General features: G+C 37.0%; 100 protein-coding genes and 1 riboswitch (1 of these 101 only partly in view). Of the genes, 71 read left to right on the forward strand and 29 right to left on the reverse strand.

The annotated features are described in order from the left end of the window. Positions 1 to 7: 7 nt before the first annotated feature. The 14 genes from J5J03_RS18905 to J5J03_RS18970 all read left to right on the forward strand — a co-directional run bounded on the left by J5J03_RS18905 (position 8) and on the right by J5J03_RS18970 (position 20,264). Complete coding sequence (locus J5J03_RS18905; RefSeq protein ID WP_208591935.1) at positions 8 to 1,339, forward strand: glycoside hydrolase family 125 protein; 1,332 nt, start codon at positions 8 to 10, stop codon at positions 1,337 to 1,339. Beyond that, a complete protein-coding gene (locus J5J03_RS18910) occupies positions 1,332 to 2,699 on the forward strand; it encodes an alpha-L-fucosidase (protein ID WP_331460526.1) in 1,368 nt (455 codons plus the stop codon). The genes J5J03_RS18905 and J5J03_RS18910 overlap by 8 nt, the downstream gene beginning before the upstream one ends. 62 nt (positions 2,700 to 2,761) lie before the next feature. Continuing rightward, a complete protein-coding gene (locus J5J03_RS18915; protein ID WP_208592231.1) occupies positions 2,762 to 4,981 on the forward strand; it encodes a glycoside hydrolase family 3 N-terminal domain-containing protein in 2,220 nt (739 codons plus the stop codon). Between the two features lie 13 nt (positions 4,982 to 4,994). Continuing rightward, on the forward strand, positions 4,995 to 8,132 hold the full coding sequence (locus J5J03_RS18920) for an alpha-mannosidase (RefSeq protein WP_208591936.1): 3,138 nt from the start codon (positions 4,995 to 4,997) through the stop codon (positions 8,130 to 8,132). Next, positions 8,132 to 8,998: a hypothetical protein gene (locus J5J03_RS18925; RefSeq protein ID WP_208591937.1), complete on the forward strand. Its 867-nt coding sequence runs from the start codon at positions 8,132 to 8,134 to the stop codon at positions 8,996 to 8,998. The genes J5J03_RS18920 and J5J03_RS18925 overlap by 1 nt, the downstream gene beginning before the upstream one ends. Next, positions 8,998 to 9,972: a Gfo/Idh/MocA family protein gene (locus tag J5J03_RS18930; protein ID WP_208591938.1), complete on the forward strand. Its 975-nt coding sequence runs from the start codon at positions 8,998 to 9,000 to the stop codon at positions 9,970 to 9,972. Before J5J03_RS18925 ends, J5J03_RS18930 begins: the two co-directional genes overlap by 1 nt. 21 nt (positions 9,973 to 9,993) lie before the next feature. Further along, a complete protein-coding gene (locus J5J03_RS18935) occupies positions 9,994 to 10,860 on the forward strand; it encodes a sugar phosphate isomerase/epimerase family protein (RefSeq protein ID WP_208591939.1) in 867 nt (288 codons plus the stop codon). Positions 10,861 to 10,871: 11 nt separating this feature from the next. Beyond that, complete coding sequence (locus J5J03_RS18940; RefSeq protein WP_208591940.1) at positions 10,872 to 11,936, forward strand: Gfo/Idh/MocA family protein; 1,065 nt, start codon at positions 10,872 to 10,874, stop codon at positions 11,934 to 11,936. A 20-nt stretch (positions 11,937 to 11,956) separates the two neighbouring features. Further along, on the forward strand, positions 11,957 to 14,491 hold the full coding sequence (locus J5J03_RS18945; protein ID WP_208591941.1) for a beta-mannosidase: 2,535 nt from the start codon (positions 11,957 to 11,959) through the stop codon (positions 14,489 to 14,491). A gap of 116 nt (positions 14,492 to 14,607) precedes the next feature. Then, positions 14,608 to 15,600, forward strand: a complete 993-nt coding sequence (locus J5J03_RS18950; protein WP_208591942.1) for an asparaginase — start codon at positions 14,608 to 14,610, stop codon at positions 15,598 to 15,600. 143 nt (positions 15,601 to 15,743) lie between these two features. Next, the gene (locus J5J03_RS18955; protein WP_208591943.1) at positions 15,744 to 17,105 is read left to right on the forward strand and encodes a M17 family metallopeptidase; all 1,362 of its coding nucleotides are present in this window, start codon (positions 15,744 to 15,746) and stop codon (positions 17,103 to 17,105) included. A gap of 3 nt (positions 17,106 to 17,108) precedes the next feature. Next, positions 17,109 to 17,807 carry a copper homeostasis protein CutC gene (locus J5J03_RS18960; RefSeq protein WP_208591944.1) on the forward strand — a complete coding sequence of 233 codons (699 nt, stop codon included), beginning with the start codon at positions 17,109 to 17,111 and terminating at the stop codon, positions 17,805 to 17,807. Positions 17,808 to 18,146: 339 nt separating this feature from the next. Next, positions 18,147 to 18,965, forward strand: coding sequence for a MerR family transcriptional regulator (locus tag J5J03_RS18965; protein ID WP_208591945.1), 819 nt, complete (start codon positions 18,147 to 18,149; stop codon positions 18,963 to 18,965). Positions 18,966 to 19,064: 99 nt separating this feature from the next. Continuing rightward, positions 19,065 to 20,264, forward strand: a complete 1,200-nt coding sequence (locus J5J03_RS18970; protein WP_208591946.1) for an MFS transporter — start codon at positions 19,065 to 19,067, stop codon at positions 20,262 to 20,264. Positions 20,265 to 20,517: 253 nt separating this feature from the next. Here J5J03_RS18970 and J5J03_RS18975 read toward each other — a convergent pair whose 3' ends face one another. Together J5J03_RS18975 and J5J03_RS18980 are read right to left on the reverse strand one after the other, a co-directional pair. Then, positions 20,518 to 21,831 carry a TolB family protein gene (locus J5J03_RS18975; protein ID WP_208591947.1) on the reverse strand — a complete coding sequence of 438 codons (1,314 nt, stop codon included), beginning with the start codon at positions 21,829 to 21,831 and terminating at the stop codon, positions 20,518 to 20,520. Between the two features lie 92 nt (positions 21,832 to 21,923). Further along, positions 21,924 to 22,553: a lysozyme inhibitor LprI family protein gene (locus tag J5J03_RS18980; RefSeq protein ID WP_208591948.1), complete on the reverse strand. Its 630-nt coding sequence runs from the start codon at positions 22,551 to 22,553 to the stop codon at positions 21,924 to 21,926. Positions 22,554 to 22,763: 210 nt separating this feature from the next. Here J5J03_RS18980 and J5J03_RS18985 point away from each other — a divergent pair, with 210 nt between their 5' ends. The 7 genes from J5J03_RS18985 to pckA (J5J03_RS19015) all read left to right on the forward strand — a co-directional run bounded on the left by J5J03_RS18985 (position 22,764) and on the right by pckA (J5J03_RS19015) (position 30,374). Then, on the forward strand, positions 22,764 to 24,362 hold the full coding sequence (locus tag J5J03_RS18985; RefSeq protein WP_208591949.1) for an ATP-binding protein: 1,599 nt from the start codon (positions 22,764 to 22,766) through the stop codon (positions 24,360 to 24,362). Next, a complete protein-coding gene (locus tag J5J03_RS18990) occupies positions 24,362 to 25,036 on the forward strand; it encodes a response regulator (protein ID WP_208591950.1) in 675 nt (224 codons plus the stop codon). The genes J5J03_RS18985 and J5J03_RS18990 overlap by 1 nt, the downstream gene beginning before the upstream one ends. 369 nt (positions 25,037 to 25,405) lie before the next feature. Further along, positions 25,406 to 26,452: a tripartite tricarboxylate transporter substrate-binding protein gene (locus J5J03_RS18995; RefSeq protein WP_208591951.1), complete on the forward strand. Its 1,047-nt coding sequence runs from the start codon at positions 25,406 to 25,408 to the stop codon at positions 26,450 to 26,452. Between the two features lie 107 nt (positions 26,453 to 26,559). After that, the gene (locus J5J03_RS19000; RefSeq protein ID WP_208591952.1) at positions 26,560 to 27,018 is read left to right on the forward strand and encodes a tripartite tricarboxylate transporter TctB family protein; all 459 of its coding nucleotides are present in this window, start codon (positions 26,560 to 26,562) and stop codon (positions 27,016 to 27,018) included. Between the two features lie 15 nt (positions 27,019 to 27,033). After that, the gene (locus J5J03_RS19005; RefSeq protein WP_208591953.1) at positions 27,034 to 28,527 is read left to right on the forward strand and encodes a tripartite tricarboxylate transporter permease; all 1,494 of its coding nucleotides are present in this window, start codon (positions 27,034 to 27,036) and stop codon (positions 28,525 to 28,527) included. 157 nt (positions 28,528 to 28,684) lie between these two features. Next, positions 28,685 to 28,825 carry a GapA-binding peptide SR1P gene (locus tag J5J03_RS19010; protein WP_208591954.1) on the forward strand — a complete coding sequence of 47 codons (141 nt, stop codon included), beginning with the start codon at positions 28,685 to 28,687 and terminating at the stop codon, positions 28,823 to 28,825. Beyond that, on the forward strand, positions 28,803 to 30,374 hold the full coding sequence (pckA, locus tag J5J03_RS19015) for a phosphoenolpyruvate carboxykinase (ATP) (RefSeq protein ID WP_208591955.1): 1,572 nt from the start codon (positions 28,803 to 28,805) through the stop codon (positions 30,372 to 30,374). The genes J5J03_RS19010 and pckA (J5J03_RS19015) overlap by 23 nt, the downstream gene beginning before the upstream one ends. Before the next feature lie 311 nt (positions 30,375 to 30,685). Here the strand turns inward: pckA (J5J03_RS19015) and J5J03_RS22075 are convergent, their stop codons facing one another. Beyond that, entirely contained in the window at positions 30,686 to 30,898 is a 213-nt protein-coding gene (locus tag J5J03_RS22075) for a hypothetical protein (protein ID WP_231710835.1), read from the reverse strand. A 605-nt stretch (positions 30,899 to 31,503) separates the two neighbouring features. Here J5J03_RS22075 and adh point away from each other — a divergent pair. The 4 genes from adh to J5J03_RS19040 all read left to right on the forward strand — a co-directional run bounded on the left by adh (position 31,504) and on the right by J5J03_RS19040 (position 35,528). Then, the gene (gene adh / locus J5J03_RS19025; protein WP_208591956.1) at positions 31,504 to 33,024 is read left to right on the forward strand and encodes an aldehyde dehydrogenase; all 1,521 of its coding nucleotides are present in this window, start codon (positions 31,504 to 31,506) and stop codon (positions 33,022 to 33,024) included. A gap of 23 nt (positions 33,025 to 33,047) precedes the next feature. Beyond that, positions 33,048 to 33,386, forward strand: coding sequence for a DUF779 domain-containing protein (locus J5J03_RS19030; protein ID WP_208591957.1), 339 nt, complete (start codon positions 33,048 to 33,050; stop codon positions 33,384 to 33,386). A gap of 433 nt (positions 33,387 to 33,819) precedes the next feature. Beyond that, positions 33,820 to 34,614 carry a MerR family transcriptional regulator gene (locus J5J03_RS19035; RefSeq protein ID WP_208591958.1) on the forward strand — a complete coding sequence of 265 codons (795 nt, stop codon included), beginning with the start codon at positions 33,820 to 33,822 and terminating at the stop codon, positions 34,612 to 34,614. Positions 34,615 to 34,721: 107 nt separating this feature from the next. Next, positions 34,722 to 35,528, forward strand: coding sequence for a CPBP family intramembrane glutamic endopeptidase (locus J5J03_RS19040; protein ID WP_208591959.1), 807 nt, complete (start codon positions 34,722 to 34,724; stop codon positions 35,526 to 35,528). Here J5J03_RS19040 and J5J03_RS19045 read toward each other — a convergent pair. After that, complete coding sequence (locus J5J03_RS19045; protein WP_208591960.1) at positions 35,505 to 35,672, reverse strand: hypothetical protein; 168 nt, start codon at positions 35,670 to 35,672, stop codon at positions 35,505 to 35,507. The two genes, J5J03_RS19040 and J5J03_RS19045, sit on opposite strands and share 24 nt — an antisense overlap. Positions 35,673 to 35,826: 154 nt before the next feature. Here J5J03_RS19045 and J5J03_RS19050 point away from each other — a divergent pair, with 154 nt between their 5' ends. The 6 genes from J5J03_RS19050 to J5J03_RS19075 all read left to right on the forward strand — a co-directional run bounded on the left by J5J03_RS19050 (position 35,827) and on the right by J5J03_RS19075 (position 44,214). Further along, positions 35,827 to 36,939, forward strand: coding sequence for a plasmid pRiA4b ORF-3 family protein (locus tag J5J03_RS19050; protein WP_208591961.1), 1,113 nt, complete (start codon positions 35,827 to 35,829; stop codon positions 36,937 to 36,939). Positions 36,940 to 37,029: 90 nt separating this feature from the next. Beyond that, on the forward strand, positions 37,030 to 37,527 hold the full coding sequence (locus J5J03_RS19055; RefSeq protein WP_208591962.1) for a DUF7878 domain-containing protein: 498 nt from the start codon (positions 37,030 to 37,032) through the stop codon (positions 37,525 to 37,527). Positions 37,528 to 38,250: 723 nt separating this feature from the next. Further along, positions 38,251 to 39,102 carry a BglG family transcription antiterminator LicT gene (licT, locus tag J5J03_RS19060; protein ID WP_208591963.1) on the forward strand — a complete coding sequence of 284 codons (852 nt, stop codon included), beginning with the start codon at positions 38,251 to 38,253 and terminating at the stop codon, positions 39,100 to 39,102. A gap of 251 nt (positions 39,103 to 39,353) precedes the next feature. After that, positions 39,354 to 41,270, forward strand: a complete 1,917-nt coding sequence (locus J5J03_RS19065; RefSeq protein WP_208591964.1) for a beta-glucoside-specific PTS transporter subunit IIABC — start codon at positions 39,354 to 39,356, stop codon at positions 41,268 to 41,270. A gap of 55 nt (positions 41,271 to 41,325) precedes the next feature. Then, on the forward strand, positions 41,326 to 42,759 hold the full coding sequence (locus J5J03_RS19070; RefSeq protein WP_208591965.1) for a 6-phospho-beta-glucosidase: 1,434 nt from the start codon (positions 41,326 to 41,328) through the stop codon (positions 42,757 to 42,759). A gap of 12 nt (positions 42,760 to 42,771) precedes the next feature. Further along, the gene (locus J5J03_RS19075) at positions 42,772 to 44,214 is read left to right on the forward strand and encodes a glycoside hydrolase family 1 protein (RefSeq protein WP_208591966.1); all 1,443 of its coding nucleotides are present in this window, start codon (positions 42,772 to 42,774) and stop codon (positions 44,212 to 44,214) included. A gap of 675 nt (positions 44,215 to 44,889) precedes the next feature. On the opposite strand, the gene J5J03_RS19080 is transcribed toward J5J03_RS19075, so the two are convergent. Next, positions 44,890 to 45,351: a flavodoxin gene (locus J5J03_RS19080; RefSeq protein WP_208591967.1), complete on the reverse strand. Its 462-nt coding sequence runs from the start codon at positions 45,349 to 45,351 to the stop codon at positions 44,890 to 44,892. A gap of 493 nt (positions 45,352 to 45,844) precedes the next feature. On the opposite strand from J5J03_RS19080, the gene J5J03_RS19085 reads away from it, so the two are divergent. Further along, positions 45,845 to 46,255: an IDEAL domain-containing protein gene (locus J5J03_RS19085; protein ID WP_208591968.1), complete on the forward strand. Its 411-nt coding sequence runs from the start codon at positions 45,845 to 45,847 to the stop codon at positions 46,253 to 46,255. Between the two features lie 39 nt (positions 46,256 to 46,294). On the opposite strand, the gene J5J03_RS22080 is transcribed toward J5J03_RS19085, so the two are convergent. Continuing rightward, positions 46,295 to 47,239 (reverse strand): YecA family protein, encoded by a 945-nt coding sequence (locus J5J03_RS22080; protein WP_231710836.1) that lies wholly within the window; start codon positions 47,237 to 47,239, stop codon positions 46,295 to 46,297. A 585-nt stretch (positions 47,240 to 47,824) separates the two neighbouring features. On the opposite strand from J5J03_RS22080, the gene J5J03_RS19095 reads away from it, so the two are divergent. The 3 genes from J5J03_RS19095 to J5J03_RS22290 all read left to right on the forward strand — a co-directional run bounded on the left by J5J03_RS19095 (position 47,825) and on the right by J5J03_RS22290 (position 51,930). Next, on the forward strand, positions 47,825 to 51,214 hold the full coding sequence (locus tag J5J03_RS19095) for a LamG-like jellyroll fold domain-containing protein (protein ID WP_208591969.1): 3,390 nt from the start codon (positions 47,825 to 47,827) through the stop codon (positions 51,212 to 51,214). Between the two features lie 137 nt (positions 51,215 to 51,351). Continuing rightward, entirely contained in the window at positions 51,352 to 51,618 is a 267-nt protein-coding gene (locus tag J5J03_RS22285) for a Uma2 family endonuclease (RefSeq protein ID WP_331460527.1), read from the forward strand. Positions 51,619 to 51,630: 12 nt separating this feature from the next. Further along, positions 51,631 to 51,930 (forward strand): Uma2 family endonuclease, encoded by a 300-nt coding sequence (locus J5J03_RS22290; protein WP_331460537.1) that lies wholly within the window; start codon positions 51,631 to 51,633, stop codon positions 51,928 to 51,930. Positions 51,931 to 52,157: 227 nt separating this feature from the next. Here the strand turns inward: J5J03_RS22290 and blaI are convergent, their stop codons facing one another. From blaI to J5J03_RS19140, 8 genes are all read right to left on the reverse strand, one after another. Continuing rightward, positions 52,158 to 52,541, reverse strand: a complete 384-nt coding sequence (blaI, locus tag J5J03_RS19105; RefSeq protein ID WP_208591970.1) for a penicillinase repressor BlaI — start codon at positions 52,539 to 52,541, stop codon at positions 52,158 to 52,160. A 22-nt stretch (positions 52,542 to 52,563) separates the two neighbouring features. Next, positions 52,564 to 54,336: a BlaR1 family beta-lactam sensor/signal transducer gene (locus J5J03_RS19110; protein WP_208591971.1), complete on the reverse strand. Its 1,773-nt coding sequence runs from the start codon at positions 54,334 to 54,336 to the stop codon at positions 52,564 to 52,566. Between the two features lie 246 nt (positions 54,337 to 54,582). Continuing rightward, entirely contained in the window at positions 54,583 to 55,506 is a 924-nt protein-coding gene (bla, locus tag J5J03_RS19115; protein WP_208591972.1) for a class A beta-lactamase, read from the reverse strand. A 216-nt stretch (positions 55,507 to 55,722) separates the two neighbouring features. After that, a complete protein-coding gene (locus J5J03_RS19120) occupies positions 55,723 to 56,139 on the reverse strand; it encodes a dihydrofolate reductase family protein (protein WP_231710837.1) in 417 nt (138 codons plus the stop codon). Between the two features lie 357 nt (positions 56,140 to 56,496). Further along, a complete protein-coding gene (locus J5J03_RS19125) occupies positions 56,497 to 57,291 on the reverse strand; it encodes an SDR family NAD(P)-dependent oxidoreductase (protein ID WP_208591973.1) in 795 nt (264 codons plus the stop codon). Positions 57,292 to 57,329: 38 nt separating this feature from the next. Continuing rightward, the gene (locus tag J5J03_RS19130) at positions 57,330 to 58,343 is read right to left on the reverse strand and encodes an AraC family transcriptional regulator (protein WP_208591974.1); all 1,014 of its coding nucleotides are present in this window, start codon (positions 58,341 to 58,343) and stop codon (positions 57,330 to 57,332) included. A 618-nt stretch (positions 58,344 to 58,961) separates the two neighbouring features. Then, positions 58,962 to 60,134: a pyridoxal phosphate-dependent aminotransferase gene (locus tag J5J03_RS19135; RefSeq protein ID WP_231710838.1), complete on the reverse strand. Its 1,173-nt coding sequence runs from the start codon at positions 60,132 to 60,134 to the stop codon at positions 58,962 to 58,964. A 4-nt stretch (positions 60,135 to 60,138) separates the two neighbouring features. Beyond that, complete coding sequence (locus J5J03_RS19140; protein WP_208591975.1) at positions 60,139 to 61,239, reverse strand: iron-containing alcohol dehydrogenase family protein; 1,101 nt, start codon at positions 61,237 to 61,239, stop codon at positions 60,139 to 60,141. 138 nt (positions 61,240 to 61,377) lie between these two features. Further along, positions 61,378 to 61,488: riboswitch (SAM riboswitch) on the forward strand. Positions 61,489 to 61,568: 80 nt separating this feature from the next. Here J5J03_RS19140 and J5J03_RS19145 point away from each other — a divergent pair. From J5J03_RS19145 to J5J03_RS19200, 12 genes are all read left to right on the forward strand, one after another. Further along, complete coding sequence (locus J5J03_RS19145; protein ID WP_208591976.1) at positions 61,569 to 62,366, forward strand: MetQ/NlpA family ABC transporter substrate-binding protein; 798 nt, start codon at positions 61,569 to 61,571, stop codon at positions 62,364 to 62,366. Between the two features lie 18 nt (positions 62,367 to 62,384). After that, positions 62,385 to 63,419 carry a methionine ABC transporter ATP-binding protein gene (locus J5J03_RS19150; protein ID WP_208591977.1) on the forward strand — a complete coding sequence of 345 codons (1,035 nt, stop codon included), beginning with the start codon at positions 62,385 to 62,387 and terminating at the stop codon, positions 63,417 to 63,419. Further along, the gene (locus J5J03_RS19155; RefSeq protein WP_208591978.1) at positions 63,409 to 64,083 is read left to right on the forward strand and encodes a methionine ABC transporter permease; all 675 of its coding nucleotides are present in this window, start codon (positions 63,409 to 63,411) and stop codon (positions 64,081 to 64,083) included. The genes J5J03_RS19150 and J5J03_RS19155 overlap by 11 nt, the downstream gene beginning before the upstream one ends. Positions 64,084 to 64,093: 10 nt before the next feature. Beyond that, entirely contained in the window at positions 64,094 to 65,227 is a 1,134-nt protein-coding gene (locus J5J03_RS19160) for an alpha-hydroxy acid oxidase (protein ID WP_208591979.1), read from the forward strand. A gap of 148 nt (positions 65,228 to 65,375) precedes the next feature. Then, positions 65,376 to 66,164: a MerR family transcriptional regulator gene (locus tag J5J03_RS19165; protein WP_208591980.1), complete on the forward strand. Its 789-nt coding sequence runs from the start codon at positions 65,376 to 65,378 to the stop codon at positions 66,162 to 66,164. Between the two features lie 167 nt (positions 66,165 to 66,331). Beyond that, positions 66,332 to 66,943: a hypothetical protein gene (locus J5J03_RS19170; protein WP_208591981.1), complete on the forward strand. Its 612-nt coding sequence runs from the start codon at positions 66,332 to 66,334 to the stop codon at positions 66,941 to 66,943. Positions 66,944 to 67,269: 326 nt separating this feature from the next. Further along, on the forward strand, positions 67,270 to 68,091 hold the full coding sequence (locus J5J03_RS19175) for a PHP domain-containing protein (RefSeq protein WP_231710839.1): 822 nt from the start codon (positions 67,270 to 67,272) through the stop codon (positions 68,089 to 68,091). Then, on the forward strand, positions 68,091 to 68,897 hold the full coding sequence (locus J5J03_RS19180; RefSeq protein ID WP_208591982.1) for a sugar phosphate isomerase/epimerase family protein: 807 nt from the start codon (positions 68,091 to 68,093) through the stop codon (positions 68,895 to 68,897). The genes J5J03_RS19175 and J5J03_RS19180 overlap by 1 nt, the downstream gene beginning before the upstream one ends. Next, positions 68,875 to 69,675 carry a 5'/3'-nucleotidase SurE gene (gene surE, locus J5J03_RS19185; RefSeq protein ID WP_208591983.1) on the forward strand — a complete coding sequence of 267 codons (801 nt, stop codon included), beginning with the start codon at positions 68,875 to 68,877 and terminating at the stop codon, positions 69,673 to 69,675. The genes J5J03_RS19180 and surE overlap by 23 nt, the downstream gene beginning before the upstream one ends. Next, entirely contained in the window at positions 69,668 to 70,669 is a 1,002-nt protein-coding gene (locus J5J03_RS19190; protein WP_208591984.1) for an ABC transporter substrate-binding protein, read from the forward strand. The genes surE and J5J03_RS19190 overlap by 8 nt, the downstream gene beginning before the upstream one ends. 10 nt (positions 70,670 to 70,679) lie before the next feature. After that, a complete protein-coding gene (locus J5J03_RS19195; protein WP_208591985.1) occupies positions 70,680 to 72,410 on the forward strand; it encodes an ABC transporter permease in 1,731 nt (576 codons plus the stop codon). Next, complete coding sequence (locus tag J5J03_RS19200) at positions 72,407 to 73,477, forward strand: ABC transporter ATP-binding protein (RefSeq protein ID WP_208591986.1); 1,071 nt, start codon at positions 72,407 to 72,409, stop codon at positions 73,475 to 73,477. The genes J5J03_RS19195 and J5J03_RS19200 overlap by 4 nt, the downstream gene beginning before the upstream one ends. A 297-nt stretch (positions 73,478 to 73,774) precedes the next feature. Here the strand turns inward: J5J03_RS19200 and J5J03_RS19205 are convergent, their stop codons facing one another. After that, a complete protein-coding gene (locus J5J03_RS19205; RefSeq protein WP_208591987.1) occupies positions 73,775 to 74,167 on the reverse strand; it encodes a hypothetical protein in 393 nt (130 codons plus the stop codon). Positions 74,168 to 74,722: 555 nt separating this feature from the next. Between J5J03_RS19205 and isdC the strand changes: the two genes are divergently transcribed. The 6 genes from isdC to srtB all read left to right on the forward strand — a co-directional run bounded on the left by isdC (position 74,723) and on the right by srtB (position 82,051). After that, positions 74,723 to 75,379, forward strand: coding sequence for a heme uptake protein IsdC (isdC, locus tag J5J03_RS19210; protein ID WP_208591988.1), 657 nt, complete (start codon positions 74,723 to 74,725; stop codon positions 75,377 to 75,379). Between the two features lie 23 nt (positions 75,380 to 75,402). Then, positions 75,403 to 78,480: an NEAT domain-containing protein gene (locus J5J03_RS19215; protein ID WP_208591989.1), complete on the forward strand. Its 3,078-nt coding sequence runs from the start codon at positions 75,403 to 75,405 to the stop codon at positions 78,478 to 78,480. 85 nt (positions 78,481 to 78,565) lie between these two features. Continuing rightward, on the forward strand, positions 78,566 to 79,492 hold the full coding sequence (gene isdE, locus J5J03_RS19220) for a heme ABC transporter substrate-binding protein IsdE (RefSeq protein WP_407927860.1): 927 nt from the start codon (positions 78,566 to 78,568) through the stop codon (positions 79,490 to 79,492). A 21-nt stretch (positions 79,493 to 79,513) separates the two neighbouring features. Then, positions 79,514 to 80,497, forward strand: coding sequence for a FecCD family ABC transporter permease (locus tag J5J03_RS19225; protein WP_208591990.1), 984 nt, complete (start codon positions 79,514 to 79,516; stop codon positions 80,495 to 80,497). After that, positions 80,487 to 81,269 (forward strand): ABC transporter ATP-binding protein, encoded by a 783-nt coding sequence (locus J5J03_RS19230; RefSeq protein WP_208591991.1) that lies wholly within the window; start codon positions 80,487 to 80,489, stop codon positions 81,267 to 81,269. The genes J5J03_RS19225 and J5J03_RS19230 overlap by 11 nt, the downstream gene beginning before the upstream one ends. Then, positions 81,269 to 82,051, forward strand: a complete 783-nt coding sequence (gene srtB / locus J5J03_RS19235) for a class B sortase (protein ID WP_407927856.1) — start codon at positions 81,269 to 81,271, stop codon at positions 82,049 to 82,051. Before J5J03_RS19230 ends, srtB begins: the two co-directional genes overlap by 1 nt. Positions 82,052 to 82,743: 692 nt before the next feature. Here the strand turns inward: srtB and isdG are convergent. The 5 genes from isdG to J5J03_RS19255 all read right to left on the reverse strand — a co-directional run bounded on the left by isdG (position 82,744) and on the right by J5J03_RS19255 (position 86,665). After that, positions 82,744 to 83,085: a heme oxygenase gene (gene isdG / locus J5J03_RS22085; protein WP_231710840.1), complete on the reverse strand. Its 342-nt coding sequence runs from the start codon at positions 83,083 to 83,085 to the stop codon at positions 82,744 to 82,746. Positions 83,086 to 83,106: 21 nt separating this feature from the next. Next, entirely contained in the window at positions 83,107 to 83,895 is a 789-nt protein-coding gene (locus J5J03_RS19240) for an ABC transporter ATP-binding protein (RefSeq protein WP_231710841.1), read from the reverse strand. A gap of 1 nt (position 83,896) precedes the next feature. Then, positions 83,897 to 84,892: a FecCD family ABC transporter permease gene (locus J5J03_RS19245; protein WP_208591992.1), complete on the reverse strand. Its 996-nt coding sequence runs from the start codon at positions 84,890 to 84,892 to the stop codon at positions 83,897 to 83,899. After that, positions 84,889 to 85,845 (reverse strand): ABC transporter substrate-binding protein, encoded by a 957-nt coding sequence (locus J5J03_RS19250; RefSeq protein ID WP_208591993.1) that lies wholly within the window; start codon positions 85,843 to 85,845, stop codon positions 84,889 to 84,891. Before J5J03_RS19250 ends, J5J03_RS19245 begins: the two co-directional genes overlap by 4 nt. Positions 85,846 to 86,212: 367 nt before the next feature. Further along, complete coding sequence (locus J5J03_RS19255; protein WP_208591994.1) at positions 86,213 to 86,665, reverse strand: hypothetical protein; 453 nt, start codon at positions 86,663 to 86,665, stop codon at positions 86,213 to 86,215. Positions 86,666 to 86,954: 289 nt separating this feature from the next. Here J5J03_RS19255 and J5J03_RS19260 point away from each other — a divergent pair, with 289 nt between their 5' ends. Beyond that, the gene (locus J5J03_RS19260) at positions 86,955 to 87,548 is read left to right on the forward strand and encodes a tetratricopeptide repeat protein (protein WP_208591995.1); all 594 of its coding nucleotides are present in this window, start codon (positions 86,955 to 86,957) and stop codon (positions 87,546 to 87,548) included. 446 nt (positions 87,549 to 87,994) lie between these two features. Here J5J03_RS19260 and J5J03_RS19265 read toward each other — a convergent pair whose 3' ends face one another. The 4 genes from J5J03_RS19265 to J5J03_RS19280 form a co-directional block, all read right to left on the reverse strand. Continuing rightward, positions 87,995 to 88,243: a hypothetical protein gene (locus tag J5J03_RS19265; RefSeq protein ID WP_208591996.1), complete on the reverse strand. Its 249-nt coding sequence runs from the start codon at positions 88,241 to 88,243 to the stop codon at positions 87,995 to 87,997. A gap of 90 nt (positions 88,244 to 88,333) precedes the next feature. Next, positions 88,334 to 89,014 (reverse strand): hypothetical protein, encoded by a 681-nt coding sequence (locus tag J5J03_RS19270; protein ID WP_231710842.1) that lies wholly within the window; start codon positions 89,012 to 89,014, stop codon positions 88,334 to 88,336. A 46-nt stretch (positions 89,015 to 89,060) separates the two neighbouring features. Further along, the gene (locus J5J03_RS19275) at positions 89,061 to 89,567 is read right to left on the reverse strand and encodes a hypothetical protein (protein WP_231710843.1); all 507 of its coding nucleotides are present in this window, start codon (positions 89,565 to 89,567) and stop codon (positions 89,061 to 89,063) included. Next, entirely contained in the window at positions 89,567 to 90,484 is a 918-nt protein-coding gene (locus J5J03_RS19280) for a DUF4915 domain-containing protein (protein ID WP_208591997.1), read from the reverse strand. The genes J5J03_RS19275 and J5J03_RS19280 overlap by 1 nt, the downstream gene beginning before the upstream one ends. 338 nt (positions 90,485 to 90,822) lie before the next feature. Between J5J03_RS19280 and J5J03_RS19285 the strand changes: the two genes are divergently transcribed. From J5J03_RS19285 to J5J03_RS19300, 4 genes are read left to right on the forward strand one after another with little or no spacing between them, the layout of a single operon-like run. Continuing rightward, the gene (locus J5J03_RS19285) at positions 90,823 to 92,172 is read left to right on the forward strand and encodes a phenylacetate--CoA ligase family protein (protein WP_208591998.1); all 1,350 of its coding nucleotides are present in this window, start codon (positions 90,823 to 90,825) and stop codon (positions 92,170 to 92,172) included. Positions 92,173 to 92,202: 30 nt separating this feature from the next. Then, on the forward strand, positions 92,203 to 93,429 hold the full coding sequence (locus J5J03_RS19290; RefSeq protein ID WP_208591999.1) for a phenylacetate--CoA ligase family protein: 1,227 nt from the start codon (positions 92,203 to 92,205) through the stop codon (positions 93,427 to 93,429). A gap of 46 nt (positions 93,430 to 93,475) precedes the next feature. Then, complete coding sequence (locus J5J03_RS19295) at positions 93,476 to 94,321, forward strand: bifunctional 3-deoxy-7-phosphoheptulonate synthase/chorismate mutase (RefSeq protein ID WP_231710854.1); 846 nt, start codon at positions 93,476 to 93,478, stop codon at positions 94,319 to 94,321. A gap of 55 nt (positions 94,322 to 94,376) precedes the next feature. Continuing rightward, on the forward strand, positions 94,377 to 94,964 hold the full coding sequence (locus J5J03_RS19300; protein WP_208592000.1) for a 4-hydroxybenzoate synthetase: 588 nt from the start codon (positions 94,377 to 94,379) through the stop codon (positions 94,962 to 94,964). A gap of 76 nt (positions 94,965 to 95,040) precedes the next feature. On the opposite strand, the gene J5J03_RS19305 is transcribed toward J5J03_RS19300, so the two are convergent. Next, complete coding sequence (locus J5J03_RS19305) at positions 95,041 to 95,316, reverse strand: hypothetical protein (protein ID WP_208592001.1); 276 nt, start codon at positions 95,314 to 95,316, stop codon at positions 95,041 to 95,043. Between the two features lie 49 nt (positions 95,317 to 95,365). Then, complete coding sequence (locus J5J03_RS19310; protein WP_208592002.1) at positions 95,366 to 95,563, reverse strand: hypothetical protein; 198 nt, start codon at positions 95,561 to 95,563, stop codon at positions 95,366 to 95,368. 180 nt (positions 95,564 to 95,743) lie between these two features. Between J5J03_RS19310 and J5J03_RS19315 the strand changes: the two genes are divergently transcribed. Together J5J03_RS19315 and J5J03_RS19320 are read left to right on the forward strand one after the other, a co-directional pair. Then, a complete protein-coding gene (locus J5J03_RS19315) occupies positions 95,744 to 96,184 on the forward strand; it encodes a hypothetical protein (protein ID WP_208592003.1) in 441 nt (146 codons plus the stop codon). Positions 96,185 to 96,211: 27 nt separating this feature from the next. Next, the gene (locus tag J5J03_RS19320; RefSeq protein WP_208592004.1) at positions 96,212 to 97,015 is read left to right on the forward strand and encodes a CPBP family intramembrane glutamic endopeptidase; all 804 of its coding nucleotides are present in this window, start codon (positions 96,212 to 96,214) and stop codon (positions 97,013 to 97,015) included. A gap of 802 nt (positions 97,016 to 97,817) precedes the next feature. On the opposite strand, the gene J5J03_RS19325 is transcribed toward J5J03_RS19320, so the two are convergent. After that, on the reverse strand, positions 97,818 to 98,018 hold the full coding sequence (locus J5J03_RS19325) for a hypothetical protein (RefSeq protein ID WP_208592005.1): 201 nt from the start codon (positions 98,016 to 98,018) through the stop codon (positions 97,818 to 97,820). Between the two features lie 349 nt (positions 98,019 to 98,367). Between J5J03_RS19325 and J5J03_RS19330 the strand changes: the two genes are divergently transcribed. Continuing rightward, complete coding sequence (locus J5J03_RS19330) at positions 98,368 to 100,431, forward strand: choice-of-anchor J domain-containing protein (protein WP_208592006.1); 2,064 nt, start codon at positions 98,368 to 98,370, stop codon at positions 100,429 to 100,431. Positions 100,432 to 100,504: 73 nt separating this feature from the next. On the opposite strand, the gene J5J03_RS19335 is transcribed toward J5J03_RS19330, so the two are convergent. Beyond that, the gene (locus J5J03_RS19335; RefSeq protein ID WP_208592007.1) at positions 100,505 to 101,671 is read right to left on the reverse strand and encodes an MFS transporter; all 1,167 of its coding nucleotides are present in this window, start codon (positions 101,669 to 101,671) and stop codon (positions 100,505 to 100,507) included. A gap of 82 nt (positions 101,672 to 101,753) precedes the next feature. Between J5J03_RS19335 and yeiL the strand changes: the two genes are divergently transcribed. The 6 genes from yeiL (at position 101,754) to pckA (J5J03_RS19365) (ending at position 109,912) form a co-directional block, all read left to right on the forward strand. Then, the gene (gene yeiL / locus J5J03_RS19340) at positions 101,754 to 102,422 is read left to right on the forward strand and encodes a transcriptional regulator YeiL (RefSeq protein ID WP_208592008.1); all 669 of its coding nucleotides are present in this window, start codon (positions 101,754 to 101,756) and stop codon (positions 102,420 to 102,422) included. 277 nt (positions 102,423 to 102,699) lie between these two features. Further along, positions 102,700 to 103,893, forward strand: coding sequence for an NAD(P)-dependent malic enzyme (locus J5J03_RS19345; RefSeq protein ID WP_208592009.1), 1,194 nt, complete (start codon positions 102,700 to 102,702; stop codon positions 103,891 to 103,893). Positions 103,894 to 104,375: 482 nt separating this feature from the next. Further along, positions 104,376 to 105,983, forward strand: a complete 1,608-nt coding sequence (dcuS, locus tag J5J03_RS19350) for a DcuS/MalK family sensor histidine kinase (RefSeq protein ID WP_331460529.1) — start codon at positions 104,376 to 104,378, stop codon at positions 105,981 to 105,983. After that, positions 105,973 to 106,686: a response regulator gene (locus J5J03_RS19355; RefSeq protein ID WP_208592011.1), complete on the forward strand. Its 714-nt coding sequence runs from the start codon at positions 105,973 to 105,975 to the stop codon at positions 106,684 to 106,686. Before dcuS ends, J5J03_RS19355 begins: the two co-directional genes overlap by 11 nt. A gap of 278 nt (positions 106,687 to 106,964) precedes the next feature. Next, the gene (locus J5J03_RS19360) at positions 106,965 to 108,296 is read left to right on the forward strand and encodes a 2-hydroxycarboxylate transporter family protein (protein WP_208592012.1); all 1,332 of its coding nucleotides are present in this window, start codon (positions 106,965 to 106,967) and stop codon (positions 108,294 to 108,296) included. A gap of 35 nt (positions 108,297 to 108,331) precedes the next feature. Continuing rightward, entirely contained in the window at positions 108,332 to 109,912 is a 1,581-nt protein-coding gene (gene pckA / locus J5J03_RS19365) for a phosphoenolpyruvate carboxykinase (ATP) (RefSeq protein WP_208592013.1), read from the forward strand. A 66-nt stretch (positions 109,913 to 109,978) separates the two neighbouring features. On the opposite strand, the gene J5J03_RS19370 is transcribed toward pckA (J5J03_RS19365), so the two are convergent. Next, positions 109,979 to 111,775 carry a M3 family oligoendopeptidase gene (locus J5J03_RS19370; protein WP_208592014.1) on the reverse strand — a complete coding sequence of 599 codons (1,797 nt, stop codon included), beginning with the start codon at positions 111,773 to 111,775 and terminating at the stop codon, positions 109,979 to 109,981. A gap of 407 nt (positions 111,776 to 112,182) precedes the next feature. Here J5J03_RS19370 and J5J03_RS19375 point away from each other — a divergent pair, with 407 nt between their 5' ends. From J5J03_RS19375 to J5J03_RS19390, 4 genes are all read left to right on the forward strand, one after another. Then, on the forward strand, positions 112,183 to 112,986 hold the full coding sequence (locus J5J03_RS19375; RefSeq protein ID WP_231710855.1) for a transporter substrate-binding domain-containing protein: 804 nt from the start codon (positions 112,183 to 112,185) through the stop codon (positions 112,984 to 112,986). A 50-nt stretch (positions 112,987 to 113,036) separates the two neighbouring features. Then, the gene (locus J5J03_RS19380; protein ID WP_208592016.1) at positions 113,037 to 113,690 is read left to right on the forward strand and encodes an amino acid ABC transporter permease; all 654 of its coding nucleotides are present in this window, start codon (positions 113,037 to 113,039) and stop codon (positions 113,688 to 113,690) included. 2 nt (positions 113,691 to 113,692) lie between these two features. Then, the gene (locus J5J03_RS19385) at positions 113,693 to 114,415 is read left to right on the forward strand and encodes an amino acid ABC transporter ATP-binding protein (RefSeq protein ID WP_208592240.1); all 723 of its coding nucleotides are present in this window, start codon (positions 113,693 to 113,695) and stop codon (positions 114,413 to 114,415) included. A 309-nt stretch (positions 114,416 to 114,724) separates the two neighbouring features. Continuing rightward, a protein-coding gene (locus J5J03_RS19390; RefSeq protein WP_208592017.1) for a LacI family DNA-binding transcriptional regulator crosses the window boundary here: on the forward strand, positions 114,725 to 115,343 show its 5' portion. 386 nt of this gene lie beyond the right edge of the window; 619 of the gene's 1,005 nt are visible here — the first part of the coding sequence; the start codon lies at positions 114,725 to 114,727; its stop codon lies off the right edge, out of view.

Genomic DNA, 115,343 nt, shown 5'->3' on the forward strand with positions numbered 1-115,343 from the left:
AACGATAATGGCACAAGAGATTACACCGGCAATAAAGCAATTTATAGAGAAAGTAAAGCAACATTTCCAAGATGACCCAAAGTTAATGGAAATGTTCGAACAGACATTTATCAATACGTATAAAACAACCATTCGTCCCCAAGCTGATGGAACAACATTTGTCATAACGGGAGATATACCAGCAATGTGGTTACGCGATTCTGCAGCACAGGTGCGACCATATTTATTGTTAGCAGAACAAGATCAAAGTATCGCTAAAATGATAAAAGGGGTTATCCAAAAGCAATTTTTTTTCATCAATCATGATCCATATGCAAATGCATTTAACGAAACAGCAAATGGAATGAGATATCATAACGATCAGACCGAAATGACAGATTGGATATGGGAGAGAAAATACGAAATTGATTCATTATGTTATCCAATCCAGTTAGCATATCTTTATTGGAAAGCGACAGGGGACACTACTCATTTTGACGACTCATTTGTAGAAGCAGTATCAAATATTTTACATGTATGGAGAACAGAGCAAAATCATCAGCAGTCTAACTATTATTTTGTTCGTGATAATTGTCCAGAGCAAGATACATTATCAAATGCTGGCTATGGTGCACCTGTTGGTTATACAGGGATGACCTGGAGTGGATTTAGACCTAGTGATGACGCATGTCAATATGGCTATTTAATACCAGCGAATATGTTTGCCGTTGTATCCTTACGACAACTAACAGAAATCGCTAAAAGTATTTTACATGATAGTGTTATTGCTGAAGAGGCTTCACAATTAGCAATGGAAATAGAAAGTGGAATTAAACAATATGGTATTGTCAATCATCCAATCCATGGAGAAATCTATGCATATGAAACAGACGGACTAGGTAACTATGTGATGATGGACGATGCGAATGTACCAAGCTTATTATCCATGCCATATTTAGGTTATTGTTCCTTTGATGATCCCATTTATTTAAACACAAGAAGATTTATTTTAAGTGAAGATAATCCATTTTATTTTGAAGGAAAAGTGGCAAAAGGAATAGGAAGTCCTCACACACCTGATCAATATATATGGCATATTTCTCTAGCGATTCAAGGGCTAACTGCTATTCATGAGGAAGAGAAGCAATACATCACAGAACTGTTTAAGCAAACAGATGCAGGATTGAATTTAATGCATGAAGGCTTTCATGTAGATGATCCAGCACAATTTACTAGACCATGGTTTTCATGGGCGAATTCCATGTTTAGTGAATTTGTACTTAGTAGAATCGGTTTGATTGTTGCAGGCAGCCCTTTACATACATTAGCGGATAACAAAGGGGGAAGGGTTTGTGAGTGAAGAAAAGTTAGTAGAACAAGGTGTGCATCATTATTTGTCTGAAAAAAATTGGGTTGAACCAAAAGAAGAGATATTAAAGCAACGCTTAGAATGGTTTAAAGATCAAAAGCTGGCATTGATGATGCACTGGGGACCGTATTCACAAATAGGGTTAGTTGAATCCTGGGCACTAAGTGATGAGGATGGTGATTGGTCTCGAGATGATGTCGATTGGACAGAAGATATGGAAGATTTCAAAAGAGAGTATTTTGATTTAAACAAGACATTTAATCCCATTCGCTTCCAACCAGAAAAATGGGCAGAACTTGCTCATCATGCAGGGTTTAAATATTTAATTTTCACCACCAAACATCATGATGGTTTTTCCATGTGGGATACCAATGAGACAGAATACAAAATTACTGGTAAAGCCTGTCCGTTTCACTTGCATAAATATGCTGATATCACGAGAAATGTATTTGATGCATTCAGAGATAAAGGAATCGCCATTGCCGCTTATTTCTCCAAAGCGGACTGGCATACCCCTTATTATTGGGCACCTGGTATGGAAAGAGGCAGTAATATGTGGCGTGGCCCATCATACGATCCAGAACAATATCCTTGGATGTGGGACAAATTTATTTCCTTCACACATAATCAAATGATGGAGCTTATGACGAAATATGGAAGAATAGATATCCTTTGGTTAGATGCAGGTTGGGTTGGAAAGCGCAATCAAGATATTCGGTTAGGAGAAGTAGTAGAAAAAGCACGCAAACACCAACCATGGTTATTGACTGCTGATCGAACTGTTGGTGGATTATATGAAAATTATATTACACCAGAACAAACAATACCAGAACACCCCATTCATGTACCATGGGAGAGTTGTATATCGATTGCAACTTCGTTTGCTTTTAAATTTGAGGATGAATACAAATCATTGCGAGAGATCATTCATACATTAGTTGAAATTGTAGCTAAAGGTGGAAATTTAGCACTAAATGTTCCACCACAACCTGATGGAAGACTACCGAGAAAAGCAGTGGAACTTCTACAATCATTAGGTGAATGGATGAAAGTAAATGGTGAAGCAATTTATGGTACTCGGATGATTGCACCATACTTTCAAGATAACTTAGCTTTCACAAAGAAAGACAATGCCATCTATTGTTTTCGTTTATTGGAAGAAGAGGAGATGTCTTATCAAGAAGAATCTATTTTCATTCCGATATCTGAAGAAATTACACATATTGAATGGTTAGGTGTGAATCAGCAATTGCCATTTGAATACAAAGAACAAGGACTGCAAATTCATGTACCACATTTAAATAAAGAGGAAGTTCCAATCGCATATGTATTTAAATTAGTAAAAAGGTAACCGAGCTTATAAAGAGGTGATGAACATTGATAACAGAGCAAGTCGAACAATTATTAAAACAAATGACCTTGAAAGAAAAAGTTGGACAATTAAACCAAAAATTATATGGATGGCAAGTATATAAAAAAAACGGAGATAAATATGAATTAACAGATATTTTCAAAAAACATGTAGAAGAATTTCAAGGGATTGGTGCTCTTTACGGGTTATTTCGCGCAGATCCATGGTCTGGTGTACATTTTGGTAATGGTATTCCATTGGAAGATAGTAAACAAGTGACAAATTTAGTCCAACAATATTTGAAAGCAAACACAAGGTTAGGCATACCTGCTTTGTTTTCGGAAGAATGTCCACATGGTCATCAAGCGTTAGATAGTACGGTTTTTCCAACACATATTGGATCGGGTGCGACATGGAATCCAGCATTACAGCAAAAGGCCTCTCAATATGTTGCAAAAGAATTAAGTGAAAAAGGTGTACATCTTGGCTTAGTTTCCACACTAGATATTGCACGAGATCCTCGATGGGGACGAACAGAAGAATGTTTTAGCGAAGACCCATACTTAGCATCAAAAATGACAGAAGCTGTTGTCAAAGGAATGCAGGGGGGAGAAAGAGATACAACAGAAGTGCTTGCAGTATTAAAACATTTTGCTGCTCAGGGATCAGCAACAGGTGGCCATAATGCAGGACCTGCTTTAATTGGCGAACGAGAATTAAGGGAGATACATATCCCTGCAATGAAAGCGGGTATTCAGTCTGGTGCCTTAGCTTGTATGGCAGCATATAACGAAATCGATGGTATACCATGTCATGCTAATCACTTCTTACTGACGACTATTTTGCGAGAAGAGCTCGGATTTAATGGGTTTGTAATGGCTGATGGTGTTGCATTAGAGCGATTACTTCAATTAACTAATGATAAAGAATTAGCAGCAAAATCTGCACTAGAAGCAGGTGTTGATCTCAGCTTATGGGATGACATTTATACACAAATAGAAACAGCCGTAGTAAACGGAATAATAAGTCAAGAAACACTTGATCAAGCTGTTAAAAGAATACTTTACGCGAAATTTTTATTAGGGTTATTCTCGAACGATTATAAAACAGAAGATACTTCATTTGCAGATCGAGAAGAGGGCAAAGAGCTTAATTTAGCTGTAGCACGAGAATCTATTACACTACTGAAGAACAGGGGAGACCTTTTACCTTTAAACAAAGATAAGAAAGCGATTGCAGTTATTGGACCGAATGCTGATAGTGTTTATAACATGCTTGGGGACTATACACCGCCACAAAGAGAAGGTGCTGTTGTTACGATTAAAGATGGAATTGCTCAGACTGTTGGAAAGGATTGTGATGTCTTCTATGCGAAAGGCTGTGATATTCGTTCTACAGATACATCAGGTTTTGAGTATGCCAAAGAAATTGCCAGAAAATCAGATGTAATTATAGTAGCACTAGGTGGCTCTAGTGCTAGAGAGTTTGGGATGTCATTCCATCATAACGGTGCAGTAATGAATACAGGCAAAGCAGAGATGGATAGTGGTGAAAATATTGACGTGTTAGACCTTGATTTAGGTGGTGTGCAGGAGGAATTAGTAAAAGAAATAGCATGTATAGGTACACCCATTATCGGGGTTTTTATTCAAGGAAGACCTCATAGTATTTCACACATTGAACAGTATTTAGATGCCATTTTAATTGGTTGGTATCCAGGACAACAAGGAGGTAAAGCAATTGCCGAAGTCATCTTTGGAGAAGTGAATCCAAGTGGTAGATTACCTATTTCCATCCCTTTTCATTCAGGGCAATTACCTGTTTATTACAATTATAAAGATAGTGGTGGAAAAAGAGAATACTATGATGGCTTAGGAGAAGCGATGTATTCTTTCGGTTACGGGCTCTCTTACTCGACCTTTCATTATCAATTTACTTCAGCTGAACCTGAACGAATAACACAAGAATGTTTAACTCAAGGAAAAGAAGTAAGGGTACCTGTTCAAGTTACAAATGAAGGTCCATATGATGGTAATGTTGTTATTCAATTGTATATGAAAGATCTTCAATCATCTGTGACACAACGTATCAAAGAATTAAAAGACTTTCGGAAAGTCTGGTTACAAGTTGGTGAATCAAAAACTATTACATTAACGTTGCAGGAAGAAGACTTGTCTATATGGAATCTGCACATGAAACAAGAGGTAGAGAAAGGTACGGTTTTACTTATGGTTGGGGATTCTCCAGATCGATTAATAGAAAAAGAATTAATTATTGAATAAATGGGGGATGAAGATGCAAAGAATATTTCGGTTAATTCGACAACTTAGAAACCTACAGTATGGTGATTTAGTTTCAATTAATAAATGGGAAGCAGAAATTTATAAATATGAAGATGCTGATACATATCATTTCTTGCATCATAAGGAATTGAAAGTAGGTGATCACCTGATTGATTCGGGTGAGACAGCCTTCTTAAAAGCAAATGTCTCCTTACCATCAAGAGAGAAAGATGAGTCTATTGGTATTTTATTTAGTGTATCTGGCCCTGGTGGACAGTTTTCACATTATGAAGCTTTATTATCGGTCAATGATCAACCGTTACAAGGATTCGACCGTAACCGTTCCTTTTATAAATTACCTTTATATTTAATAAATGAGACATCCTTACAGATTAATCTTGAATTATTTAATCCTGTTGGAATTCCTGAAGACCATTTACGCGGATTTAACCAAGTGGCAGGCGCAGAGACAAATCCACCACCTATATATCTAATAACCAGCAAAATTGTGAAAGTACGTAAGGAAGTAGAATCGCTCTTATATACACTCCAGACGGCAACCCAAACATTTGACGTAATAAAGAAAGAATCGACAGCCGCACATGCTCTATACGAATCGTTAAATGAAGCTGCTGATGCTTTTCGAATTATAGAAGATATTGACGCAGTTGACGGTTCATTTATTCAACAACAAGAGGAAAAAATTCTTAAGACACTAAAGAAATTGTCAGGATATAGAGAAGGAACAATGAAAGCAATTGGCCAATCCCATATTGATGTTGCATGGTTGTGGCCACTAAAAGAAACCATTAGAAAGGCTTCTCGTACTTTTTCAACAGCAAGTACACTTTTGGAAGAGTATGAAGAGTTTGAATATGCACAAAGCCAGCCACAATTATTTGAATATGTAAAAAAATATTATCCAAAGGTATTTGAAAGAGTGAAAAAGCAAGTTGCAGAAGGACGGATGGAAATCATTGGCGGGATGTGGGTAGAACCAGATTTAAATATTCCGTCCGGAGAATCATTAGTGAGGCAATTACTCTTTGGTAAAACTTATTTCGAAGAGGAATTTGGACAAAAACCAAGAGTAGAATGGTTGCCTGATACGTTCGGCTATTGCGCATCATTACCACAAATATTGAAAAAAGCGGAAATAGATTACTTTATGACAACAAAATTAAATTGGAACGACACCAATCGTTTTCCATATGACTTATTTCATTGGGAAGGAATAGATGGAACAAAGATTTTATCTTATCTGCACACTATTTTAGGACAACAAACTACACCACAAGATATTAAACAAACATGGGATGATTTCAATCAGAAGAAAGAATATGATGAACGGATGCTTGTCTATGGTTATGGCGATGGTGGTGGCGGTGTAACCCGTGAAATGATCGAATCATTGAAACGATCAGAAGCATTGCCAGGATTACCTGATGTGAAGTTCAGTAAGGTGCATGACTTCTTTGATCGTGTCCATCACAATAATCCTCATTTACCAAAATGGTATGGCGATCTATATCTAGAATTGCATCGTGGAACATATACTACACATGCAAGAACTAAAAAATATAATCGAATGGTTGAGCATTTGTTTCGCAACATTGAAATCTGGCATTCTTTCGCACACATGTACTTAAATCAATCCTATCCAAAGGAACAAATAAATGAGTTATGGAAGTTAATTATGTTAAATCAATTCCATGATATCGTACCAGGTACAGCAATTGAACCTGTTTATCAACTATCACAAGAACAATATGAAAAAGTGTTAATAGAGGGTGAGATGATACGTCAAGATGCAATAAATAACATTGTATCTTCTATTAATACGGAAGGACCTGGTGTACCATATGTTTTATTTAATAGTCTAGGATGGAAGCGTGACAGGATTTTCACACTTAGAGGTAATAAAGAGTTGTTAACGAAAGCTGTCGTGGATGAACATGGTACCCCATACAAGATAGACTATATTAAAGTAAATGATATAGATGTGGAGATTCAAGCACTTATACCAGCTATCCCGCAATTTGGTTTTAAAACAATCTGGTTAAAAGATGTGGAAACAAATTCCTTAGTAGAAACAAGTGATTTTATAAGAGAGTGGGAGACCGTAAATTATAACATTACTTTTAATGAAAATGGCTTTATGACTAGATTGTATGACAAAGAAGCAAAAAGAGAGGTGATTGAAGAAGGACAAATCGCAAATGAGTTGCAATTGTTTGAAGATTTACCAACAGATTGGGACGCCTGGGATATTGATCCTCATTTTGCCAATCAGAGAGTAGATGGTATGAAATTAATCGAAGCAAAGGTTAATTATACCGGGACATTGAGTGACCAACTGACTTTCAAGTGGGAGGTCCATAATTCTATTATCCGCCAACGAGTAGTATTCGATCATACATCTAAATTAATTGATTTTCATACCGAGGTAGATTGGAAAGAAAAGCATAAATTATTGAAGGTTGCATTCCCTGTAAATATATTATCATCTTATGCAACATATGAAATTCCTTTTGGAACCATTCAACGCCCGACACACAATAATACGTCTTGGGAACAAGCGCAATTTGAAGTGTGTGGGCAGAAATGGGCAGACTTATCTGAAGGTAACTATGGTGTTAGTCTACTAAATGATAGTAAATACGGCTATGACATTAAAGGGCGAACCATACGTTTATCCCTGTTACGTGCGCCAAAATGGCCTGACGAAACTGCGGATATACAGACACATGAATTTGTTTATTCTTTATATCCGCATACAGGTGATTGGAGAAGGGCAAATACTGTTCGTAAAGGACATGAAAGAAACACGAAGGATCCAATAGTAAAAGCAGAGAATCATCATGGAATACTTGAATCCGTACATTCATTTGTAGAAATAAAGGGTGAGAGTGTTGTATTAGATACGATTAAATTAGCTGAGAACGGTACAGGATTAATTGTAAGGCTATATGAATCAGAAGGAAATGAAACACCAATTGAGTTGAACATAAAAGCTAATGCCATTTATAAGGAAACGAATTTATTAGAGAAATCTATTGGATCAGGTGCTGATGTAGGTGTCGTGAATAAAAAGTTAAAACCTTATGAGCTTATGACGTTTCATGTCACAGAGAGTGGAGGTGAAGTCTAATGAAAGTAGGTTTAATTGGAAGTGAACAGAATGTAGCTATGCATTTAGAATATTGGTCGACAGTGCCGACAATGGATGTGGAACCAGTTGTAATAGAGTCACAAGAAGACATTTCTCTTTTTCATCTAGTAAACGATATTGACTTAGTTGATTTATGTGTATCGGAAGAGCTAATAGAAGGGGTGTTAGAAAGAATTAATTCGCAGGTTGCTATCTTAGTAACAGAAGTGCATAGCAATATTGACAAGTATAAAGATATTGTAGAAGAGAATACCTTATTTCGATTCTCCACTAGTATGATGTGCACTCCTGAATTAACTAGCTTACAAGAACAGATTAAACACAAGCAATTAGGTAGGTTAGGCGTACACTATGTGTCATTAAAGAGTCAGCCATTTCTTCCTGTATACAGATCCTTCTCGCATAAAGAATTCAGCTTGCTGCAGTGGATCGTTGCGACATTTGGAGCATTTAAAACATTATATGCTAAAAATATCAATAACCGATATATTACTACCCAAATTCGGTTGATGGATGATAGCTTTATACAATTAGAATTAGCTAGGGGGTTTGGCAAGGGAGAGCTTACCATTGAATTAACAGGAGTGGCGGGAATGCTTTCTTATAGTGAGGAAGATACAACGCCCATTCAATTAACCATGAATAATGGCGAGGAACAAGCATTTCGTCCGCTAGGAAAACCCATCTTACACAGGCAATTACAGGATGCGTATCATTGTTTTGTGCAAGGAGAACAGGGATTTTCTAATGTCGAAGAAATAAACAAGACCATACAGGTAATCGATGCTATAAATCAATCGATTGAACAAGATGAACCAATGACGAACAATGGAGGATGTCAATGATGAAAATAGGGATAATAAGCTTTGCCCATATGCATGCACTAAGTTATGCGAATGCATTACAAAAGAATAGCCACAGTGAACTTACGTGTATATGGGATAATGATAGGCAACGAGGGCATGAAATGGCCAATAAATATCAAACAACGTATTATGACGATTTAGATCAAATGTTAGAAACAGATATTGATGCAGTCATAATCTGTTCAGAGAATGTTCACCATAAACAGCATGTAATCTTAGCAGCAAATGCGAAGAAACATATCTTATGTGAGAAACCAATTGCCACAGAGGTGGAAGATGCTCAGGAAATGATGGCAGCTTGTAAAAACAATGATGTCATTTTGCAAGTCGCCTTCCCTGTTCGATTTGCACCAACTATCCAAGAAATGAAGCAAATTATTAGAGAAAAGAGAATTGGGGATATATTGGCAATTCGTACAACGAATCATGGACAAATGCCTGGAGGCTGGTTTGTCGATCCTACATTGTCAGGTGGAGGATGTGCAACAGACCATATTGTTCATATTGTCGATGTATTACGGTGGATACTACAAGACGAAGTAAATGATGTATATGCAGTATTTGATACGAAATTTTATGATATTCCTGTAGAGGATTGTGGGCAGGTAATATTAACATTAGAGTCAGGCGTTGTTGTAACAATTGATCCAAGTTGGTCGCGTCCTAAGACATTTCCGACATGGGGTGATGTTACATTAGAATTTTTTGGTGAAAATGGGTCACTAAAAGTCGATGCATTGAAACAGCATGTAACTTACTACAATGATATAAATCAGAGAATTGAAGAAATGGTTTATACAGATGATATGGATGAAGGTTTAATTAATGATTTTATTGATTGTGTACAACAACAAAGAAAACCATTCATAACTGGAGAAGATGGATTAAAAACCTTAGAGGTAGTGAAAGCGTGTTATCGATCCAATCAGTTACAACAAAAAGTTGCATTATAGAGATCATTAGGAGGCGAAGCGATGATAGTGGGTATGAGTTCTTATAGTTTAGCAAATGCCATCCATTCAGGAGAAATGTCGATTTTAGATGTGATGGATTGGACGAAAGCACAAGGTGGAGAACATATCGAAATTGTACCAATTGGATATACATTAACAGACAATAACGATTTAGTTCAAGACATTAGAGAGAAAGCGAGCGGACTTGAATTAGGCCTTTCTAATTATGCAATTGGTGCAGAATTTTTGAGTGGCAATAATAAAGATTTTCAAAGAGAAATAGATCGTGTAAAAAAAGAGGTAGATATTGCAAATACTTTAGGTGTAAAGAGAATGCGCCATGATATATCATTCAAGCCACCAAATGAGGCTAGTATCGAACAGTTTGATAGAGATTTGCCAAAAATCGTTGAAGCATGTCAAGAGATAGCAGATTATGCAAAGCAATATGAAATTGTAACAAGTATTGAAAACCATGGATTTTACCTTCAAGGCAGTGATCGCGTCAACCTGATTATAAAGAAAGTCAATCGGTCTAATTTTGGCCTTACCTTAGATATTGGTAATTTTCTTTGTGTGGATGAGGATCCGTACTGTGCAATTCAAAAATGTTTAGATAATACAACAATGCTGCATGTGAAAGATTTTTATGTGCGGCAAGCTACCACATATTCCCCTGGTGAGGGCTGGTTTACCTCTATGGGAGGTAAATATCTACGAGGAGCGATCACTGGTCATGGTGATATTGATTTGAGAGCAATTTTACAAGTGATAAAGGATAGTGACTATGATAGTTATGTGTCAATAGAATTTGAAGGAATGGAAGAATGCAAGAAAGCAAGTCACATTTCATTACAAAATGTACAAAATATTTTAAACCAATTATAGGAGGAGTTAGGTTGAACAGAATTAAAGTCGGTGTAATAGGGCTAGGCTCTATTTCGGAAATGCATATACAAGGTTATCTAAGTAATCCAGATGCTGAATTAATAGCAGTTACAGATATGAATGAAGAAAGAGCGAGGAAAAAAGCAGAAGAATTGAATATCCCACATTGCTATACAGACTATCATGAAATGCTTCGAAATAAAGAAGTGGATGCGGTAAGTATTTGTACATGGAATAATACCCATGCTGAAATTGCTATAGCAGCTTTAGAAGCAGGTAAAAATGTTTTAATTGAAAAACCACTATGTAAAACAGTGGAAGAAGCGCGATCCATTGAGGCATGCGTCAAGAAATATCCTAACCAATTCCTGCAAATTGGTTATGTGAGAAGGTTTGGTACAAATACACAAGTGTTAAAGCGCTTCATTGATAATGGTGAACTAGGAGATATTTATTATTCGAAAGCATCGTGTCTTCGAGTATTAGGGAACCCTGGTGGATGGTTTGCGGATAAAGAGCGTTCAGGTGGAGGACCTTTAATTGACATTGGTGTTCATGTAATTGACCTTTGTTGGTACTTAATGGGCAAGCCTAAAGTCAAATCTGTTAGTGGGAATACGTATCATAAGTTAGGTAACAGATCCAATGTAGAATTTAAATCATTTTACAAAGCGGCAGATTATGATGCAAAACAAAACACTGTTGAGGATTTAGCTAATGCACTCATTCGCTTTGATAACGGGTCATCATTATTGGTCGATGTTAGTTTTTCTTTGTATGCGAAGAAGGAAGAGGTTCGTGTAAGTCTACATGGGAATAAAGGTGGCGCAGAAATTGAACCAGCACTAGAAATATTTACAGAGAAAAACAACATTATGCTAAATAGCACACCACAAATTGATCATCTCACATTCGATTTTGAGAATGGATTTCAGAACGAAATCAATCATTTTATTGCATGTGCACAAGGAAAAGAACAAAATATCGCACCTGTTGAAGATGGTGTAGAGATCATGAAGATTTTAACAGGAGTCGACGAATCTAGTAAACAACAAACAGAAATACATTTTGATTAATATAGACGGAGGCAGGTAGTATGTCCACTGTAAGAAAAATTTTATTACCTAATTGGCAGTTTAAAGAAGCAAGTGAAAGGACATGGAAAGAGGCAACAGTTCCCGGTTGTGTCCATACAGATTTATTAGCACACAACGTGATTCCAGATCCATTTGTAGGAAAGAATGAATTGGATATTCAATGGGTGGATAAAAAAGATTGGGAATATGTATCATACTTCACATTGACTGAATCAGATATGGCGGAGGAAAGGTTAGAACTTATATTGGAAGGGCTTGATACGTATGCAGATATCTATGTAAATAGCAAACAAGTATTATCAACAGACAACATGTTTCGTATTTGGAAGGTGGATATTAAATCATACGTTCAAGAAGGGGAGAATATGCTACATGTGTACTTTCATTCCCCCATTGCTCATGACTTAAATAAACCTAACGAGTTAGGGTACAATTTACCTGCCGATAATGATCACTCTGAAGATGGAGGAGTTGGTGAGAAGAAGCTAAGTGTCTTTGCTCGTAAAGCTCCTTATCATTATGGTTGGGATTGGGGACCACGATTTGTAACAAGTGGTATTTGGCGAAATGTTTATATTGAGGCGTGGTCTCATGTTTGCATGCAAGATGTGTTTATTGAGCAATCACATGTAACAAAAGAAATAGCTAAATTGAAAGCAAATGTTGAATTAGAAGCATCAGCCCCACTAGCAGTTACTATTTCTATCGCTGATAACAATGGGTTTAGTCATGAAGAGAGGATCCAAGTAAAGAAGGGGAAACAAACTATTGCCATACCATTTTCGATTAGTAAGCCTCAGTTATGGTGGAGTAACGGATTAGGAGAACCGTATTTGTATCACTTCTCTATTGATTTATTTCATAATGAGACATTAAAAAGTAGTAAAAAAGTAAAGACGGGATTGCGTTCTATTCGATTCGTACGTGATCATGATCAAGGTGGCCAAAGTTTTCATTTTGAATTAAATGGAGTACCTGTTTTTATGAAAGGTGCAAATCATATTCCAAATGATAGTTTTTTAACAAGGGTTGAAAAGGAAGACTACGAACATGAAATTGCTTCTGCAAAAGCTTCACATATGAACATGTTACGTGTATGGGGCGGAGGAATATATGAGCCGAATGTTTTTTATGAACTTTGTGATGAATATGGGCTTCTTGTATGGCAAGATTTTATGTTCGCATGTAGTATGTATCCAGGCGATAAGGCTTTTTTAGACAACGTAGAGCAAGAAGCAATTGATAATGTAAAACGATTGCGTAATTATGCATGTGTCGCATTATGGTGTGGAAATAATGAAATGGATTCTGCTTGGGCGGAATATGTCGAGGATGCTGGATGGGGCTGGAAGCAAAGGTATAACTCAGCTCAACGCAAAGCAATTTGGCAAGCATATGATCAACTATTCCATCAACTTTTGCCAGAAGTCATTCGTAAGTATGATACAAATACTGCATATTGGCCAAGTTCTCCGATGCAAGATCTTACTTTTAATCAGGATCAACATGCTACATTCGCTTCGTTGAAGAAAGGGGACATCCATTATTGGGATGTATGGCACGGTCAAAAACCTTTAAAGGCATATAAAGCAAATGTAGGACGATTTATGAGCGAATATGGATTCCAATCTTTCCCGGAAGAAAGAACAGTTCGAAAATATGCAGAAGAAAAAGACTTCGCGCTTGAATCTGATGTTATGTTACATCACCAAAAAAACGGATCGGGAAATCGTCTAATTCAAACATATATGGATATGTATTATAAAGAACCGAAAGATTTCGCTTCCTTTTTACATTTGAGCCAAATCCTTCAAGCAAAAGCCATTCGTTCTGCAGTAGAAGCTCATCGAATACATATGCCTTATTGTATGGGAACGCTTTATTGGCAGATGAATGATTGTTGGCCTGTTGCTTCATGGTCAAGTATGGATTATTACGGTAGATGGAAATCACTGCAATATGAGATGAAGGATCGCTTTAAACCAACAATTCTTATTGTAGACCAACAAGCGGAACAGGTTATGTGTACGGTTGTTTCAGATGTACAACAGGATCAATTAGCAAATCTTACTTTACAAATCGTATCATGTGAAGGACAGATTGTTTTAGAAGAGGCGGTAAGGATTGAAATTCCCAAAAATGCATCAACAAAAATACATTTAGTAGATTTAAAAGATAAAAAAGATTGGATTAATAATAGTGTGTTAGCTGCCAAGTTAGAAATAGATGAGTCGATTGTTGATGAAGTCACCCATTTATTTGTTGAACCGAAACAAATGCAATTACAAGATCCTAACATACATGTGGAGGTGATAGAAGGTGGTATCGAATTATCATGTGATCACTTTGCGATGAATGTTTGGATGGAAACAAAGGAAGAAGGTTATTTCAGTTCTAATAATTTCCATTTAGTTCCTGGTGAAAGAAAGCAAATATACTTTACCGAATCACTTATTCAGGATCAGCGTTTTGAAAATAAGCAAATACCAAGGAATATAAACGTTCAATCCATGTACAACTTTATCACATTCTAATTAATATCGTAATAAAGGGTGCGTACTTCCAGTGCATCCTTTATTTCTCTTATCTCTATAGGTAGGGATGAATGCTAAATATTAGCTTTTAAACGTCCCCGAAAGGAAGTGATGTAATGCCTTCTTCGATTATTGCAAGAGAATTTAGAAATAACACAATAGAGAATATTCATCAAGGTGCAGTTTGTATAATTGATCACAATAAACAAATTATCTATCAAAAAGGTGACATACAAAAACCAACATTCTATCGGTCCGCAATGAAACCGTTTCAATCTATACCGATATTTAAACTTAAATTAGTCGAACAATATCATCTTACTGGAGAAGAGGCAGCCCTCTTTACAGCTTCACAGAGAGGGGAGCTTTATCATGAGAAAGCATTATTAAGCCTAGCTAATAAATTACAAATTGTAGAGAGTGAGCTTATTTGTAATGAGAGCTATCCATTGAATGAAGAGCCGAAAATAGCTTATATAAAATCAAATAAACAAAAACGTGCATTACTGCATAATTGTGCAGGAAAGCATATGGGGTTTTTAGCATATGTAAAAGAACAGCAATTAGGCGAACACTATTATGATTTAAGTCACCCATTACAACAAGAAATATTGTCAACTGTTGCAACACTTTCTGAGACGCCGAAACATGACATAGTGACTGGGATTGATGGATGTGGTGTTCCTGTGTTTGCAGTACCTTTATATAATATGGCCATATCTTATTTAAAATTTGCCTACCCTAGCATGATTAGAGATGAGGAAACAGAAGATGTGGTTAATCAAATTGTTCAAATAATGAATGACTTCCCACACATTATTGCATCACACCAATTTATTTGTACTTCCTTATTAAGGGATAGAAACATTATAGCAAAAGGTGGAGCTCAAGGCGTCTATTGCTTAGCACTTAAGAAAGAGAAGGTTAGTATCGCACTTAAGGTTTATAGTGGTACAGAATTATTATGGCCATTAATTGTCGCGGAATTATTAAAAAAACTCAATTATACTAATACTAAGACTATTGACCGGTTATATGCATTGAGATCCTCTGTAATCTTAAATGATAACGGGAAAGAAGTAGGTCATATTGAATTGGATTTAAACTAGTACGAAATAGACAAGTATAGACGAATTTTGTGATAATCAATCGATCCCTTTTATAATTGCTAGAATTGATGGACATGACATGTATATGATTGAATAGTCACAAACACGAGTAGTATAGATCATTATCACAAGGGGGGAAAGAAATGAATGCTTCTGTTCAATTCATTACTTCCGTGAGACATATAGAGGATATAGCTTTAGAAACATTCAAGAAGAATCCAATTCAATGTGTGTATCGACATGACGAATATTGCCTTTATGTTTATTTATCGTCATCTGTTAAAACAATAGAATCCATTAAATTCATTGCGGGTGAATTGAGGAAACAAGCTGAAATGCATGATGTTAAGGCATTAGACATTGCGTTTCATAGATTCCGTGAATTAAATCATTTCTCATTGCATCAATCGATTGCTGCTTTTTTCGAAGGATGGTATTTAGCAAGTTATCGATTCCAAAAATATAAATCAGCACAAAAGGATGTAACTATTTCACTGCATTATAACAAGGAATATAATGAACTAGCATTACAAGCAAAGCTGGTTGCGGATGCAGTGTGTGTGGCACGGGATTTATGTAATGAACCTGCAAATCAATTAACACCAGCCAGCTATGTGAACGAAATAAGCAACTTATTCAAGAACACAGATGTGAATGTAACTATACTTGATTATGAACAGCTTATAGAGAAAGGATTCAGCGCTACATATGAGGTCGGTAAGGGGAGTCAACAGAAGCCAAAAGTTGTTTTATTAAATTATGAAAATGGAATAAATAAAAAAATGGCACTAATCGGTAAAGGTGTCACCTTTGATTCAGGTGGAATAAATAGTAAGCAAGGACAAGACATTGTTGATATGAAAATGGATATGGGCGGTTCCGCTGCAGTGATTGGTGCAATGAAATTAATTGCTGACCTTAAATTAAAAGTAACGATACAAGCAATTATTCCATTGGTAGAGAATCGGCCTAGTAGTAACGCGTATCTACCTTCTTATGTAATTACTTATGCAAATGGAACTACAGTAGAAATAGGAAATACAGATGCAGAAGGTCGGTTGATTTTAGCAGATGGTATCATATATGCGCAAGAAATGGGGGCAGAATGGATTGCTGATATTGCAACATTAACTGGTTCCATTGGTCATGCATTAGGGTTAAAAAGAGCAGGTATTTATAGTAATCAATTAGCAACTATTGATTATTATAATGAAATAAGCGAGATTACGGGTGATTTTGTTTGGCCAATGCCGATTGTGGAGGAATATCAAAATTTACTAAACAGTGACATAGCAGACATTAAAAATATAGCATCATCGCCATATGGTGGTTCCATTACAGCGGCATTATTTCTTCAATCATTTCTTAAAAAAACAAGTAAATGGTATCACATCGACATGGCAAATGTTGTGAAATCATATAAAGAAGACGGTTATTATGTAAGTGGAGCAAGCGGCTTTGGTGTTCGATTATTAACAGAACTAATCAAAAGAGAAAGGGACTAGTATATGTTAGAAGCGATTGTACAAAATGTAGGTGATGCAATAAAAGCAGAAAAAGCAGGAGTTGATAGGTTAGAGCTTGTGTCGTCAATTGAAAAAGATGGATTGACACCATCAGCCGACATAACAAAACAAATTTTAGAGCACGTAACGATTCCTGTACAGGTGATGATCCGTCCACATGATAAGGGGTTTTGTTATAGTCGCCGAGATATAAAGACTATTTTAGAGTCTATAGAAGAAATGATGTCTGTCGGTGCGAGCCGATTTGTATTAGGTGGATTAAAGCAAGACTTTACAATTGACGAAATATTAATAGAAAAAGTGATTGCAACCTATCCATCGATTAACATTACATTTCACCGTGCAATTGATTATTCATCTGACTTGATGCAATCTTATGAAATACTGTCTATGTATAAAAATCATATTAAGAGAATTTTGACATCAGGTGGAGCGCCTAATTGTGAGGAAGGAATAGATACATTGCGCAAATTAGTACGATTATCAGAAGAAATGAATGGTCCAATTATTATGCCGGGAGCAGGTATTACACCAACTAATTTTGAGCACATTCATAAAAGAGTACATGCAAGTGAGTATCATTTCGGCAAAGGTGTACGATTAAATCAATCATTTACTTGTGGGTTTGATGTGGGTCGCATACGGAAATTAAAAAAAGCACTCAAGAATCAGAAAGTTTAAACTATTGTATTAGGATGTTGTATTATCAATAATGTTTATCTTGTACCGAAGGAAAAATTGGTAGTGCTGATTATGAAATACAAAGAAAACATTACAAGTTAATAAATGCAGAAAGGCCCCAAACAGTTGGTATAGCTGATTAGGGGCTTTGTTTTTTTGTTGTTAGGTATAATGCATTAATAATGGCTCTATTATATGGGTAAGTTTTTTATTGTTTGTATTTCATGACCTCCAAAAGAAAACTCATATAGGATAATGATTTTCTTTCAGCTTTGGCGACTTGAATATTAAAATCGGTTATCATAGTCTTAATAAAGATAATAGAGAAAGGAAATTACGATGAAAAATTTATTTTCAATTGGAGAAATGGCGAAACTTCATAACACCACTATGAAAACGCTAAGGTATTATGACCAGATTGGTTTACTAGAACCTATTCAAATTGATGTGAATAACGGCTATAGATACTATTCAACTGAACAATTTGAGCAATTAAATACTATTCAATATTTAAAGGGATTAGGTTTTTCTTTAAAGGATATAAAAAGCCATTTAGATCATAGAGATATAGATGATTTCGTGAATTTATTAGAAACACAAAAGCGTCTAACAGAGAAAAAAATCAAAGAGTTAGAGCGGGTTAACCGCAAATTTGAGAATCGAATAAAGGATATAAAATTGGCTCAAGGAATAGGGGAGTTGGGAGTCGTACGAATAGTCGAAATGGAAGAGCGGAACGTAATAAGGTTAATTGAAAATATTGGTTCAGAACCAGAGGTGGAACTTTCTTTGAGACAATTAGAGAATCTAGCGAATATGAATTCCTCTATATTTATTGGTGGTGTTGGATTTACGGTTAGGATCAAAAATTTTGAGGACAAAAAATTCGATGAATATAACTCTATTTTCATCATCATCGAAGAAGAAGATATAGATAGCCCTTTAGTTACATCTTTTCCAAAGGGAACATATGCCTCTATTTATTATAAGGGAGATCATACTGGATCTGCTCCATATTATAAGAAATTACTTCATTACATCGAAGAGAACGGTTATCAAATAGTAGGAGATGCTATAGAGAGGACCATCATTGACCACTATATCTCCAAATATAAAGAAGATTACCTTACAGAAATACAAATTCCCATTAACTATTGACCTTCCCCTTACAGGAAGGTTTATTATTTTTGTTGCTAATTGAAAAGAAGACTTCTTTTTTGATTACAACAAAATAATAAAATAGAGGTGTGAGAAAGTATGACTCATGTTAATAATAAGATGTGGTCACTGTCGTTTATTTTTGTAGTAATTTCCAATGCTTTAGTATTTATGATTTTTGAAATGTTATTACCTACGCTTCCTTTATTTGTAACAGCTATAGGAGGAGAAGCAAGCCAAGTTGGTTTAGTAACAGGTGTTTTTATGTTATCTGCTATTTTTATTCGTCCATTTGCTGGGATCCTAGCAACGAAATTTGATAAAAAACTGCTTTTAATTTTAGGTACATTAATCATAGCTCTATCTACAGGAGCCTATTATTTATCTACTAATATCACCATGTTATTACTTGTTCGACTCATTCACGGAGCTGGATTTGGGTTAGCAACTACTTACTTTACTACCGTTGCAGCTGAAATCATTCCTAGTGATCGACGAGGTGAGGGGATTGGTTATTTCGGGGCTGGGGAAACAATAGCCATCTCTGTAGGTCCAATGATTGGAATGATGACATTAGAATTATATGACTTCCAGCGATTATTCCTTGGAGGAATGGCCATTATGTTACTAGCTGTTATCATGGCAGTTTTTATAAAGAGAGGACCTAATAGCAAAGAGTTAGATAAAAGAGAAAATATAAAATTTAAATTATGGGAAAAGCAAGTGCTGTTTCCAGCAATGCTCGTATTTTTAATTGGTATTGCAGCGGGAGGAATTATGTCTTTCTTTTCTTTGTATGCGATAGAGAAAGATTTTAATAAAGTAGGTTTGTTTTTCTTATTAATCGCAGCAGCTAGTCTAGTAATTCGACTAATATCAGGAAGGCTATTTGATATATATGGACCGTCGGTAATTCTTATACCTGGATCTATTCTATCTATTATAGGTTTGATTCTACTTTACGTAGCAGTTAGTGATAGCACCTTCTTCATAGCAGCTATCTTTTATGGGTTTGGATTTGGTTCTATCTTCCCAGCTATTCAAACATGGTGTATGAACTTGGTAGACGAACACGAGCATGAAAGTGCAATGGCTTCCTTCTTTAACTTCTTTGATTTAGGCATCGGGGGAGGTTCCTTTATATTAGGATTAATGGCTACCGTTAGCTCTTATCAAGCAGTATATGGTGTAGCAACCATTGTTTATGGTATATTTCTCCTGATCTATGTTCTTTCTATTGTTATAAAAGGGCAATCAGAGAAAAATAGTGGGGAAAGTGACCAAGTAAGCAGCTTTTAACAGCTGGCTACTAAAAAAGTCCCATCAGTTAAAAAACTAGCTGCTCAAGTAAAGTAAAACTTGTTGGTCACATAACATTTGGTTCATTATGCCCGTTAATAAAATTTTGAAAAAGACGACTTTCATTCGAGAATGAGAGTCGTCTTTTTTCCGTGATCGATCTTGGAGAAGAATGAAACGAAGTTGGAGAAACAAATAAACTCATTTTTTTAATATAACCCAGAAGGTGTTGTTACCAGAAAAAACCATATGTTCACCTTACAAGTCGTTTAAAAATAAACACGAACAAAACAACAACAACAGAACAGCCAAATATTCCTGCGGCTAACATTCCTAACGCGATTCCGTACCATGCATTCATCGTCATAGCCACCAAAATACTACCAACAAATGTTAAGACAGCAATAGAAAAGCTAACGATAGAAGGTAAATAGACTTTTCTAGGATAATAATAGTGGCAAAACACACTTATTAATCCTACTAGTAATATATATAAAATAGCTAATGTGAAGCTATTGACTGATTGATCTATCAGTCGCATTAATGGCTTTTCACTTGTTGACGCAGGTAAGTCTAACTCGATTTTTTTAATGTTGTGAGATGTTAAATCGATCGTCATTAGTTGATAATCAGCAGGGTCTTGTGCCCAGTTGGTATACTCAAAGAATGCGATTTTATCTTTGCTATGGAAAAATACAGGGGATGCGATAGATTTCTCTAAGTTGGTTAGTTTCTCAACATCGTTTGTCACTAAGTCTAATAAGTATAGTTCATATTCAAACAATGAATCACCTTTAGCTTCATTCGCCACATTTGTAAACGCCAAACGTTCTCCATCTGGAGACAGTTGTGGTGAGTGGAATGATTGTTCTTCAACTACTTCTTTAGGAATAATAGGAGCTTGCTTCGTTATACTTTCTTTTTCGAGTGAGTAAGAGTAAATTCGGTCACCTTTGCCGTCGAACTCGCTATAATAAATGGTTTGCCCATCAGGTGAAAGAGACAAATCATCCATCGAAAAATGATCAGCATCTGTTAATTTGTTAACAGTACCCTCATCAATCTGAGTGGAATACAAATCAAATCCTTCTCTAGATTGCTCTCCTTTATTAAATTCTTCCGCCTCGATCCCAACAAAAAAGATTGTTTCTCCATCATTTGAAAAGATCGCGTCTTTCACGTGCATATCATGATCCGTTAATTGCCTTGCATCATTGCCGTCTTGCTTGATAACTCGAAGTGTCTGAATGCCATTGTTATTTTCACTCATAAACACAATTTTAGATCCATCAGGAGAATAGGCGGGATTGCGATCTCTTGTGTTATGGTCGTCAGTTATTTGTCTAACATCGGTACCGTTTGGACTTGCTGTATAAATAGATTCTTCCCCATCCATATAGTAGGAGAGTGCCAGTAGTGAATCATCTGGAGCTATACTAATTGTTGAGCCAAGTCCTGTGAAATATTTATAGTTATCATTATCTCTAAAAATGGTATAAAGTAATGTTAGCGCAAAACAAAGAAACACTAGGCCAATAATAATTAGAAAGAGCTTTTTCCGCTTCAAAAATGTTATGCTCCTTTCCAGTTTATATGTAAAAATCCATGTTCAATGGCTTTTATCACGGTGCTAATGGTATGTAAAACCCGTATTTCAAGCTAGTTCATATATTCTTCCACTAACTCATTACATCTTTCTTTTGTTTCGTTTGCAAGTACAGTTACATACTCTAATTGTTCCATTGTACCACCTTCATATTCTAGTGATGCTTCTTTCGCCGTTTCATCTCTATGTGTGATCCAATCCCGTTGCTCTTCTCTCAATTGGCTCATCTCTTCAGCAGATAATTGCTCTTCTAATACACCATAAATCTCGTTTAATAAATCATCCCACGCCTCATATTGGTTATGTGCGACATCTTTTAAAGCATATGTAGAACTGTCTTCCACCTCCATATTTCCTGTTTTTTCATTTGTGTCGTTTAATTTGTTTAAGTATGTTTCTTTTAGATTGGTAGTTGTATCGTTAGCAGGTGTATCTTCCTGTTCTTTTGATAGTTGATCCGAAGTTTTATTGGTTTCTAGGTTGTTATTATCAATCTCCTCATTCGCCACTGTTTCTGTTGCATCTTCCTTACTAGAGTTATGGATTTCTTCATCTGAATTATGATCGGGTGATTGGTTGTTCACAACGTTATCCGATTTGGTAGATGAATTTTCGCAAGCTACTAACATGACTATCCATACCAAAATACATATAGATATTACCGTTTTGTTATTTTTTTTCATAAGTGATTCCCCCGTTGTATATATTATGACGTATGGTTGGAGTAACAAATTCTATTAATCTAATACTAACATAATTTTCCTTTTGTGTTGAGAATAAGATTACCTGTGCATCATGCTTATCGCATTCCAGAATCCACCTTATCGCTCCTCTACATCATTTCATGTTATTCTGTACATAAGTAATAGATATTTCACGGAGGAAAGGCAAAAATGGCTAAAAAATTTTCATTAAAAACAAAAATTTTAACCTTAATCATCTCGCTTTTACTATTTGTAACTTTTTTGATCACCGGAATTCATGGTTATATAGAATGGAACCAGACGAAAAACACCATGGGAGAGCGAGCTTTAGGTATTGCAACTTCTATCTCGTTAATGCCTGAAATCATTAACGCGTTTGCATTAGATGAGCCATCTGAAGTCATTCAGCCGATAACAGAAAAAATCAGGGCCAAGGTTGGTGCAGAGTTTATCGTTGTTGGTAACAAGAATAGTATTCGTTATTCACATCAGCAAGAGTCTAAAATTGGTCGGAAAATGGTCGGAGGCGATAATGATCAGGCACTTATACATGGTGAGTATTATAAATCTGAAGCCGTAGGGTCGTTAGGTCCATCACTTCGAGGTAAGGCACCTATTTTTAACGATCAAGGTGAGATTATAGGTCTTGTTTCTGTTGGTTTTATGCTGGAAGATATCCGTGGAACGATTTATGATCGGCTGACAGTTTTATGTATAACCGGATTAGGTGTTTTAGGCTTAGGGATTATCGGAGGAGTATTTTTAACCAGAAGTATACGTAATGATATTTTAGGGTTAGAACCTCATGAAATTGTATCTTTATATCGTGAACGTAAAGCCGTATTGCGCTCAGTAAAAGAGGGCATTATTGCAATTGATTCTGAGGGTATTATTACGATTTTAAATTATTCAGCTAGAAAAATGTTAGGTTTGACTGAAGATGTGAAGTTTAAACATATTAATGAAGTTCTACCAAATACCAAAATGTTTACAGTACTTCATGAAGGAAAAGCAGATGTAGATGATGAGATGATACTAAGGGATCGGGTAGTAATCGTTAACCGCACGCCGATTTATGAAAATGGAGAAGCGGTTGGGGTGGTCGCTAGTTTTAGAGATAAAACTGAAATCCAACAAATGTTAAATGCTCTATCTGAAGTGAAAAGTTATTCCGAGGACTTACGTGCTCAAACACATGAATATACAAATAAACTATACGTTATATCTGGGTTATTACAGCTTGGAAATTACCAGGAAGCGATTGATTTAATTCAAGAGGAGTATGAACAACATCAACACCAAACGAAAGCACTATTCAAATATATTGAGGATCAAACGGTCCAAGCTATTCTTTTAGGGAAAATAGGCAAGGCATCAGAGAAAAAAGTAGAACTAGTTATTGATGAGAATAGTTCATTATCTCCGTTACCTAAACACATTAATACATCTAAAATGATTACAATCCTAGGAAACCTACTAGATAATGCCATTGAAGCGGTAAGTGACGGTGGTAATAAGAAGGTTAATTTCTTTGCGACAGATATAGGGAATGATATTATTCTTGAAGTAAGCGATGAAGGTTATGGCATCCCAGCTGATCTACAACGTCTAATTTTTGAAAAAGGTTTTTCAACTAAGGGAGCTGATGACAGAGGTTATGGATTATCTATTGTGGAAGAAGTTGTAGAAGAACTTCGTGGAAATATTGAAGTACAAAGTGAAGAAGGAGAAGGTACGGTTTTCACTGTTTACTTACCAAAGCAAGTGGAAGAAGGTGACGATGCGTAATGTTGAAAGTAGCGATTACGGAAGACGATTATCGTGTGGCGTCTATTCATGAAGGTTTTCTTAAACATATTGAAGACTGTGAAGTGGTCTTTAAATCACTGACAGCTGGCGATACATTGGACAAACTACAGGGTACGGATGTTGATTTGATTTTACTCGACACTTATATGCCTGACCGATTGGGAACTGAAATTATTGAGGAAATTAAAGAAATAAAACCAGACGTCGGGATTATTATGATTAGTGCAGGAACTGATAAAGAAATTGTACGAGAAGCCTTAAAAAAAGGTATATTCGATTATATTATTAAGCCTGTTACTCTGGAACGTTTTGTTGATACGGTTAATAAGTTCAAACAGTTTTATGAAGAGATAGACAAAAAGGACGAGGTTGACCAAAAGTTACTAGATACGTATTTCGGGCGAAGTAGCACAGTCTTAAGTGAACCTGATCAAAATACTCCTAAAGGAATCGACCCCTTAACATTGAAAAAAGTAAAAGAGATTCTAAAGAAAGCTAAAGGTGTTACAGCTGAAGAAATGGGGCGTCAAATGGGAGCATCTCGAACAACAGCTAGAAGGTATCTAGAATATTTAATCTCAGAGGGTGAGTGCCAAGCGGAATTAGAATACGGAATTGTTGGCAGACCCGAACGGAAATATTATCAGAGCTAGGACCATTTATATGGTTCTTTTTTTGAAAAAATTGGCGACCAAACTTACTTACTGTTGACCAGACAGGGTTGGCTGATTTTCTTTGTACCTCACCTTAAGAATCCCCGGTTATTCTGGGCAATGAGTAGACCGTGCCCCCTTATTAGTTGATCATTACATATCCATCTCGTGAACAAAATGAACAAAAAACATTTAAGGTTTTTAATGCGAGTTATTTTGGAAACGGTTACATTCAGAATATTAACAATTATCATAGTAATCAACAATTTGTAACAATCTTTAAATGAGGGGGGATACTCGACTTAGCATTGCTCCTTTTCGTTAAGTCAGGTTTTCCCTATCAAAATTAAAATTATTAGGGGGTTTATCATGAAGAAATTATTAGCATTATTAATATTTGTATTAATGTTAACGTTCTTAGCCGCATGTGGCAGTGAAGACACGTCATCAAATGATGGCAATACAAACGACGAAGATACTAAAGAAAACTCAGGTGAAGACAATGGTGAATGGACACCTTCAGAGTCTATCGAAATTGTTGCTCCAGCAGGTGCTGGTGGCGGTTGGGATACAACTGCTCGCATGTCAGCACAAGTTCTAACTGAAGAAAGTATGATCGATCAAGACATGGGTGTTGTTAACAAAGAAGGTGCCGGAGGTGCTATAGGTTGGGCTTACATGGCTGAACAAGAAGGTAGTAACCACAACTTATTCGTATCATCTTCACCAATTTTATTAGTACCTTTAAATGGCCAGTCTGAATACGGACATGAAGATTTTACTCCAATTGCCAACGTGATTGCTGACTACGGTGCTTTTGCAGTTGCTAAAGATGCGAAATGGGACAATTTAAATGAACTATTTGAGGATATGAAAGAAGATCCGCAAAGTGTAACAATTGTTGGTACATCTGCTCCTGGCAGTATGGACCACATTCAGTTCGTACGCTTTGCTAAAGCAGCAGGTGTAGATATTACAAAAATTAAATATGTTTCTGCTCCAGATGCTGGCGGTGTGACTCAAGTATTAAACGGAAGTGCTGATGTATTTTCAACAGGTGTAGCTGAAGTTGCTGAGCAAGTTCGCGCGGATAAACTTAAAGTTCTTGCCGTAACATCTGAAGAACGTTTAGACGGTGAAGTGCTTTCAACATTTCCAACGGCTAAAGAGCAGGGAATCGATGAAACATTCGTAAACTGGAGAGGCTTCTTTGGTCCAAAAGATATGGACCCGGCAGCTGTTAAATATTATGAAAATAAATATAAAGAGTTAAGTGATTCTGAAGCGTTCGCTGATGTTCGTTCTAATTATGGTTGGAACGAAATGTACATGGGGAGTGAAGAATACAAACAATTCTTAGATGAAGAAAAAGAGAATCTACAAAGTATTCTTGAAGAATTAGGTTTATTAAAATAATGTCTTTAATGGAAGTCAACAGGATGCTTGTTGACTTCTGATACTTTTAGCGAGTTGTTAAATCAAAATAATTCCGAGCGGATTTGACTAGGAAGGAGTAAATTCTAATGGTACAAAGGGTTAATCGTAAAATTGGCTTAATCTTAACTCTATTATCAATAGGTTATTTATATATGAGTTATCAATTGCCAACCTATCTTTATATTCCACTAGATGCTGATGCTGTTCCAAAGACATTGGGATGGGTTTTATTAGTATTATCGATTGCTCTAATTTTTTCTAAAGATAGTGATTCAGAAGAGCAAAAGGCCAAGCGTCAAATTCCTAAAACAGATGTTAAAGCCTTATTGGGGGTAGGTGCATTACTCTTAATCTACATTATATTATTTGAAACACTTGGTTTTATCATTATGACCGTTTTGTTCGTTTATTTTTGTTCATGGTTTTTAGGTTATAAAAACCATAGTGTGAATGCATTTGTATCAATTGTGTTTCCGGTAGCTCTATATAGTATTTTTGTTTTTATGCTTCAAATTAAACTACCACAGGGAATACTACCGTTTTAAGAGAGGAGGGGAAGCATGGGAGCTATTGAAGGAATTTTAACAGGTTTTGAAGTGGCCTTTAGTTGGGAAGGTATTCTATTCGTATTATTAGGTGTGTTTGTAGGTACATTTATCGGAATGCTACCTGGACTTGGTCCTATTAGTGCGATTGCGATAATGATTCCGATTACGTACGGAATGGATCCGACTTTAGCGCTTGTTATGATGGCAGGTGTTTATTATGGTGCGGTATTTGGTGGTTCAACATCCTCTATATTGTTGAATGCGCCAGGTATTTCAGGAACTGTTGCATCATCATTTGATGGATACCCGATGGCGCAGCAGGGTAAAGCAGGGAAAGCACTAGCGATTGCTGCTATCTCCTCATTTGCCGGTGGAACCATTAGTGTTGTATTACTGATGATTTTTGCACCGATGTTGGCGAGTGTGGCGATATCGTTTGGACCACCTGCGTATTTCGCTTTAATGTTACTAGGTCTTACTGCCATTGCTAGTTTATCAGAAGGTTCAACGATTAAAGCACTTATTTCAGCAGTTGTTGGTTTCATGGTTGCAACAATTGGAATTGATCCTCAAACAGGAACAGGTCGATTCACCTTTGGTAGCATGAATTTATTAGATGGTATTGATTTTCTAGTCATTGCTCTTGGGTTATTTGCCATTGCAGAAGTTTGTTATTTAGTTATGAATCGTCATAAATCTTCAGCAGGTTCTGGAAAAGAAATTGGCAGTTTAAAATTATCTAAAGAGGATGCGAAGGAAATGAGTGGTCCGGTGGGCCGTCAATCTTTACTTGGATTTATCTTAGGTATTTTACCAGGTGCCGGTGCAACTATAGCATCGTTTATTAGTTACATTGCTGAGAAGCGAATTGCTAAGAAGCCAGAGGAGTTTGGAAAAGGATCAGTTAAAGGGCTAGCTGCTCCAGAAGCGTCTAACAATGCTGCGACTAGTGGTGCGTTTGTACCGTTATTAAGTCTTGGTATTCCAGGTTCAGGTACGACAGCCGTTATGTTAGGTGCATTCTTAGTATTAGGATTACAACCAGGGCCAATGTTAATGGGAGATCACCCTGAAGTCTTCTGGGGTATTATTGCTAGTATGTATATCGGTAACATTTTTCTATTGGTCTTAAATCTACCGTTAATTCCTTATATCGCTAGAATTTTAACCATTCCTAGGCCATTATTAATTTCGTTAGTCTTAATGTTTAGTTTAATTGGGGTATATGCAATTAGTTTCAGTGTTTTTGACTTGTATTTATTATTAGCATTCGGTGTCATCGGTTTCTTGATGCGAATGTTTGCATTCCCAGCTCCACCTTTTATTTTAGCGTTTATCCTAGGTGGTATGATGGAACAATCGTTGAGACAATCGATGACGATTTCCAATGGAAGTATTTCTATTATGTTTGAAAACAATATTTCACTTGTTTTAATTATTTTATCTGTGCTTTCATTTGCCTTCCCGATTGCCAAAAGTATCTGGTCTAAGAAAAAAGCTAGTTAAAGGTAATGGTATACGAGAAAGTTCATTTTATATAGATGTTTTGGCTTGCAGTGATGGGGAGATTAGATAAAAGTTTTAGCCTAGTATGATAACGAATCGGCTTACTCCTGTCGAGTAGCAGAGCTTTCTGCTTATATGAAGGCGAGGATGATTGAAAATGAGAGTTGTTGTCTGTGTATATTGTGAAAGTGTTGTAGAAATGTTCCCTTCTTCAAAAGTAACCACTCTTTATGCTATGTACAACCCGAATGGCATAGAACAAGAGAACGAAAGGAATGAGAAATATGAAGACGCTTAATGAGATGGATGCGCTTTATTCTAGAAAGGTATACAATAACATATCTGTATCAGAGCTAGTCGAAAAGTCCATTACGCGAAAGGAAGCAATATTAACAGAGAAAGGGGCGCTTCATGCCTATACAGGAGAGTTTACAGGTAGGTCACCAAAGGATAAATATATTGTGGAAGATTCCGTAACAAAAGGACGGGTAAAGTGGGGGAAAATCAACCAACCGATTTCTGAGCAAACATTTGATGCACTCTACAAAAAAGCGTTAGCCTATATGTCTGATCGAGAGCTGTTTATGTTTGAAGGAGCAGCCGGTGCTGACACAAACCACCAGATCTCCATTAGGGTAATCAATGAATTAGCCTGGCATAATCTATTCGTGAAGCAATTATTCATTCAACATGAATCAGGAAAAAAGGAATCTGATTTTACAATAATTTGTCTTCCTGGATTAAAAGCCGATCCAATGAAGGAAGAGCTGCATTCCGAAACATTCATATCTATTTCATTTGAAAGAAGAATCGTGCTCATTGGCGGTACTGCCTACGCAGGTGAAATGAAAAAATCTGTATTCAGTGTGCTTAATTTTTTGTTGCCATTTGAAGGCATATTGCCAATGCATTGTTCTGCTAATATGGGTGACAGTCCTGATGATGTGGCTTTGTTTTTTGGCTTATCAGGAACAGGAAAAACAACACTGTCAGCAGATCCAAATCGTCAGCTTATCGGTGATGATGAGCATGGCTGGTCCGATTCCGGTGTCTTTAATTTTGAAGGGGGCTGTTATGCTAAATGTATTGGTCTGTCTCAGGAACAAGAACCACAAATATGGAGCGCAATTAAATATGGTTCTGTTTTAGAAAACGTAGAGATTGATCCTGAAACTAGATTGTTAGATTTTGATGTTAACACATATACGGAAAACACCCGTGCTGCTTATTCGATTGAAAACATCCCTGGAGCGGTTAGCCCGAGTGTTGCTGGTCATCCGAAAGTGATTATTTTTCTTACAGCGGATGCATTCGGTGTACTTCCGCCGATTTCGAAGTTGAAGAAAGAACAGGCTATGTATCATTTCTTGAGCGGGTATACATCGAAACTTGCTGGTACGGAGAGAGGCATTACGGAACCGGAAGCTACTTTTTCCACCTGTTTTGGTGAACCTTTCCTACCGTTGGACCCTAATGTATATGCTGAGTTACTTGGTAAAAAAATTCATGACCATGATGTACATGTTTATCTTGTAAATACTGGGTGGTCTGGCGGTGCATATGGAGTCGGTGAAAGAATAAAATTAGCATACACTCGTACCATGGTTCGGGCAGCAATTAATGGTGATTTGGAAAAAGTTAATTATAATCAAGATTCTCATTTCGGTTTAATTATTCCAGAAACGGTAGCAGGGGTTCCGACAGAAATATTAAACCCTCGTCATACATGGGAAAACAAAAATGCTTATGATAAAAAAGCACAAGAGTTAGCAAAAAGGTTTATTTCCAATTTCGAACGCTTTTCTAATGTAGTGCCAGAAATAAAACAAGCAGGACCGCAAATTTAAGCAAAAGTGAATGGATTTCATAAGCAAAAAAATGAAAAACTGAAAACGAAATAATGATTTCAAAAAACAGGAGTTCAGAGGTTTGAGCTCCTTTTTGTTTTAGTTGATTCCAGCTTGTCTCTAGAAGAAATATTTAGCAATTAACCTAGTTTCTGCGCGAGGAGTATTATATAACCTGCTCTTAGGCTCATATATTTTTTGAGAAGGCCATAGTCCATGGTGTCCTGAGAATAGATAGCTGACTAAACAAACAACAAAAAAGTACTCTAACCCTTTTCCATCAAACATCTCCATTGCCAGCAGGAAAGCTGCTATAGGGGTGTTAGCCCCTCCACAAAAACAGCAATTAAGCCTAATGCAGCAAGAAATGACATAGGTAGATCAATGAACGTGTCCAGAAAAGCAAATGGTGGGACGTCTTCTGTAAAAGATTGCTCTAACATTTGTAACCCACGGCCATTATAGTCTTGTGAACCAACAATCAATGTTAATGCTACAATGATAATTCCTCTAACAATTCTCATTAATGGATAAAAAACTTATAGACTTAACTCCAGGTGAATTAGTTTCTATGGTGACCTTTGCTAACGCTGTAGCAGCAATGGTCACCACGAAAATGGTGCGATAAGTGCTTTGCCAACGAAGGAAGTGGTAAATCTTGTTTCTGGAAAGTAAGAGATAATAATTCAGATCTTGTTATCATAGGGCCAGGAACTACATTAGACAAATGTCTTTTTGTAGTTTCTGGCTTTTATTGATCTATAAAAGATTACCAGACTAACATAAGAGAATTTTTATCTAAGAATGTTGATTATGAGACATCTATTAACTCTTACCAAGAGATTATTACGATAGACTGGGTACCAGTTGAAATTCGGAAGATCCGACTAGTCTTGTCGTTTCGAAATAAAATAATACTTTTAAATAATGCAGTGAGAAAAGCACATAAACAGCAGTATAATAAAACCTTGAACTATGACTTTTCCTGTTACTGATACGAACCACCTTATCTCACCCATACACGAGACATATTCTTCTCCACTAATCAATATATTTTAAATAGGTGTTATCCAAGTGGATCAAGACCTATTTTGAGCATTGTTAAAAGTAAAAGTGGGGAGGAATATGTATGAAATATGAAGTGCCAAATCAACCAGGTTCCGTGGTAAATTTTAAGGAAAAATACGATAACTATATTGGCGGTGAGTGGACTCCGCCAGTAAAAGGACAATATTTTGAAAACGTGACACCAGTTACAGGTGAAGTTTTTTGTGAAATAGCTCGTTCTACTGCTGAGGATGTTGAACTTGCACTAGATGCTGCCCACAAGGCTGCACCAGCATGGGGGAAAACATCTCCAGCTGAGCGAGCAAATATGTTGAATAAAATAGCTGATCGTATTGAAGCAAACCTAGAAATGTTAGCTGTTGCAGAATCATGGGATAATGGAAAAGCAGTACGAGAAACGTTAGCTGCAGACTTGCCATTGGCTGTTGACCATTTCCGTTATTTCGCAGCAACGATTCGGGCACAAGAAGGCTCGCTTAGTCAACTGGATGATGATACAGTCGCTTATCACTTCCACGAACCACTTGGTGTTGTCGGACAAATCATTCCTTGGAACTTTCCAATATTGATGGCAACATGGAAGCTTGCCCCGGCACTAGCTGCAGGTAATGCGGTTGTCATCAAGCCTGCAGAACAAACGCCAGCATCGATTCATGTCTTACTTGAACTAATAAATGATTTACTGCCACCTGGTGTAGTTAATGTTGTAAATGGATTTGGATTAGAGGCAGGTAAGCCGTTAGCTTCAAGCAGTCGGATTGCCAAAATCGCTTTTACTGGTGAAACAACAACTGGGCGTCTCATTATGCAATATGCCTCTGAAAATATTATTCCAGTCACATTAGAGCTAGGAGGAAAATCCCCAAATATTTTCTTTAAAGACGTCATGGCTGGGGACGATGCCTTTTTAGATAAAGCCATTGAAGGTATGGTGATGTTTGCTTTAAACCAAGGGGAAGTTTGTACCTGTCCGTCACGTGCTTTAATACATGAAGATATTTATGAGGCGTTTATCAAGCGAGCTGTAGAGCGTGTGAAAGCAATCAAAGTTGGTCATCCATTAGACACGGAAACGATGATGGGTGCTCAAGCATCTACAGAACAAATGGAAAAGATTTCGTCTTACTTAGATATCGGTAAGCAAGAGGGAGCAGAGGTGCTAGTTGGTGGTGAACGAAATCAATTAGCAGGAGAGCTTTCCAAAGGCTTCTACGTCAAGCCAACTATTTTCAAAGGTCATAATAAAATGAGAATTTTCCAAGAAGAAATATTTGGTCCGGTACTTGCTGTTACAACCTTTAAAGATGATGAGGAAGTGCTAGATATTGCAAATGACACGTTATATGGATTAGGTGCAGGTGTTTGGACACGAGATTTCCATAAGGCATATCGATTCGGTCGAAGTATTCAAGCGGGGCGCGTATGGACGAATACGTATCATGATTACCCTGCCCACGCTGCTTTTGGTGGTTATAAAAAATCAGGAATTGGAAGAGAAAATCATTTGATGATGTTATCTCATTATCAACAAACGAAGAACTTGCTCGTAAGCTATAGTACCGAGCCAAAAGGATTCTTTTAATCCTTAAGAAAGGAGGCGGGTGCATGGTACAACAAGAAAAGGTCTTGGCAACGGATGAGGCGGTGGCGTTAATGGATCTGCTAAAAGAGAAGCATGGTCCTTTAATGTTCCATCAGTCTGGTGGTTGCTGTGATGGAAGCTCGCCGATGTGCTATCCAAGAGGGGAATTTCGAGTTGGAGACTCCGATATTTTATTAGGTAATGTAAATGATACTCCTTTCTATATGTCGAAAGATCAGTATGAATACTGGAAGCATACCCAACTGATTATTGATGTGGTAGAAGGTCGGGGAGGTATGTTTTCTCTGGAAAACCCAGAAGGGAAGCGTTTTTTGATTCGGTCACGAGTATTTGAGGGTTAGGCTAAATAAAGTATATGATCAAAAAACGGAGCTCAAATCGGGCTTCGTTTTTGATGTTACCAATGATTTATGGGTTGGCTAATCGGAATAGCATTAGTCATTACGTGAATCAATAGTCAAACTATCAACACTCAGCATTTGAATATGCTCTACGACTTCAGTTTCTCCACAATTACCCGTTTCGAGGATACCTACCTACCATTATTATTTGTTCTTCCTTTTAAATAACTATTTGTTTTGATAATAAGAAAGCGTGCTATACAATGAATTATAAGATAACTTTTGAATACGATGTTATCAAATATGTTGTTGATAAAATTGAAATTAGGAGACCTTCAATTAGATCAGCCTTTTAAAACTAAACTAGCAACGAATAGATAATGAAATAAAAACAATATAGTGCGTGTTCTAAAACATGTAAGGGAGAAAAATTATGTATACGATTGGACAAGTGGCAGGTTTTTTAGGAGTTTCTAGAGACACATTAAAGTATTACGAGGAGAAGGGATTGGTCAATCCTAAGCATGATATCGAAAATGGTTATAGAAAATATAATCAGTATGATATTCATGATGTTATAACAACCAATTTTTATCGAGAAATTGATATAGAGATCAAGAAAATTCAAGAAATCAGGCAAAGTAAGAGTAACGTCAATCTAGAATGTATATTAGAGGAGAAGGAAGCGAAAATAGTAGAGGAAATTGAATATAGAGAACACCTTTTAAAGAAAATAAAAGCGGTGAAAGATGACTGGAATAAAATACAAGAACATCTAGGGAGATTCACAGTTAAAGAGATGCAGCCAATAAAAGTAATTGGAGAAATAACTGATTACACTGCATATAACGAATATGAAATTATCAGAAATAATACAGAAAACGTAAAGAAGGCTGTTACATTGACGAGTGCAAGACGTGTTATATATTTTGATGAAGAAGGAATTTTAGAGGATAAATTTATCATCGTAAAGAATGTCGAGGATACTGACGAAAATCATGAAGTAGAAGTCCTCGTTCATCCCAAGTGTATATATACTGTTTTAGAAAATGGTAGAGCGGTAGATAGTGGGAAAAATATCGATTATGAAGTAGGGGAAAAGCTCTTAAAAATAGCAGAAGATCATGGTTATGAATTAGTAGGGTTGACTTACATTAATATATTATTGACAACGTACGTAGATGGTCTTGAGCGTGTTTTTTTAGAAATGTATTCCCCTATAAAGTAATGCTAAAAAGGTATTGAGATGGGGGTAACCCACGGGTTTAAAATGAAGATGTTAGTAAATGAATGTTTCCCATTATTAACACTTTATTTTAAAAAGGTGGTATACTTATGAAAAATAGAAAAGCTTTAAAGAGACCATTGGTAAGCTTTGTTGTGACGAGTTATGCAATATTTTTTATTTTTTTTATTGCTATTGGCATAGGAATAGTGTTAGGTGTACACGAGAGCATAACAAGTATTTTACAAATCATTGCTTCGTGGTCATCAACTTTTGCGTTTTTAATTTTATTTAAAAGAATCTATCCAAGATTAAGTTTAATAGATTTTGTGAAACAGCAATTTACCTCAAAGATCAGGTTTTCTGTTCTATGCACCGTTGTAATAATTCAAGTAATAATTACAACTTTAGCTATCTTTCTGACATCAATTACAAATGAAAATCAAGGTTTAGCATTTTCATTTACGGGTCTCGGACTAATTTTTATTGCATTTTTGGACAACTTGGTAAGAGGACCATTAGGTGAAGAGTTGGGTTGGAGAGGATATGCATTAAATGAGCTTCAAAAGCAGTACTCCCCCTTAGTGTCATCCATAATAGTAGGTGTTTTGTGGGGGCTTTGGCACACTCCTCTATGGTTTGCCTCGGGTTATACTGGTGGAAACCTAATCAAATATATTGTCTTTTTTATGATTGGAATTTTATCTATATCGGTTATAATAACTTTATTCTACAATCTTAATAGGAATCTAGTGATACCGATAGTGATTCACCAATTATTTAACTTTTCCCTAGTGATAAAGGAAGGCGATTTATTAAATATTCTTACCTATGCTACTACTTCTTATTTTGTTGTTGCAATAACATTAATTGTTATTAATCCCAAGGAAATTTTATACCAGAAAACAAGGAAGTAGACCGACAATTTTTGCTGTTATAGGAGTGGGGCTGAGATTTCCCTTGGTATTATTCATACCCATATAACAATAAACGAATGAAAAGGTCTGATCCATTAACTCCACCGCCTCATCCGCTGCCAATACCTTTCCTTGTTGTGTCATCCACCCTCTTCCTTTCTTCATGATTAGAAAAATCTTTTTGTTGCGTATTATAATTTACGAACAAGTCATTTAACTGCTATATTTGCCGTTGCTTGTAAGGAAAATTCACCTCATGATAGCCAGAACAAAATCAATCAGAAGGAGCGTAGGTAACATGTTAATCCAATCCACAAAAGCTTTGCAAAAATACTTAAAAGTAGACCCCGAGCCAAAACAAGAACTTGCTTTTCCATTAACAGGGTGGCATGCACATTTTAAAAAGATCGATCGGAAAAATACAATCATCCTAGTGCATGATATCAGTCTTTATACAGTCGTGTTGTATGGTGTAAAAGCAAAAGACGTCAAAAATTTTGAACAAGTAGTAAAGCAGACGATAAAGGATGCCCTTATAGCAGATGGATTTGACGAACAAGTTGTTCAAACAGAGTTACTGGCGGGAGACTTATCCTATACATCAACGAAAAATCGAAAAACGGTTTCCACTCTAAATCAAATAGTACTAGAGATGGAATTTTTCATGGATGAGGCTGATTCTGAATCACTTCTACAGCCAAGCTTATCTAGAAGAGTGAATAGAGGCTTATACAAATCTATCAGTGGAGAATATGTAAAGCCGATTGAAGAATTACAACATGTCTTGGAGAGGAAAGCAGGTAAAAAAGCATTTCAACAACCAGCCGTCCAATTAAAAGTTACCTTAAAATTAGAGGGGCAACAAGTGTGGCGCAGGTTAGTTATACCGATAAATCGGACATTCGCTGATCTACATGATATTTTACAAATAGCTTTTAATTGGACTAATAGCCATCTGTATGAATTTAATTTTTATCAACAGCAACCATCATATACAGATTATTACTTACCAGATGCAAATTACACACTTGTTTCTCACCCAGAAGCTTTTGCTTATCGAAAAGATGGACAAGAAATGGAATATGCTCATCAAATAGTGTTAAGAGATGTTTTGAATCAATATAAGAGTATTGTGTATATGTATGATTTAGGAGATGATTGGCAGCATTTTATCGAAGTAGAGGAATGGATTGACAATTATGATGCCAGATATCCAGTTTGTCTAAATGGTGAGGGAACAACACCTCCAGAAAATGTCGGTGGGATTCCGGGTTATAGCAATTTTCTTGAGGTTATTCAGTCGAAGGATGATTCTGAAAGAGAATGGATGTTAAATTGGGCAGAATCGATGGGGTATCAACCATTTGACAAGGATTTGATAAATGAACAATTAAGCAAAATATTTAATTGACAAGGCAATCTGTTATCTTTATATAACCTATTCAACAGTTACTCCAAAGCTATATTTTGAATATAATCACTAGAGTATAGAGGGGATCATATGGAAAGCTTATCCAGTCAAATAGAGATTTACTACCAGTTTACGAGTGCTAAAAGCGATATTTCAAATCAACAGAGAAAAGATGTCTCTACTATCTTAAATGTTTCTGCAAGGTTCAAGCTATTTATTAACAGCGAGTGTTATTTTGACCAAGAAGAGTTCCCCATCTTAGAATTTTATAAATATCTTTACAATTGGAAAATAGCAAGCAATAAATACAAAATTATTCAAGAGTTTCATTACTACTCTTTAGAGTTTGATGACTATAATGAAGGGGCAATCTTATCTCTAATTCCGTTTGGCAATAGTGCTCGATTAGAGTCTATATGGGCAGAACGAGAAAGATACTATATTTTTGATCTTACATATTTATCTGATGAATTTATGAAATTAGAAGTGGACTTAAAAGAAAGCATCGAAAGTTATTTTGATATAAATCTAGATAAGTTTATAAAATACATACCATCAATGAACTTCGATTGGCATACCGGTAAGTAATAGACTATTTCTTCGTTCAGGGTAAGTGTCAAATAATTGCAAAGTTGGAGACACTCGCGTCATCTTTCCAGATCGCTTGGTGCCTGGATCAAGGAAATACATTTCGTATTCATCTGGCAGGTATAATTACTTCAGACCTAAGAATAAGTAAAATACGTTTCCGCTATAAAATCGATTGGGTTGTCACTCTAAAACAATTAATAGAGCTTTTTAAAAATACCCAGAAAAAGAGTGATGAAGATGGGATCCAATACCCACTAATTGAAAAGTCCCACTTACCCCCCTTGACATCTGTTCAAATGTAGTTATAATTAATTATATAAACGCTTACAATAATATTATCTATTTTTAGGATTGTTACTGATCAAGCAGGCAAAACCTAAGTTATTGAATAGTACATCGCCCAGTATTAGGCGGGGGTAGTATGTTTTATTCAATAGCTTAGGTTTTTTTGTAAGATAAGAAAGTATAAATTTTGAGCAGATGTCTAGCTCCGAGCGCCCAGAAACTAGGCGACTTCACGAATTGCCCTACGATAAGTCATCATCGGTTCGTGAACTCACCGTGATTCCTTTATCTCAGTTAATTCGTTCCAGTCGCTACGTTTCTAAGCGGGCGCTCTGCGCTTTTCTTAATTACAAATGATTAAAAGCATTTTTCCTTTTGTCATAGTGCGGTAAAATAAGTTTACGTCCAAAAATATCGAATAAAAGGATGACTGATATGAAGATAAATAAAGTGCTGAATAATAATGTTGTCGTCACTACTAACCAACATGGTCAAGAAATGGTTGTGATGGGAAAAGGTTTAGCCTTTCAGAAGAAAGTAGGACAAACAATTGATAAAGAAAAAATTGAAAAGAATTTTGTCCTGCAAGATACCGGTACAAGTGAAAAACTAAATCAGTTATTACAAGATACGTCAGATAAATATTTGGATATTGCTTCCGAAATTTATGAATATGCACGGTCTATTTTACCGTATAAGTTGAATGATTATTTATATATCGCATTAACGGATCATATCAGCTTTGCGATTACTAGAATGAAGGAAGGCATTCAACTAAAAAACACACTGTTATTCGAGATACGCAAATATTATAAAAAAGAATTTGAAATTGGTTTGCATTCATTAGATATTATTGAAGATTATACCGGTATAAGAATGAATGAAGATGAAGCGGCATCTATTGCTCTACACTTAATCAATAGTCAGCTATCCGGAGAAAACATGGAAATGGCCGTCCAGGTAACGGATGTTGTCAACAAGGTTTTAAATATCGTGAAATATCATTATAAAACAGAGTTAGATGAAGACTCGATTAATTATGAACGATTTTTAACGCATTTGCGTTTCTTTACGGTGCGATTTTTACGTGAAGAGCATATGGAAGAAACGATTGATGATTTCTTTTACGAGCAAGTACAAAGTAAATATCGCCATGCATATAAATGCACAGAAAAAATAGCTACTTTTTTAGAAAAGAATTATAATTGGTTCCTAACCAAAGACGAAATGGTATATTTAACCGTTCATATTCATCGCGTTACCTATCGACAAAATAGGACTAACTAAAAAAATAGAAACGCTTTAACTTTTTTATTGACATCTGCATGTGAAGGTGATAAATTAAATGTAACAAAACCTATAGGAAAAGTAAGGAATGTTACCTTTAGTGGGCATAACCTGAATGAATTGGAAACACGTAGCTAACACTATGTGTGTTGCACCCAGTTCATTCAGGTTTTTTATTTGCCTTAAGTAAAACCCTTACATGCAAAAATGAAAGCTTTCATAAAACATCAATTTAGAGAGGTGAAAGAGCTATGAAATATCAACAGTTAGCAAAAGATATTATTCAACATGTTGGTGGGAAAGAAAACGTCAACAGTGTCGTTCATTGTATTACACGACTACGTTTTAAATTAAAAGATGAAAGTAAAGCGAATACAGAAGTATTAAATAAAATGGATGGTGTTGTAACCGTTCGTAAAAGTGGCGGTCAATATCAAGTCGTTATTGGAAATCATGTAGCAGATGTTTATAAAGCGGTTGTTGCTGAGGGGGGCTTTGAAGCAAAAGGTGAAGTGGATGCAGACGAAGAAAAAGGCAATTTGCTGAATCGTTTTATCGATATGATCTCTGGTATTTTCACACCTATACTTGCGGTATTAGTAGCATCTGGTGTGTTAAAAGGTTTTAATGCACTATTTGTAGCACTTGGGTTATTAGATGAACAAGGTGGAACTTATCAAATCTTAAATGCAATTGGCGATGGACTATTCTATTTCCTACCGATAATCTTAGGTTATACTGCAATGAAAAAATTTGGCGGAACCCCGTTCCTAGGTATGGTTATCGCGATGGCATTAGTCTATCCTGATTTGGAAGGGATACCAGAATCAGGTGAGCCTTTGTATACGTTATTTGCAGGAACGATGTTTGAATCACCAATATATATTGAATTTTTAGGTATTCCGGTGATTTTAATGACGTACTCGATGTCGGTCATTCCGATTATTATTGCAACATTCTTTGCAGCTAAATTAGAAACAACTTTTGCTAAAGTAGTTCCAAATGTCTTAAAGATGTTCCTAGTACCGTTGTTAACGATGCTCATTATTATACCATTAACTTTTATTATTATTGGTCCGATCGCGACTTGGGCAAGTCAATTATTAGGGGCAGCAAGTGTTGGTATCTATGAATTAAGCCCAATTATTGCCGGTATATTTATTGGCGGTTTTTGGTTAGTGTTTGTTATGTTTGGCCTACATTGGGGACTTGTACCAATCGCCATTAATAACTTTGCAACAATTGGTCAAGATCCGATTTTAGCATTGATTTTTGCACACTCATTTGCATTAGTAGGTGCCTTAACTGCTGTAATCATTAGATCGAAAAATCAAAAAACAAAAGCATTAACTCCACCAGCGATTGTGTCAGCGATATTTGGTGTAACAGAACCAGGTATGTATGGGGTTGCATTACCACTTAAATGGCCATTTGTTTTTACTGTAGTAGCTTCAGCTGTTGGTGGTGCCATATTAGGTGCGTTTGGAACACTTGGTTACAATATGGCAGGACTAGGTGTCTTCCAAATGCCAAGTTTCATTCATCCTGAAGAAGGATTGAATCTATCCTTTGTAGCTTCCATTATTGCGATGATTGTCGCAGCAATATTGGCTTTCGTTCTAACGTACTTCTTTGGAGGTATCGGAAAACAAGAAACAGAAACTGAAGTAGCAGAAGAACCAACAGATTCTACAGATAACGAAACAGAAGTGAAAAGTGAAGTAATTACCGGTCCCTTAACAGGAGAAATGAGAAAATTAGAAGAAATTGATGATACTGCTTTCGCATCTGGGGCGCTAGGAAAAGGCATTGCAATTGAACCTACAGAAGGTAAATTAGTATCGCCTGTTTCAGGTACGGTTTCTGCTTTATTCCCGACAAAGCATGCGATTGGTATTACCTCTGATAATGGTGCGGAGATTTTAATCCATGTTGGTTTAGATACGGTTCAACTTGAAGGGAAATATTTCGAAACCTCCTTACAGCAAGGAGAACGAGTAGAAAAAGGTCAAGAACTGCTAACTTTTGATATAGAAGCAATTCAAAAGGCTGGTTTTCAGATCACAACACCAGTAGTGATAACAAACCATGACCAATATCAACTGAAAATAATCGAACAATCCAATGTATCTCCAGAAAGTACTATTCTTGAACTAACAGCTAAATAAAGGAAAAGGGGCTGTCGAAGCTCCTTTTCTATATAGTAATAGGGGGGACTTTATTATGACATACAAATTTCCAAAAGATTTTCTTTGGGGTGGAGCTGTTGCGGCTAACCAAGTAGAAGGAGCCTATTTAAAAGGTGGAAAAGGACTAACAACGGTTGATCTTTTACCAACAGGTGAGAATCGTTTTCCGATTATGTTAGGAAAGGTGGAAAACTATACACCAAAAGAAAATGAATTCTATCCATCTCATGAGGCGATTGATTTCTATCATCGGTACAAGGAAGATATTGCTCTTTTTGCGGAAATGGGATTTAAATCATTTCGTCTATCTATTTCATGGGCACGTATTTTTCCAAATGGCGATGACTCAGAACCTAATGAAGCAGGATTACAATTCTATGATGACGTGTTTGATGAACTAAAGAAATATGGAATTGAACCTGTGGTGACATTGGCCCATTTTGATGTACCAGTTCATTTGGTGAAAGAATATGGCAGTTGGAAGAACCGAAAAGTTGTCGGCTTTTTTGAACAGTATGCGAAAACCGTATTTACTCGTTACAAAGATAAAGTGAAGTATTGGTTGACCTTTAATGAGATTAATATGTTGTTACACTTACCTTATGTTGGGGCAGGCCTTATTTTTAAAGAAGATGAAGACAAACAGCAAGTCATGTATCAAGCTGCTCATCATCAATTAATTGCAAGTGCTTTAGCTGTTAAAGCAGGTCATGAGATCATTCCTGATGTACAAATTGGTTGTATGTTGGCAGCAGGTATGACGTATCCGTATTCTTGTAACCCGGATGATATTCAAAAAGCAATGGACCAAGACCGTGAATCGTTCTTCTTCATTGATGTTCAGTCTCGTGGTAAGTATCCAGGTTATGCAAAGCGCTTCTTTGCAGAAAATAATATTGAACTAGAGATGGCAGCAGGTGATGAGGAATTATTAAGCAAGTATACCGTCGATTATATTGGCTTTAGCTATTACAGTTCTCGCGCTACGAGTACAGATCCTGAAGTATTAAAAAATAAAACAGGTGGAAACGTATTTGATTCGATTACCAATCCATACTTAGAAGCTTCTGAATGGGGCTGGACGATTGATCCGAAAGGTTTCCGAATTACAGCTAATCAATTATACGATCGTTATCAAAAACCGTTATTTGTTGTAGAGAATGGTTTAGGTGCGATTGACCAATTGGATGAAAATAGTGAAATAACAGATGATTATCGGATTGCTTATTTACGTGATCATATCAAACAAATGGGGGAAGCACTGAAAGATGGTGTGGATATCATTGGCTATACTAGTTGGGGACCGATCGATATCGTAAGTGCCTCAACAGGTGAAATGAAAAAGCGTTATGGTTATATTTATGTAGATCGTGATAATGAAGGTAAAGGAACGTTGGACAGAAGTAAGAAGAAAAGTTTTGATTGGTATAAGCAAGTATTGGAGTCAAATGGAGAGAACTTAGATTAAGGAGGCAATATAATGACTAGTAAAACCTATCAATTCCCTGAAAATTTCTTATGGGGAGGAGCAACCGCTGCTAATCAAATCGAAGGTGGCTTTCATGAAGGTAATAAAGGGTTAAATATTGCAGATGTCCTACCAGGTGGGAAAGGACGTTTAAATATATTAAAAGAACCAGGGTTTAATTTTGAAATCGATAAGGAAAAATATACGTATCCTAACCACGAAGCAATTGATTTTTATCATCGCTATAAAGAGGATATTGCGTTATTAGCAGAAATGGGCTTTAAAGTATTCCGAATGTCGATTGCGTGGACGCGTATTTTTCCACAAGGCGATGAAAAAGAACCAAATGAAGAAGGCTTAGCTTTTTATGATCGCGTATTTGATGAATTACACAAGCATGGTATTGAACCAGTTGTAACGATTTCGCACTATGAGATGCCAGTAAATTTAGTGAAAAATTATGGTGGTTGGAGAAGTCGTGAGGTTGTGACATTCTTCGAGCGCTACGTACACGCGATTTTTAACCGTTATAAAGATAAAGTGAAATATTGGATGACCTTTAATGAGATCAATAGTGGTTTAGTAATGCCAATTATGGGCTTAGGTTTTTCGATTGAAAAGGAAGAGGATAAATATACACCAACATTCCAGGCATTTCACCATCAATTTGTCGCAAGTAGTTTAGCGGTGAAAGCATGTCATGAAATCATTCCGGATGCACAAATTGGGTGTATGATTATTTATGCACCGGTTTACTCTTATGACTGCAATCCTGAAAATGTGATGTATGCCTTGGAAGAAGAGCGCTTGTTTAATTATTATTGTGCAGATGTTCAAGTTCGCGGTGAATACCCGGCATTTATGACTCGCTACTTTAAAGAAAATAATATTGAATTAGATATTAAAGAAGGCGATTTAGAATTAATCAAAGAACATACCGTCGATTATATTGGCTTCAGTTATTACATGTCTCGCACCGAAAAATTAGATAAATCAGATCAAGCGGGTGCGGATGGCAATATTATGTCAGGTGTTCGAAATCCTTTCTTGAAAGCGAGTGACTGGGGTTGGGAAATCGATCCGATCGGCCTCCGAATTGCATTGAACCAATTATATGATCGTTATCGTTTACCACTTTTTGTCGTGGAAAATGGTTTAGGTGCCTATGACAAAGTAGAGGAAGATGGTTCCATTCAAGATGATTATCGTATCGAATATTTACGTGACCACATTGCTGCCATGGGTGAAGCTATCGAAGACGGTGTCGATCTAATGGGTTACACAGCTTGGGGCTGTATTGACTTAGTAAGTGCATCTACAGGTGAAATGTCTAAGCGTTATGGATTCATCTATGTCGATAAAGATGATGAAGGGAATGGAACATTAGATAGAAGTCGCAAAAAGTCGTTCTATTGGTATCAAGGTGTGATTGAGAGTAATGGGGAAAAATTATAAAGAGCGAGAGGCACCCTTAAAGGATAAGGGTGTCTTTTTCTTAAGGGTAGAATCTTGGTATCACAAGTTTTATAACCAAGTAAGTAGGAAAAGATTGATTAAAAAAAGCAGAGATAGCTATTCAGATGGAGTTGCCATTTTGAAAGATAGCTAATGCAAGTCAACGGCTGTGACTGGCCGTTTCCCCTTTCTGAAACTTTTGGGGATGAAAATAGCTTTCATTTAAGTACCAAAAATTACACGCATGAAGTCAAAATGGTACTAAATAGTCAATTAAGTACCAAAAATAGAAATCATTTAATTAAAATGGTACTTAAAACAGGTTTTAGTACCAAAATGAACCTTCCTGAACACTAAATTGGTACTAAATCATAAAACTCTCATCAAATTCCTATTTGATACTTTGAGTGCGTGTGTATCTGTAAGAAGTTTCAGTTTTTGTTCGCTATTCATTACTGGAGCTGAGACATAAGTATGTGATTTCTCTGGGTAAAATGGTTATATCCAAGGAATAGAAACAAGAATCCCTGGAAGCGAAGCACTTATCAAAGGAAGAGCTCACATTGCTTCTTGGAAAAAGCCCTCGCTTTCTTGGAAAAATGAAATAATCAAAGCCTATATAGTTAATCAGGTTACATCTATTCTCAAATTTATACGACTTATTGACTTTCTCGATTATTCAGCGATAACGTTAAGCTGCTCGACAAAGTCCTCAGCAAATTGTTGGCATCGTTTCACATCATCTTGATCTGGAGTCAAATCTACTTTTAGATGATACAAGACATTCGATGCCCCACGTTCTTTGAATCGCTTTGCAAATGTTTCAATCGCTCCTCCATAATTCGGATACATCGAATCGCAAGAACCAAACAGTGCTACAACTTTTCCAGTTAAGTCAATGTCATCTATGTCATCATAAAAATCTTCTAATTCATAGGGAATATCTCCATCTCCCCATGTATATGTCCCGAATAGTATGGCTTCGTATTCAAGTAAATCTGTAACCGGAATATCGTCCATATCTATTTGAAATTTATGCACTTCTAATCCGTGGTTGGTAATACTTGATTCAATGATCTCAGCTATTTCTTCCGTATTACCAGACATACTGCAAAACAATAAGATCACTTTTGGCATGTATGATACCTCCTTTAAGCTTTCAATCACTATATTAATTGAAAATGATTATCATTGTCAATAGAAAACATCACTAAGCAGAATAATAAATTTGTCAGTTATACATCAGGTGAAATAGTTTGACAATGAGAACAATTATTAATTATAATCAAGTGAAATAATTGATAATCATTCTCATTATTGTTTTTTAGTACATTTAGAAAGAAGGTATCTGGATGGAGTTCCATTTTTGTATGTTGTGTGGTTTTATATCGGAACAGGAACTTGTTAATGATGAAGATATCAATGATAATCATGAATGTCCTTGTTGTGGGGCGTTTGATACTGAGATGGAGGGAAATCAATAATAATTTATCACGGCGCTAAATGTCTGTTAAGCCCCCATTTCTAGCTTCAAGTAACACAAGGGTAAGAGTTTAGGGCTAACAGACGCTAACAACCTAATAAGTTGCGCTAAGATATTTAATTTAAACTGTTATAGGAGTGTGATGAAATGAATCGAGATTTTATCGCGGTACAACCTTTCTCGCATCAAATCGAATGTTTTTGTCCGGGATCTATACATACTGAATTGTTAAGAATTGAGCAAGCCGATATCATTAAAGTTACCAATGAACGTAAATATATAGTAGGTTATGGTTGGTATTTTAAGGCTGTCGTGGACGATTATTATTGTTTTTATATAGCTCTTGAGGATTTGGAATATTATAATGCTAAGGGACAGATTCTATTAATGGAAGATATAGAATTGAGTTTAAATTACTTAAACTTTCAAATTGACCAAGCACTTGATAATAAGGATGAAGCGAATTTTAGGCTTTTTTCAGAGCAATTAATGGAAGTGAATCAACTAAAAGTGAAATTGGAGAAATCTTTAGAAGCAGATGACTTATTTTACATTTAAAGTACTGTAGTCTAAACAAGTTAGAAAGAAGAGGCAAAGTTATTGCCCTTCTTCTAAGTCTTTAATACGCAATTTTACATCGCGTTTTGATCTGTCATCAGCAAGTTCTAGCGCTTTTTCGTATAAAGCTCGTGCCTGTTCATGGTCAAAATAATTATTCCCAAACCACTTCGTATAGAGGTCTCCCCACCTAATATAGATCCAGACTTTATCAAATATTTCATAATCTTCAAGCACTAACTGTTCAAAAAGCTGATTAGCTTCTTCCATTTTATCTATTAAAAATAAGGACTCCGCAGCAGCAGTTCCCATATTCATCGCGATAAGGGAGTCAGATTGTGGGAAGTGTTTGCGAAATTCTGTAGCCAATTGATATCGCATCTCTATATAACGACTATTATCTTGGCTTGTGTTTTCCAACAACATTTCAAAGTCTTGTACCCAATTAAAAAAGCTTTGCATCATATCGGTACTTGTGAGTCTGTCGAGTTGTTCAATAGAATCAACTTGTCTTGGTACAAGCCATTTAAATATGTTTTGCCAAAGTTTCCACCAGAGGTCACATGCTTGTTCATCTTGTTGTGCTTCGATTAAATCATAGCCGTCTTGCATCATCTCATTTAAATCGCCAACCAAAATGTGATCAGGAGCAATTCGTTTGGCTAATACGGCAATTGCAGGATAAATAAAATCTATATCGAAATTTGATTCATCTACATTACTGCTTACTTCCCATTTGCTAGATAATTCATCCCCTGATTTTTGTGCTTTAATTTCCTTTGCGAAAGATTGTTCATCACGATCAATCCCTAGTTCTCTTAATTTTGCAAAAATCGAGTCAGTAGTCATCTTATCGACTTTTTCTGGTGTCCAGCTTTCTTTGGCTTTTTGGGGTTTGAAATCAACTATTTCCTGGTCAATACAGCACTTTTTATGCTTTTTTCCACTTCCACAAGGACAAGGATCATTTCTTCCGATTTTCATTAAAATCCTCCTAGATTTTGAAATGAATGGCATTATCTTAAAAAGCTTTATGTACTGTTATTATAACAACCCATCTATTAATTTATCTACCAAAATAGTCAAGTTATCTTCTTAGGTTATCGGTGGGATCCAAGGTATTATGCAATGTCCTTTTCGGTAAAAAAACGATAAGTTGAGATTATCTCATAATATTCTCAAGTATATTCGAATTAGGTAAATAAATTATAGGTCCCTTTTAATGAACGTATTTGATAATTAATAGGGTGATATTACACTTTTTTATTAATAAATTTATTTTTTTAATAGATATTTATTGAGTAAGTTATATATTTATAGTAATCTTATTGGTGAATGGTTTTGTAAGCGATTTACAAGTGTGTAACAAATAAAGGAGGGGTGGCTGATTTAGCATAGGTTAACCAAAAAGTGAAGAATAGCTACTAACAGAATTCATAAATTATCTTCATGCATATTAACTGAATGTTAGTAGTTCGCAAAAAGTTCCCAGACTTTAGAAAGTACTTATTAATTTCGAAAAGAATAACTACGCTTTCAAATGAGTCAACGAAAGGAGAAAAAGCAATAATGATAAGTTTTGTGAAAAAAATATCAATGGTTGGTTTCTTACTGATGATCATCATACCGACAACCGTTCTTGGTGATGAACAAGATGATTCCGAATCAATAGATTTTGAACGTGCTTCTGTACATGATCCATCTATTATTAAAGGTGACGATGGTACTTATTACGTGTTTGGTTCGCATATAGCAGTTGCTAAATCAAATGATTTAAGTAACTGGACTTCTATAGTGGACCGAGAATACCAAACCCCTGAGAATAATCCTATTTATGGTGACTTATCTTCTAACCTAGCGGAGTCATTTGAATGGGCTGGGGAAGATGATGCTGATAGTGCAGGGGGCTATGCTATATGGGCTCCAGATATCTTCTGGAATAAAGATTATAAATGGGAAGATGGTTCAACCGGGGCTTATATGCTCTATTATAGTGCTTCCTCTACTTATATTCGCTCAGCTATCGGTATAGCTGTATCAAAAGATATCGAAGGACCTTTTGAATATACAGATACTATTATGTATTCTGGTTTTACAAATTATGAAAGCTATGACGATAATAGTGATGTGAATAAGCATTGGGAAAATACCAACCTCTCTAAACTTATTGACGAGGGAATTATTGATGAAGTCAATCCAGATTATTTCACTGAAGAAGGTGACTTCAATAATGCGCTCTATACCAATGCGATCGATCCAAATATTCTCTATGATGAGAATGGCGACTTATATATGACGTATGGCTCATGGTCTGGTGGAACGTTTATTTTAGAATTGGATAAAGAAACTGGTACCCCAATTTATCCTGGTGAAGATGGAGAAACCTCTGATGGTAGAATGATTGACAGGTACTATGGTACAAAGATTGCTGGTGGTTATGGAAGATCAGGTGAGGGAACGTATGCGGTTTATGATGAGGAAACAGGGTATTATTACCTCTATATTACTTATGGTGGACTAGCTTCTGATGGCGGCTATCAAATGCGACAGTTTAGATCAGAAAGTATTGATGGTCCTTATGTAGATGCAGCTGGTAACGAAGCAGTTTTTCCTGAAAGCTTTGATATCGGTGTAGGTAATTTCCCAGGAAATGATGATCATAAAGAAATTGGTAATAAAATGATGGGGAACTTCCTATTCAAAAGAGATTTTGGTGAAGAAGGTTCAGGAATCGGTACAGGATATATGGCGCCAGGCCATAATTCTTATTTAATTGATGATGAACTTGGTAAAGAGTTTATTGTTACTCATACACGTTTTCCTCAAGAAGGTGAAATGCATGAAGTTCGTGTACACCAAACGTTTAAAAATAGCAACGATTGGCCAGTTCCAACACCGTATCACTACGCTGGTGAAGAAATAGAAGCGGTTTCAGAATCAGACGTAGTTGGTGACTATAAATATTTGAACCATGGTAAAGAAATTACTGGTGAGTTAACTGAATCAACATGGGTCAAATTAAATGAAGACCATACTGTCACTGGTGCTGTTACAGGAACATGGGAGCTATATGATGATTACAGAGTGGAATTGACAGTTGATGATGCAACATACGACGGTGTTTTCATTCGTCAATATGATCCGACATCTGAGGAATGGGTTATGACGTTTAGTGCGATGTCAGGTGAAGGTGTTGTGATCTGGGGAAGCCATGTAGAAAGTAAAGACGATCAAGAAGTTGTAGATGGTATAAAACAAGAATTAAGTGAAAGTCTTCCAGAGCGAGCAATTTCAAATCTGAGCTTACCGACAATGGCAACACAAGGAACAGAAATCACATGGGAATCTTCTAATCCAGATGTTATATCAACGGAAGGAGCGGTGAATAGACCAGCATTTGGTTCTGGTGATGCCGAGGTAGATTTGACAGCAACGATCACTTTAGGGGAGGTTACAGAAACACTAACAGTAACGGTAACTGTTCCGGAAAAAGAGGAAGGTGGCTTATCAGCTTACTATGACTTCAGTGATGGTTTATCCGATAACTCTGGTAAACAAGGAGATGCTACGGTTACTGGCGACCGTATCCACAATACAGGTGGAGAGATTACCTTTACGGATGGTATCGTTGGTCAGGCGGCAAAATTCGATGGTGAATCAGGATTGAGGTTGGCTGATGGTTTAATTGCTAGTAATCAATATTCTATTTCTTTATGGATGAAACCAGAGGAAATAACCGAATTCACTACAACATTTTTTGGTGCTAGAACGGAAAATAATTGGATTAGCCTTGTACCGAATGCACAGGGCGTTACCAAGGTGTGGTCCCATAATGGCGATGATTGGTATGATGCAGTATCCGATTCGATTATCCCTGCTGGTGAGTGGACACACTTTGCCTTTACTGTAGATAAAGGAGAAGCAAAAGTATATATTAATGGGGAAGAGAAGTTCTCGGATGCCAATTTCCCTGATGTCTTTACTACTGTAGATGGACAATTTAGTTTAGGGGTAAATTTCTGGGACACTCCGTTTAAAGGGTTAATGGATGAAGTTCGTGTTTATGATGGAGTCGCACTTCCAGTAGAAGAAGTGCAGGATCTTTATGAAAACCCTGAAGGTGATGAATCATCTGACAATGAAGATGAAAATGGCTCATCAGACGAGGAAACGGAAGACAATGTTATTAGTAAAGTAGATGATTTAGAGAAAGAAAATAATGTCTATCAAACGAATGTAGACACGAAGAAAACGATTATCAAAAAAGAAGTGGTTGATCAGCTAGATGAATCAGCTTTTATTGCATTACAAAAGGATAATGTCCAAGTGAAAATTCCGGTGTCGATTCTCAAAGGTAAAGAGGATATAGAATTTGAATTGCAAGAGGTATCAGAAACGATTAAGTCGAAAAATCTAAATGCGGTAAGTGACTTGTATGATTTCTTCTTAACATCTAATGGTGAGGATATTAACTTTGATTCACCAGTAACATTAACATTTAACGTCGACGCAGAAAAAGTTACAAATTGGGATAACTTAAGAGTTTTCTATATTGATGAGAATGGTGAACCACAAGAGGAAATCATTCCAGAAAGTGTTGACAGTTCCACTGCAGAAGTGGTAGCAGAAGTATCTCACTTCAGTATCTATGGAGTTTTTGAAGTAGCGGATGATGGAACAAGCGGCGATGGTTCCTCTGGAGACGAAGATGGAACAGGTAGTGATGATCCATCAAGCAATGAAGAGCGAACAGAAGGTGATGGTTCCACAGATAATGGCAATGAAACAGGCGATGATAGTTCAGCAGACAATGGTGACCAAACAGAAGATGGTGGCGAAACACTACCAGAGACTGCGACAAATCAATATAATTGGTTGGCGTTTGGGCTATTATTAATCGCTGTAGGTTTAGGAGTGTTTTTAACGGTAAGAGGAAGAAAAAATACTGCTAATTTATGAATGATGTGAACCCCTTGGCTCGGTAGTCAAGGGGTTCTTTTAAATGAAAAATGTAGGCAGAGGTGTGAGTAGGAAATTGGAGAGGTCGACTTAACATGGTATAATTGATAAAAATCCTTGAAGTGAGGATGGTGCATGTGACATTACCAGGAAAAGACCGAACCTATACCTATGCTGATTACTTGTTATGGTCTGAAGAAGAAAGAATGGAGATTATAGACGGAGTCCCTTATTTGCAAGCTACACCATCTAGATTACATCAGGAAATCTTATCGGAATTACATCGCCAAATTGCGAATTATTTAGTTGGGGAAAAATGCAAAGTATATCCAGCCCCTTTTCATGTGGTACTAAATCTAGAACAAGAGAATCAGAAGGAAGAGGATAGTCAAAACGTGTTTTAGCCTGATATTACGATTGTTTGTGATCCAACAAAATTGGATGACCGTGGCTGTAAAGGAAGCCCAGATTTGGTAATGGAAATTATTTCACCTTCAACAGCTAGAAAAGATAAAATTGAAAAATTTAATAAATACGAACAAGCAGGTGTGAAAGAATTTTGGTTAGTTGAACCACAAGAGAAAATAGTCAGCGTATTTATGCTCCAAGATAATCATAGGTTTGGTAGACCTGAATTATTTACAGATGAAGATCAAGTAACCATTTCCATCTTCAAAGGATTGACGATTGACTTGAAAATGGTTTTTTCTGAGTGATATTCCTGTTTTGCGGTGACTATAAAGTTAATGAAATGGAAGATTTACTACTGTGTGAAGAGGTTATAAGGAAAGTAGTGTGAAGGTTAGTGATAATTTAGGTGTTACTTACCGGCACTGCCGAGTTGTTACAGAATTAAAGTACAGCTATAAAGTACAGGCGCAAATCCAAAATAAGATATGCGCTCATTTTCATAGGTAGTAAACATCAACAAGGTTGCGTCTAACTATTCTTTCTTTTGCTTATTATCTAAAATAGCTCGCAGCTCTTTAATATCATCTTCAGATAAATCCTCATCTTGCATAAATTGAACGAGCATCGATTTTAAAGTGCCATCATAGAATCGTTTCACAAAAGATTCTGTTTTGGCACGCTGGCATTCGTTCTGAGAAAATAGCGGATAGAATGTATAGACGCGCTGATCCTTGTTGACACCGATGACTTCTTTTTTGGAGAGTCGATCCAAAAGAGTGCGTACGGTTTTCGGCTTCCAGTTCGTTTCTGTCGTCAAGGACGAAATAATTTCATTTGCAGTTCGCGGTGCTTTTTGCCATAGCACTTTCAATACTTCCCATTCAGATTCTGAAATTGAGGGTATATTATTCGTCACTTGAAATCCCTGCCTTTGCTTTTTAATAGATACCTTTTTGTTCCAAGATGGATTTTGTAATGTCAGCAGCTACACTGCCTTTAGCATTATGGTTGTTTTCGATATTGGTTGCAAAGAAAAAGGTGTTGCGCTTCGTTTCCACATATCCTATGAACCAGCCGTTTACATTTTTATCGTTGATTGTTCCTGTACCGGTTTTTCCGTAAAGTGTTACATGGTCTTTCGTCTCTAGCTTGAGGGCATCTTTTATTAATGCAACATTATTCTCATTAAATCCAAATTGGTTGGTATAAAAGTCTTTAAGAGTCTGAACCTGTTCAATCGGAGAGATTTTTAATGAAGATTCTAGCCAATAGTCTTCTATTCTACCAGACACATTTTGATTTCCGTATTTTATTTTTTCAAAATTTGCTTGGATTCTTTCTTTCCCTATTTTTTTATCTAGCTCTTGAAAGTACCAAGTCACGGAATTCCCCATTGCAGTAAATAAATTTTGATTTTGGTTCCAGAGATCGTGTGGATAAGTTTTTTCATCCCACTCCATAGAGGTATGCTGTGGTGTAATCACACCAGATTCCAAAGCGAATAACGCACTGTACACTTTATACGTGGAATTCGGTGAAACTCGTAACACACTTTTGTCTTTATTATAGATAAGGTATCGAGCTTTCTGCAAATCATAGAGTACAAAGCTACCATCATATCCATTAAAAAATGTGCTTAAATCCTCATACACAGTCTGCTTATTATCAAAATTGATCCGATCCACACCATAAGGCATTGCAGAAACAACTAGGACTTGACTCACAACCATTCCTGTTAGCAGTATAAAGATTACGATGCTTTTCAGTTTTAAAAGCTTTGATTCCGTTGTGAATGTTGCAATCGATTTAATCCTTTTTTTTAATTGCTGTTTGGAGCTAGTGAGCTGGCTAGCTATTGCGAACTTGCCTTGAAGCAAGGATTTATTAGCGAACTTAATGATTGTGTTTCCGTATGCTGCATAATGATTTTGACCGAGCACTTTTAAAACGGCGCTGTCACAGGCTATTTCACGGTCTAATCGCATTTCCCTAAATGCAATCCAGATTAATGGGTTATACCAGTACAAAATCTGGAACAGGACAACTAAGTAATTCGTAGCAATGTCTTTGTTTTTATAGTGACTTAATTCATGTAACAAAATGTATTTCAAATCATCCTTGGAGAGCCATGTTTCAGCATCACACGGCAAAACAATGTAGGTTTTGAAAATGCCGAATGTCAGTGGAGACTTAATAAGTGGTGAATTCACTAACACAAGCTTTCGAGAGATACGGAGGATCTGTTTGCACTGTTTGAATACTCTCTGAATCTCTTCATTTTCTACGATATATGTGGATTTTTTTATTCGTTGTAGTTTCATCCATGCGTGAATCGTTAAAACAATCATCACTAGCATACCTGTAATCCATATAATGGTGATGAATTGATTGAATAATGTTAAGTCAAATCGGTTTACGGAGATAGATAAATCCTGCATCCAATTTCCTCCTCCGTCTGTTACGAGATTTGCTGTTGAGATATTAGATGAGGCTGGAATGCTGTTTTGATTCTTATTCCAAGTTAGCTTGGTTCCTAAATTTAATAAATATGTTGGAAGTAATGGTATGGTTAATGCAGTTAGTAAAATAAACCATAAATTGTATTGCCATTTAGATGATAATTGGTTGTTAAAAATCTTTCGGATCAGCATGATAACAATGACCGCAAAAGAAGATATAACCATATTTTCGACCAGGTGGAGGACCGACATCTTACTTCATCTCCTTAAGCGCGAAGTTGTAACTTAATTTTACCATAGGTTTTTAACACGAGACTGGGATAAAAGAGTAATTAGATAGGAAAAATCCGAACATGAAAGTCCACATACCGCTTCGGCAAAATTTTTCGCTTTCCGCGGGCGATCTTCAGCTAACTGTGTGAAGAAAACACTTCACACAGTTAGCTGAGGCCCGTGTTCGTCATGAAGATGCCTGCCTTCATGTGTGCTCCTGTTTTTTTATTTTAAAGCATTGATTATGACTTCAGTAGCCTTTGCAACTATCTCATCATCATATTCTGCATCCTTAGTGTCATGACGGGACATCACTGCAATGACGATTGGTTCTCTGTTTGGTGGCCAAACAATGCCAATGTCATTTCTTGTGCCGTAACTTGCGGCCCCGCTTTTGTCTCCGACGATCCACCCATCAGGTAGGCCTGCACGAATTAGTTTATCACCTGTAACATTACCTTTCATCCAATCCATAAGCAACTCCCGTTTATCATGGGGAAGGAAATCATCCAGTGCGATTTTCTTCAGATTAGTAGCCATAGCTTTCGGGGTGCTCGTATCACTTTTATTTTCTGGTGTGAATTCATTTAATTCGGTTTCGTATCGTTCGGGTTTGGTAACTTCATCACCGATGTCTCGTAGTAAGGCATGCCCGAACTCATCAGGGCCACCCAGTTCCTCGAGTAATAGATTTCCAGCGGTGTTGTCACTCTTTCTAATGGCGGCCTCACTAATCTCTAACAGAGTCATTCCGGTATCCACGTGATTCTCGGTAACTGGAGAATAAGTAACCAAATCATTCTTACTGTACGTAATGACTTTTTCAAGATCTTGGATTTCATTGTGCTTCAGCAAGATTGCTGCCGCTAGTACTTTAAAAGTAGATGCATAGGCGAAACGCACGTCAGGATTGTATTCAACAATTTGATTCTTACCCGTATCGAATGCATATACGCCGAGTTGAGCTTCAAATTCATCCTCGAGTTGGGCAAATTCTTCATCTTTATTGATGGTGTGCTCGGTGTCGGTTTCCTTGTAGGTTGATTTATCCGTTTTATTGTCAGTGTTAGTACATGCGGTGAGTATTGTTAGAGCTAACAATACTATGTACAATAAAAACTTGCTGGATTGGTAATTGATTTTTCTCATACGATACCTTCTTTTCTCTAGAATAAAATTTTACATAATGATTTTCTCCGTTATTGACTTTTAATTGTAAGCATATATTCCCCCTTTCTATTAAACGGATTACAACTGTAGTATAATATTACATCTGTAATCATAGAAAATCAACTATAAATATTGATAAAAAAAGAACAACTGCTCATTGATTAGAGTAGTTGTTTAGTTGCTTAATCTTATAATTTACTTTTTAGTTTCATAATGTAATTCAATAAATTGATTAAATTGCTTCGTTCCTTTCAAGGAAAGCTCTAAATGGTGATTTCCTTCTTTAAATAAAGGGATTCCGTTACCTAGTATAGTTGGTGCAACGGTTATCACAAATTCATCGACTAATCCCTCTTGAATGAAGGAGTTTAACAGTTCACCTCCACCAACTAACCAAATGTTACTACCGTTTTTGTTTTTAAGTTTGTTAACAAATGGAGCTAAATCATCATTCACAAAATTTACATTTTCGGTATCTTCATAAAGAGATCTAGTAAACACATAACATTCTTTGTTTTTATATGGGAACTCCTCTAAGTCTTGTTTCATAACCCAATCGTAGGTTCGTTTTCCCATTAGGATTTGCAAATAAGATAAAGGTCGTTTCGCCAAATGATCTTCCAGATAAAGTTGTATCGTTAGCCAAGTCCGTTATTGATTTTTACAATCATGAATAAAATATCTTTATTGAATAGCTAAACAGTACCTTAACAATTCCTCCATTAAAATTACATCATGTTAAAATAAAGTTTGGTTAAAAACAGCCTCATCCATTCGTATTTTACGGCAATAAAGAAGAATCCATTTTAACAAAGATTAAGCAAAATGGTTTCTTCCCCAGTATAATTAAATGATGATTTTATAAATAGGTTTGGTTATTTTCCTCCTTTGACACTTTTGAAATAGTGTCCGTTTTGACAAACTCCAGAGCATGATGTTCGTTCCCATTTCTACCTGTATTTAAGAGCGCTAGAAAATAGTCGGTACTAACCCGCCATCCATCCGAATTGGAGACCCTTTAAATGCGGATGCATAAGGACTACTGACAAATGTAGCTAGCCTACCTATCTCAGTTGGTCTAATAAATCGTTGTATTTCAGATTGAGGCAAGTTTGCAGTCATAAATTCCTTCTCCTTCTCTGAAAAGGACATATCTTTAGCAGCGTACATACCCTCAATGATTTGATGCACATTTTCAGAGAGTGTAGGTCCTGGCATGATCGTATTGACTGTAACTTCTTTTCCTAGTGTTAATTTAGATAAACTTTTTGACAATGATAATAACATTGATTTTGTCATACCATATTGAGGCATTTGTCCTGAAGGCATAATGGCTTCCTCACTCGCAATAAAGATAATTCGTCCGAAATTATTGTTCAACATTTTAGGTAAATAAAATTTGGATAATCCATTTGCTGCAAGGACATTTGTACGGAAATATTTCTCCCATACTTCATCGTCAACGTCCTCATATTGCATTATCTCATAAATACCCATATTGTTAACTAATATATCAATATTGGGATATTTTTGGAATAAGTCTTCTCGTTGTTGAATATCCACAATATCAGCTGCAGCATTTTGAGGAGAGGTAGTTGGGAAATCTGTTTTAATCTCATTTACAATTCGTTCTACCTCTGCATAATCTCGTCCATTAATAAGGACATTAACACCTTCTTTGGCAAGTTCTATAGCAATTGCTCTACCTATACCTTTCGTTGATCCAGTAACTAAGGCCGTTTTGTTAGCTAATCCCATATCCATAATCCATTTCTCCTTTTTATTTATAGTTGAAAGCATGGTCAGTTTATCGAGTTTGTATCCAAATATTTAGCACGCCAATTTGAAGGGGTAACTCCCTCCCAAAGCCTAAAGGCTCGATAGAACGAGTTTTGGTCCTCATATCCAATCAGGAAGGCTACTTCACTAATATCGAGCGAGGGATTTGCTAAGTACTCTCGTGCCTGCTCTTGTCGAACTTGTGTCAACAGATGATTGAAGCTTGTTCCTTCGTCATGAAGACGGCGCTGCAAAGTACGATTGCTTATCCCCAATTCGCCTGAAACCGTCTGAATGTTGAAACATCCTCCTGCAAGGCTACGTTTCATGATCCACTTGACCATCTCGGTAATGGAGTTGCTACGTTGATGACCATTTAATGATTGGTCCAATACAGGAGTCAGAACCTCAAGCAATTCTTCGTTATACGAGACAAAGGGGTGGTGAAGGTCACTTCTATGGAGCGTAATTTTGTTACTTCTTCCGCCAATTTGGACACGGCATCCGAAGTAAGCTTCAAGTAATTGAACGTCGCCTATGAGATGCGGGAATTCGACAGATTTCGCTGTCAATGGCTGACCAGCTCCCCGCCGTCCTAACTCCAAAAGAAATGCAAGCGTGATACCAATCAACATTGCGGGACCCGACTGCTCTGTATATAACCATTTTAGTTCAATAGTACAGTCATCACCTTCCTCTGTGATAAGTAAGCTTTCGGGGGGACACAGCCGTTTATATCGGGCCATACGTGTTAGTGCGTCGCGGTAGTCACGAGCGTGGTAAGCTGCTAGAACGGTTGGTGGAAAATGTACTGTTTCGAAGCCGGTCGTTAGCTTGATGATTCCGTTGGCAGTATCACCTATGATATCGGAATAAGACTGCCAAATGGAGATATATTGTGGGACGGTGACAACTGCTTCATTAATAATAGTGAGTGGAAGTCCAGCTTTACGAACCACTTCTTCGGGCGCAATCCCCAATTGACGTAATCCTGTCCAAAATCCTGCCGGGAATCTAATACGAGTATAAGCTGCCATTTTTAAAGCCCCTTCCTTAGCTATCTAAACATTCACAAGATTTGAGTGAATCTGCCTTGTTGACAGGATAGTTACTATATTACCAATCGAATGTCGCTTTGTAACTAGCAAAAGACGCCATTTCACTAACTATTTGCGTCAGAGATAAAGCCCTTTGTTGATATAATCTTTATTTTTTCGCTCTCTCTAACATTATGTTTTGCTCTGTTAAATAAACTATAGCAACGTTTATTCAGTATTCCTTGTTTTAATCTTTACCATTGCTTCTGTACCTGCTACACACCAATACATCATGCGTTTTTTATCCGGTAGGTTACATGTCGTTGCTGAGATTTCATCGCCCTTACACTTCTTGCGTTTGGAGGCGTCTGTTGAGGAAAGGAATATATGATATATGTTGAACATGCTGATGAGACGGTTTGGGGAAATAAAATATCTTCAACCAAAAGTGGAGAAATGAAATTGGAAGGGAAAGAGGCACTTATCAAATAAGTGTTTCTCTTCCTTGAATAAAGGCGTATATCCAAGGAAGAGCGGTCATCGACTCAAGTGCACAGTGATGCGGGTGACCTAATGCTAGATAAGTTTCTCTTTATCAGGATGGCGCTCTTAATAGATTTAGAATAAAGATAACTTCCCAATCCGATCACACGCTTCACGTAGACGGTCAGGTTCAGCCAATAACCCAATGCGGACATATCCTTCACCTGAAGCTCCAAACCCATTTCCAGGAGCAACGACGACATGTGCTTTTTCTAATAGAAGGTTTGCAAAGGATTCTGACGTGTATCCCTTTGGAGTTGGCATCCATACAAAGAATGATCCGTTCGCTGTACCACCATGCCAACCAATTTTCTCTGCTTGTTGTAAGAAGGCATCCCTTCTTTGCTGATAGGTATTGTTTAATTCCGCTATGGCACTCTTGCCTTTGTCTAGTGCGGTTTTTGCAGCGGATTGAATGGCGCCGAAAATACTGACATAATAGTGGTCCTGAATTAATTCAATCGCTTTAATAACAGAAGGGTTTCCGACAGCAAAGGCGACACGCCATCCAGCCATATTAAATGTTTTGGATAAGGTATACATTTCGATGCCAACCTCTTTTGCCCCTTCTGATTGTAAGAAACTTTGTGGTTTTTCCTCTTCAAATCCAATCGCTCCATATGCAAAATCATGGACGACACAAATCTGATTTTGTTTGGCTACCTCAATCGTATCATCAAAGAAATTCTTTGTTGCAGTAGCAGCTGTTGGATTGTTCGGATAATTTAAAAACATTAATTTTGCATCTGCTAAGTCTACCTCTGAAATCTGTTGATAATCAGGTAAAAAATGATTCTCTTCTTTTAACGGCATATGGATAGGGATAGCATCCGTTAAGGCAATACCTGACATATAATCTGGATAGCCAGGGTCAGGTACTAATACCTTTTCTTTAGGATTTAAGAGACATTGACTAATTTCCACTAGCCCAGTTTTAGATCCGAACATGATCGCCACTTCTCTATTCGGATCAATATTTACGTGATACTCTCTTTGATAAAAGTCAGCTACTGCTTCTTTTAAAAAAGGATACCCTTGAAATGGAGAGTACTTATGAAACTTATGATTTTGACTAGCCTCTTGTAGTGCTTCTACAATAAAATCAGGTGTTGGTAAATCAGGATTACCTTGACCAAGATTAATGACATCATGCCCTTCTTTTATTAATGCTTGTGTTGTTTTTACTAACTTTGCAAAAAATTGTTCTGGTAATCTTTTTAATGCATGGGATTGTTCGAACTCTATCATTTCATCACGCTCCATTTTGGTTCCTTTCGTTATTTCGAATGAATTCTTCCAATCGAAATACAGCTTCTCGCACAACTTGGGGGTCCGACACATTCATAAAATGGATCGATTCTTTAGGTTTCGTAGCACCTTTACTTAATAAGTCAACTTTTTCCTCTGTAATTTCTGTAACACCGATATCATGAAGACTAGTTGGTAGTTGTAAACGCTGATAGAAAGGAAGTAATTTTTTGACTTCATCTAGTCTTTTTTCAATCGCTAATTGAACGAGAACACCGTAAGCAACTTTGTCGCCATGTAAGGTATCATGTGTTTCAGCGAGGTGCGTTAGACCGTTATGGATCGAATGAGCCCCAGATACTCTACCATAATGATCACCAAAGCCGCCAACCATTCCACCTGCCATTATGATCGTTTCTATCGAACGTAAAAAGGAATGATTATACGATTGTTGGTCAATTGCTGCTAGTGCCTCTTCGCCCTCATCGATCAGAACATCACGACAAAGCTTTGCTGCGTGTAATGCAATATCTAATGAAACAGGCTTCTCTGGTAATTCACGTGTTAAAACATCTGCTTCATACCATTTCGCGATTGTATCCCCTATTCCAGCGCGGAAATAGGCTCTTGGCGAGTCCAAAATCACGTTAGGATCTACTAATAACATATAAGTGCTACGGTTGAAGATAATATATTCTTGAAAGTTGCCATTGTGATCATAGAAGACCGATAGTGGTGTCCAGGGTGCGCAATTCGATGCTAACGTAGGTATTAAAATAGTTGGTAAGGTTAATCGGTCTCCACATGCTTTGGCAATGTCTAATATTTTTCCGCCACCGATACCGATCACAGCTGTTGTTTCTGATTTAGTTAACTTCGCAATTCGCTCTACTTCATGGTGTGAACACTCTCCGTGATAAGCAATAAATTGGCAAGGTAATGCAGGATTTGCAAAATAAGTTTTTACTTTTGTCCATGATTGGTCGCCATGAATCACCAGTATTTGTTCGAATTTGTGTTTTTGTAATAAATCAAATAAATCATGTAATATACCATTTCGGCATTGATAGTAGTTAGGTGCTCCTTTGATATGTAATGTATCCATCTCTTCACCTCGATGATTGTGATATGGTAAGAAGTATGCCATTTGAACAGGTAAGTGTCAATCTAAATTGAATTTTCTGAAAAAGGTTGACTTATATACTTTAGTTCGCTATACTCATTAGCATAAAAAATTGAATGATTCTTATCGCGAGTGGCGGAGGGACTGGCCCAATGAAACCCGGCAACCATCTATCCTTCAATAGAAAGGTGCTAAATCCAGCAAACAGTTGAACTGTTTGGGAGATAAGAGAAAAACTATGAAAATAGGATTCTCTATCTCAAAAGAAGATAGGGATTTTTTAATGGAAAATTATATGAGGGGGATACAACATGAAGAAGCTTGTAGGATTTATTAGTGTAGCAATCATTCTTATTTTAGCAGCTTGTGGAGGAGAAAATGCAGATGGCGGTGGTACATTAGATGTCGGTGTAACGGCTGGGCCACACGAAGATATTTTAAATCACGTAGCAGAATTGGCAGCAGATGAAGGCTTAGAGATAGAGGTGCATGTATTTAACGATTATGTGATGCCCAATACAGCTTTAGACGAAGGTGAACTAGATGCAAACATCTTTCAACACGAACCGTTTATGAATAATGCACGTGATGAAGGAGATTTAGACTTAGTGAAAGTAGCAGATACAGTAAACTTCCCAATGGGGATTTACTCTGACCAATATGCTAGTTTAGATGAATTGCAAGAAGGCGATAAGGTAGGATTACCAAACCACTCTTCAGGTGAGCCACGTGCATTAATGTTATTTGAAGAGGCTGGTTTAATTACATTACCAGAAGATGCAGATGTTACTGTATCTGTGAAGGATATACAAGATAACCCATTAAACTTGGAATTTGTACTACTTGAAGCATCACAAATTCCTAGACAATTAGGCGAGGTGCAAGTTGCGGCGATTAATACTAACTATGCACTAGAGAGTGGGCGAGTTCCAACAGAGGATTCTCTTCACATGGAACCAAAAGACTCACCATGGGTAAACATTATAGCGACGAGAGAAGAGAATGTCGAAGATGAACAAATTAAACAATTAATTGATATTTATCGTTCAGAGGAAGTAAAGCAATTTATCGAGGAGGACTTCGCAGGGTCAGTTGTTCCTTCATGGTAAGAAAGGGGCACATACAGCATGATTGAATTTAGAAACCTAACGAAAGTTTTTCAAGACAAGAAAAGAGAAGTAAAAGCCCTTCATAACGTATCACTAAAAGTGAAGGAAGGATCTATTTTTGGTGTAATTGGATATAGTGGGGCTGGTAAAAGTACATTAGTCAGAATGGCCAATTTGTTAGAAAAGCCGACTTCTGGTCAAGTTTTATTTGAAGGTCACGATTTAACCGAGTTAAGTGGTAATCAATTAAATGAAGTAAGACAGCAAATGGGGATGATTTTTCAATCCTTTAACCTTTTAAAAACGGGTACAGTGTATGAAAATATTGCATTGCCTTTGAAGCTAACGGGCGTATCAAAATCCGAGATTGATAAACGTGTAGAAAAGTATATTCAAATAGTAGGTTTGCAGGATAAGTTAAAGGCTTATCCTGCCCAACTATCTGGAGGACAGAAGCAACGTGTAGCGATTGCACGTGCATTAGCCCATGAACCGAAAGTATTATTATGTGATGAAGCTACAAGTGCACTTGATCCAGATACGACCGAAGCGATTTTAGAATTATTAAGCAAAATTAATAAAGAATTGGGTATTACAATTTTATTGATTACACATGAAATGAATGTGGTGCAGAAAATTTGTCATGAAGTAGCTGTTATGGAGCAAGGGAAAGTGATTGAGCAGGGGTCTGTAATTGATGTTTTCTCAAAACCACAAACAGACACAGCTAAACGGTTTATTCATTCTCTATTTAATGATGATATTCCAGGTGACCTTCTGAAGAAATTGAAAAACAACGGGAAATTAGTTGCGTTATCCTTTATTGGTGAGTCTGCTGGTGACCCAGCACTTGCGATGGTCACGAAAAAATATGATGTCTTTCCATCTATACTAGGTGGCAATATTACGGATTTAAAAGAGCGACCATTCGGCCGTTTAATCGTTCATTTAGATGGAAGTGAAAGCGAAGCACAGAAAGCGATCAATTACTTGAAGGAAAGTGGCGTAATCGTGGAAACTTATAATAAAGGAGGGATCAACCATGTTAACTAGCATTACAAATTTTATCAATAATTGGGGAGTTGAAATTTGGGAAGCCTTTATTGATACGATGATCATGGTAGGTGTCTCCTTAACACTTTCGATTATTATTGGTTTACCATTAGGTGTCTTGTTAACGTTAACTGGACCTGGTAAAGCATTAGAAAATAAGGTTCTATATCAAATCTTAAATACTATCATTAATATATTGCGATCGATACCATTTATTATTCTATTATTTTTTATTTTACCTTTCACGAAGCTAGTAGCTGGTACAACGATTGGTGTGCAAGGTGTAATTGTACCATTAGTAGTGTTTACTGCACCTTATATAGCTCGTCTAATGGAGTCGAGCTTATTAGAAGTTGATCGCGGTGTAATCGAAGCGTATGAGGCAATGGGAATCAAGACACGTCATATCATTTGGCACGTTCTTATTCGTGAAGCACGCCCATCGATTATATTAGGCTTAACCATTGCGACAATTGGCCTTATAGGGGCGACAGCTATGGCTGGCTTAGTTGGTGCTGGTGGTCTTGGTGATTTAGCATATCGATATGGTCATTTACGTTATCAAGCTGATATCATGTATGTCACGGTGATCATCTTAATTATTTTGGTACAAGGTGTACAAACGATTGGAAACCGTGTATCAGCTAGATTGAAGAAAGATTAAGGTGAAGCTTATGGCAGTATCTTTTCCGATCCGTTTTCAAGAATTAGAACAGCAAGCCAAAGATCGACTTGATCCCAAGGTTTTTGATTATATTCAAAGTGGTGGCGGCAGAGAAGAAACGTTGCGAGCAAATGAAGCATCTTTCAGAAAGTGGCAATTAGTACCACGTTTTGGAGCAGATGTTTCAACTGTTTCATTGGCTAAAAAGTTACACGATGAGACAATTCAGTCACCTATTATGTTGGCTCCAGTTGGAATGCAAGCTCTAGCTGACACAAATGGTGAAAAAGCGAGTATATGTGCTGCTCACAAGTATGGAATACCATTTATTGCAAGCACGGTATCCTCTTATTCGCTTGAAGAGATAGCCGAAGCCTGCCCTGATGCAGATCGTTGGTTTCAATTATACTATCCAAATGATGAAGCATTAGCCAAAAGCTTTGTTCAACGTGCCGAAAAAGCAGGCTACCAAGCGATTGTCGTAACGATTGATATGGCAACGCTTGGCCATCGTGAAAAAGACTTAACCAATCAATACTCGCCATTTCGTTTAGGGAAAGGCATGAGTAATTATACGAATGATCCTATTTTTCAATCATATGTAGCAGGTCTTTCACAGGAAGAAATGCGAACAGAAATGCAAAAAGTCTTTTTTAAGCCAGGATTAAATTGGCAAGATATACAAGATCTGCGAAAGGCAACACCACTTCCTATTTTCATAAAGGGAATATTACACCCTAATGATGCAGAGAAGGCAGTAGAGATAGGTATTGATGGAATCGTCATTTCTAATCATGGTGGACGCCAACTAGATCGATCAATTACATCGATTGATGCTTTACCGTTAGTTAAAGAAAGAGTACAAGATCAGTTAACCATTTTATTAGATAGTGGTATTCGCTCAGGTCCGGATATTGTCACAGCATTAGCATTAGGAGCAGATGCTGTTCTTTTAGGACGACCATTTATTTATGGATTGGCTATTGCTGGACAGTTAGGGGTCGAGAAAGTAGTAGATAATATCACGAATGATCTAACCAAAACGTTACAGTTAATGGGTGTCAATGATGTGAATAAACTGGATAGTTCATTTGTAAGGTATGTTAGTAAACAGATAGATTATATGAATTCTTACTGTAGGTAAGCTTGCATATATAGTAGAAGAGAATAACACAAAAAAAAAGAGTGGTATCCATCACAAATTTGGTGAAGGGTACCACTCTTTTTGGGCTTGCATCCTCCGTAACGTTATATGCTAATCTAAAATTATAATAATGATGGAGGGATAGCTCATGGGGAATAATGAACCTGTTTTTACAATTGGTGAATTTAGTAAACGGGCAAGGCTAACGGTAAGAACATTACGGTTTTATGAGGAACTAGGCTTATTAATACCTAAACAACAAAACAGCTCTGGTCATAGGTTGTATGGATTAGCAGAATTAGTGAAGCTACAACAAATTCAGTCATTAAAATTTTTAGGCTATTCTTTACAGGAGATTAAAAACTTAACTGAAAACGATACGAATCCATTTACTCAACTAGAGAAGTCGTTACCTTGGCAACATAAGCTTCTGACAGAAAAAAGAGACGAATTAAATCGAGCCATCGAAGCAGTAGAGCGTGTACAATTCTTATTAAGAGAAGGAGCACCAATCACGTGGACGGTGTTAAGCTCTCTCCTTTTTAAAATCGAACATGAACAAGATCAAAGAGAGTGGATGAAAGAATATTTTTCAGAGGATATCGCTGACCAGTTTTATTCTCTTCCTAAAGATCAACGGCAACAAATAGATATGGAAATGTTAGACTGGCTAGCTGCGGTGAAGGAAATGATGAAACGTGGTGTTTCTCCTCAATCCCCTGAAGCCTTTGATGTGCTCGTAAAATTGACTGAATTAGCAACGAAACATGTCGATAATAAAGAAGAGTTGGCGGAGCAGCTTGAAAAAGCACAAGAATTGATGGAATCAGAAATAATGGATTTTAAATTTCCAACTATTTTAACTCCGGAAGAAGAGGCTTTTATCGAGGAAATAGGAAAGTCGATGGAAGCATTATATAATGAAAACGCGGAATAATTTCAGGTAGGTTTCTGGATAATATCAGCTGTTAGTTGAAGAGCATTACGATAAGAACGTTTAAAAGAGTCTGTATTTTTCTCATCCAATTTTAATTTTATTCTCATTAAGTTTTCATTTAATGGCTTTAAGATAAAAGTAACTTAAAATTAAGGGGAGAAAAACAGATGAAAACAGTCATTCTTACTATAGCAAGTACGTTAGTGGCTGCTTATGCAGCTCACACAAATCTTGCCTCAACACAAGTAACAGAGAAGCATAACAAAATGACTGAAGAAGATCAAACCGACACTGATGGTGTTGAAAATTTCATTGAATATCACATACTCGAAGCAGTAGTTGATGCAGAAAAATTCAATGTTCAAGTCGTGGAAAACAGCAACAGCAAACGCATCAGTCTATTGAAGGATGATCAAGATCAGCCACAGTTTAAAAGCATTTATGTTAAAGACACAAAAAGGTTAAAAGTGATTGACTTTCGTACCGGTTTGGTTTTCAATCAGATAATCGCTGATAGGCAAGATGAATTTCAAGATAGTGAGGCGGAGAAACAAGAAACAGAGATTGAAGCATATCGAGAATATAAGACACTAACCAATAAAATTGACATAGGTGATTTGAAGGCAAAAGTTGTAGAAAACAACTCAAACAAACGTGTCATCGTTCTAAAAGAAAATGGTGGACAACCAGTATACAAAAGCGTCTATTTGAAAGATACAAATAGATTGAAAATTATTAATCTTCTTGGTGGTCTCATATTTAATGAAATCATCGAGTAACGAATAGCTACCCCCTGACATGATCAATCCGTTTCAGGGGGGGCATTTGTTTAAGCGAGCGCTTAGAAATGAAATCAGCCAATCATTGATTAACTTTAGTTGGGAACCCTCTTATTCTATTTGTTCATATCCTACAAACATGTCCGAACACTATTTATATTAATGACATGTAAAGAAATTAACAAAATAGCATCATAAATCCCTCCATAATAGCAAAATACCCTTTTTTATATTTACAATTTTTTTACTATCAACTAACACTCCCTTTATTCGAGACTAAAAATCTTCTAGTAGTATTGTAGTAAGAAATAACAAGAAATGAGGTGATGAAAATAATTGATCTACATATCCATTCTACTTTTTCTGATGGTGAGTTAACACCAGAACAGATCATAGCAGAGGCGGAGAACAATCATGTATCAACGATTGCTATTACAGACCATGATGAAATAGGTGGTTACATACAAATAAAGAAATTAGCAAAGGGCAAGGCAATCAATGTCATCTCAGGAATTGAATTAAATACAGATGGTCCAGATGGAGAGTTGCATATATTAGGCTATCATGTTGATCAGACTAGCTCCAGATTACTTAACCATATCGAATGGCGAAAGCGAGAACGGCAAGAATGGGCTACCAAGATAGTCAATCAACTTAGAAAAATAGGCTATCAGATTGATATAGAGCAATGTATGCAAAAGACTACAGGTGATATCATTGTTCGAACACATATTGCAGAAGTATTAGTCGATAATGGTTACTTCTCTACTGCTCAACGAGCTTACCAAGAACTGCTAGTAAAAGGTAAGGCAGGCTTTGTTCCAAGAGCAACATTCACCGCAACACAAGCAATTGCATTGATTCATGATGCTGGTGGAACAGCATACTTGGCTCATCCAGGTATCTACCCGAAAAAACCTGATATCTCTCGATTAATGGACGCTGGTTTAGATGGAATGGAAGTATTCCATTCCAAACATTCACTTGAAACAACGAGATATTGGGAAGCAATCGCAAGTGAACATTCCTTATGGCAATCAGGTGGAAGTGACTATCATGGGCCAAACTCGCGAAATCCGTATCCAATTGGGAGTGTTGAACTATCACCTGTATGTTTAAAGCAATGGCTAAGTGAGGTGAATAGCTAATGCAATTATACATGTCTTCGACACTGTGTTGGAATTTCTCTGTATCTAAAGCAATGCAAATCGCAGAAGCAAATGGAATAGATGGGGTGGAGGTTTGGGTTGATCAATTAAACTACCACAACACGTCTTGTAAAGAAATTAATAAGATTAGGCAATATACGGATTTGGAGCTTAGTATTCATGCTCCAAGCTGGGATTTGAATCTATGCTCCTTAAACAAAAGCATCCAACAAAGCTCTATGGAAGAAATGGAACGAGCGATGCATATTGGGGCGGAAATAGGTGCCCCTAACATTACAATCCACCCTGGTCGAGCCACAATGAGTGTAAAAAATAAAGCGAGTTTCATGCAGACACTTAAGGAGAACATATATGTATTAGCGGAAAAGGGATCCTCCCTTGGGATCGATTTATCAATTGAGTTAATGGAAGAGCGACCGAAAGAATTGATAACCACTCCAAGTGCTATGAATCAATTAGTGGAGGAACTTCCTGATAACGTACAAGTCACATTTGATGTGGCACATGTTCCATTAGCTATTGATCCAATTCAATATTATCAAGCACTATCAAGGGTAAATAAAATTCACTTAAGTGATTCGACGTCAAGTACGTATCACGTTGCACTGGGTGAAGGTGAAATACTATTACCGAGTATATTAGCAGAAATACAAGATCTCGATTGTCCGGTTGTATTAGAAGGATTAGACCAAACCTATTCCTTACAACTTTTGCAGAAGCATTTACATTATCTGCAATCGAATCGATTAAGGAGGAAAGATATTGCGAATCTTAGTTACAAATGATGATGGCATTTTTCATCCAGGGCTGGAAGCGATGGTGAATGTATTAGCCCATTTTGGCGAGGTGTATGTCGTCAGCCCTGATAAAGAAAGAAGTGCAATTAGTCATTCGATTACATTGCGTCATCCTGTTAAGGCAATCGAGAATAACCTTTTTACCTCAGCAACGAAATCGTGGATGGTTAATGGTACACCTGCTGACTGCATAAAATTAGGGGTAGATGTGTTGTTGAAAGAATCACCAGATCTCGTGTTATCAGGGATTAATATTGGACCGAACCTTGGTAAGGATATTTATTACTCTGGAACAATTGCTGGTGCCATGGAAGCGACATTACAGAAGATACCCGCAATCGCTGTGTCATTGGCAACGTTTGATACCAATTATGTGAACTATGAGCAGGTTAGGATATTATTTTATCAATTAATGGAGGTGATGCTGCAAAATAAAATACCGAAAGAGATACTGTTAAATGTAAACCTACCATATACGTCGAAAGAACTGTGTCGAGGTGTTAAAGCCGTGGATCTTGATATGGATGTTCAGCGATATCGTTATGTTGGTTTAAATGACCCTCATGGACAAATCTACTATTGGTTAAAAGATGAGTACCATCTGTTAGATGATTTAAAAGACGATATGGATTTTAAAGAATTAAGAGAAGGGTACATAACCATTACTCCAATCGAGAAACGAGGCGTAAGTAAAAAGAGGATTGAACAACTGAACAGATGGTTTTATGTATTTAATAAAAAGAGGGAGGAACTGTTCCATGTTTAAATTAAAAAATGTCATTATTTTAGTTTTAGTCGTTTCTATGTTAGCTGCTTGTTCTTCTGCAAATTCTGAGACGGAAGAAGGTATCTCTGGAGACCTATCTTTTTATACTTCTCAGCCTGACGCAGATGCTGAACAGCTTGTAGCAGCTTTTAACGAGGAATACCCTGATGTTAATGTGTCCATCTATCGTTCTGGTACAGAAGAAGTGATTAGTAAAGTACAAGCTGAAAAAGAGGCAGGAGATGTACAAGCAGATGTATTGTTAGTGGCAGATTCTGTTACATTTGAAAACCTGAAGGAACAAGATATGTTGTTTAGCTATGAATCAGAGGAATATGCTTCTATTCCTGAAGAGTTTGTCGATGCAGACCATATGTATAGTGGTACGAAAATTATGTCTACTGCATTAGTAGTGAACACGGATAATGTTTCTGAAATGCCAACATCTTGGAATGTGCTAACAGAAGAGGCGGATAACATTGCGATGCCTAGTCCGTTATATTCTGGTGCTGCAGCCTACAACTTAGGCGTATTAACGCGTACAGATGGTTTTGGTTGGGAATTCTATGAATCGATCCAAGCAAATAATCCAATGATCACTCAAGGAAACGGTGCTGTATTAAAATCTGTTGCTGCTGGTGAAGTGGATTATGGTATGGTCGTTGACTTCATTGTGGCTCGTGCAGAGTTAGAAGGTTCTCCTGTGAGCTTAGTTTACCCTGACGAAGGTGTTCCTGTTATCACCGAGCCAATTGGTATTATGAAGGATGCGCAAAATGAAGCAGCAGCGAAAGCATTTGTTGACTTTGTTTTATCAGAACAAGGACAAGAGCTAGCAGCTGAAATTGGCTATACACCAATCCGAGAAGGAATTGAAGCGCCAGAAGGCTTGAAAACTATTGAAGAAATGGATGTATTAGATGCAGATGTTAATCAATTATATCAAGCACGTGAAGAAGATAAACAACAATTCAGTGAGTTATTTGGAGAATAGGTGAACGAAAATGAATCAGATGTCTAATAAGGAGATAATGCCACGACGTGCATTATCTTCCTCCTTTTCAAGGAAATCCATTTTTAAGCTATTGGCGTTATTACTCATTATTATCGTGTTCCTGATCCCGATTTATCGTCTCGTGTGGATGAGCTTTCAAGTGGATGGTTCGCTTTCTTTTGCTAACTATACAACGATTTTACAAGATGGTAAAACATGGTCCGTCCTTCACAATACGATTTTAGTAGTGCTCGGGTCCACAGCAATCTCGGTATCCTTAGGCATTTTATTAGCATGGTTAGTTGCCTATACGGATATTCGCGCGAAAAAAATGATGCAGTTTTTTATTGTATTACCTTTTGTGATCCCTTCTTACATTTCTACATTAGCATGGACGCAGTTTTTTGGTGCGAATGGGCTATATGGAAAATTAATGAGTATGCTACCATTTGCGACCGAAGAGATCAATCTATACAGTATGGGTGGCATCATTTTTGTCTTAGGATTGTCTCATTATCCTTTAGTGTATCTATTATCTGTCAGTGTTTTTCGCAGAATTCCTCGTGAAGTGGAGCATGCTTCTAGGGTGTCGGGTGCGAGTGGTTGGAAGACGTTCTTGAAAGTGACATTGCCACTTGCTTTACCTGGGATTGCTAGTGGAGGATTACTAGCTTTTATTGCGAACTTAGATAACTTTGGGATTCCGGCATTTTTAGGAATACCAGCACAAATTGATGTATTAAGTACATATATTTATCAGCAAGTCATCGGATTTGGACCGAGCGCTTTCCAACGTGCCGCCACCTTCTCGGTTATTTTAGGTGTGCTTGCTTTATTAGGTACATTGGTGCAATGGTTCTTATTAAGAAAATCCAAACGACTGGAAACGACTGTCGAGGATAAGACACCAAGAATCTTTCTTGGTAAATGGAAACCGCTAATAGAGGTGGGCTTGTGGTGTTTTTTCTTTATTACTAGTATTGTTCCGTTCATTTCCATGGGGATGACCTCTTTATTATCAGCTTATGGCGTAGATTTCACCTGGGAAAATATTAGCCTGAAAAACTATCAATTTATTCTAGAAACAAGCCCCAAAGCCAAACGGGCGATTGGAAACAGTGTACAGCTGGCACTTGTTATTACCATTGTAGGTGTTTTGATCGGGACGGCATTTGCTTATTATCGTATACGCAAGCCAAATAGGTTAAATCAGCTGTCAGAAATGGCGATTAGTTTGCCCTACGCATTACCAGGTACGGTCATGGCGTTGTCGATGATTTTTGCTTGGATGGAGCCTATTCCAGGCTGGAACCCAGGTATCTATGGTTCGATTATGATTTTATTCATTGCTTATATTACAAGGTTTTTAATTCTTCAAGTAAGAGGAAGTATAACAGCTGTCTTGCAAGTTGATTATTCGATGGAAGAAGCTGCCATTGTAAGTGGTTCGACTGGGTTTTCGAAATGGAAGGAAATTCTTTTACCGTTAATGTTACCTAGTATTTTAAGTGGAGCCTTTTTAGTGTTTTTGACTGCATTAACGGAATTAACGGTTTCATCCTTATTATGGTCAAGTAATGCAGAGACAATAGGTGTGATCATCTTTAGTTTTGAACAGGCAGGATATACGACGTATTCGACGGCGATGTCTAGTTTAATTATCTTTTTAATTATATTAGGGTTTCTATTGTTATCTGGGGTCCAATTTTTCTGGAGTAGAAAGGTGGCAAGTAAACAATGAGCATAAAGATTTCACAAATCAGTAAACAATTTGACCAGTTCACCGCCTTAAAGGATATTCAGTTATCGATTGAACCTGGTGAATTTATTGCGATATTAGGCCCTTCAGGCTGTGGAAAGACTACCTTGCTACGATTGTTAGCGGGCTTTTTATCGCCGACAGCAGGTAGTATCGAAATAGGCGAGAGCCAAGTCGGTACAGCTAAGCGATCATTACCACCTGAGCAGCGTAATATTGGCATGGTATTTCAATCATTTGCACTTTGGCCCCATTTAAATGTAAAAGATCATATCCGTTTTCCGATTCAGCATCATCGCTTTGTGCCGTCCGCGTTAAAAAAGAATGAAGCGAAGCGGGTGGAGGAAGTGTTAAAGATGGTTGATTTAGAGTCTTTTGCTGATCGTATGCCAAGTGAATTATCTGGAGGTCAGAAGCAACGAGTGGCGTTAGCACGTGCCATTGCGCCCAAGCCCGAGCTATTGTTAATGGATGAACCGTTAAGTAATTTAGATGCCGAATTACGTATGGAGATGCGCAATGAAATCCAATCTATACATCGGCTGACAGGAGCGACCATCGTGTATGTCACCCATGACCAAGGGGAAGCATTAGCAATGGCTGATCGCATTGTCGTGATGAATCAAGGTGAAATTGAACAAGTTGGTACACCACCAGAAATATTTGCCCGACCGAAAACACCATTTGTAGCAAAGTTTGTTGGTAAGGCAAATCTTGTGAAAGGGAGCTGGAAGGAAGGCAAGTTTACACCTGAGTCATTACCAAACGTTCAGTGGCAGGACAATGGAATTGAAGAAGGAATGAAAAATCAAGGCTATTATCCAGCTCGTCCCGAACAACTTCAATTAACAAAGGATCAAGATATTCAAAATGCCATACCAGCTGTAATTACAAGTGTGCAATATCAAGGTAAGGAAATTCACTATTTGGTACAAGCACTGGAACAAGAATGGTCTGTTCATGCTGATATTTTTGATAAGTTTGACTTAGGTGAGCAGGTGTATATTCAACTTAAAGGCGCGGTAGTGAAGGATAGAGTTAAAGTGTAGTAGGTTTGATCTTAAGAAAAAAGGTGTCCAAAGGAGCGTTCCTTTTTCTGAAACTTCTTTAAATATAAGTGTAAAAAAATAATTTCTACAGAATTACTTATAGCTATTGATTACCTTTTTAAACACGAACAAAAAGTGATGACCAACCAAGTGAAACAGAAACACAATTAACAGAACAAAACGATAAGAAACGGATACTTAACGAAACCATTCAGTAACGATAAAACCCCCTGAGATGTTGTTCCATTTCAGGGGGACTCATCTGCTAGTCAAGACAAAAAGAGATCAGTTATTTCTCTAAAGCCATTCAATATACAGAGGCATAAAGCCACTATGTGGTCCGGCAGTTACATATAACTGTACAGCTAAATTTTCTGTGAAATCATCAACGTCAAAAGTAAATTGGACATTGCCATTTGTATCTACAGTTCGATCAGCAACAACATAATTACTGCCATCTGATACTAATAAATCTCCAAAATAGTTTGCGTTTTCTAGAGTTATGGTTGCTGAATCACCATCAATGGTGGCATCACCAATAATATAGGAGCTTGCGTGGCTAGAATAATTGCCATTCGAATCCAAAAATTGATAATCAGCAGTTGCAGCAAAGGTAGAAATGCCAAAAGCTATTGATAAAAACATCACACTTACAAACATGGTCATCGTCTTTTTAACATTTAAATTCATTTGTATGACACTCCTTCAAATATTTTATAAAAAGTAAATTTATCCAAACAAACTATTAACCTGTCAAACTACTGTTTCACTCCTTTCTACAGAAAGTAGCAGGGCAATCATTATTGATATTGATAATCATTATCAATGAAAAAGTTTAAAAAAATACTCTATTGACCAATGGGTTCTCATTATGATAATCATTCTCAATAGAGTGTTAAAAATAAATGCCCCGCTCAGCGAATGGCATCTAGATGTAATTAATGGCAATTGTTGCCTTTCGATATTTACAATATCACCTCTTCATCTTCTTGTCAACATATCTTTTATCGAAGGTGTGGTCTGAGATTGAGTGGAGGATCAGGCAAAAGAAAAACTTTCCAAACTTTTTTATAATTTTAATTGACAATGATTCTCATTATAGATTAGAATGTAATTGTTAACATTTAGGGAATCTAGATTTCTAATTTAAATAATGAGAATGATAATCATTTATGGGTTGATGGTTATTCTTTTTTTGATTTATAATTGATAATAATTATCATTTTCAATACAGGAGGTCAAATAATGATAAGAAAACTACCATTTTTAGTTATTATAGTAGGTGTCTTTTGTTTTATTTTCGTTCAGCCGTTAACAGCAGCAACTGATTTAGAGAATGGTACATATACGATGGATTATACGGTTTTACATGCAGACAATGATTCCGCTTCGATGGCAAATGATTATTGGGAGAAGCCGGCGACGATTATTGCAAAAGATGGAAAATTAACTGTTCAAATGACGATTAACCATAGTGCTTGGGTAACTGAGTTTAAAACACCAAATAATGGTGGTTATGCAGATGTAGCCGTTATTAGTACAGATGAAGAAGCGGATAAGAGGACCGTACAATTCTCTGCTGATGATCTTTCAAGTCCCATGTCTGCTAAAATCCATGTAACTGTACCAGATATCGATTATGATCATGATTACACCATTCGTTTTTCATTTGATGAATCTAGTATGCAAACGATAGAAACAGAAGCTTCAGCAGATCAAAATACCTCAGAGCAAGAACAGTCTACCTCATCTGAAGAAGAACAATCAAACAACAATTCTACTACAACAAGTACAGAACAAGAGGATAATCCAAAAACAAGTGATATGGCAATGATCCCTTTATTTGTCTTCCTTCTAATCGGATCAATGTTTATGTTATGGAGACAATGGAGAACACAATAAAACGGAAGAGGAGAGGTTTTTAAATGAGGAGACGATGGCAAAAAACACTCGCTATCTTTTCAATATGGTTAGTGTTACTCGCAACGGTTCTACCAACAGGATCAATATCCGCAGAACAAGCGGAGTTAGCAAATGGTGAATATACCATTGATTTTACTTTTCTGAAAGATGGAACAGACTCTACTAGTGTGATGGATGAATATTCAGAGAAGCCAGCAACATTACATGTAAATGATGGTCAATTAGAAGTCGATCTGACGTTAACAAACAGTGATTGGATACAACTATTTCAAACGGAACAAGCTGGAGAATATGTGGATGCCGAAGTGATAGAAGAAGACACTGAAGCAAATAAACGAACGGTTCGTTTTCCGGTTAAAAATCTAACAGATAAGGTCGAAGCATATACACACGTAATTGTGACAGGTATCCCAGGTTTCGAATATGACAATTATTATGAGGTTCAGATTCAATTTGATCCTGACAGTATTCAGGCGATAAATGTGGAAGAGCCTGCAGAAGAAACTGAAGAAGATACCAGTGAAACTCCTACCGAAGAGGAAGCTCCAGAAGAATCTAGTGAAGAAGACGGAGGAGAATCTAGTGATGAAATAGTTGATAAGGAAGAAGGAGAAACTGAAGAGGAAACTAGCAATGGAGAAGAGAATCAAGAAGAAGTACCAGAATTAGAGCTTGAAGACGGAAAATATTCCATTGATTTTAGAGTCCTTGATCCTGACAAAGATGAAGAACTCAATATAGGAAACCTGCCAAGTCCAGCAGTATTGGAAGTAAAAGATGGAAACACCTCCGTGTTACTAGACATCTACGATCCACAAGGACAAATTACGGATATTCGGATAGATCTGGATGGAACATTGACAAGTAGTGAAATAATATCTGATGATTCCAAACAAGCGCGAACACCAGAATTTCCAATTTCTTCGTTGTCAGAACCAATCAATGCTGAAATAGATTATTATGTTGAGCAAATTGATTATACAAATGTTAAACCAGTACGTTTAGATTTTGATGTCGAAACTATTGCTGCGACTGATGACGAAGAAGAAGAGTCAGATATAAAGATTGAAGATGGGAAATATACGATCGATTTTACTGCACTTCATGCCTCAAAAGATGAAGAATCTAGAATGGCAGATTATTTTGCAAGTCCAGCAGTTTTAGAAGTATCAGATGGTGAAGCTTTTGTTTTACTTGATATTCAAGACGAAAGAGGGCAACTAACCGAGATTCGATTAGATGACAATGGGACACACACTAATGGCGAAATAGTATCTGGTGAGGCACCTGGAAATCGAACAGTTAAATACCCGATATCTTACTTATCAGAACCGATCAATGCTGAAGTAGATATGTATGTTGCCGAGATGGATTATGAAAATACCCAACCATTCCGGCTGTTGTTTGATGAAACATCTATCTCTGCATTAGATGATAGAGAAGTGGATCTTGCGCAAGATGGTGAATATACCATTGATTTTGAGTTTTTAAAGAATGGTACAGATACTACTAGTGTAATGGATGTCTATGCTGAGAAACCAGCAACATTGCATGTGAATGATGGTCAATTGGAAGTTGATCTAACGTTAACGAGCAGCGATTGGATCAAGTTATTCCAAACAAAGCAAGACGGTCAGTATGTGGATGCTGAAGTAATAGACGAAGACACGGAGGCAGATAAACGTACGGTTCGTTTTCCAGTTGAAAATGTAACAGATAAGGTTGAAGTCTATACACATGTCGTTGTCCCGGATATGAATTATGACCATACCTATGAGGTGCAAATTCAATTTGATCCTGATAGTGTTGCGGTGGTTAAGTTGGAAGATCCTGGAGATGACACAGATGATGAAACAGGGGAATATCCAACAAAACCTGACCAGCCTGAGAAAATTGGTGATAGATTAATTATTAAAGATGTAAGTAATTTCGCTTATGATGAAGCTAATAAAGCCTATCAAATTAATGGTAATGATGCGAATCATTTTGAAATCAGTGCAGCAATATTCAACAGCCTCGCTGATGACTCTAAATTATCCTTTGCAAAGGATAATGAGGTGAAAGCAACATTCCCTGTTAATCAATTGAAAGAAAAATTGGGAGATAGCGAATCCATCCACTTTACAATCGAAAAAGTGGATAGTCCTTCTAATGCCAAAAGTGGTTTTTATGATTTTCATGTAGCTGTTGATGACGAGACTGTTTCTGAATTCTCAGAACCTGTCACGTTAACGTTTACTGTGGATCAGGAAGATGTTAATAATTGGTCTGATCTTAAAGTAGTGTATATAAATGATGACGGTGAAGTGGAAGAGGAAATTAATCCAACAGAACGTAATCAGGAGTCAGGTGAAGTAGTGGCAGAAGTTTCCCATTTTAGTCAATATGGTGTATTGGAAACAGAAGAGAAAGGTCAGCAATCAGAAAATGGGCTTGAAGATGGTGAATATACCATTGATTTTACCTTCCTAAAAAATGGTACTGAAGAAACCAGTGTGATGGATGGTTATACGGAGAAACCAGCCACTCTACATGTGAATGATGGACAATTAGAAGTAGATTTAACGTTCACGAACAGCGATTGGATCAAGTTATTCCAGACCAGACAAAATAGCGAATATGTTGATGCTGAAGTAATCGCAGAAGATACAGCAGCAGATAAACGTACGGTTCGTTTCGCAATTGAGAATCTCACAGACAAGGTGGATGCATATACACATGTCATTGTTACTGGAGTACCTGGACTGGAGTATGACAATTATTATGAGGTTCAGCTGCAATTTGACCCCGACAGTTTGAATGAAGTTTCTGATACTCATCCAACACCAGCTGATCCGGTTCCATCTGACCCTGAAGATCCATCTGATCCTGAGCCAACAAACCCAGAAGGGGATAATAATTTAACATACAACGGTGAAGATGAAGAAGCTAATACTGGATCGAACACTAGTGATCATCAAAATGTACAAAACACCAAAACCGCAGACTCATTCAATATAATGATGGTTAGTTTATTGGTTAGTTTACTGATCGGTTCTGCTTACCTATTATATAGAAAATATCGATTAGGTAGTTTGTAAGGGTTTGGAGAAAGTCTTGGTACTACGTATAGTACCAAGACTTCCTTCATTTATTCTTGTTCACACATGATTAAGGGAGGTGAAAATAGTGAGAAGGAAGAAAGCCGCTATTTCTGTCATTTTATTTTTATTTGCTATTTTAGTAATTGGTTGTGATAATAACCAATCCGTCAATGCTGATGAAGAATCTAATAATGAAGAAGAGCAGCAGGAACAGGAAAGTGCAACAAAAAAACAGGAAGCAAGAGTGGTATCAACAACTGTTGCAGCAACAGAGATATTTGATGCATTAGAAATTGATTTGGTAGGTGTTCCTACTAGCTACAAAGATCTTCCTAGCCGTTATGATGGAGTAACCGAAGTTGGGAATCCGATGAGTCCTGATATGGAATTAGTAAAATCGTTAGATCCGACACATGTGTTTTCGGTAACAACCTTGCAAACAGATTTGGAAGAAGTATTTGATAACGTCAAGATCGATGCTACCTTTTTAAATTTTCAGAGCTTAGATAATATGCTTAACGAAATTGAACAAATTGGCGATCAATTTAACCGAACTGAGCAGGCAACCGAATTGATTACTTCTATTGAAACACGATTGAAGGAAGTAGAAGCTCGTGTGGAAGGAAAAGAAGCGCCCTCTGTGCTAATTTTATTAGGAGTACCTGGTAGCTATCTAGTTGCTACAGAGCATTCGTATATAGGAGATCTTGTCAAAAGAGCAGGAGGAGTTAACGTTGTTCAAGGGGAAGATGTAGAGTATTTAGCATCCAATACTGAATATCTGCAGCAAGCAAACCCTGATGTTATTTTGCGAGCAGCTCATGGCATGCCAGAAGAAGTAGTGGAGATGTTTGATGAAGAATTCCAAACGAATGATATCTGGAAACATTTTAAAGCTGTGCAAAATGATCGTGTTTATGATTTGCCGGAAGAGTTGTTTCCTACAACAGGTAATTTAGCAGTAGTAGAAGCGATGGATGAACTCCTGAAGATGTTATATGAGGAATAAACGATAGAAAGGTTTTCTGTAATGAAAAAAAAAATTCTTAGTTTTGTAGGTGTTACGTTACTACTATGTTTGGTCATGGTGATATCGACCATGACAGGAAGTATCAATGTTACATTTCTTGAATTAATCCAAGGATTAGTTACTGGAACAAATGAGGAGGTAGCTGTAATAAGAGATTTGCGTCTGCCCAGGGTTATTATCTCAGTAGTAGCAGGAAGCGCTTTGGCAGTGTCAGGGGCATTGTTGCAGGCAGTTATGCGGAATCCATTAGCTGATGCTGGTATTATCGGGATCTCCTCAGGTGCTGGATTCACCTCGATATTGGCGGTGAGCTTTTTTCCGGCCCTTTACTTTTGGTCCCCTTTATTTGCCTTCATTGGTGGTGCAGTTGCATGTCTCTTGGTTTACAGTCTGTCCTGGAAATCTGGTTTGAGCCCTGTCCGTTTAATCCTGGTAGGTGTTGCAATTAATGCGGTATTCAGTGGGTTAAGTGACACATTTAATTATCGGGGAAGTTACACCGTTACAAGTGTCAGTCCAACTACTACGTCTACGTTGGCGATGAGAACATGGACAGATGTAGAGATTATGGTGACTTTCGGACTAACTGGGTTAATCGCAGCTTTGCTATTGTACCGTTCCTGCAACTTTCTTGCACTCCAGGACAAAACCGTTCAAAACTTAGGTGTATCTGTTGTCCGTACTCGATTGCTTATTTCAACTGTTGCGGTATTATTAGCGGCAGTTTCGACAGCGGTAGCTGGATTGATTGCTTTTATTGGCTTACTAGTGCCACATATCAGTAGACTACTTGTCGGATCTGACCACAAAGTGTTACTCCCTTTCACGGCTTTAACAGGAGCACTCATTCTCTTGTTGGCAGACACATTAGGCCGAACAATTATTGCCCCTAATGAAATTCCAGCTTCCATTATTATGTCGATTATCGGTGGTCCGTTTTTAATTTTCTTACTAAGAAGGAGTGACAAAGTCAGTGGAAGTTAACGATATTAGTTTCTCCTACACAGGAGAACAAAATCAATTACAACAGATTTCAACAAATATTCAACATGGTAAAATTACGACCATTATCGGACCAAACGGATCTGGCAAATCTACTTTTCTACAATTGTTATCTCGTAATTTAACCTATAACACTGGTCAAATTCTTTTAAACGGAAAAGAAATCAATCAATACGTAGCGAAAGAATTTGCGAAAATGATCGCAGTTGTTCATCAGCAAAATATCGCACCAGACGATATGACCGTAGAAAAACTGATTGAATATGGTAGACTGCCATATAGAAAAGCTTTTCAGTCTCGTCAGAAAGATGATCAAGACATAATCGAATGGGCGTTGTCTGCTACTAAGTTGACGGACAAAAGAAATAAGCATTTAGCCGAGTTATCTGGAGGGGAACGCCAGCGAGTCTGGATAGCGATGGCATTGGCACAGGATACCCCTTTTCTATTTTTAGATGAACCAACAACATATTTGGATATGTATCACCAAATAGAAATATTAGAACTCGTCAAAGAGCTTAATGAAAAGCACCAACAAACTATTATCATGGTCTTACATGATTTGAATCAGGCGATTACATATAGTGATTATTTAATGGTTATGAAACAAGGGAAAAAAATCAAAGAAGGCAAGCCGATCGATATAATGACGAGTGAGATTATAGAAGAAGTCTATGGTGTAAAAGCGAAAGTAAAAAAAGATGAAGACCATCCCCTCTATATAGTACCGATCGGAATAGGAAAAGAATGGTGATGAAAATGCAGTCTAAAGATCAAAATGGGCAACCAAAATCAATAATGACGAAAATTCGCCAACGCTCCATTACGATCATTTGTCTTGGGTTGCTTATTTTTTCGGCCTACAAATTGACGTCTGTTTTCTGGGATTATTATCAAAATCGTCAAGTCCTAGCTGAGATTCAGCAAGTGTATGTGCCGGAATCGATAGAAAAAGAGGCGACAAATGTTACCCGTTCCTCCTTTGATCCATTATTAGATATTAATGAGGAAATAGCTGCATGGATTAAAATCGATGGTACGAATGTGGATTATCCGATTTTACAGGCTGAAGATAATCAATTCTATTTAAATCGTAATTATTTGCATCAAGAAACACGAGCAGGTTCGTTGTTCTTAGATTACCGCAATGACTTAGAGAACAATGATTTACATACGATTGTATACGGCCATAATATGAGGGACGGCAGTATGTTTGGACAACTAGATCAGTTTTTAGATCAAGATTTTTATGAAGATCATCCAACATTTCAATACGATTCATTGTATCAAAGCTATGATGTCGAAATTTTCGCTGCATATGTGACGACAACTGATTTTTATTACATCGAAACAAACTTTGCAGATACCGCCGCCTATCGAGGTTTTTTAAACGAAATAACAGCAAAATCGCAAATTGAAACAGAAACAACCGTAACGGAGGATGATCAAATCATCACTCTGTCAACATGTGATTACCAATTGGATCGAGATAAAGGTAGGTTTGTTGTGCACGGAAAATTAATACCCAAAACGTAAACCATCCAAGTCTTCTTACTAAGAACCAGGATGGTTTATTAATGATTCCTTTATCTCAGTTGATTCTGAAGCCGCACCGTTTCTAACCGGGCGCTTTGCGCTTTTTTGATAAGTAAAGAAAGTATATAACCATTGATATCACAACTTTTTTTAGCAAGTATGTATAGGAAAAGGTGATTTAAAACATATATTTTAAGAAGCAAGAATAGCTATCCAGATGGGGTTGCCATTCTGAAAGCTAGCTAGTGCAAGTCAACCGCTACGGCTGACCGTTTCGCTTTCCAAAGAGCATGCTAACGCTAAAGGAGTCGAAACGGTCGGCCTTCGCTATACTTTTTTCTACAACGAATAACAGCAAAAGCATATTGGTTTTATAACCCCTATTAGTGATTTCCTATGCCATATCTTACCCTTTCACAGGGATAATAACCCAAGTTACCTGGTCTGACAAATGTTGTAGCACATGGATAAAGCGGAGGCTGCCCACTTCCACTCCTGTGGAAATGTTTGGCCTGAAGGTCCACTTTTTCGAGCGGTTTTTGCCCGAAAAAGTTAGCTAAAGGGCAAACCACACGGAAAGGGAAGTGGGCAGCCGGAGTGGTGGTCAAACAGTCGATATATTTCATAATGGTTACTAGAGGAATCGCAGATCTACCATAAGGACTGAGCGGTTTGCTCAGTTTTTCTTAGTGTTATGATATGTGTTCGTATTCACTCTTTTCTTCTTTTCTAGGTTCTCTTGTGACTTTTACTTCATAATAGGAGATGTCGTTATCAATAATATATTCAGGAATTTCTTTCTTGCGGTGTGAAGTACGGAAGGCATCGCTTTTCGTCCAATTTTTAAAATCATCTTTTGATTCCCAACGAGTAAATACGGTTACCTCATCATAATCAGGTGTATTTTGGGTTAACAACACTTCTAACCCTAAGAACCCATCCATGTACTCCACTTTTCCTATTTTGTTAAAGCGTTCAATTAATTTTTCTCCATTTCCTTTTGTTATTTTAGATCTATTTGTCACAATAATCATTTAAATTCCTCCTCAATATCATTAACTTGATTTCGCTATACGCGATGTTTTTGGAATAATTAACGGAAAACCATCCTCATATATGACTTTGGCATCAATATCATAAACATCTTTTAAAAATGATCTTGTTAATAAATCGATTGATCGTCCAGTTGTTTTTATTTTCCCTCCTTTCATTGCGATTAAATAGTCACAATAAGCGACAGCTTGTTGTAACTCATGAAGAACCATAATGATCGTGATTTGATGTTGTTCATGAATAGAAGCTAACATTTCCATTACTTCGAGTTGATGCGCAATGTCTAGGTAAGTGGTAGGTTCATCAAGTAAAAGTATTTCTGACTGCTGAGTTAAAGCCAACGCAATTCTTACCTTTTGTTGTTCACCTCCTGATAAGCTATGGAACAGTCGATCACTATGTTGGATTGTATTGGTAATCGACATTGCCCAATCAATGATTTCACTATCCTTTCTGTTTGTTTTACTTAACCATGAATGGTAAGGTGCTCTGCCGTATGAGATTAGTTCTCGAACCGTTAAGTTGGGTAAACTCTGTTTCGATTGCGGCATCATCGCAACTATTTGTGCAAAATCTTTTGATGGAAAAGTGTTGCTATTTTGTTGGTTTACTAGGATTTCACCTGTATGCTGCTTCATGAGCCTTGCTATCGTCTTTAACAAGGTAGACTTACCTGAACCATTTGGTCCAACGATAGCAGTGATACTATGTTTAGGAATCTTCACCGAGATATCTGACAAATGAAAGTTTCCGAGATTTACATGTATGTCTTTTGTTTGAATAGCATTCAATTTAAATCAGTCCTCTGTTTTTCAGTAAGTAGAGAAAGAAAGGCGCTCCCAGTCCAGCAAGTAGAACACCTACAGGTAACTCAATTGGATCAAATAAAGAACGAGCGATTGTATCAGAAAAAACAACAAGAATGGCGCCACCGAGTGCTGATACAGGTAATAGATATCGGTAATCTTCTCCGATAAAGAGCCTTACTATATGGGGGATGACAAGACCAACAAAGCCAATTAATCCGGCGACACTTACTGCTATTCCAGCTAAAAATGCAGCTAATGTAATTAATAAAAATCGGTGCAGTTCTACTTTTTGTCCTAATAGCTTCGCAGACTCATCGCCAAGCATTAGTAGATTAGCTGATCTGATTGCAAATAAAGATAGAAGCAGTCCAATAATGGCATATGGTGCGATAAAACTGAAATGATACCAGCCTCTTCCAGATAATCCACCAGCCAGCCAGGGAATTACTGCTTGCACACGGTCACTGAAAATAACCATTATCCCATTTTGGACGGCACCTAGAAGTGCATTAATCGCAACTCCTGCTAGAATAATCTTAAAGGCAGATGCTCCTTTATCCCAAGCTACACCATATACAATGATTGCTGTCACGAAGGAACCAATAAAAGCAGTGATAGGTAACAGATATCCATAAGCAGGGAAGACTAACATGGTTATACTTGCCATCAGCCCGCCGCCAGCGGTTACCCCGATAATACCTGGATCTGCTAACGGGTTTTTCATGACACCTTGTAGTAATGCACCTGATACAGCTAAGCAGGCTCCTACAAGCAGCCCGATCAAAATTCGTGGCAAGCGTAATTCCCAAATAATCGTATGAAAGGTACTTTGGTCGTTTTCTATGATGACAGACCATATTTCTTTTATTGCTATATCTACAGAGCCATATGTAAGTGAAAATATACAGGTGATGACAAGTAATATAGGCAATAGCAATATGATCCATTTTCTTCTTCTATTTCGAATTACTACATTCATGCTGCCCCCTGTTGATTGTTAAAAATGTTAGTTAGATATTCTACAGCTTCCGTCACACGTATTCCTGGATTGGTACCAAAAAGATCGGACGGGAGTACCTCCACTTTGTTATCTTTGACTGCATCCATCGTATTCCAAGTCGGGTTTTGCTCCATTTCCTTCATAAATCCGTCACGAACTTCCTCTGGATTTCCATGACTGATTAGAAAGATATATTCCGGATCTGTTTCGATGATTCGTTCGGTATTGATTTGAGCATATTGTGGATAGGCTTCTAAACTTGGGAAGTCACTGGCAATATTCTCTCCACCTGCTAATTCAAGTAAGTTGCCACTTAATGAATTCGGTAAAGCAGCCATATAGGTACCAGGCGCTCCATAGACGAGTAAAACACGAACGGACTCTTGTGGTAATTGCTCTTGAATGTTAGTCATATCCTCATCTAATTGGTTTATTAGTTGATTTGCCTGATCTTCGTTTTGGAGCATTTCACCAAAAAGCTTGATTTGTTGTTTAATATTTTTATAGGATTGTGCATTGGTTAGCACCATCTTTGCACCTAATGATTCAATATTAGCAATATCTTTTTGATTCATTTGCGAATTACCTAAGACAACATCTGGTTGGGCGAGTGTTAATTGTTCTAGATCTATTTCATGAGTGGAGCCGATTGGTTCCATTTCCTTGAAATTTTCCAGGCTGGTTTGATCTGATGCTGAATCGGGTCGGCCAACGATATTACCTCCCAACGCATTAATGATATTGAGGTCGCCGTTACTTAAGACTGCGATTCGATCTGGTACAGCGTGAAATGAGATCTCTCGGTCAATAAAATCCGTAATCCGATATTGTTCAGATTGGGCCGTAACCGCTTGGTTATCAGATGTTGTTTCTTGGTTACAAGCAGTAAGAAGTATGAATACAAACAATAAAATATATGTAAGTTTTCGCATGACTGTCCTCCTTGGATTTAATTGATAATCAATCTCATCTACATTAAATGATAATGATTTTCAGTATCAATGTCAATATAATTGTTAAATTTTTCATGAAAAATCAAGAAATCAGTCTTTCTTTTAGGCAAATTTATGCTGTATTATTCAAGTGACAACCCACAACATCTCCGATAAGAGAAAAAAACCATATCCGATATGGACATGGTTTTTAGGTGGATCAACTCTGTTGAGAAATGGACCAGTAATCTCTATGAATATAACTTCATTCATTCTTATGCTTCTTGAAATTTGTAATGATAAGATTCTGATATTTCTTAGCATCTTTTTGGGTTAAATTATCCGGCTCTTTTTTAATTACGACAGCTTAAATGTCAGAAAGATAAAGGAAAAAGTAATGCTCAACCCCAATTAATTTATTAATCTTACTCCATTCAAAGAAATCCTTTCGAGTTTCTGTTACTCGTTCCAAGCCATTTTCTGTGATGGTGATCGTTTGCTCGCCTAATATTCCAAATGGTTTATTCTTTTTAAGGAGTATTTTGTATGTTAATAGTGTGAACCAACGGACAAAGTGTGGAAGGAAATAATAAATAAAAACCGTAATCGCGATGATAATAAGGATTTCGTATATGGAAATGAGCCTTTCATAATTAATTAAAGTATGTTGAAAAGTCCACAGTATCATCACGATAAATAAAGAGATAGCAAAAAACCATCTACCAAATGAAATAATTCTTTTGAAAAACCTAGCAGTTAATAGCATATTTTTATATAATTCTAAAACGTCTTCTGTTGTAATATTGAATTTTGCTATCAAATTCTAGCCTCCTCTGACTATATTTTATTTCTCTCTTCTATTTATTCTATACGCTGCATAGGTAATTGAAAAACATTTTCTCTTTTGTATATATATTCATCAGCATTAGCCGAGAGCATATCATGAAAAACAGCATATAATCATTATATACATTACTTAATGCATAGATGGAGAACAATGCTTTTGTCATATTATTTAGGATTATTATTTTATTCAGACGATTGGTCATCAAGCGAATCAACGCCACGCTATGCATGGTTGAAGATTATCTGAAGGGAGAGAATTCCTTATGTCTGACGACAATCATAATCAAGAAATTGTTTCGGATAACCACGAAAGTACCGACAATAATGAAGGTCCTCGAGAAAACAACACTACTCAAGTACAAGATTTGCTTCGTCGCGGGTACAACTCTTTTAAGATAGATGATTACGAAAAAGCACATCAATTATTCGAAGAGGCAATTACGCAGGTTCCTGACAGTGCTGAAGCACATGCATGGCTCGCAGCCGTTTATGGTCGTCAAATCGATGCAGCATGGAGTTTAACGGATAAAATGGAGCTTTTCTCTAAACTTGAAAACGAAATCAAGATAGCTCTTGAACTAGACCCCGCATTACCTCTCGCAAGAAGGATGAATGGTTCTATGTTATTAAATGCTCCGGATATGCTAGGGGGAGATCCTGCTAAAGCAGTAATAGAATTCCGTTATTGTATAGAGCGTGGAATGACTGATATGGAAATATGGGTATCCCTAGCTAAATGTTATTTAGAAACCGCTGAACTGGCTAAAGCAAAAGAAGCATTAAAAAAAGCATTAGCTCTAGAACCGAAGAATGAAATGGTTCTGCAATTATTACAAGACACCATGAAAAAACAATAGGAAAATAGCATAAAAAACATAAGAAATCACCACAGCTACATAGCTATGGTGCTTTTTTGTTGTTTTGTTACGAAGAGATGGAGCGCTAATCCAAGGAAGCTCGTCCTGTTGCTTGAAAAACAGTCTATATCCAAGGAAGAGAAGGAGATACCCCCGGAAGCAGCCCCCCCTGTTCCTTGGAAAAACCCCTCTCTTCCTTGGAAAACAGCCTATATCCAAGGAAGGGAAGGAGACATCCCCGGAAGCGACGTCCTGTTCCGAGGAAAAAGTCCTCTCTTCCGGGGATAATCGGCTATATCCAGGGAAGAGAAGGAAATATCCCCGGAAACGGCGTCCTGTTCCTTGGAAAACCAATATAATTAAAAGAAGAGGAGTAACTCATACAGATATCAGGTTATCAGTATGAAATGCTTGCTATTAAATGTAACTAATCGAATTACGAAATTCTAAGAGCGGTCTTTCTGAATACTTTCTACTCCTTTCGTCATCATTTCTTTACCTGTCGTAATCGCACTATTTCTCAAAGTAGTGGCCATTTTTTCTAAAAGAACACGGGGTGGTTGATTTACATCACTTACCACATGATTCATTTCATCGCTAAGGCGGGTGGCTCCATTGATCAAAGCATCTGTGACAATAGGTTCAGAGTGTTCCCTTGCTTCTTTAATTAGCTTTTTAAGTGTATCTTTTGCCATCTATTGAATCACCTCCTTTCAATTAAACGTTTTTGACTACCTAGTGGTCATTTGATTAGCGTCAGCTTTGCTTATGGGGGCTTCATTACACTATTGCTGCTTGGTCTGGTTGCCGAGTTCTTGTTCTGCAGCATTGACTGCCCTTCTTATCAAATTAGACAGCGGACTCTCCGCGTTTGGAACTTGCTCAATATCGGGTTTTCCTTCCAAAGACTCAAGCTTTAGTTGGAGAAGGTTTTTAAACTTAGGATCCTGTGTTTCGTGTTTAAGTTTTAGCCAACACACACTAGCATCCTTATTTCGACCAATTCGATAGTATACTTCCCCTAGTTCATAAATAAGCTGCCAATATCTTGTGATTTCAAGGAATCCTTCTCCATCTATTTGTCGCTCAATGAGAAAAGTGTAATCTTCAATTGCTGTATGGGAACGATGGAAATGCTTTTCAGGCAACTTGTATGCTGCTTTACCACGTAATAATCGAACCATGATGTTATGAGGTTCGGCACTTGCAGCTCCATCTAGAAGCTTTAATCCTGATTTTGACCATCTTAATTTCTCTATTGGATTTGTCTTGTCTCTAGCAATTAATATCATCGTGCTACCGTGGTATGCGTCTAAAAGTGGAATGTCTGAATGATCGGACCGTTCCTTTTCTAGTAGTTGATGTAGGTCTTGACCAGCTTTTTTATTTCCCTCCACGCTTTTTTGGTGTAATGAAATAATCTGTTGCTGTAAAATCTTATCATCGCTCGTATTTATATTTATCAAATGGTTTTCCCTCCTTTTCAGGCCTTACTTCTTGATAAGACTTCCTCTATTTCTTTTTTTTAGATAATAACTTGGAGAAACGTTGCTTAACTTTACTTGCTTCATCTGGTTTCCCCATATTTTGATAAGCCGTACTTAGATCCGCTACTAATTCTTTCACCTGACGATTAGTAAGGTAATTCGAATCTTTTTGATAACGATCTAGCAAGAATAAAATATCTTCGACTGCCGTTTTTGAGCATTGGAAGAAGGATTCTGGTAGACGTAAACATACATTTGATCGTAACATACGTATTTCCTTATGTTGTGGATTCCGAGAGATTGCTTGGTTCAATACATCTAATCCTTCTTGCGCTTTATCTGCTTTTTCCAAAGGTTGAGAGGCATCTCGTGCTAATAAAGCGAGGGTACTGCCATAATAGGCCTCAACAAGAGCGTTGTTTGGATCGGAATTGCGAAGCTTTAAGAAAATATCATATGACTGCTTTACTGCTTTTTTATCTCCCTTTACACCTTTCATAAAAAGTTTTTTTCCTTCCTCAAATTGTTTCATTACATAGATCTTCCCTTCTGAATAAAATTTGGATCAACAATCAGAATTTGATATACCTGTTGCACCGGTAAAGGTACAAAGCGCGAAATTCTAAATTTAGGATCATAAACATATATTCCGCCATCTAAGCTACAATTCGAGAATTCGTGAGGGATTCGTAACACATGTCTCATCCTGCTTTGGCCGATAAACATGGTATTGTCTGTTATGGCAAGACCACGTGTGAAACCTGATAACTGAATCGGCAACTTATTTTCGGCTACGACACGGAATGACATCGAGTCACAATACGCTAACTTGTTTTGATGCATCATTACCGTATGCGGCATATATAAGTCTTTTACTACGATATGATTCTCGGGATTGATATGGAGTTGTTGAGTAGGATGGAAATCGGTCAAATCAATAGCAACAATCCCTCCGTTTCTTTGCTGAGGGGTCATATACCATTTGCCATAAGGGGAAAACATAGAAACATACAATGTATGCCCGTCTAGCCAAATGTCATTAATATGATGAATGTCTTTATCCTCTGCATTAAACCGAATCTCTCCTATTCGTGTAAGTGAGTCGGTATCATAGCACCCGATAGTATTGGTTGCCGTTTCTACTACTAGAACAACATGATCATCGAATTTCGTAATATCGTGAAAATCGAGTTTCGAGTATTGTTTTTTGTGAATGACTTGGAACTCCTGGTCCATCGTAATAATTTGATTCTCATCAGATGCGATAAATAATCGATCATTAACTATTGTCATTCCTGAACAACTTCCGCTATATAGTTTCTTGAAGGCATTATGGTTAAAATCTACTAAAAATAGGCCGCCTTGATCAGTTTCACTGGATGGACAGGTGATTAGTAGACGTTTATTGATATGTTTAAAATCTGGATCATCCTTCAATCCGTATAACAATAGGGTTCAACCTCCTTGTTAATAAATGAATTGTGCTAGTTACAATATGTTTCTTAATAGAAACGGTTTGGATGAAATTCCTGATTTTTATCAATTTATATATTTGTCCGAGTCAAATTTGTCACAACTTGCATTATATAAAGAATATAGAAAGGAAGTGAATGCAGCTGTGATAGAGAACTAGTTTAAACCATATTAATCGGCAAGATAACTGTATCTTTGTCGGTATGGAAAATAAGCCCTTAGACATTTCTATCAATTGTCAAAGGGATCTTTCAAAATAATTTAGGGCGTGAGAATTTGAGGAATGAGAAAAATACAAGGAATGGAGGATGGAAATGGAGAAGACCCAAACGCATAAGATGACTGTTTCCGTTGATAGACATTCATCCCATTTAGAACAATTCAAAGATTTTTATAAAGAATTAGATGACCAGGGGCAAACGATTGAAAAACTACCTCATGAAGAAATAGAAGTTTATCAGTTACGAGCCATTAATGCCACTCTTCGACATGTGTGGAATCATAATGAATACTATCACTCGAAATTGGCAGAAGCAGGATTCACGGAGCCTAAAATAGATAGCTTGGAACAATTAGCATCTGTACCAATGTTAGAAAAAGATCCTCTTAGAGGAGATAAAGAGAAGATATTATGTGTTAATCCAAAAGAAATAGGCCAAGTTCATTTAACAAGTGGTACGTCTGGCAAACCCATTTATACCGCTTATACCTTGGCAGATCAATATGTATATGATTTGCTACCGAAATATTTGGAATTGTTTAAGGAAGCAGATGATGATGTCGCGGCAATTGCACTTCCATATGAATTTGCGCTGCCTGGTCTTGGATTTCAACGATTATTTCAATTTGCTTTTGGTACTGCGGTGCTATCGCTTGGTAAAGGTGGTTACATGGCTCCGGTTGATAAGTCGTTGGAATTAATGAAGGAATATCAAGCAACAGTTCTTACAACAACACCATCTTACGCAGCTTTACTCGCAGAAGAGAGCGAGAATTACGGTATCAAGATAGGTGAAGATATTCCATTGAAGAAAATTTGGCTGACTGGTGAAGGATGTTCTCCCGCCTTCCGCGAACGTTTGGAGAAGTGGTGGGGATGTGAGGTTTCCTTTTTCTATGGTTCAACCGAGTGTGGCGTTATCGGTGTAGAATGTAGTAACCATCAAGGATATCACGTTATGGAAGGGCATGTAAAAGTGGAAATTATTGATCCAGATACTGGTGAAGTCCTTCCTTATGGGCGTACTGGTGAAATTGTAGTAACGACATTACTGCGTGAAGGAATGCCAATGGTACGCTATCGGACTGGAGATTTAGGAAAGTTACAACCATCTCAATGTGATTGTGGTACAAAGATGGATGTCCTGCAGTTAAGAGGAAGAATAGAGCACATGCTGCGTATAGGAAAAGAAGATTATTCACCATTTATGATTGAGCATTTCCTTATGGAGATTCCAGATGTAGGTTTATGGTATCACTTCAAGCTAAATGAAGGAATGTTAACGATTGAAGCAGAGAAATTCCGCACAAATTTAAGTGACGAACAATTAGCGAAAAAAATACAAAAGCACATGGCTGATCGAATTGGAATAGATTGCGAAGTTGTGATCAGAGACGATATTCCTCGAACGTTTGGGAAAGCAACTAGAGTTATTATTAATTAGTGATAAAGAAGTGGAAGAGGAGGTGGCATATTGGGTGACGTCGATATAGAGAGGGAGAGGAAATTTCAAGAAACGTATAAACGAATTCAAAACGCTCCTTTATATAAACGAAAACTTTCTAACTATCCTGTAGATGGAATGGGATTGGATCAGATTCAAGCCTTGCCGCTAACGACAAAACAGGAATTACGAGATGCTGGCACTTTCGGTCACCTTGCTGTTGACATGAAGGAAATAGCTCAATACCACGAATCTACTGGCACCACTGGAGTTCCTTCTGCATCATGGTTTACACAAAAAGATTTGCAAACCGGTGGAAGACAACTAAAAGAATGTGGTGTGCGTATGACTTCTGAAGATCTTGTATTAATCCGTTTCCCCTATGCCATGGCACTGCCGGCATTTCTCATGCAACAAGCAGCATGGCAATCAGGGGCAGGAGTAATTCCAGCAAGTGGTCGTACTGTAGTTACCCCCTATCCAAGAGTATTAAGTTTTTTAAAGAATCTTTCCGTCACAGTGATGGCTGGACTTCCACGAGAGATGGAATTGCTAGCTGAAGCGGCTCGTTTAAGAGGTGCTGAGCCAAGTGAGGAATTTCCTGATTTGCGTGCGATATGTGTCGCTGGTGAATTAATGAGCGACAAGCGTAGAAGCCATATAGAGAAGCTGTGGAATGTGCCTGTGTTTAATATGTACGGTTCAACGGAGACGGGTAATATTGCTACGATGTGTGAGCATGGCAATATGCATATCGTAGAACAAGATTTCTTTGTCGAAGTTTTAAATGAGGACGGTTCAGCCTCTGTGGATCAAGGGGAGAGAGGCTTTGCAACGATCACGACGTTATCTCATCAGGGTTCACCACTATTAAGATATTTTAACGAAGATATTATTTCTGTAGAGCATGATATCTGTCATTGCGGTAGAGCTGGTGCTAAGTTGGTTCATTACGGGCGGTCTCAGGATCGAATCCATTTCGGAGGGATCACCCTAGACGCCTTTGACATTCAAGAAGCGGTATACTCACTGACTCCTGTACCGGATGCATGGCGACTGGTTGAGCAGGAAAATGGGGTGTATTTCTTGTTAGATTCGCATGATGCACGACAATGGTCTGAAGAAAATATCCGTTCTTTTTTATCTTCTCGACTGCAGGTCCCAGTTACGGTAGAAATCACTACTATGATTGATCGTGTTGCTTTGATCGATAACACACCATCAGTAAAACCTGTATATATTCGAAAAATGAAATAGAGCTGTAGGTGATAAGCTTCATTAGTCGAGAGGAATTCTTATATTGATGAAAGGATGGTTAACCTTGAGTGATAAATCGCAACAAGGAAAATTGCGGCTTCTCGTAAGCCGCGAGCATAAAAGTGAAGATACCATTATTAAAGTAAAGAAAACGGTTATTGGTGGTTCATCTCATACACTGATAGCTGGTCCTTGCTCAGTTGAATCGAAAGAGCAGCTTGAAACGGTGGGTACCGCACTGAAAAATAAAGGTTTAAGAGTATTGCGAGGGGGAGCGTTTAAACCGAGAACATCTCCCTACAGCTTTCAAGGACTTGGCGAAGAAGGATTAAAAATGATGAAGGGCGTAGCAGATGATTTAGGTTTAGTGACGATTAGTGAAATTATGAGTGCCGATCAAATAGATACTGCGGCCAAGTATATTGATATCTTTCAAATAGGTGCTCGTAACATGCATAATTTCGACCTGCTTAAAGCAGTTGGCCAAACGAATAAACCGGTATTACTGAAACGTGGCCTTTCCGCGACTTTGGAAGAGTTTATGCTCGCAGCAGAATATATTTTACACCATGGAAATGATCAGGTGATGTTGATTGAACGTGGAATCCGCACTTTCGAGACAGCGACCCGCAATACACTTGATATTTCTGCTGTTCCGATTTTAAAGCAGGAAACCCATCTTCCTGTTTTAGTAGATGTCAGTCATTCAACTGGACGAAAAGATATCCTCCTGCCTTGTGCAAAAGCGGCACTTGCTGCTGGGGCAGATGGGGTGATGGTGGAGATACACCCAGACCCTCAGCATGCTCTTTCTGATGGGAAACAGCAACTTAACATGGCAGAGTTTCAAGCTTTTTGGGATGAAATTTACGATTCTGGTTTGTATCATTAACTAATTTCTTTTTTTGCTACAGAGATACTGGCCCAATAGGTACGGAGGTGAGAGTATGACAAACTCACAGTATGAACGTAAGTCTTCAGATCTGTTACAAGAATTGTTACTCAACCTACTATTAGTGACGGATGGACGCACAACTGATTTGTTAGAAATTCTGTTGAATGAGAAACTGGAGGTACAAGTGATCCGTCAACATCCAATAGCAGAAGATACAAATTTACTAGACGAATTTTCAGGAGGTCCGTACTATGTTCGAGAATCGATACTGGTCGGTGAAAAAAGTGGATTTATTGTATCGCACAACATTGCTCTTGTATATTCCAAGCACGTACCTCCTACTTTATTTGAGAATATTGCACATCGACAGCAGGGAATTGGTAAAGCCATCAGCTCGCTAGGAGTACGGTCGTTCCGAAAGGTAGTAGACTTTGGTTTTATAAATAAAGACGAATCTACAGATCTTTTCCAACAGCCGCTCAAGATCCGCCTTCCTAATTTGATCAAAAGAGTCCCATACAAAAGATACTTCATGTATTTTGGGCGAAAACCAGGGATTCAGATGCTTGAATATTACAACCCTAACTTGATTGACCATCGTTTACAGCAAGAGAACAGTAATAAACCAACAAATGACTGAGCAAAGGCTGGCTCTTTGGGAAATAAAGTGTCCTATAGAGTCAGTCATTTCCTTTTAAAAGGCATGGAATAGCAGCTTATTTCTTTTTTGATTTTTCCTTCTGTTTGACCATCGTATCACCAAAATCGATCATTTGTTTAGCTGCATATAGTACGCCCTTTTTTATACCTTCGAATAAATGGATGACAATATCTTCTACAGGTTGATCACGACCTTCTACCCTTTTTTTGATATCTTTCTCTGCTACATTTGCTCCTTTCTTTACTGCTGTTATATAGTTTTCAGTAATGTATCGAAATTCATGGCGCATGTGTTGTAAGATTTTTGAAAATGTTTGTTGCTCCTTTGACAACTAATTCACCTCCCTAAGATATTTCCTTTTCGTAGCCTAGTATTATCTTTTATTTTCGTCGGATTATCTTTCTGTTCTGCAAGGAAACAGAATCGTTTGTCTTCGCTGGTTTTTCGTTTTCTTCGTCCCAAGATATAAACAGTGCAATGATAACACCAACAAATAATATAAAAAACATCACTCCACATAAACTCATACCTAGAATGAATAAAATTCTATTCCCAATATTCATGTTATCTGTCTCCACTTTTTTTCACTCCTGCTTTATTTAGACTAATTCAGTATATGAATAAATATCCTAGATTCTATAGGTAGTAATCTATTATTCTACAAAATCCACTACAGTCTAAACAAAAACCTTTCATTTTCATAAAATACAGAAGAAGAAAATAATTGTAATAAGTAGATAAAAGGAGGTTTCCGATATATGGATGAGATACAAGAGAACGCAAATTCTAATCATGTCGTAGAGGAAGAAGGGCTTATGACTGTTGATAATCAGGCAAATGATGAAGAATGGAACCAATTTATTCAAAGAGAATTAGAGAAACAAAATAACCAAGAAGGAAATAAAGAGTCATTATCTGGAAAAGATGATATACTCAATTCGATAATGGAGAAAATTCCTGTGGAGGATTTGATTAATGCCACAATAAATGCTATTAAAGAGAAGGTGGATACGGAGATCAAAAAAAGGAAAAAGAAGAAAAAGCAAACAATTGAACAGAAAGATCCAATAGGACAGATAAAGAAAAATGAAGATACAAATAATCAGAAGACGGATAGGAGCATAAAGAATAAAAATCAAATATATAAAACTAGGCAAAAGGAACGGCGAAGAGAATTATATAGAAAGATTTATGGATAACCAATAATAGAGGGAGCTCTCCAACTTATGAAGCAAACACTTTCATTTTTTACTAGTAGTCAACGTACTTTCCTACCGTTACTCTTATTTGGGACACTTATTATCATTTTGCAATTAAATAACTACCTTCTAATGACTGTTTGGGCAATAGCTACAGCGCTCATCTTCTTCATTAATAAATCAATGCGTTATTTTGTATGGATAACTCTGGCTTTTGGGATCGGATTCTTTCTATATATTTATGGGAATACACAATGGATAGCAGACATGTATACAGAGGAAACGAGGGTTATTCTGAATAGATTTTTCTTAATTATTGTTATCATTCCATTACTATGTTTCTCTTTTATTTATCGACTTCCTTTTATAAGCTATTGGCAGAAACCACGATGGGCTGAGTATGTTCAAGTTCCTTTTATTTGGTTAGGGTTTCGTCAAGTAAAAGTTAGTGCGTTTCTTGTCGTAGCGATGATGATTAATCTTATTACTTTTATGCCATTTATTAGTTGGACATATATCCAAGAAATCTGGCGTTTCGCACTCATTTTTTCAATTCTTAATTCGGTGTTGGAAGAGACCATATGGAGAGGTGTATTACTTAGTCGTTTTTCTGCGTGTTTTGGCAATCGTTGGGCGGTATTGATAACAAGCGTTGGTTTTGGTTTACAACATTACTCCTTAGGATTCTCTTGGATTAGTTGCCTTTTATTTAGTGTAGGCGGATTCTTTTTCGGAGCTATTACCAGTCGTTCCAAAAGTATTATCCCTTCGATAATATGGCACATGTTATTCAACTTATTAATGGTTTTTAGCGGAGTTATAGTGGGATAAGGAAAACCGATACTATTTCTTCTTACCCGCTTTATTCCGTTTTTTTGTAAGGAAAGAAAGTATATAATCCTCGGCATCAACGCATTTGTTATCAAAGTAGCCATTTTGAAATAAACCGTATAGGAAACCATCGCTGCGGCTGTCCACTTCCCTTTCCACGGGATTTTCGACTAAGCTAACTTTTCCAAGCAAAACCCGCTTGAAAAAGTGGATCTTAGTCGAAAATCATCCCGTAGGAGTGGAAGCGGACGGCCTTCGCTATGGAGCTATTCTACAATGTTAGTGACAGCTAACTTTTCGAGCTTTCTAAACATGTGTAATAAAACAAGTATGTTAGCGAATACATTCATTGTAAAGCATGACTTAGCGTAGGCGCCCACTTCGACTCCTGGGGGATCAGCGTGATCTGAAGATCCACTTTGCAAAGCGATCTTCTTTGCAAAGTTAGCTGAAGACACGCCCCCTGGAAAGCGAAGTGAGCAAGCCGAAGCGGTTGTTACGACTATTAATCATGTCAAAATAACTACTTCGAACAGGACCGGGTGGGTTTTCCCGGTTTTTCTTATACATTTATAGCCGAGTGGATAAAGCATTATAATAAAGTGAGACTATTCGTTCACTTGTAAGATAACGACGAACTACGATATTTTTTTGTATCTGGGAGCATAGTATAGATGCTGCATTGCAAATTATAGCGACATTTTTAGGGAACAGTCTCTGTTTATTATAGGCAAACATTCATCTCCCCCTTTACTTAGCAAGTTTTAAAAGTGGAGATGTTCTTCAATGGGAATGGAGTCATTTAATCAATAACTCGTGCGACTTTCCCATTACACTCCCTGCAATAACCTCTTAGAATAATATTATGGTTAACAGAATCAACCTCATAATCAACAATGGTCGTTTCTCCACAATTGGAACAAAACACATTACTTTCTAGCTTTTTGCGAACGTCACTTGGTATGGCAAGCCATCTTTTTTTTGCTAGTTCATCGTTTGGCATATCGATTCACTCCATATTCGTTTTAAACCTTCTGTAAGATCCCCAATCATAATCTCACTTTATCAAAATTATGCCTTATTTAACACTAAAAATACCTCCTCTTTGACAAATTCTTTTTTTCTAACGAACGATCACCAATTTTCGCATACTTCCATTATAGTACGTTAGCAAAACTAGTAAATTTCTTTTCAATATATTAAAATGCCTATTAAAATATAAAATAGTTGCTGAAAAATACAATATTTTAACGATAAAAAAACGAATCTACTAGCCTAATTATGACAAAATATTTGGGAATCTATTGATACTATATGAACTATTCCATATTTTCAAAAATAGGAGGATGAAAATGAAAACATCAAAAAAAGTTTTAGCTATTTTATCTATTCCCATTCTAGTAGGTAGTATGTTATTCCCTTCAATAGTAAATGCGCAAGTTAAAGGGTATAACCCAAATCCCGATGTGCAGGAAGTAGATCCAGATTTTCGGTCTGAAACTGTAGAAGAGGTCTTAAAGGAAGGTAAGGTAGACTTTAGTGAGGCTGATGTAGGGGAAGAAGAATCGGCAGAAAGTGGACAACCTAAGGCATCTTCAACCGTTACACCAGATGATATAGGCATTAGTAAACCATGGGTTACAGTTAATAATACATCAGGACAATATGTACTAACAGATTTTACTCTTAAAGGTGTAGGAGAATATGGAGAAGTATGGGTAGCGAACGACCTTGATTATCCTGAAGGAGATCCAAGGAATGCTGATGGAGTCGCAACCATCACCGATAAACAAGTGAACTATCTCTTAAATGAGTTTGATGAAAATATATATGAGCAAGAGGTTGAGTTTTTCGATGCCCCTGATGAAAGGACAGGAGAACAGGCAATGTTTCCTGAATATCATCACGATGAATCCGGGCGTGTTGTAATTTTAATAGATAATATTAAAGATGAAAATTATTATGATCCAAATTATCCGAGTTATATTGCAGGATACTTTTCACCTACTATAAGTGATTTTACCGATCGAAACGTTATGACAATCGATAGTTTTGATTGGGCAAATCGTACAGGTTCAGATGCTGAGAGACCTTTCTTATATGAAGGAACATTTGCACATGAATTTCAACATTTACTTCATCATGACAGTGATTCTGCTGAGGAGAATTTTATCAACGAAGGGTTATCTGATTTTGCACAATATCTTGTGGGATACGGTCATTCCGTGTCACACGTTGATTTTATTATGAATAACCTGAAGAATTCCTTAACAGAGTGGGGGGATCAATCTGATCTTCAGATTCTAGGTGACTATGGAATTTCATATCTATTCCAACTCTATTTATATGAACAATACGGACCAGAATTTCTTCAGAAAGAGTTTCAAAGCCAATTACAGGGTATAGATAGTATTAATGCGATTTTAGAAGAAATGGGAAGTGAACGAGACTTTAAAGCAGTTTATCAAGATTTTATGGTAGCTTTAGTATTAGATGGGAAATATCAAGGAGATAGTGAAACATATAACTTTGATTCGATAGACTTAAATCCTAATCTAGAAACGGCATCAGAGTTAGATACTGTTGCACCAGCTTGGGGAACAGATATGAAATTCATTACACCTGACAAGAAGATAGACCATCTATATTTCAAAGGGGTTGATTTCCTTGGCACCAACTGGACAACAGTAAGTGACCCAGACAAGGGGGAGGTTCTTTGGGGGAACGAAGGGGACCAGGCAGATAATTTCTTAATAAAAGAGCTTGATTTAACAGGTGCAACAAACCCAGTCCTATCGTTTGAAACAAAGTATGATATAGAAGAACATTGGGATTTCGGTGTCGTTCAAGTATCTACAGATAATGGGCAGACATGGACTTCCTTAGCAAACGAAAATACAAGTAGTGATATAGTGGAAGACGGCTATCCATTGATCAAAGAAAATTTACCAGGCTTCACAGGAAGTTCAAATGATTGGATAACAGAGAGCTTTGATCTTTCTCAATATGCTGGTCAAAAGGTTCATCTGGCATTTCGTTACATGACTGACTGGGGTTATAATGAAGAGGGTTGGTACGTATCAAATCTTCAAATAAATGACGAATTAATTGATGCAGCGGAAAATACTGATCGTTTTATGAGTTTGGAACAAGTAACAGAGGATTATGTTGACTATCAGGTTCAGTTTATCGGATTTAAGAAAGGGAAAGCAAAAGGAAAAGCCAATCATGTCAAAGTTATTCAATTCCCAGACCTAATTAATATGAGTAAAAGTGATAAGGTAGATCTTCGCGATATGCTAAGAAGCTCTCAATACTCTCAAGTATTAATGATGGTTACTTATGCACCTGAACCTGGTAAGGGTGGAAGTGCGGAGTATGATTATGAAGTAGTGATGAAGAATAAGAAAAAGTAACTGAAAACCAAATGAATCAAGCTGCCTCCATATTATAGATATGGGGCAGCTTTCTTTAGAATATGTGAACGTGCTAAATCGAAATGTTCTTTCTATTTTCCAATCTTCTATACATAAGCGCGAGTAGCATGGCGGGAATCGTACATAAAATCATTCCAATAAAGGATAATCTCGGTTCTATTTCGTATAAATACCCACCTAAAATGGTGAATACAGCCGTACTCCAGCTAAGTGCTAAAGCAGAGTAAACACCTTGTGCTTTTGGTATTTGTAGATGTGGAATGTTCTGGATTAAGTATTTCATAAAAGCATAATGCGCCATAGCAAACGATAATGCGTGTAACGTTTGCGCTATACAGAAAACTATCACATTCGGAAAGGCAAAAACTAATATCCATCGAACAGATGAGCCAATTGCAGCAATAGTTAGTAAAGCCCCGATCGAGAATTTATCGAATTTCTTATCTGCAACGGAAAAGAAGATGATTTCCGCAATGACAGCAATATTAATAATGAAGCCAATCAGGTATGTCGGTGCTTGGATTTCTTGTAAAAATATATAGCCATAGTTGTAATACGTTGCATGTGCCGCCTGTAGCAAAATAACGATAATAAGCACCAAAGGGAAGTGTTTGATACGAAATAATTGTAGAATACCTACTTTTTTTGTTTGGTCTTCTGGCGGCTTTTTCGCTAAAATAACTGGTGTTTGCATGAAATGAAGAGACATGAATCCGATTATGCCAAGTAATAGTGCCCACAAGATAATTTCATCGCCAAACCATCCAGTAAAAATGGTCAAAACCATCCCGACAGAAACAAAACCAATAGACCCCCATTGACGACTTCTTCCATAATGTTGTAACTGTTTGCTTTGCACAAGGACCCCTGCGACACTGTCTAATGCAGGCATCAAAATAGGATAAAATAGATGCAAAATAATGGTTGCTATTAGTAAACTGACAAAGGAATTCGACGGTATATAATAGACAATAGCAACTAGTGTACCAACTGTCATGATGTTTAATAACCTCTTACTGCTTACCTTCGCTGATAAATAAGGAAAGGCAAATAAAGTAGAAAGCCCTCTTGCAACCAAGCCTAAGCTCATGATCAAGCTAGCTTCTGATACCGAGATCCCTTTTGTCTGAATCATCCAGCCTGACCAATAAGGTAGAAAAATCCCCCATGTTAAAAAGAAACTGAAAAAATGTAAGCTCATCCAGCGTTGTGTGTTCATTATATATCCTCCTCATGGAATGCATGATATCATGGAGTTATAAAGAAATAATAGGAGATATCTCTTATTTTGAGGTGAATAGATGAAAAAATATATAGGGAAGAAAAAGCAGGTTTATTTAGAAGAACACTCAATTGCTAATTTATTTTCCTTTCCAGTCGAGGACTATATCGAAGTACATGAATATCAACGTAATGATTGGATTATTCAAGAAAGCATGCGACCAGATTTTCTTTTTTACGTTATCGAGGGAAAAGCAAAGATATATATCACCCATCAAAATGGGAAAGTATCTTTAATTAATTTTATCAATGCCAATGAATATATAGGGGAAATGGAATTATTACATGATGTCTATTATACAAAGGGGATTCAAGCTTCAACGAAGACGATTTGTTTTGCACTTCCGACTCATTACTATCGTAAACAACTCCTTGAAGATGCGAAATTTCTACGTGAGTTAACCAAGTTCTTAAGTGTAAAGGCAACCGAGATGGCGGCTAAGTATACGCAAAGTTTAGCGTTCCCATTGGAAAATAGGCTGGCAGATTTTATTTTACAAACGGCTGATGAAAGGATTTATAAGGAAAGACATGTTACAGTTTGTGATTATTTAGGTGTATCTTATAGACATTTGCAGCATGTGCTTAGACAATTTTGTGATAAAGGATATTTACAAAAAGAGGGAAGGAACTATCAAATTAAACAGTTTCATTCTTTAAAAGAACTCGCCCAGGTTTTGCAGAATTAGAACCAGTCTGACGTCTTTCATTTAAGACATGTATTCTCCACTAAGTAATTGATAAATATATGAAAGTAACAGATAAATGAACATATTGAAAACTAACGGATGTCTCCATTAAAAAGGGGGCATTTTTTCTTTCTGAATAAAATAATCAACAGATCATTTTTTTAATTACAAAAAGGCTTAATTAGTTATATAACCTATTATCGGTAGAAATTATTTATTATAAATGAAAGTATAGCAGAAGGAGTACTAGAAATTTTTAGAATTGGAGAGGACAACGATGGATACACTACGGGAACAATCTTTACAAATGCATCGAGACAATAAAGGGAAATTAGAAACAAGTGCGAAAGTAGCGATTCGTAATACGAAGGACTTAAGTCTTGCTTATTCACCGGGAGTAGCAGAACCGTGCAAAGAAATTTATCAAGACAGCAACAAGGTGTTTGACTATACGATGAAAGGAAATACTGTTGCAGTTATTTCGGATGGATCAGCTGTTTTAGGACTCGGTAATATTGGACCAGAAGCAGCAATGCCTGTTATGGAAGGAAAGGCTGTTCTATTTAAAAGCTTTGCAGGTGTTGATGCATTCCCGCTTTGTTTGAATACAAATGATGTCGATCAAATCGTCAATACGGTGAAATTGTTAGAGCCAACCTTTGGAGGAGTTAACTTAGAAGATATTGCAGCACCTAGATGTTTTGAGATTGAAGAACGTTTGAAAAAAGAAACGAACATTCCAATTTTTCACGATGACCAGCATGGAACAGCAATTGTAACTGTTGCTGGTCTAGTAAATGCGCTTAAGCTTGTTAATAAAAGAATGACAGAAATTAAAGTGGTAATCAATGGTGCAGGTGCTGCAGGAATTGCAATTGTTCGGTTATTAAATTATTTTGGTGTTTCCGATGTTATTTTGTGTGATTCTAAAGGTGCCATTTATGAAGGACGTCCTTATGGGCTGAATCCTCTTAAAGCGAAAATCGCGAAAACGACCAATGGCAATCGTGTAGAAGGTACAATAGAAGAAGCTGTTAAAGGTACAGACGTATTTATTGGCGTTTCTGTAGAAGGTGCTTTAACAAAAGAAATGGTTTCTACTATGAATGAGGATCCGATTATTTTTGCGATGGCTAATCCTATACCAGAAATTATGCCGGAAGATGCGAAGGCTGCAGGTGCTAAAGTGATTGGAACGGGGCGTTCAGATTTTCCGAATCAGGTAAATAATGTACTTGCATTTCCAGGAATTTTTAAAGGGGCATTAGACGTACATGCTACACATATCAATGAAGAAATAAAGAAAGCAGCCGTACTTGCGATTTCCTCATTAATTTCAGAACAGGAGTTGTCTAGAGACTATGTGATTCCGGCACCTTTTGATGAACGGGTAGCACCAGCAGTGGCACAGGCTGTTGCAGATGCAGCAATAGAAACAGGAGTAGCTAGAAGAGTTGCTATGTCTAAATAAAAGTGTTTAAAGCAGTCGACTGTTGGGCAATCAGTCGGCTTTTTTAAGGTAGTATATAATTATTGGAATAACAACTCTTATAAACAAGTAAGTAGGAAAAAGTTGATAATAAAAGCAAGGATAGCTATTCAGATGGAGTTACCATATTGAAACTTTCTGATACTTTTGGGGATGAATATATAACTTTCATTTAAGTACCAAAAATGACACGCATGAACTCAAAATGGTACTAAACAGTCAATTAAGTACCAAAAATAGAAACTATACAATTAAATTGGCACTTAAAACAGGTTATAGTGCCAAAATGAACCCTGCAAAAGTGGATCTTCAGATCATGCTAATCCCATAGTAGCCTCCTTCAACTCCTGTGGGAATCGTTTGGTCTGAAGATCCACTGTTCCAAGCGATTTTTGCTCAGTTTTTCTTATATCAAATCTGTACATATGTCTGCTATAATCCATAATAGAAAATGGGGTGATGTTGTGAAGCGACCGTTTAAATTGAGCGTTATTATTACATTGTTTGGCTGTATCGTTGTTTTACTTTCTTTATTAGTTACAGATTTACTCGTTAGTAACACAACTAGTGAGCGAATTAGAGACAATCAGGAAGAGAAGGCACAGATTGTATCTCGGACTGTTGCCAAATCTGAGATTGTAAAAGCAAGCCTATTACAAAATGAGAAGACAGAAGCCATTCAAGCATATACGCAAGAAGTCCAAACAATAACGGAAATGATGTTTGTCGTCGTTATGGACATGGAGGGCATTAGATATACCCACCCTAACCCAGAAATGATTGGCAAATATTTCAAAGGAGGAGATGAACAAGACGTTCTCCAAGGAGAGGAGTATGTATCAGTATCTGAAGGTACACTCGGAGATTCTTTAAGATCTTTTACACCGATATATGACGATAATGGAAACCAAATCGGTGCTGTTGCGGTTGGGATCTCACTAGACAATGTGGAATTTGCTTTGTCACAAGGCCACCATAATATTATTAAAGGAAGCTTGCTCGGTATTATCGTTGGGATCATCGGAGCATTTTTACTCGCTAAATATATAAAAAGAATGTTATTCGGTTTGGAACCTTATCAGATATCAAAGCTTTTGGAAGAACGAAGTACCATGTTACAATCTGTTCATGAAGGAATCTTAGCTGTTGATGATGATTTAAGAATTACATTAGTAAATAAATCAGCGCTTCATTTGTTTAAAAAAGCTGGTTTGTCAGATCAGCCCATTGGCATGAAAATAACGGATTATATGCCAAATACCAAACTGGATCGTGTCATTGAGACAGGGGAATCAGAACGTAATGAGGAACAGACGCTAAATGGAATATCTATTCTAACCAATCGTGAGCCGTTAATTGTTAACAATAAGGTTGTAGGCGCAATTTCTACATTTAGAGATAAAACCGAAGTGAATCAATTGGCAAAACAGTTAACAGGTGTTAGAACCTATGTTGAGGCGCTTCGTGCACAGTCACATGAATTTATGAATAGGCTTCATGTTATACTTGGTATGGTTCAAATGGGAGCTTATGATGAATTATTGCCGTTTATCCGCAAAATAATTGATATGAACAATCAGGAAGCTGCAGTGGTAACCAAAACTATCAAGGATCCAGTACTTGCGGGCTTTCTGATAGGGAAAATGAGCTACGCAAGAGAGCGGAATGTAACGTTTAATATTTCCAACGATTCACGAATTGATGAGGCACTTAGCTTAGAAACGAGTCAAGAGCTGATCACCATTATTGGAAACTTAGTAGATAATGCAATAGAAGCGCTTACCACTAGTGAAGAGAAAAACATTACATTACAGTTGAAGAAAATTCATGGTAAATTATCCATAACAGTATCTGATTCAGGACTAGGAATCTCCGAAGAAAATATAGAGAAAATCTTCAAGAAAGGATTTTCCACGAAAGGTTCAAATAGAGGTTTCGGACTTTATTTAATGAATCAAAGTATTGAAAAATTAAATGGAGAATTAAAAATGTCCACTAACAAAAGAGGGACTACGTTTAACGTAGTGCTTGACTATGCTGCAATGAGAGATGGGATGCAAGATGACGATTAAAGTGTTAATAGTAGAAGACGACCCAATGGTAGCGGAATTTAATAAACGATTTCTTAGGAAGATAGAGGGATATCAGTTAGTTGATATCGCTTATTGTGTGGAAGAAGCGATGAAGCTAATAGATGAAAAGGAAGATGACATTGACTTAATTCTGTTAGATATTTATATGTCAGGGAAAAATGGTCTCGAAATGTTATCTACTATTCGAAAAAAAGAGATACCAATTGACGTTATTTTAATTACAGCTGCTACGGATACGGAAAATATCCAATCCGCATTGCACCATGGAGCAATTGATTATTTAATTAAGCCGTTTGAATTTGTACGTTTTAAACAAGCACTAATGCGCTACAAAGAAAAGTTTGAATTATTACATCAACGAGAAAAATTGAATCAGCTGGAATTAGATCAAAAATTATTACATTCTAAAAAAGAAAAAGTGAAAGAAAACAAGACTTTACCAAAAGGATTGACGCAAAGTACGCTGTTAATCATTATGGATAAGATAAAGAAAGAAAAAATTTTTTCAACAGATGACATTGCGGAATCCACAGGTATATCCAGAGTTTCTGTTCGAAAGTATCTCATGTTTTTAGTGGAGATTGATGTACTGGAAGAAACATTAACCTATGGGATTGGCAGACCGGTTTATCAGTATTCTTATAGAGAAAATAACGATATATTAGATGCTTATTTAAAATGACTCAAAAACTAGGTGTTTTTGAGTCATACTTTTTTTAATTACAAAAAAAATTCATTAATTTTATAAGCTTTCCATTTAGCAAAAGAAATAATAGGATAGATAAATATCAATAGTTTGAAGAAGTGAATGTTACGTAGAGAAAATCGATGTTAACACTTCACTCCCATCAACCGCTGAAAATGAAAGCGATTTATCCCCCCGATGAGTGGATTACAAAATATATAACAAAGAAGGTGGTGAAAATAACATCTAGCAAAAAGAAGAGAGGAGGAAGTTTCATGACGGAATTAGCAAGAAATTATTCGGATAAAACGGTTGTAAAAAAAGATACAAATGTACAATCTCTTGAGGTTGCTCACACATATACTATTTTTAATATTCCAATTATTTGGTTTGCTATATTTACAGCCATTACGCTAATAAGTATGTATACCGGCAATTTGCCAGGAGGAATGATTGGCAGCCTGCTCGTGATGATTGTACTAGGCGAGTTATTTGGAGAGATAGGAAATCGCCTGCCAATCGTTAATAGCTATCTTGGTGGTGGAGCTATTATCGCCATATTTGGTTCGGCATATATGGTCTATAGTGGTTTACTTCCGGAAACAACCACAACTTCTATAACTGATTTTATGAAATCTGGTGGGTTTTTAAACTTTTATATTGCCGCACTAATAACTGGTAGTATTTTAGGAATGAACTCAAAAATATTAATTAAAGTTGGCTTACGTTATTTCCTTCCGATTGGGGGTGCCGTTCTAGGTGCAATGGTACTTACTGGATTGATTGGCTATCTTGTTGGCTTTACACTTCAAGATGCTGTATTAGTCATCGCAATGCCAATTATGGGCGGAGGAATGGGTGCTGGAGCTGTTCCGATGAGTCAAATATATTCCGAACTATTGGGAAATGATCCAAGTTATTATATTTCGATGCTTGTACCAGCACTAGCATTAGGAAATGTATTCGCCATTGTATTGGCTAGTCTTTTAGATAAAATCGGAAAAAAATATCCTTCGCTAACTGGTAATGGACAATTAGTGAAAGGGTTCGAATATGAAAAACCAACGTTAAAATACGATATTCAAAAGATGGGTGCCGGTCTAGTTGCAGCACTGACTTTTTTTTCAATTGGCTCACTATTAGGAGCTATTATTCCATTACATCCCTATGCGATTATGATCATTCTTGTAGCAGTCGCAAAAATTGCAAATATTATTCCGCTACAGGTTACCGAAGGTGCTAGTCAATGGTATCAATTCGTAGCCAAAAATTGGACGTTTGCATTGCTGTTTGGTATTGGCGTTGCTTATACAGATTTAGGTACCGTATTAGAGGCATTAACTTTGCAATATATTTTAATTATTTTTGGGGTTATATTAGGTGCAATTATTGGTGCAGCGTTATTAGGTAAATTGGTTGGTTTTTATCCAATAGAAGCAGCGATTACAGCAGGCCTTTGTATGGCAAATATGGGAGGTACAGGGGATGTAGCCGTTCTTTCTGCAGCAAAAAGAATGGAGCTAATGCCATTTGCACAAATTTCTTCACGCTTAGGCGGAGCGTTGATTTTATTACTTGCAGGACTACTAATTCCATTGTTTGTTTAGTACTGTAATCATAACCTTTAATACGAAGAGAAGGGATGAGAAGAGTGAAAGTGCTTAATACGGTAGATGATTTCTATTTTGAAAACTTTAACAGGAATTTGTCAGTATCCCAACTAATAGAGAAGGCGATTACCCGAAAGGAAGCTATGCTTACGGAAAAAGGAGCACTACATGCTTATACCGGGGAATTTACTGGTAGATCACCAAAGGATAAATATATAGTAGACGATTCTGTTACAAAGGAAAATGTGATGTGGGGGAAAGTCAATCAGCCGATGTCTCAAGATACATTTGATTCCCTGTATCGAAAAGCATTAGCCTATATGTCTGAACGGGAGTTATTTACGTTTGAAGGGGCGGCTGGTGCAGACCCAAAACATAAGCGCTCCATCCGCATTATCAATGAATTTGCATGGCATAACTTGTTTGTCCAACAGCTATTTATCGAGCAAAATGATCTGGAAGCTAAAAAACAAGAACCTGATTTTACTGTGATTTGTCTACCCGGCTTAAAAGCCGATCCTAACAAAGATGAATTAAACTCTGAAACGTTTATTGCGATTTCATTTGAACGAAAAACAGTGTTAATTGGTGGTACTGCTTATGCAGGAGAGATGAAGAAATCTATTTTTAGTGTGCTTAACTATTTACTCCCTTTCGCAGGTGTTTTACCAATGCATTGCTCTGCTAATAGGGGAGATAATTCAGATGATGTGGCGTTGTTTTTTGGATTATCCGGAACAGGAAAAACAACATTATCGGCGGATGTGGAAAGATATTTGATTGGCGATGATGAACATGGTTGGTCAGATAGTGGTGTTTTTAATTTTGAAGGTGGTTGTTACGCAAAGTGTATCGGACTTTCACAAGAAAAAGAACCACAAATATGGGATGCTATTCAATATGGTTCCGTTCTAGAGAATGTAGCAATTGATCCAGATACCCGTAAGTTGCATTTTGATGATAGCACGCATACCGAAAATACACGTGCAGCTTATTCAATTGCAAATATACCTGGAGCAGTTAATCCTAGTATTGCAAGTCATCCGAAAGTTATTATATTTCTTACAGCAGATGCATTTGGTGTACTTCCACCTATATCGAAATTAACGAAAGAGCAGGCGATGTATCACTTTCTATCTGGGTATACATCGAAGCTTGCTGGTACGGAACGTGGTGTTACGGAGCCAGAAGCGACCTTTTCTACTTGCTTTGGTGAGCCGTTCTTTCCACTTGACCCAAGTGTATATGCTGAGTTGCTCGGTAAAAAAATCGCTGAACATGATGTACGTGTTTATCTTGTGAATACAGGATGGTCTGGTGGATCATACGGAGTTGGTGAAAGAATAAATTTAACCTACACTCGCACGATGGTTCGAGCAGCAATAAATGGGGATTTGGAGAAAGCCAATTATAAGCAAGATTCCCATTTTGGTCTATATGTGCCTAAAATGATTGACGGCGTTCCAACAGAAATCTTAACCCCATGTCTAACTTGGGAAAGCCAAGGAGATTATAATAAGAAAGCACAAGAGTTAGCAGAGAAATTCTCATCAAACTTTGAACGTTTTTCTAATGTAACACAAGAAATTGTGGAGGCAGGACCGAAGATATAAAGATTATTAAAGTGGAGATACAAAACGAAAATAATTTGTATCTCCATAAATAGTTAAATGCTCATTTTATTTATCGGTTAATCGTATAAACTCTTCCGCGTCTTTCGCCAATAATTGAATACCAGCTGCCCAGAAATCTTCTTTTGTAATATCTACACCAAGATGCTTCTCGGCAAGCTCTTCTACCTTCATTGATCCAGTATCACGTAATAAGGCAATATATCTTTCCTCAAAGCCTTCAGGAGATTCTAAGTATTTCGCATAGATGCCTAAGCTGAACAAGAACCCGAATGTATATGGGAAGTTATAGAATGGCACATCATCAATAAAAAAGTGTAACTTACTACTCCAGAAATGTGGATGGTAGTTAGCTAGGCTATCTCCATAAGCTTCCTTCTGTGCTGCCACCATTAACTCATTTAATCTTTTTTCTGACACAACACCGTTGGCACGTTCCTGATAAAATGCATTTTCGAATAAGAAACGAGCATGAATGTTCATGAACATTGCTGTAGCATTTTCTAGTTTCGCGTTTAATAAGGAAATCTTTTCTTTCTCAGATTTTGCGTTTTCTATCGTCGCGTTATTAATAACGGTCTCAGCAAACGTACTAGCTGTTTCTGCTACATTCATGGCATAGTTACGATTTAATGCTGGCAGATCTTTCATCACATGGCTATGGAATGCATGCCCTAATTCATGTGCTAAGGTACTTGTGTCAGAGGATGAACCAGTAAATGTCATGAAAATGCGCGATTCACTAAACTCTGGAAGACTCGTACAATATCCTCCTGGTCGCTTATTCGGTCTATCTTCAGCTTCAACCCAACGATTTTCTAATGCATGCTTGGCGAAGTCCGCAAGTTTTGAACCGAAAGAGGCAAAGTTTTCAATGACAAAATCGCATGCTTCATCATATGTAAAACGTGTAGGTTCCACATCGCCTAATGCTACTGGAGCATCGACATCCTGCCAACCTAGTTTGTCCATACCTAATAATTTTGCTTTTTGGCTGATAAAATCAAGAAATGGTTGTTTATTATTGGCAACGGCTGACCACATCGCATTTAACGAATCTTTTGTCATCCGATTATATTCTAAAGGTTCTTCTAAGTGATGTTGATATTGATGTTTATTTTGCAGTGTAATCCGATAGCCATCTAAATGATTTAAAATATCGGCAAAGATGGGACTATTCTTCGACCATGCCGCTTCCCAATTTTCAAATATTTGTTTCCTCACATCAGGATCTGGATCAGCATACATTCTATTCATCGCTTGCCCTACAGATAATTCGGTAGTGTTCCCTTCATTATCTGTAAAAGGAATCGTCATAATCGAAACGACTGTATCGTATAAATCGCTCCATGCTGCTAAACCATCTTTATTCAGCTCTGCAATTAACTCTTCTTCGTCTTCAGAGAGTAGACGTTTTCCTTTATTTCGCATTTCATTTAAAGCGAAAGCAACTTTGCTTAAATCTTTATCTTCTAATAGTTGCTGCCAATCATCGTCTGCAATTTCAACTAATTGTTTCGTAAAAGTATTGGTAGCCTTTTGTACCTCACTATACAGCTCCATAATCTGTCCTTTTACGACATTGGCATGCTCATCATTCATATAGGCATCATGCCACATATGGACAAATGTCGAAGCTTGTGCTAATCCATTTCTAATAGTCTCTTGTTTATGTAAGATTGTATGAAATGTATCCACTGATTTTGGTTGATGATGCCAGTTAGTTAATAGTGATTGGTACTCGCTAATTTCTTTATGTATATCAGTTAACTTCGATTGTAATTCCTGGGATTTTGTTCCTCCAGGGAAAATTGTTTCTAGGTTCCACGTATTCATATATTTCATTTACTATCACTCTCCCTTTTGCAATTATTGTATCCATTTCGTTGTTAATAGTAAACTTAAAGCATTTTCGTGTTGCAAAGCTGTGTTAACTACTAAGATGCTGCAAGTAATGAGGATTAATCGACGTGAATCTAACCGTGTTATTCACTATCATTACTTTCTTTAATAGTATTTCTTTATAAAATAATATATAAAAATTGGAGGGAGAAGTTCATCCCTATTTCTATTGCAATCTTTGAGAATATAACAGTATATCTAACTCTCTGAGAATATCTGCAAAATCTATCATATAAATCATCATAACTGATGAAACATAAACATATCATCATAAACAAATATTATTTTTATTTGTAACAATAGATAGAGTCATTTTGTGACAAATAAATTTTGTGGGAGGCTTATTCTTGATGAATAAACAAAAGAAAGACACACTCGCTAATAAACTTGTCATGATTGCTTTAGTAGGTATCATTGTACTTGCCTTGGCAGGTTGTGGAACAGGTGGCGAAGATAATAGTAACACTTCGAGTGAAACAAAAGAAGAGATTACTGTTGCTGTGGTGCAGGATTATCCACCATTTGAGTATAAAGTTGATGATGAATTAACTGGTTTTGATGTAGAGCTAGTGGAGGCGATTGCTGAGAAGGCAGACTTAGCTGTTAACTGGGAGATCATGAAATTTGATGGTATTATCCCAGCACTTCAGGCTAATCAAGTAGATGCAGCTGTATCGGCTATCGGAATAAGAGAGGATCGTTTGGAAGTTGTCCATTTCTCCGATCCATATTTTGAATCTGGTTTATCATTAATTACTTTAGAAGATAGTGATATTGAAGAAGAAGCAGACTTAGAAGGAAAAACCATTGTAGCAAAACAAGGGACATCCAGTTTGGAGCTAGCCAACAAACTGGCTGAAGAATATAACGGTGAGGTCACGAAATTGCAAGATGATGCGACCATGTATATGGAATTAGAAAACGGTAATGCCGATGCTGTCATCAATGATTATCCAAGTGTTGCCTATAAAATCAACCAGGATGGGGAAGATTCCGATCTTCGCTTAGTTGGTAATAAGTATCCAAGTGAAGACTATGGAGTTGCCATCTCTAAAGGAAGTGAAGAACTAGTAGAAAAAATCAATACTGGTCTTCAAGAGCTTAAAGATAGTGGTAAGTTTGACGAGCTTTATAATAAATATTTTTCTGAATAATAGTGTTTCTTGCCACACCTTTTCTAAAAGAAAGAGGGATACCAGTTATTATGGAAACTATAGAGGTTATTCTTGAGGGGTTGCCCACTCTATTAAGAGGGATGGGAGTAACAATAGAAATTACTGTTATATCACTTATTCTCGCTATGTTTATTGGACTGATATTAGGTGTATTTAGTATAACAAAAAGTAAAATCTTAAGAGGGTTTTCCATGGCTTTTGTTGATATCATTCGAGGAACACCCTTACTCGTTCAAATATTATTTATATACTTTGGTTTGCCAAGTGTAATTGATATTGATCTAACAGCATTTTCTGCAGGTGTGATTGCGATAACGGTCAATGCCGCAGCCTATTTAGTAGAAATTTTCCGTGCTGGAATAAACTCTATCGATAAAGGACAAATGGAAGCTGGAAGAACAATTGGGTTTTCTTATGCTCAAACGATGCGTTTAATCATCTTACCTCAAGCAATAAAGCGCATGATCCCCGCAATTGTTAATCAATTTATTGTAAGTATTAAAGATACTTCACTCCTTTCTGCTATTGGGTTAGCCGAGCTTACTTTATCTGGCCAATCCATTTATGCAGCTAATTACCGTGCTTTTGAAATATTATTCGCAGTTGGAGTACTGTATTTTGTGATTATTTATTCATTAAGCCTATTCGCTCGTTGGCTTGAAAGGAGATTAGATGTCGCATGAAAATGATTGAAGTACAAAATCTTAAGAAATCATTTGGTAAGTTAGAGGTTCTGAAAGATATAAATATCGATGTTCAATCACAAGAAGTAGTGTGTGTTATCGGTCCTTCAGGTTCAGGGAAAAGTACACTTTTACGTTGCATGAACCTGTTAGAGGAACCAACAGGTGGCGATATTTTGATCGAAGGGGACAACCTGACTGCTCCCAAAATTAATATTAATGAGTTGCGCCAGAGAATGGGAATGGTGTTCCAACAATTCAATCTGTTCCCACACATGACGGTAATGGAAAACATTACGTTGGGACCAAAAAAATTAAAAGGCAAAACAAAATCAGAAGCAAATGAATTAGGCACGCAGTTACTTGATAAAGTTGGATTGGTAGACAAAGCAGAGGTATATCCCGATAACTTATCTGGCGGGCAAAAACAACGGGTAGCTATTGCTCGTGCTTTAGCCATGGAACCGCACATTATGTTGTTTGACGAGCCTACTTCGGCTCTAGACCCTGAAATGGTCGGAGAAGTCCTTCAGGTTATGAAAGATTTGGCTGAAGAAGGTATGATGATGATTATTGTGACACATGAAATGGGCTTCGCCAAGGAAGTTGCCGATCGTGTCATCTTTATGGACGAAGGTTTTATCGTCGAACAAGGAACACCAGATGAATTATTTAATCATTCGCAAAACGAAAGAACTCAAGTGTTTTTGTCAAAAGTGTTGTAAAATTAAATAGGACAGTTAACAAATCGCATAGAGGCCAAACCCCACGGAAAGGGAAGTGGGTAGCCGGAGTGGTGGTTAAGCTGTGCAAGTATTTCACCATGGATGCTAGAGAAATGGTAAATCTTTAGCTTTTAGTCATAAGAGCTGAGTGGTTTTTTGCTCAGTTTTTTTAACAGAAAATAGAGTTAGTGAAACGCATATGGCGAATAAGATAAAATAAACAATTCAAAAATTAATATTGAAATCCCTTTCTTTTCGTGCTATTATAACTTACGTAAACGTTTACGAGGTTTAGAAGGAGTACTGAACATGACTATTACAATTAAGGATGTAGCCAAAAAAGCAAATGTATCTATTGCAACCGTTTCAAGAATTGTAAATAATAAACCAGGCTATTCGAAAGAGACAGAACAAAAAGTTCTACAAGTTATACAAGAACTTGGTTATCATCCGAATGGATTAGCTCGAGGATTAATTAGTAAGCGTACTCATACAATAGGAGTATTAGTTCCAGAGATTTCTAGTATGCTAATGTCCGAATTTATTAGTGGGATTGAACATGTTACCCATGAATATGGTTCGAGTGTCATTGTTTGTCACACGGAATCCCAAGGGCAAAAAACGAGGCAATATTTACAAGTATTAAAAGAAAAGCAGATCGATGGTATCGTCTTCACGAGTGAAGTGCTTAAGAAAGACTATTATCAACTCATTAAGGATATGGATATACCAATGGTAATGTTATCTACTGAATCCTTTGATTTCCCTGTACCATATGTCAAAGTAAGTGATCGTCGTGCTGCATACAGTGCAACAGAATACCTAATAAAAAAAGGTCATCGAAAAATTGGCATGATTAGTGGAAGAAGAGGAGACATCATAGCTGGTCAACCAAGAATTGATGGGTTTATGGAAGCAATGAAGGTGC

The organism is Gracilibacillus suaedae (assembly GCF_017599345.1).
GTDB lineage: Bacteria > Bacillota > Bacilli > Bacillales > Amphibacillaceae > Gracilibacillus > Gracilibacillus suaedae.

Excerpts from the sequence above, each read along its gene's own strand:
- J5J03_RS18905 (WP_208591935.1), top strand. The coding sequence starts at position 8 with ATGGCACAAGAGATTACACCGGCAATAAAGCAATTTATAGAGAAAGTA.
- J5J03_RS18915 (WP_208592231.1), top strand. The coding sequence starts at position 2,762 with ATGACCTTGAAAGAAAAAGTTGGACAATTAAACCAAAAATTATATGGA.
- J5J03_RS18920 (WP_208591936.1), top strand. The coding sequence starts at position 4,995 with ATGCAAAGAATATTTCGGTTAATTCGACAACTTAGAAACCTACAGTAT.
- J5J03_RS18925 (WP_208591937.1), top strand. The coding sequence starts at position 8,132 with ATGAAAGTAGGTTTAATTGGAAGTGAACAGAATGTAGCTATGCATTTA.
- J5J03_RS18930 (WP_208591938.1), top strand. The coding sequence starts at position 8,998 with ATGAAAATAGGGATAATAAGCTTTGCCCATATGCATGCACTAAGTTAT.
- J5J03_RS18935 (WP_208591939.1), top strand. The coding sequence starts at position 9,994 with ATGATAGTGGGTATGAGTTCTTATAGTTTAGCAAATGCCATCCATTCA.
- J5J03_RS18945 (WP_208591941.1), top strand. The coding sequence starts at position 11,957 with ATGTCCACTGTAAGAAAAATTTTATTACCTAATTGGCAGTTTAAAGAA.
- J5J03_RS18950 (WP_208591942.1), top strand. The coding sequence starts at position 14,608 with ATGCCTTCTTCGATTATTGCAAGAGAATTTAGAAATAACACAATAGAG.
- J5J03_RS18955 (WP_208591943.1), top strand. The coding sequence starts at position 15,744 with ATGAATGCTTCTGTTCAATTCATTACTTCCGTGAGACATATAGAGGAT.
- J5J03_RS18960 (WP_208591944.1), top strand. The coding sequence starts at position 17,109 with ATGTTAGAAGCGATTGTACAAAATGTAGGTGATGCAATAAAAGCAGAA.
- J5J03_RS18965 (WP_208591945.1), top strand. The coding sequence starts at position 18,147 with ATGAAAAATTTATTTTCAATTGGAGAAATGGCGAAACTTCATAACACC.
- J5J03_RS18970 (WP_208591946.1), top strand. The coding sequence starts at position 19,065 with ATGACTCATGTTAATAATAAGATGTGGTCACTGTCGTTTATTTTTGTA.
- J5J03_RS18980 (WP_208591948.1), bottom strand. The coding sequence starts at position 22,553 with ATGAAAAAAAATAACAAAACGGTAATATCTATATGTATTTTGGTATGG.
- J5J03_RS18985 (WP_208591949.1), top strand. The coding sequence starts at position 22,764 with ATGGCTAAAAAATTTTCATTAAAAACAAAAATTTTAACCTTAATCATC.
- J5J03_RS18990 (WP_208591950.1), top strand. The coding sequence starts at position 24,362 with ATGTTGAAAGTAGCGATTACGGAAGACGATTATCGTGTGGCGTCTATT.
- J5J03_RS18995 (WP_208591951.1), top strand. The coding sequence starts at position 25,406 with ATGAAGAAATTATTAGCATTATTAATATTTGTATTAATGTTAACGTTC.
- J5J03_RS19000 (WP_208591952.1), top strand. The coding sequence starts at position 26,560 with ATGGTACAAAGGGTTAATCGTAAAATTGGCTTAATCTTAACTCTATTA.
- J5J03_RS19005 (WP_208591953.1), top strand. The coding sequence starts at position 27,034 with ATGGGAGCTATTGAAGGAATTTTAACAGGTTTTGAAGTGGCCTTTAGT.
- J5J03_RS19010 (WP_208591954.1), top strand. The coding sequence starts at position 28,685 with ATGAGAGTTGTTGTCTGTGTATATTGTGAAAGTGTTGTAGAAATGTTC.
- pckA (WP_208591955.1), top strand. The coding sequence starts at position 28,803 with ATGAGAAATATGAAGACGCTTAATGAGATGGATGCGCTTTATTCTAGA.
- J5J03_RS22075 (WP_231710835.1), bottom strand. The coding sequence starts at position 30,898 with ATGAGAATTGTTAGAGGAATTATCATTGTAGCATTAACATTGATTGTT.
- adh (WP_208591956.1), top strand. The coding sequence starts at position 31,504 with ATGAAATATGAAGTGCCAAATCAACCAGGTTCCGTGGTAAATTTTAAG.
- J5J03_RS19030 (WP_208591957.1), top strand. The coding sequence starts at position 33,048 with ATGGTACAACAAGAAAAGGTCTTGGCAACGGATGAGGCGGTGGCGTTA.
- J5J03_RS19035 (WP_208591958.1), top strand. The coding sequence starts at position 33,820 with ATGTATACGATTGGACAAGTGGCAGGTTTTTTAGGAGTTTCTAGAGAC.
- J5J03_RS19040 (WP_208591959.1), top strand. The coding sequence starts at position 34,722 with ATGAAAAATAGAAAAGCTTTAAAGAGACCATTGGTAAGCTTTGTTGTG.
- J5J03_RS19045 (WP_208591960.1), bottom strand. The coding sequence starts at position 35,672 with ATGACACAACAAGGAAAGGTATTGGCAGCGGATGAGGCGGTGGAGTTA.
- J5J03_RS19050 (WP_208591961.1), top strand. The coding sequence starts at position 35,827 with ATGTTAATCCAATCCACAAAAGCTTTGCAAAAATACTTAAAAGTAGAC.
- J5J03_RS19055 (WP_208591962.1), top strand. The coding sequence starts at position 37,030 with ATGGAAAGCTTATCCAGTCAAATAGAGATTTACTACCAGTTTACGAGT.
- licT (WP_208591963.1), top strand. The coding sequence starts at position 38,251 with ATGAAGATAAATAAAGTGCTGAATAATAATGTTGTCGTCACTACTAAC.
- J5J03_RS19065 (WP_208591964.1), top strand. The coding sequence starts at position 39,354 with ATGAAATATCAACAGTTAGCAAAAGATATTATTCAACATGTTGGTGGG.
- J5J03_RS19070 (WP_208591965.1), top strand. The coding sequence starts at position 41,326 with ATGACATACAAATTTCCAAAAGATTTTCTTTGGGGTGGAGCTGTTGCG.
- J5J03_RS19075 (WP_208591966.1), top strand. The coding sequence starts at position 42,772 with ATGACTAGTAAAACCTATCAATTCCCTGAAAATTTCTTATGGGGAGGA.
- J5J03_RS19080 (WP_208591967.1), bottom strand. The coding sequence starts at position 45,351 with ATGCCAAAAGTGATCTTATTGTTTTGCAGTATGTCTGGTAATACGGAA.
- J5J03_RS19085 (WP_208591968.1), top strand. The coding sequence starts at position 45,845 with ATGAATCGAGATTTTATCGCGGTACAACCTTTCTCGCATCAAATCGAA.
- J5J03_RS22080 (WP_231710836.1), bottom strand. The coding sequence starts at position 47,239 with ATGAAAATCGGAAGAAATGATCCTTGTCCTTGTGGAAGTGGAAAAAAG.
- J5J03_RS19095 (WP_208591969.1), top strand. The coding sequence starts at position 47,825 with ATGATAAGTTTTGTGAAAAAAATATCAATGGTTGGTTTCTTACTGATG.
- J5J03_RS19110 (WP_208591971.1), bottom strand. The coding sequence starts at position 54,336 with ATGTCGGTCCTCCACCTGGTCGAAAATATGGTTATATCTTCTTTTGCG.
- bla (WP_208591972.1), bottom strand. The coding sequence starts at position 55,506 with ATGAGAAAAATCAATTACCAATCCAGCAAGTTTTTATTGTACATAGTA.
- J5J03_RS19125 (WP_208591973.1), bottom strand. The coding sequence starts at position 57,291 with ATGGATATGGGATTAGCTAACAAAACGGCCTTAGTTACTGGATCAACG.
- J5J03_RS19130 (WP_208591974.1), bottom strand. The coding sequence starts at position 58,343 with ATGGCAGCTTATACTCGTATTAGATTCCCGGCAGGATTTTGGACAGGA.
- J5J03_RS19135 (WP_231710838.1), bottom strand. The coding sequence starts at position 60,134 with ATGATAGAGTTCGAACAATCCCATGCATTAAAAAGATTACCAGAACAA.
- J5J03_RS19140 (WP_208591975.1), bottom strand. The coding sequence starts at position 61,239 with ATGGATACATTACATATCAAAGGAGCACCTAACTACTATCAATGCCGA.
- J5J03_RS19145 (WP_208591976.1), top strand. The coding sequence starts at position 61,569 with ATGAAGAAGCTTGTAGGATTTATTAGTGTAGCAATCATTCTTATTTTA.
- J5J03_RS19150 (WP_208591977.1), top strand. The coding sequence starts at position 62,385 with ATGATTGAATTTAGAAACCTAACGAAAGTTTTTCAAGACAAGAAAAGA.
- J5J03_RS19155 (WP_208591978.1), top strand. The coding sequence starts at position 63,409 with ATGTTAACTAGCATTACAAATTTTATCAATAATTGGGGAGTTGAAATT.
- J5J03_RS19160 (WP_208591979.1), top strand. The coding sequence starts at position 64,094 with ATGGCAGTATCTTTTCCGATCCGTTTTCAAGAATTAGAACAGCAAGCC.
- J5J03_RS19165 (WP_208591980.1), top strand. The coding sequence starts at position 65,376 with ATGGGGAATAATGAACCTGTTTTTACAATTGGTGAATTTAGTAAACGG.
- J5J03_RS19170 (WP_208591981.1), top strand. The coding sequence starts at position 66,332 with ATGAAAACAGTCATTCTTACTATAGCAAGTACGTTAGTGGCTGCTTAT.
- J5J03_RS19175 (WP_231710839.1), top strand. The coding sequence starts at position 67,270 with ATGAAAATAATTGATCTACATATCCATTCTACTTTTTCTGATGGTGAG.
- J5J03_RS19180 (WP_208591982.1), top strand. The coding sequence starts at position 68,091 with ATGCAATTATACATGTCTTCGACACTGTGTTGGAATTTCTCTGTATCT.
- J5J03_RS19190 (WP_208591984.1), top strand. The coding sequence starts at position 69,668 with ATGTTTAAATTAAAAAATGTCATTATTTTAGTTTTAGTCGTTTCTATG.
- J5J03_RS19195 (WP_208591985.1), top strand. The coding sequence starts at position 70,680 with ATGAATCAGATGTCTAATAAGGAGATAATGCCACGACGTGCATTATCT.
- J5J03_RS19200 (WP_208591986.1), top strand. The coding sequence starts at position 72,407 with ATGAGCATAAAGATTTCACAAATCAGTAAACAATTTGACCAGTTCACC.
- J5J03_RS19205 (WP_208591987.1), bottom strand. The coding sequence starts at position 74,167 with ATGAATTTAAATGTTAAAAAGACGATGACCATGTTTGTAAGTGTGATG.
- isdC (WP_208591988.1), top strand. The coding sequence starts at position 74,723 with ATGATAAGAAAACTACCATTTTTAGTTATTATAGTAGGTGTCTTTTGT.
- J5J03_RS19215 (WP_208591989.1), top strand. The coding sequence starts at position 75,403 with ATGAGGAGACGATGGCAAAAAACACTCGCTATCTTTTCAATATGGTTA.
- J5J03_RS19225 (WP_208591990.1), top strand. The coding sequence starts at position 79,514 with ATGAAAAAAAAAATTCTTAGTTTTGTAGGTGTTACGTTACTACTATGT.
- srtB (WP_407927856.1), top strand. The coding sequence starts at position 81,269 with ATGAAAATGCAGTCTAAAGATCAAAATGGGCAACCAAAATCAATAATG.
- isdG (WP_231710840.1), bottom strand. The coding sequence starts at position 83,085 with ATGATTATTGTGACAAATAGATCTAAAATAACAAAAGGAAATGGAGAA.
- J5J03_RS19245 (WP_208591992.1), bottom strand. The coding sequence starts at position 84,892 with ATGAATGTAGTAATTCGAAATAGAAGAAGAAAATGGATCATATTGCTA.
- J5J03_RS19250 (WP_208591993.1), bottom strand. The coding sequence starts at position 85,845 with ATGCGAAAACTTACATATATTTTATTGTTTGTATTCATACTTCTTACT.
- J5J03_RS19260 (WP_208591995.1), top strand. The coding sequence starts at position 86,955 with ATGTCTGACGACAATCATAATCAAGAAATTGTTTCGGATAACCACGAA.
- J5J03_RS19265 (WP_208591996.1), bottom strand. The coding sequence starts at position 88,243 with ATGGCAAAAGATACACTTAAAAAGCTAATTAAAGAAGCAAGGGAACAC.
- J5J03_RS19275 (WP_231710843.1), bottom strand. The coding sequence starts at position 89,567 with ATGAAACAATTTGAGGAAGGAAAAAAACTTTTTATGAAAGGTGTAAAG.
- J5J03_RS19285 (WP_208591998.1), top strand. The coding sequence starts at position 90,823 with ATGGAGAAGACCCAAACGCATAAGATGACTGTTTCCGTTGATAGACAT.
- J5J03_RS19295 (WP_231710854.1), top strand. The coding sequence starts at position 93,476 with ATGAAAGGATGGTTAACCTTGAGTGATAAATCGCAACAAGGAAAATTG.
- J5J03_RS19300 (WP_208592000.1), top strand. The coding sequence starts at position 94,377 with ATGACAAACTCACAGTATGAACGTAAGTCTTCAGATCTGTTACAAGAA.
- J5J03_RS19315 (WP_208592003.1), top strand. The coding sequence starts at position 95,744 with ATGGATGAGATACAAGAGAACGCAAATTCTAATCATGTCGTAGAGGAA.
- J5J03_RS19320 (WP_208592004.1), top strand. The coding sequence starts at position 96,212 with ATGAAGCAAACACTTTCATTTTTTACTAGTAGTCAACGTACTTTCCTA.
- J5J03_RS19325 (WP_208592005.1), bottom strand. The coding sequence starts at position 98,018 with ATGCCAAACGATGAACTAGCAAAAAAAAGATGGCTTGCCATACCAAGT.
- J5J03_RS19330 (WP_208592006.1), top strand. The coding sequence starts at position 98,368 with ATGAAAACATCAAAAAAAGTTTTAGCTATTTTATCTATTCCCATTCTA.
- J5J03_RS19335 (WP_208592007.1), bottom strand. The coding sequence starts at position 101,671 with ATGAACACACAACGCTGGATGAGCTTACATTTTTTCAGTTTCTTTTTA.
- yeiL (WP_208592008.1), top strand. The coding sequence starts at position 101,754 with ATGAAAAAATATATAGGGAAGAAAAAGCAGGTTTATTTAGAAGAACAC.
- J5J03_RS19345 (WP_208592009.1), top strand. The coding sequence starts at position 102,700 with ATGGATACACTACGGGAACAATCTTTACAAATGCATCGAGACAATAAA.
- J5J03_RS19355 (WP_208592011.1), top strand. The coding sequence starts at position 105,973 with ATGACGATTAAAGTGTTAATAGTAGAAGACGACCCAATGGTAGCGGAA.
- J5J03_RS19360 (WP_208592012.1), top strand. The coding sequence starts at position 106,965 with ATGACGGAATTAGCAAGAAATTATTCGGATAAAACGGTTGTAAAAAAA.
- pckA (WP_208592013.1), top strand. The coding sequence starts at position 108,332 with ATGAGAAGAGTGAAAGTGCTTAATACGGTAGATGATTTCTATTTTGAA.
- J5J03_RS19370 (WP_208592014.1), bottom strand. The coding sequence starts at position 111,775 with ATGAAATATATGAATACGTGGAACCTAGAAACAATTTTCCCTGGAGGA.
- J5J03_RS19375 (WP_231710855.1), top strand. The coding sequence starts at position 112,183 with ATGAATAAACAAAAGAAAGACACACTCGCTAATAAACTTGTCATGATT.
- J5J03_RS19380 (WP_208592016.1), top strand. The coding sequence starts at position 113,037 with ATGGAAACTATAGAGGTTATTCTTGAGGGGTTGCCCACTCTATTAAGA.
- J5J03_RS19385 (WP_208592240.1), top strand. The coding sequence starts at position 113,693 with ATGATTGAAGTACAAAATCTTAAGAAATCATTTGGTAAGTTAGAGGTT.